80 protein-coding genes and 2 pseudogenes (2 of these 82 only partly in view) are annotated in these 115343 nt (G+C 41.3%); 40 read left to right on the top strand and 42 right to left on the bottom strand.

Translation table 11 applies throughout. From position 1 onward, the window contains the following. The 6 genes from IPM47_03675 to IPM47_03650 form a co-directional block, all read left to right on the top strand. Positions 1–1756, top strand: partial view of a serine hydrolase gene (locus IPM47_03675; protein ID QQS30061.1) — the 3' portion only. The gene continues 1217 nt to the left of window position 1, outside the view; the window shows 1756 of its 2973 coding nt (coding positions 1218–2973); its start codon lies beyond the left edge, outside the window; it ends in the stop codon at positions 1754–1756. A 99-nt stretch (positions 1757–1855) separates the two neighbouring features. Then, the gene (locus IPM47_03670; protein QQS30060.1) at positions 1856–2650 is read left to right on the top strand and encodes a thymidylate synthase; all 795 of its coding nucleotides are present in this window, start codon (positions 1856–1858) and stop codon (positions 2648–2650) included. Positions 2651–2698: 48 nt separating this feature from the next. Further along, a complete protein-coding gene (locus IPM47_03665; protein ID QQS30059.1) occupies positions 2699–3214 on the top strand; it encodes a dihydrofolate reductase in 516 nt (171 codons plus the stop codon). 203 nt (positions 3215–3417) lie between these two features. Next, a complete protein-coding gene (locus IPM47_03660; protein ID QQS30058.1) occupies positions 3418–3831 on the top strand; it encodes a hypothetical protein in 414 nt (137 codons plus the stop codon). Then, a complete protein-coding gene (locus tag IPM47_03655; GenBank protein ID QQS30057.1) occupies positions 3824–4039 on the top strand; it encodes a hypothetical protein in 216 nt (71 codons plus the stop codon). Before IPM47_03660 ends, IPM47_03655 begins: the two co-directional genes overlap by 8 nt. Then, positions 4002–4334: a transposase gene (locus IPM47_03650; protein ID QQS30056.1), complete on the top strand. Its 333-nt coding sequence runs from the start codon at positions 4002–4004 to the stop codon at positions 4332–4334. Before IPM47_03655 ends, IPM47_03650 begins: the two co-directional genes overlap by 38 nt. Before the next feature lie 462 nt (positions 4335–4796). Here IPM47_03650 and IPM47_03645 read toward each other — a convergent pair whose 3' ends face one another. The 6 genes from IPM47_03645 to IPM47_03620 form a co-directional block, all read right to left on the bottom strand. After that, positions 4797–5201, bottom strand: coding sequence for a hypothetical protein (locus tag IPM47_03645; GenBank protein ID QQS30055.1), 405 nt, complete (start codon positions 5199–5201; stop codon positions 4797–4799). Positions 5202–5682: 481 nt separating this feature from the next. Further along, positions 5683–6567 carry a transposase gene (locus IPM47_03640; GenBank protein QQS31374.1) on the bottom strand — a complete coding sequence of 295 codons (885 nt, stop codon included), beginning with the start codon at positions 6565–6567 and terminating at the stop codon, positions 5683–5685. A 29-nt stretch (positions 6568–6596) separates the two neighbouring features. Then, entirely contained in the window at positions 6597–7220 is a 624-nt protein-coding gene (locus IPM47_03635; protein QQS30054.1) for a transposase, read from the bottom strand. A 960-nt stretch (positions 7221–8180) separates the two neighbouring features. Then, positions 8181–18134, bottom strand: a complete 9954-nt coding sequence (locus IPM47_03630) for a PKD domain-containing protein (protein QQS30053.1) — start codon at positions 18132–18134, stop codon at positions 8181–8183. Positions 18135–18424: 290 nt separating this feature from the next. Then, on the bottom strand, positions 18425–18634 hold the full coding sequence (locus IPM47_03625; GenBank protein ID QQS30052.1) for a DUF2892 domain-containing protein: 210 nt from the start codon (positions 18632–18634) through the stop codon (positions 18425–18427). A gap of 120 nt (positions 18635–18754) precedes the next feature. Then, positions 18755–19531 (bottom strand): hypothetical protein, encoded by a 777-nt coding sequence (locus IPM47_03620; GenBank protein QQS30051.1) that lies wholly within the window; start codon positions 19529–19531, stop codon positions 18755–18757. 526 nt (positions 19532–20057) lie between these two features. Here IPM47_03620 and IPM47_03615 point away from each other — a divergent pair. The 5 genes from IPM47_03615 to IPM47_03595 all read left to right on the top strand — a co-directional run bounded on the left by IPM47_03615 (position 20058) and on the right by IPM47_03595 (position 24217). After that, positions 20058–20873 carry a transposase gene (locus IPM47_03615; protein QQS30050.1) on the top strand — a complete coding sequence of 272 codons (816 nt, stop codon included), beginning with the start codon at positions 20058–20060 and terminating at the stop codon, positions 20871–20873. A 37-nt stretch (positions 20874–20910) separates the two neighbouring features. Beyond that, on the top strand, positions 20911–21249 hold the full coding sequence (locus IPM47_03610; GenBank protein ID QQS30049.1) for a hypothetical protein: 339 nt from the start codon (positions 20911–20913) through the stop codon (positions 21247–21249). 141 nt (positions 21250–21390) lie between these two features. Next, the gene (locus tag IPM47_03605) at positions 21391–21762 is read left to right on the top strand and encodes a GxxExxY protein (protein ID QQS30048.1); all 372 of its coding nucleotides are present in this window, start codon (positions 21391–21393) and stop codon (positions 21760–21762) included. A 1126-nt stretch (positions 21763–22888) separates the two neighbouring features. Beyond that, entirely contained in the window at positions 22889–23746 is an 858-nt protein-coding gene (locus IPM47_03600) for an AraC family transcriptional regulator (GenBank protein QQS31373.1), read from the top strand. 96 nt (positions 23747–23842) lie between these two features. Beyond that, positions 23843–24217, top strand: coding sequence for a cupin domain-containing protein (locus IPM47_03595; protein ID QQS31372.1), 375 nt, complete (start codon positions 23843–23845; stop codon positions 24215–24217). Positions 24218–24350: 133 nt separating this feature from the next. Here IPM47_03595 and IPM47_03590 read toward each other — a convergent pair whose 3' ends face one another. Beyond that, complete coding sequence (locus IPM47_03590; protein ID QQS30047.1) at positions 24351–25007, bottom strand: metal-dependent transcriptional regulator; 657 nt, start codon at positions 25005–25007, stop codon at positions 24351–24353. Positions 25008–25127: 120 nt separating this feature from the next. Here IPM47_03590 and IPM47_03585 point away from each other — a divergent pair, with 120 nt between their 5' ends. Genes IPM47_03585 through IPM47_03575 form a run of 3 tightly spaced genes read left to right on the top strand, consistent with a single transcriptional unit; the run spans position 25128 to position 27995 of the window. Further along, positions 25128–26330 (top strand): c-type cytochrome, encoded by a 1203-nt coding sequence (locus IPM47_03585; protein ID QQS30046.1) that lies wholly within the window; start codon positions 25128–25130, stop codon positions 26328–26330. Continuing rightward, positions 26330–26770, top strand: a complete 441-nt coding sequence (locus tag IPM47_03580; protein ID QQS30045.1) for a Rieske (2Fe-2S) protein — start codon at positions 26330–26332, stop codon at positions 26768–26770. The genes IPM47_03585 and IPM47_03580 overlap by 1 nt, the downstream gene beginning before the upstream one ends. Continuing rightward, entirely contained in the window at positions 26751–27995 is a 1245-nt protein-coding gene (locus IPM47_03575; GenBank protein ID QQS30044.1) for a hypothetical protein, read from the top strand. Before IPM47_03580 ends, IPM47_03575 begins: the two co-directional genes overlap by 20 nt. A gap of 141 nt (positions 27996–28136) precedes the next feature. On the opposite strand, the gene IPM47_03570 is transcribed toward IPM47_03575, so the two are convergent. Next, entirely contained in the window at positions 28137–28361 is a 225-nt protein-coding gene (locus tag IPM47_03570) for a hypothetical protein (GenBank protein ID QQS30043.1), read from the bottom strand. Between the two features lie 1575 nt (positions 28362–29936). Beyond that, positions 29937–31493: pseudogene (locus tag IPM47_03565) on the bottom strand (N-6 DNA methylase). 322 nt (positions 31494–31815) lie between these two features. On the opposite strand from IPM47_03565, the gene IPM47_03560 reads away from it, so the two are divergent. After that, the gene (locus tag IPM47_03560) at positions 31816–32349 is read left to right on the top strand and encodes a hypothetical protein (protein QQS30042.1); all 534 of its coding nucleotides are present in this window, start codon (positions 31816–31818) and stop codon (positions 32347–32349) included. Positions 32350–32458: 109 nt separating this feature from the next. Here the strand turns inward: IPM47_03560 and IPM47_03555 are convergent, their stop codons facing one another. The 6 genes and pseudogenes from IPM47_03555 to IPM47_03530 form a co-directional block, all read right to left on the bottom strand. Further along, positions 32459–32731 carry a T9SS type A sorting domain-containing protein gene (locus tag IPM47_03555; GenBank protein QQS30041.1) on the bottom strand — a complete coding sequence of 91 codons (273 nt, stop codon included), beginning with the start codon at positions 32729–32731 and terminating at the stop codon, positions 32459–32461. Between the two features lie 174 nt (positions 32732–32905). Next, positions 32906–34410 (bottom strand): annotated as a pseudogene (locus IPM47_03550) (IS1182 family transposase). A gap of 110 nt (positions 34411–34520) precedes the next feature. Further along, positions 34521–36302 (bottom strand): PKD domain-containing protein, encoded by a 1782-nt coding sequence (locus IPM47_03545; protein QQS30040.1) that lies wholly within the window; start codon positions 36300–36302, stop codon positions 34521–34523. An 82-nt stretch (positions 36303–36384) separates the two neighbouring features. Continuing rightward, positions 36385–36837, bottom strand: a complete 453-nt coding sequence (locus IPM47_03540; protein QQS30039.1) for a T9SS type A sorting domain-containing protein — start codon at positions 36835–36837, stop codon at positions 36385–36387. A 257-nt stretch (positions 36838–37094) separates the two neighbouring features. After that, on the bottom strand, positions 37095–39164 hold the full coding sequence (locus tag IPM47_03535) for a PKD domain-containing protein (protein ID QQS30038.1): 2070 nt from the start codon (positions 39162–39164) through the stop codon (positions 37095–37097). A 14-nt stretch (positions 39165–39178) separates the two neighbouring features. After that, complete coding sequence (locus IPM47_03530; protein ID QQS30037.1) at positions 39179–44032, bottom strand: T9SS type A sorting domain-containing protein; 4854 nt, start codon at positions 44030–44032, stop codon at positions 39179–39181. 681 nt (positions 44033–44713) lie between these two features. Between IPM47_03530 and IPM47_03525 the strand changes: the two genes are divergently transcribed. Then, the gene (locus tag IPM47_03525; protein QQS30036.1) at positions 44714–45046 is read left to right on the top strand and encodes a hypothetical protein; all 333 of its coding nucleotides are present in this window, start codon (positions 44714–44716) and stop codon (positions 45044–45046) included. Further along, on the top strand, positions 45022–45246 hold the full coding sequence (locus IPM47_03520) for a hypothetical protein (GenBank protein ID QQS30035.1): 225 nt from the start codon (positions 45022–45024) through the stop codon (positions 45244–45246). The genes IPM47_03525 and IPM47_03520 overlap by 25 nt, the downstream gene beginning before the upstream one ends. 138 nt (positions 45247–45384) lie before the next feature. Here the strand turns inward: IPM47_03520 and IPM47_03515 are convergent, their stop codons facing one another. Then, complete coding sequence (locus IPM47_03515) at positions 45385–46362, bottom strand: nucleotidyl transferase AbiEii/AbiGii toxin family protein (protein ID QQS30034.1); 978 nt, start codon at positions 46360–46362, stop codon at positions 45385–45387. After that, on the bottom strand, positions 46359–47081 hold the full coding sequence (locus IPM47_03510; GenBank protein QQS30033.1) for a hypothetical protein: 723 nt from the start codon (positions 47079–47081) through the stop codon (positions 46359–46361). Before IPM47_03510 ends, IPM47_03515 begins: the two co-directional genes overlap by 4 nt. A gap of 359 nt (positions 47082–47440) precedes the next feature. Between IPM47_03510 and IPM47_03505 the strand changes: the two genes are divergently transcribed. Next, entirely contained in the window at positions 47441–47962 is a 522-nt protein-coding gene (locus IPM47_03505) for a hypothetical protein (protein ID QQS30032.1), read from the top strand. A gap of 151 nt (positions 47963–48113) precedes the next feature. Here the strand turns inward: IPM47_03505 and IPM47_03500 are convergent, their stop codons facing one another. From IPM47_03500 to IPM47_03485, 4 genes are all read right to left on the bottom strand, one after another. Beyond that, positions 48114–50192 carry a PKD domain-containing protein gene (locus IPM47_03500; GenBank protein ID QQS30031.1) on the bottom strand — a complete coding sequence of 693 codons (2079 nt, stop codon included), beginning with the start codon at positions 50190–50192 and terminating at the stop codon, positions 48114–48116. An 81-nt stretch (positions 50193–50273) separates the two neighbouring features. Then, positions 50274–50747, bottom strand: coding sequence for a T9SS type A sorting domain-containing protein (locus tag IPM47_03495; GenBank protein QQS30030.1), 474 nt, complete (start codon positions 50745–50747; stop codon positions 50274–50276). A 147-nt stretch (positions 50748–50894) separates the two neighbouring features. Beyond that, entirely contained in the window at positions 50895–53006 is a 2112-nt protein-coding gene (locus IPM47_03490; GenBank protein QQS30029.1) for a PKD domain-containing protein, read from the bottom strand. 66 nt (positions 53007–53072) lie between these two features. Continuing rightward, entirely contained in the window at positions 53073–57929 is a 4857-nt protein-coding gene (locus tag IPM47_03485; GenBank protein QQS30028.1) for a T9SS type A sorting domain-containing protein, read from the bottom strand. Positions 57930–58297: 368 nt separating this feature from the next. Here IPM47_03485 and IPM47_03480 point away from each other — a divergent pair, with 368 nt between their 5' ends. The 8 genes from IPM47_03480 (at position 58298) to IPM47_03445 (ending at position 70269) form a co-directional block, all read left to right on the top strand. Next, positions 58298–58573: a hypothetical protein gene (locus tag IPM47_03480; GenBank protein QQS30027.1), complete on the top strand. Its 276-nt coding sequence runs from the start codon at positions 58298–58300 to the stop codon at positions 58571–58573. 208 nt (positions 58574–58781) lie between these two features. Next, positions 58782–59219: a hypothetical protein gene (locus tag IPM47_03475; GenBank protein ID QQS30026.1), complete on the top strand. Its 438-nt coding sequence runs from the start codon at positions 58782–58784 to the stop codon at positions 59217–59219. 505 nt (positions 59220–59724) lie between these two features. Then, a complete protein-coding gene (gene fahA / locus IPM47_03470) occupies positions 59725–61014 on the top strand; it encodes a fumarylacetoacetase (protein ID QQS30025.1) in 1290 nt (429 codons plus the stop codon). A gap of 218 nt (positions 61015–61232) precedes the next feature. After that, on the top strand, positions 61233–62831 hold the full coding sequence (locus IPM47_03465) for an acyl-CoA carboxylase subunit beta (protein ID QQS30024.1): 1599 nt from the start codon (positions 61233–61235) through the stop codon (positions 62829–62831). 322 nt (positions 62832–63153) lie between these two features. Continuing rightward, positions 63154–64500, top strand: coding sequence for a vanadium-dependent haloperoxidase (locus IPM47_03460; protein QQS30023.1), 1347 nt, complete (start codon positions 63154–63156; stop codon positions 64498–64500). A gap of 253 nt (positions 64501–64753) precedes the next feature. Beyond that, entirely contained in the window at positions 64754–65263 is a 510-nt protein-coding gene (locus IPM47_03455; GenBank protein ID QQS30022.1) for a DinB family protein, read from the top strand. A 194-nt stretch (positions 65264–65457) separates the two neighbouring features. Further along, positions 65458–67272, top strand: a complete 1815-nt coding sequence (locus IPM47_03450; protein QQS30021.1) for a DNA polymerase III subunit gamma/tau — start codon at positions 65458–65460, stop codon at positions 67270–67272. Between the two features lie 45 nt (positions 67273–67317). Further along, the gene (locus tag IPM47_03445) at positions 67318–70269 is read left to right on the top strand and encodes an insulinase family protein (GenBank protein ID QQS30020.1); all 2952 of its coding nucleotides are present in this window, start codon (positions 67318–67320) and stop codon (positions 70267–70269) included. Between the two features lie 95 nt (positions 70270–70364). On the opposite strand, the gene IPM47_03440 is transcribed toward IPM47_03445, so the two are convergent. After that, complete coding sequence (locus tag IPM47_03440; protein ID QQS30019.1) at positions 70365–70898, bottom strand: gamma carbonic anhydrase family protein; 534 nt, start codon at positions 70896–70898, stop codon at positions 70365–70367. A gap of 224 nt (positions 70899–71122) precedes the next feature. On the opposite strand from IPM47_03440, the gene IPM47_03435 reads away from it, so the two are divergent. After that, positions 71123–71908: a T9SS type A sorting domain-containing protein gene (locus IPM47_03435; protein QQS30018.1), complete on the top strand. Its 786-nt coding sequence runs from the start codon at positions 71123–71125 to the stop codon at positions 71906–71908. A gap of 199 nt (positions 71909–72107) precedes the next feature. Here IPM47_03435 and IPM47_03430 read toward each other — a convergent pair whose 3' ends face one another. Beyond that, the gene (locus IPM47_03430; protein ID QQS30017.1) at positions 72108–72944 is read right to left on the bottom strand and encodes a phosphatidate cytidylyltransferase; all 837 of its coding nucleotides are present in this window, start codon (positions 72942–72944) and stop codon (positions 72108–72110) included. Then, on the bottom strand, positions 72941–73147 hold the full coding sequence (locus IPM47_03425) for a DUF2007 domain-containing protein (GenBank protein ID QQS30016.1): 207 nt from the start codon (positions 73145–73147) through the stop codon (positions 72941–72943). Before IPM47_03425 ends, IPM47_03430 begins: the two co-directional genes overlap by 4 nt. Positions 73148–73490: 343 nt before the next feature. On the opposite strand from IPM47_03425, the gene IPM47_03420 reads away from it, so the two are divergent. Beyond that, positions 73491–74219: an outer membrane beta-barrel protein gene (locus IPM47_03420; protein ID QQS30015.1), complete on the top strand. Its 729-nt coding sequence runs from the start codon at positions 73491–73493 to the stop codon at positions 74217–74219. A gap of 528 nt (positions 74220–74747) precedes the next feature. Further along, on the top strand, positions 74748–74942 hold the full coding sequence (locus IPM47_03415) for a hypothetical protein (protein QQS30014.1): 195 nt from the start codon (positions 74748–74750) through the stop codon (positions 74940–74942). A gap of 77 nt (positions 74943–75019) precedes the next feature. Here the strand turns inward: IPM47_03415 and IPM47_03410 are convergent, their stop codons facing one another. From IPM47_03410 to IPM47_03400, 3 genes are all read right to left on the bottom strand, one after another. Continuing rightward, positions 75020–75799 (bottom strand): sulfite exporter TauE/SafE family protein, encoded by a 780-nt coding sequence (locus IPM47_03410; protein QQS30013.1) that lies wholly within the window; start codon positions 75797–75799, stop codon positions 75020–75022. Between the two features lie 35 nt (positions 75800–75834). After that, positions 75835–77073, bottom strand: a complete 1239-nt coding sequence (locus IPM47_03405) for an NAD(P)/FAD-dependent oxidoreductase (GenBank protein QQS30012.1) — start codon at positions 77071–77073, stop codon at positions 75835–75837. A 63-nt stretch (positions 77074–77136) separates the two neighbouring features. After that, on the bottom strand, positions 77137–79959 hold the full coding sequence (locus IPM47_03400; GenBank protein QQS30011.1) for a T9SS type A sorting domain-containing protein: 2823 nt from the start codon (positions 79957–79959) through the stop codon (positions 77137–77139). Positions 79960–81179: 1220 nt separating this feature from the next. On the opposite strand from IPM47_03400, the gene IPM47_03395 reads away from it, so the two are divergent. The 3 genes from IPM47_03395 to IPM47_03385 all read left to right on the top strand — a co-directional run bounded on the left by IPM47_03395 (position 81180) and on the right by IPM47_03385 (position 83939). Continuing rightward, positions 81180–81743 (top strand): YeeE/YedE family protein, encoded by a 564-nt coding sequence (locus IPM47_03395; protein ID QQS30010.1) that lies wholly within the window; start codon positions 81180–81182, stop codon positions 81741–81743. Positions 81744–81755: 12 nt separating this feature from the next. Continuing rightward, entirely contained in the window at positions 81756–82169 is a 414-nt protein-coding gene (locus tag IPM47_03390; protein QQS30009.1) for a YeeE/YedE family protein, read from the top strand. A gap of 159 nt (positions 82170–82328) precedes the next feature. Next, positions 82329–83939, top strand: a complete 1611-nt coding sequence (locus IPM47_03385) for a hypothetical protein (GenBank protein ID QQS30008.1) — start codon at positions 82329–82331, stop codon at positions 83937–83939. Between the two features lie 53 nt (positions 83940–83992). Here the strand turns inward: IPM47_03385 and IPM47_03380 are convergent, their stop codons facing one another. Both IPM47_03380 and IPM47_03375 read right to left on the bottom strand, forming a co-directional pair. Then, positions 83993–84274 (bottom strand): hypothetical protein, encoded by a 282-nt coding sequence (locus IPM47_03380; GenBank protein QQS30007.1) that lies wholly within the window; start codon positions 84272–84274, stop codon positions 83993–83995. A gap of 359 nt (positions 84275–84633) precedes the next feature. Further along, entirely contained in the window at positions 84634–85104 is a 471-nt protein-coding gene (locus IPM47_03375; protein QQS30006.1) for a YbjN domain-containing protein, read from the bottom strand. Positions 85105–85264: 160 nt separating this feature from the next. Here IPM47_03375 and IPM47_03370 point away from each other — a divergent pair, with 160 nt between their 5' ends. Further along, on the top strand, positions 85265–89260 hold the full coding sequence (locus IPM47_03370; protein QQS30005.1) for a tetratricopeptide repeat protein: 3996 nt from the start codon (positions 85265–85267) through the stop codon (positions 89258–89260). A 240-nt stretch (positions 89261–89500) separates the two neighbouring features. Here the strand turns inward: IPM47_03370 and IPM47_03365 are convergent, their stop codons facing one another. From IPM47_03365 to IPM47_03345, 5 genes are read right to left on the bottom strand one after another with little or no spacing between them, the layout of a single operon-like run. Then, the gene (locus IPM47_03365; protein ID QQS30004.1) at positions 89501–90511 is read right to left on the bottom strand and encodes an aminotransferase class V-fold PLP-dependent enzyme; all 1011 of its coding nucleotides are present in this window, start codon (positions 90509–90511) and stop codon (positions 89501–89503) included. 17 nt (positions 90512–90528) lie between these two features. Beyond that, the gene (locus IPM47_03360; GenBank protein QQS30003.1) at positions 90529–92358 is read right to left on the bottom strand and encodes an AAA family ATPase; all 1830 of its coding nucleotides are present in this window, start codon (positions 92356–92358) and stop codon (positions 90529–90531) included. 4 nt (positions 92359–92362) lie between these two features. Further along, positions 92363–93208, bottom strand: coding sequence for a hypothetical protein (locus IPM47_03355; protein ID QQS30002.1), 846 nt, complete (start codon positions 93206–93208; stop codon positions 92363–92365). Between the two features lie 19 nt (positions 93209–93227). After that, a complete protein-coding gene (locus IPM47_03350) occupies positions 93228–94358 on the bottom strand; it encodes a hypothetical protein (protein ID QQS30001.1) in 1131 nt (376 codons plus the stop codon). Between the two features lie 10 nt (positions 94359–94368). Further along, complete coding sequence (locus IPM47_03345) at positions 94369–95190, bottom strand: hypothetical protein (protein ID QQS30000.1); 822 nt, start codon at positions 95188–95190, stop codon at positions 94369–94371. A 348-nt stretch (positions 95191–95538) separates the two neighbouring features. Here IPM47_03345 and IPM47_03340 point away from each other — a divergent pair, with 348 nt between their 5' ends. Beyond that, positions 95539–99531, top strand: a complete 3993-nt coding sequence (locus tag IPM47_03340; GenBank protein QQS29999.1) for a CHAT domain-containing protein — start codon at positions 95539–95541, stop codon at positions 99529–99531. Positions 99532–99810: 279 nt separating this feature from the next. Here IPM47_03340 and IPM47_03335 read toward each other — a convergent pair whose 3' ends face one another. Continuing rightward, positions 99811–100332, bottom strand: a complete 522-nt coding sequence (locus tag IPM47_03335) for a hypothetical protein (GenBank protein ID QQS29998.1) — start codon at positions 100330–100332, stop codon at positions 99811–99813. A gap of 343 nt (positions 100333–100675) precedes the next feature. Here IPM47_03335 and IPM47_03330 point away from each other — a divergent pair, with 343 nt between their 5' ends. Next, positions 100676–104140, top strand: coding sequence for a CHAT domain-containing protein (locus IPM47_03330; GenBank protein ID QQS29997.1), 3465 nt, complete (start codon positions 100676–100678; stop codon positions 104138–104140). 602 nt (positions 104141–104742) lie between these two features. Here IPM47_03330 and IPM47_03325 read toward each other — a convergent pair. Next, positions 104743–106371 carry a VWA domain-containing protein gene (locus IPM47_03325; GenBank protein ID QQS29996.1) on the bottom strand — a complete coding sequence of 543 codons (1629 nt, stop codon included), beginning with the start codon at positions 106369–106371 and terminating at the stop codon, positions 104743–104745. Positions 106372–106630: 259 nt separating this feature from the next. Between IPM47_03325 and IPM47_03320 the strand changes: the two genes are divergently transcribed. From IPM47_03320 to IPM47_03300, 5 genes are all read left to right on the top strand, one after another. Continuing rightward, positions 106631–107206, top strand: a complete 576-nt coding sequence (locus IPM47_03320; GenBank protein QQS29995.1) for a sigma-70 family RNA polymerase sigma factor — start codon at positions 106631–106633, stop codon at positions 107204–107206. A gap of 8 nt (positions 107207–107214) precedes the next feature. Further along, a complete protein-coding gene (locus tag IPM47_03315; protein ID QQS29994.1) occupies positions 107215–108018 on the top strand; it encodes a hypothetical protein in 804 nt (267 codons plus the stop codon). A gap of 719 nt (positions 108019–108737) precedes the next feature. After that, positions 108738–109250: a phenylacetate-CoA oxygenase subunit PaaJ gene (gene paaJ, locus IPM47_03310; GenBank protein ID QQS29993.1), complete on the top strand. Its 513-nt coding sequence runs from the start codon at positions 108738–108740 to the stop codon at positions 109248–109250. Positions 109251–109359: 109 nt separating this feature from the next. Further along, positions 109360–110088 carry an oxidoreductase gene (locus IPM47_03305; protein QQS29992.1) on the top strand — a complete coding sequence of 243 codons (729 nt, stop codon included), beginning with the start codon at positions 109360–109362 and terminating at the stop codon, positions 110086–110088. A gap of 86 nt (positions 110089–110174) precedes the next feature. Next, positions 110175–110507: a hypothetical protein gene (locus tag IPM47_03300; GenBank protein ID QQS29991.1), complete on the top strand. Its 333-nt coding sequence runs from the start codon at positions 110175–110177 to the stop codon at positions 110505–110507. A 42-nt stretch (positions 110508–110549) separates the two neighbouring features. On the opposite strand, the gene IPM47_03295 is transcribed toward IPM47_03300, so the two are convergent. The 6 genes from IPM47_03295 to IPM47_03270 all read right to left on the bottom strand — a co-directional run. Further along, entirely contained in the window at positions 110550–112040 is a 1491-nt protein-coding gene (locus IPM47_03295) for a BamA/TamA family outer membrane protein (protein QQS29990.1), read from the bottom strand. A gap of 153 nt (positions 112041–112193) precedes the next feature. After that, on the bottom strand, positions 112194–112856 hold the full coding sequence (locus IPM47_03290; GenBank protein ID QQS29989.1) for a CBS domain-containing protein: 663 nt from the start codon (positions 112854–112856) through the stop codon (positions 112194–112196). Then, positions 112853–113635: an alpha/beta hydrolase gene (locus IPM47_03285; GenBank protein ID QQS29988.1), complete on the bottom strand. Its 783-nt coding sequence runs from the start codon at positions 113633–113635 to the stop codon at positions 112853–112855. The genes IPM47_03290 and IPM47_03285 overlap by 4 nt, the downstream gene beginning before the upstream one ends. Positions 113636–113818: 183 nt before the next feature. Beyond that, positions 113819–114391 carry an aminodeoxychorismate/anthranilate synthase component II gene (locus IPM47_03280; protein QQS29987.1) on the bottom strand — a complete coding sequence of 191 codons (573 nt, stop codon included), beginning with the start codon at positions 114389–114391 and terminating at the stop codon, positions 113819–113821. 167 nt (positions 114392–114558) lie between these two features. Further along, on the bottom strand, positions 114559–115020 hold the full coding sequence (locus IPM47_03275) for a DUF1573 domain-containing protein (protein QQS31371.1): 462 nt from the start codon (positions 115018–115020) through the stop codon (positions 114559–114561). Between the two features lie 121 nt (positions 115021–115141). Beyond that, positions 115142–115343: the final stretch of a hypothetical protein gene (locus tag IPM47_03270; protein QQS29986.1), read on the bottom strand. The gene runs 1601 nt beyond the window's last position; the window shows 202 of its 1803 coding nt (coding positions 1602–1803); its start codon lies beyond the right edge, outside the window; the stop codon is at positions 115142–115144.

Below are 115343 nucleotides of genomic sequence, written 5' to 3'. Positions count from 1 at the left end.
GCTTATCAATAAATTGTATAAAAGCGCTATAACGCTGGTCAGAAACGAGTTGCAACTCATTCCTTTTAAACAATTGGAAGAAAAAACAATTGCAAGTCTGAGTATCGGAGCCACTACAATGACCGATTTTCAGAAAAAGTTGAACCTGTATGCTAAAATTGAGCATCATACGTTAAAAGCCTCAGATACCGAAAAGACATTTGATCAAAAATATGAAGATTTAAAAGGGTTCTCGCATGTAATCATCGGGCTTCATAAGCTCAACAACAAAGCATCGGCAAATTATGGCATTCCACCTGCAGCAATCGCCCTGATAAATAAGTTGAAAAAAACGGCTCAGGTAACGGTGGTCGTGTTTGGCAGCCCCTATAGCCTTAAAAATTTTGAGCAACTTGAAACACTTGTCGTTGCTTATGAAGACAATAAAACTACGCAATTACTTTCTGCACAAGCCTTGTTTGGTGCATTCTCTTTGCAGGGCAAACTACCGGTAAGCGCTTCCCCTTCATTCTATTATGGAAAAGGAGAAAACACGACCGGTTCAATCCGGCTTGAATACTCCATTCCCGAAGACGTGGGAATCAATGCCCGTTATTTAGAACCGATTGACAGTATTGCCCGTAAAGCAATTAAAGACGGAGCTACTCCGGGTTGTCAAATTTTAGTTGCAAAAAATGGGAAAGTCATTTACGATAAATCGTTCGGCTATCATACTTATGGAAATGATGTGCCGGTTCACGACTCAGACATTTATGACCTTGCATCCATTACCAAAATTGCGGCAACGGCCTTGGGTCTTATGGAAATGTACGAAAAAGGTAAAATCGAACTCTATGACACTTTAGGTAAGTTTTTGCCGGAATTAGCAGGCAGCAACAAAGCCAAACTCCGCATACGCGATATTCTGATTCATGAAGCAGGCTTAGAAGCATTTATCCCTTTTTACGAAAAAACATTAGACCCTGCAACCCGGGCACAACTCTACAGAACAATGCGGGATACTCTTTTTTCAATACCGGTTGCACAGGGTTTATTTCTTCGAAAGGATTATATTGATGTGATTTACGAAACGATAAAGAACTCGTCGCTGCCTCATCGCGAATACAAATACAGCGATTTGGGGTTTTTCTATTTCAAAAAAATGCTTGAAAGCTATGCCAATACTTCACTCGATCAATATCTGAACGAGAGGTTTTATGCACATCTCGGCACAAATACACTTTGTTTTAACCCCCATGACCGGTTTAGCAAACGCCGGATAGTTCCGAGTGAAAACGATACTAAATGGCGACAACAACGAGTTCACGGATATGTGCATGATATGGGCAGCGCAATGCTTGGAGGGGTTTGCGGACATGCCGGCTTATTCAGCAATGCCAACGATTTGGCTATTTTGATGCAGATGCTTTTGAACAAAGGACATTATGGCGGGGAACGTTTTTTTAACCAAAGCACCGTTGAGTTGTTTACCGCCTATCAGAATGGAAACAGCCGCCGGGGACTCATTTTTGACAAACCCGAACCCAACAGCAGATATTCTAACCCCGCAAGCAAATTAGCCTCTTTTAAAACCTTTGGACATACCGGATTTACCGGAACCTGCGCATGGGCAGACCCCGAACATCAGTTAATTTATATCTTTCTGAGTAACCGCACCTACCCAAAAATGAGCAACAACAAACTGCATAGCGCCAATATCAGAACCAAAATTCACGATGTCATTTATCAGGCTATGGCTAAAAGCAAAGGGGTTTGAGAAGTGAAAAGTGAAAAACTAAAAGTGAAAAGTGAAAAACTAAAAATGATTTATGGGTGGGTTCTTTCGATCGTAAATCAATAATCGTCAATCGCAAACATGCTTCAATACCACCATCTTTTAAAAACCGTACTTGAGCAAGGTGTGGTGAAAAATGACCGGACCGGGACCGGAACCATCAGCATTTTTGGACATCAGATGCGCTTCGATTTAACCGAAGGTTTTCCATTACTGACCACTAAAAAATTGCACCTTAAATCAATTATTTACGAACTTCTTTGGTTTTTACAGGGCAATACCAATATTGAATACCTCAACCAAAATGGAGTCAGTATCTGGAACGAATGGGCTGATGAACACGGAAATCTTGGCCCGGTTTATGGGCATCAATGGCGCTCCTGGACAGGTGCAGATGGTCAGACTATAGATCAAATCGTAGATTTAATGAAGCTGATTCAAACCAATCCCGACAGCCGCCGCTTAATTGTAAGTGCCTGGAATGTTGCAGATATTCCAAAAATGGCATTACCGCCCTGTCATTGCCTGTTTCAGTTTTATGTTGCCAACAACCGACTTTCCTGTCAGTTATATCAGCGAAGCGCCGATATTTTTTTGGGTGTTCCTTTCAACATCGCTTCTTATGCTTTGCTGACTCTGATGATAGCACAGGTAAGCAACCTGCAGCCCGGAGAATTTATTCATACCTTTGGCGATGCTCATATTTACCTCAATCATTTGGAACAAGTTAACCTGCAACTCAGCCGAACTCCTTACCCCCTTCCTGAAATGCGGTTAAATCCGACAGTAACCAATCTCTTTGATTTTCAATATTCCGATTTTGAATTGCTCAATTATACCGCACATCCGGGTATCAAAGCGCCTATTGCTGTCTAATCTAAGCAGGTACGGTTGCTTTAATTCACAACCTTAAACACCCAAAACATGAAAGTATCACTGATAGCTGCTGCTACTGAAAACGGCGTGATTGGTAAAGACGGCGGAATGCCCTGGCATTTGCCTAACGATATGCGTTATTTTAAACGAACAACGTTGAATCACCATGTCATAATGGGCAGAAAAACCTATCAGGAAGTGGCCGTTAAAAAACCCTTGCCCCAAAGAACCAATATTGTAGTTACCCGCTCAAAAACAGCCCTTTTTGAGGGCTGCCTGACCGCCAATTCGGTTGAACATGCTTTGCAAATAGCACAGCAAAATGGTGATACCGAAGCCTTCGTAATAGGAGGGGAACAAATTTACCGACTCGCCCTACCGTATGCACATTTGATTTATCTTACTAAAATACATACCTCCCTTGAAGGAGATACCTTTTTCCCCCACTTTGAATCGGACGAGTGGCAGCTCGTCAGTTCCGAGTCGAATTTTCCCGACGAAAAGCACCTTTATGCCTACACCTTTACGCTTTGGGAGCGAATTGGGGAGGTTAAAAATTATTAGTGTTTCGGAATTGTAAGACCAGACAAATCATTGCCTGACTTCGTTGGGTTAATTCCGCAAGATCATCAACTCAACTCTGTATAAGAACGTGAGGTTGGAATTAAATTTAGATAAATAATAGGGGGGAATAGAAAAAAGAGGTTGTGGTTGATATAATTTTGAGTTTGGAAAAAAATCACCAACCAACAACCCCTCTATTCTTTATGCTTCTTGTTATAACAAACAAACTGGTATCGTTGTACATAGAGATTGACGATTTATTGCTTGACTATACTAACTGCAATCAATCACACTGTATTTTGGGTCATAAACCTCGGGGACGAAAGCTTGGTTTAAGTCCATCGAAAATAGCCACAATTCTTGTATTTTACCAATTATCCGGTTACAAAACTTTTCAATACTACTATGAACAACTCATTTTGGGCGAATTTAACCATTATTTTCCGAAAGCACCCCGCTATAAGCACTTTTTATCATTGATACACAAATGCTTGCCGGTATTAGTGCTTTGGATGTTACGTTCATGTGAAAAAGCCCTCAAAACAGGCTGTTACTTCATAGACGCAACCAAATTACCGGTATGCCATATATCGTCAAAGCCAAAATCGGGTGTTTAAAGACATCGCTGCCAAAGGTAAGACCTCCACAGGTTGGTTCTTTGGCTTGAAGTTGCATTTAGTCATCAACCAATTCGGAGAAATTGTTAAGTTTGCGTTTACTGCTGGAAATGTAGCAGACAATAACCACAACTTGCTGCGCTATCTGTTGGGCAACTTGCAGGGCAAATGTGCGAAGAGACAAAGGCTATTACACCAAACTCTTTGACGAATTTGTTAAACAAGGTTTACAGCTTATCCTAAAACCAAAGAAGAACCGTAAAAATCAATATCCCGCTTTGCCTAAAGATGTCTCTCTCGGTAAAAAAAGAGCATTGATTGAATCGGTAAATGATATTCTGAAAACAGTTTGCAATTTAGAACACACAAGACATCGCAAACCGGAAAACGCAGCTACACATTTTATGGCTGCTCTAATTGCCTATCAACACTTAGATAAAAAACCATCTGTTTTTATCCACAACGAAAATAATTACACAAACACCATCCAATTTGTTGCTTAATATCACTTAATCCCTTGTAAAATAAGACTCCAATTTCCAACCTCACGTTGGTTTACCCATATTTTGGTGTGCTACACCTTTGTAAAACAAGTGCGCCAATTGATGGGTGTAAAGCACAAGGGGCAGCGCCCCTAAATCTTGGTAGAACAGAGGTGTAACGCGTTTTTATCAGGTGCAGCGCACCGTAATTTGCTGCCGGTTTTATCAAGTGCATCTAAACCACACATAGGCTTTACCCACATCGGGCTTTCATTTTAATTCTAACCTTACGTTAAACTAACAGCCTAAATACCCAAAACACTTACAGCGTAAACTCTCCATGCCAATTTTAACTCCTACCATTACGTTAAATGGGTGTATAAGTTTGTTCTAAATACATAGATATAATGTCATTACTTATATTTTCTGCTGATTTCCAAAGGGCAACGTAGTACTTCGTCAAATCTAATAGATGGGCATGAATTACAAGAAAAAATACTTCACCTTAAATTCTTCGTAACTAGAAGACTCTACAATAGCTTTCTTTAATCCATCATAGTATTTCTTTTTTTTCTCCTTGTACTCAAAATAAGAAGGTATGTCTGTAATAAACTGAATAAAAAGCCGGGCTGCAGCAATCAATAACAGAAGTCCTGGCAACATAAATATCAAAAATATAATACTTTGTTCAAATAGAATGCTAATTGAAATCAACACAATACCTCCTATAAATGAGATTAGCAACCAATTAAAATAGCCTGTGAAATAGTCTATGAACGATTCATCAACATAAGATATTGATGCGTGTGTATTTTCCTTAAAGTACAATTTCATCTTAGAATACTCTTCCAGCCCGACTAGTGGAGGCTTAATGAAGTTAACTGCCATGTGCATCTATTTTACGTTAATCAATATTTGAATGAAAGAGCAAACAATCTCATTTAAAAGATGCTTACTTTGCCTTTGCAAAGTAACATCTTTTTTGTTAAGGCAATTTTTTTTACGATGATTTTTTATTAGAAGTTTCTATGAACTCCACTTTTACTCACGTTTTTCCGTTTGTTCCGCTTTATCTTTATGCTTTTTTGCTGAAAACAAGTGGGATTATCTCAATTTACACATTAAACCGGAGCAGCTCCCCCTGTTTATGCCATTTATCGGTATCCATTCGGCAAAGTACAGGTAGGATTGGTCAGCCACTGGAGAGGGCTGTGGGGTTCAGTCTGTTGGCGGGTCAACCGGTTGGTTATTTTTCCACTGGTGGGGAAGCAGTTTTTCTACTTGGTTGATGAGGTCAGACTGTCTAAAAATTACCTACAGTTCTCAAATATCAGGCAATTGGGAGTAAATAGAGGCAAATAGAAGCAATTTAAGCGGCGTTGTTAAATAGTTCATTTTTAGCAAATCCAAAAATAGATAGGCTTAAATTGGAAGTTTTGAGGTTTGATAAGACCATTTTTGGAGGAAAAGCAAAACAAAGCTCCATGAGGAACTCTTTGAATGCTTTTTTATCTTTAATGTTCATCAATCTTCGTAAATTGTAGGCAATGAACATCAGCCCGACATCGGCGCTTGCTCTTTCTTTAGTACGTTTGGTCATGATGTAGTTAAATCCCCACTGCCGTTTGATGGTGCCGAAAGGATGCTCTATGATGCATTGCCGTTTTTTGCAGGTCTCTTTATCGGCTTCGATATTGGCCTTGTTTTGTTCGATGTATTCAGCATATTCGCTCCGTTCAACGAGCCTGCCTTTTGGGTTCTTGGTGCAATTACCCTGCATCGGGCAGGTAAGGCAGGCTTCTGATAGATAGTGTTTCATTTTAGTAGCAGCTCCGTTGTTCCGTTGCTTGCTATACCAAGTTCCATTCGTAGTCAGCGTTTCATTTTGCGGGCAGGTATAAGTATCGTTTTCTTTGTTGTAAGTAAAATGTGTTATATCGTAATTCGGGTCGGGAGTATGAGAGGCATGTTCGGGAATGGCAACCATGATGTTAACGCCAAGGTCAATCGCCGTTTTGATTTCCGAGCCTGTATGGTAGCCTTTGTCGAAAAGACCGATAACGCCTTTTATATCTATGATGCCGCTTGTTCGTTTCAACATACCGCCCATCGCTTTACTGTCGGTTTGGTTGGTTACTTGATAGTCCAGAATCAGGTTGTGCCCGGCATCTGCAACTGTTTGAACGTTGTAGCCAACTTCGGTAACACCGGTTCGGGTAACGAGTAGGCGGCTATCGGGGTCGGAGGTAGATATTTAGCTTTCTCCTGTTTCTTCTAATTGTTTCAGAAGCTTATGATAACTATCTTTTGCCGGTTTTGTTTGTCGATAGCTTTCTGTATAATTTGTTTGTTATCTTCATCGGCAGTAGAAAGCGCCGTATTGTATTCATCTAATTTCCGGTCTATGTATTCGAGGCGTTTCTCTATTTTTTTATCGCTAAAATTATTCTTCCTTGAGTTTTGAGCGCGAAGTTTGGTGCCATCTCCGGCAATGAGTTTCCCCCCGATGAGGTCAAATTGTTTAGCAACGGATACCGTAAATTTAAATACTTTGCGTATGGCTTTTTCATTATCCCGCCGAAAGTTGGAAATAGTATTATGGTCGGGGGTCAATTCTTTCATGAGCCACATCACTTCAATGTTTCTGCGACACTCCTTTTCTAATGCTCTTGATGAGCGAATAGAATTTAAGTAGCCGTAAATATAAAGTTTCAACAAATCTTTCGGATCATAAGGAGGTCTGCCTTCGGTAGTACCTGTTTTGATCTTGAAATCAAAATCCGAAATGTCAATGCTTTCCACAAACAAATCTATAAGCCGAACTTCGTTGTCCCGATCAATGATTTGTTCGAGTGTTTCAGGAAAGAGAATGCTCTGATCTCTGTTTTTACCTTGTATATAATTCATACTCAAATTTACGAAAACTAATACTATTAAAAGAATTTTTTAGTTCATTTTATATGCCACATATCGTTTTATTGGTATGTTTTGCCGGATAGTTTTTAGACAGTCTGAGGTAATTAGGTTATACCATTAGGTTGTCAAAAATAACCCACCCAATTTAAAGACTTTAACTAATCGTGCATGGTGCAAAATTAAATCATAGTTGGAATAACTGAGCTGCAAAGCGCCTTGTTAACCAACGAAACAACCCCGACATCTGACATCAACGCCCCGCCTTTCCAGTCAAAAGCATTTATAAAAGTTGATTGACAACTTTACCCAACACTTTCCATTTTTTCGCTTTTTAAGGCTCAATTGCTCTCCTGCAAGAATGCTTTGCACCCCAGCAAAGAAGCAAATCCTGCCTGCAAAAGTTTTTTTCTCCCCTGTTTTTTAAAATTTAACACCTATCAAACAGGCTTTCCCCCCCTGAAATGATGCTTTTTCACCCTGCAAGGGTTTTTGATACCCCGTTTTTTTTCAAAAACACCCCTGCAAAAAGTTTTTGTCACCCGATTTCAGATTTTTGCACCCCTGTTTTTTGAGGAAATCAACCTGCAAGGGTTGTTGGTTACCCTGCAAAGAAGATTTGTCAACCGACAAGGGGGCTTTGTTAACCATCAATTTTGACTTAATCCCGCCGCTATTAAAAGCAAGTAGGATAGAGAATTTTTAACCACCTAACTAAAAGATTGGAGCCCGCATTTGCAAAGCTTGTATGGTATATCAACATATAAAGCGAAAGGCAATTACAATTGTTGGAAAAGCGCTTTTATGCATTTACCTTATCATTTGGAAGCGAGTTGTGGAAGCCAATAATTTTAAGAGGACAAGCAGACAATCAGCAGGGTTTGAAGCCCTGCCAATTCATCTATTTTGGTTACCTGCTAAGTTCATTATCCGCCTCCTCTCAATCTTTTGGGGTTAATGCCGCAAGATCATCAACTCAACTCTGTATAAGAGTGTTTCCGATTGCAGTTCGAGCAAATACCATCCGTTTGAGGCCGTTTGAGGGAGGGGCAGGTATAAAACGGCTTCTCCTGTTGTACTCCATCTGCTTACTGCTTTTCCGTTGATATCGTAAAGAAACGCCTGTATGGGCTTTTCGTAGTCAACAGGAAGAATCCCTTTGATAATCACCTCTTTATTAGAAACGGGATTGGGGTAAGCCGAAATAGGCTGAATTGATGCGTTTTGCTCAATTCCGGTAACAAGGATATCGCTGCAATGGGTGGATAGACAATGGTTAATGGTATCTTGTACCAACAAGCAAATGATATAACTGCCCGACTCGGCATATTGGTGAAATGGATTTTGCTCAAACGAAATGTTGCCGTCACCAAACCCCCAAAGCCATGAATTCGCTGAGTTGCCGGTGGTATTATCTGCAAACTGATACCCAAAAGAACCCAGCTCTACGGCAGAAAAAGCAGCACTAAAGCCTATACAGGCATTGGAGAGAACAATAGTGGCACAGGTAGTTGACGTGCAGTCGCCGGCCAAGATGGTCAAACAGACATTGTAAGTGCCGGATGAGTTATAGGTATAAACAGGTGTGCCGTTGGTAGTCAGTACCGTACCATCGCCAAAATCCCATGTCCACGTCTGCACAGGGTCTGCACTTGTGGATAGGTCGTTAAAGTAAACGCTCATCCCTTGAACCGTGTAATTAAATGCTGCCGTACAAGGCACTTCGGGTGTACAATCGGGAGTTGTTACTAATACTTCGGCACTACACCCCGAAATGCCGGAATCTGTTACTGAAATGGTATGTGCCATCCCGTCTCCCGCTATCCAAATGTTTACTTCATTATTTCCCGAAGGATGATAAGGGTAGGGATTGCCTAAATCGGGATTACCGTCAACAGACAGGTTAAATCCTGCAACACTTCCATTGATAGCGGTGAACTGTATAGATGCCTGAACCTGATTGGTTTCATTGCAGGGCGGCATCACAGTGATGTTTCCCGCCATTCCGATTCCTCCCGGCGCACCATGCGGAATGCAGTAATAACCATGTTCCCCAACTTGATTGAGCACCACCTGATAGGTAGCCCCTTGTGTAAGCAAGCCCGAATTCCACATATCTACACCCGAAGCAACATCGGAAGTGCTGGTATGAGGTACAAAACCTGTCCAAACAAAAGTAATTGTGTCGCCTTGAGTAATAGTCAGTTGCGATGGAATAAACTCAAAATCTGCCACTTCGACTATATGATTAACCGGCACTCCCGCTACCATACCTGTCAAGTTGTGAATCAAACAATCGGGTGTACAATCAGGAGCAGTTAAAAAAATAGTTGCGGCACATATTGGGTTGTCTGTATCCTGAACGCTAATGGTATGGGCTGCTCCATCGCCTGTAATACTGATGATATTAGTATTTTGTCCTACCGGATTATTGTAAGTGAAAGGGCTTCCGGAAAGAAGTGCGCCATCGGTATAGACATTATACCCGTTAGCGCTGCCATTGGTTATCTCAAATTGAAGCATGACCGCCGCCTCATTGTCGGCACAGGCCGGTAAAGCATTGATGATTCCGGACATGCCAATTCCACCCGGACCACCATGTGGAATGCAGTAATACCGGTGCTGACCTTCTGTGTTGATGGTAACGCTAAACGTTGCCCCTTGTGTCAGTAAACCCGAGTTCCAAACATCCGGACCACTCAGTGCATCGGAAGTGCTTGTGTGCGGAATAGTGCCCGTCCAGACAAATACCACCGTTTCACCCACTCTTATATCCAACACAGGGGGGAAAAAATCAAAATCGCGTACTTCTACAACATGGGTAATCGCACTTCCGCTAACCGCACTTAAATTCAACACCGAACATCCTGCACCACATAAAGGCGTAGTGACAAAAGCAGTTGCGGCACAAACGGGAGTATCCAAATCTTGAACTGTGATGGTGTGAAGATTTTCATTTCCGGCAGCATAAACGATGACTTGGTTTTGCCCTGCAGAATTTGTATAAGAATATGGACTGTCCGCACTAATGATGCCGTCTATAAACACATTGTATCCGTTGGGACTGCCGTTTGTAACCGAAAAAGCCACCGATACCGCAGCCTGCTCACCATTACACAATGGCAGAGCATTGATAACTCCCGACATGCCAACTCCTCCCGGCCCGCCGTGGGGAATGCAATAATACGGATGCTCGCCCACACCGGAGATAACCACTTCATAAACAGATCCTTGCGATAACAAGCCGGAGTTCCAAACATCGTTACCCGACAGGGCATCTGAAGTGGTCGTGTGTGCAATGATGCCTGTCCATATAAAACGAACTGTATCGCCCGCTATAACATCTATATTGGGTGGGTAAAAATCATAATCCCGTACTTCTACAATATGAGTTGTAGCTGTACCTGATGAAACAATGAGGTTCTCAACCTGGCAAAACTCGCCGCATAAAGGAGTGGATATGCTTACACTAGTGCTACAATCCGGTTGGTCAACATCTGAAACCGCAATCGTTCGGATGCTCCCTGTTCCTACGACTGCTATATCTACTATTGTCTGTCCGGTTACATTGTAGGTAAATGGGCTTCCGGCAACTAAAATGCCATCAACAGCTACACTAAAACCACTCGCACCGCCATTTTCAGACATGATGTGTAGCTGTACAACAATTTGGTTTTCTGTATTGCAGCCTTCAATTTGCTCTGCCATGACCAAGAGAGTACATTCGGGAATGACCCCACAATCGGGTAAAAGCAAGTCTATACTTTGAAAGCATCCGTTATCCGTTACATCCTGAACCGATAAGGTATGTTCCAACCCATCGCCGGAAATGTTCACCGTTTGAGTATTGTCGCTGCCAGGGGAATAAGTATAAGGTGTGGCATTAACGGGAACTCCGTCCAATAAAATATGATAGCCCGATGCACTGCCGTTTACCGCAATAAACCCTACCTGCACCGCTACCATTCCCTCGTTGCAGGGTGGAAGTGCGGTTATGCTGCCGGACATCCCTATTCCTCCCGGAGCGCCATGCGGAATGCAGTAGTAACCATGCGTGCCGGGGGCTGTAATCACCACATCATACACAAACCCGGTGCCGTGTAGCCCGGAGTTCCACACCAAATCGCCCGTTGTGGCATCCGAAGTAGTGGTATGTTGCACCGCACCCGTCCATACAAACTGGACGATATCGCCAACGGTTACGTTGATATTAGCAGGGACAAACTGAAAATCCTGAACTTGTACGATATGGGTAACGGCTGTTCCGGTGCTTGCAGTCAGGTTGCCGATATTGCAGGGTAGGGCGCAATTGGGAACATTAAAAGTAGTAGTCGCCGAGCAATCGGGGTACGTGGTGTCTTGTGCCACAAAAGTATGTGTACCTCCATCACCCGCAACACTGAACTCAATCATGTTCATCCCAAATGCTCCGTAGGTAAAGGGGCTGCCGGGAAGCGCTATTCCATCAAGGGTGGCTGTAAATGTTGTTCCGGCATTTGTCGCTTCGGTATGCACCATCACCTGCACTTGTCCTGTGGTGCAGCCGGGCAAGACGCTTGCCGTTGCGGTAAATGTACAGGGTAGCGTGAAATTACAATCGGGTGCTGTGAGGTTGACCGAGGTGGTGCATCCGGCAGTTGTTACATCCTGAACCGACAAGGTATGTTCCAACCCATCGCCGGAAATGTTCACCGTTTGAGTATTGTCGCTGCCAGGGGAATAAGTATAAGGTGTGGCATTAACGGGAACTCCGTCCAATAAAATATGATAGCCCGATGCACTGCCGTTTACCGCAATAAACCCTACCTGCACCGCTACCATTCCCTCGTTGCAGGGTGGAAGGGCGGTTATGCTGCCGGACATCCCTATTCCTCCCGGAGCGCCATGCGGAATGCAGTAGTAACCATGCGTGCCGGGGGCTGTAATCACCACATCATACACAAACCCGGTGCCATGAAGCCCGGAGTTCCACACCAAATCGCCCGTTGTGGCATCCGAAGTAGTGGTATGTTGCACCGCACCCGTCCAAACAAACTGGACGATATCGCCAACGGTTACGTTGATATTAGCAGGGACAAACTGAAAATCCTGAACTTGTACGATATGGGTAATGGCTGTTCCGGTGCTTGCAGTCAGGTTGCCGATATTGCAGGGTAGGGCGCAATTGGGAACATTAAATGTAGTAGTCGCCGAGCAATCGGGGTTCGTGGTGTCTTGTGCCACAAAAGTATGTGTACCTCCATCACCCGCAACACTGAACTCAATCATGTTCATCCCAAATGCTCCGTAGGTAAAGGGGCTGCCGGGAAGCGCTATTCCATCAAGAGTGGCTGTAAATGTTGTTCCGGCATTTGTCGCTTCGGTATGCACCATCACCTGCACTTGTCCTGTGGTGCAGCCGGGCAAGACGCTTGCCGTTGCGGTAAATGTACAGGGTAACGTGAAATTGCAATCGGGTGCTGTGAGGTTGACCGAGGTGGTGCAACCGGCAGTTGTTACATCCTGAACCGACAAGGTATGTTCCAACCCATCGCCGGCAATATTCACCGTTTGAGTATTGTCGCTGCCAGGGGAATAAGCATAAGGTGTGACATTAACGGGAACTCCGTCCAATAAAATATGATAGCCCGATGTGCTGCCGTTTACCGCAGTAAACCCTACCTGCACCGCTACCATTCCCTCGTTACATGGAGGTAGGGCGGTTATGCTGCCGGACATACCTATTCCTCCCGGTGCACCATGCGGAATGCAGTAATAACCATGCGTGCCCGGTGCGGTTATCACCACATCATACACAAACCCGGTGCCGTGTAGCCCGGAGTTCCACACCAAATCGCCCGTTGTGGCATCCGAAGTGCTTGTGTGTTGCACCGCACCGGTCCATACAAACTGGACGATATCGCCAACGGTTACGTTGATATTAGCAGGGACAAACTGAAAGTCCTGAACTTGTATGATATGGGTAACGGCTGTTCCGGTGTTTGCAGTCAGGTTGCCGATATTGCAGGGTAGGGCGCAATTGGGAACGGTAAACGTAGTTGTCGCCGAGCAATCGGGGTTCGTGGTGTCTTGTGCCACAAAAGTATGTGTACCTCCATCACCCGCAACACTGAACTCGATCATGTTCATCCCTAACGCTCCGTAGGTAAAGGGGCTGCCGGGAAGCGCTATTCCATCAAGGGTGGCTGTAAATGTTGTACCGGCATTTGTCGCTTCGGTATGCACCATCACCTGCACCTGTCCTGCGGTGCAGCCGGGCAATACGCTTGCCGTTGCGGTAAATGTACAGGGTAGCGTGAAATTACAATCGGGTGCTGTGAGGTTGACCGTAGCGGTGCATCCGGCAGTTGTTACATCCTGAACCGACAAGGTATGTTCCAACCCATCGCCGGTAATGTTCACCGTTTGAGTATTGTCGCTGCCAATGGAATAAGCATAAGGTGTGACATTAACGGGAACTCCGTCCAATAAAATATGATAGCCCGATGCGCTGCCGTTTACTGCAGTAAACCCTACCTGCACCGCTACCATTCCCTCGTTACAGGGTGGAAGTGCGGTTATGCTGCCGGACATTCCTATCCCTCCCGGTGCACCATGCGGAATACAGTAATAACCATGCGTGCCGGGGGCAGTAATCACCACATCATACACAAACCCGGTGCCGTGAAGCCCGGAGTTCCACACCAAATCGCCGATGGTGGCATCTGACGTGCTTGTGTGTTGCACAGCACCCGTCCAAACAAACTGGACGATATCGCCAACGGTTACGTTGATATTAGCAGGGACAAACTGAAAGTCCTGAACTTGTACGATATGGGTAACGGCTGTTCCGGTGCTTGCAGTCAGGTTGCCGATATTGCAGGGTAGGGCGCAATTGGGAACGGTAAACGTAGTAGTCGCCGAGCAATCGGGGTTCGTGGTGTCTTGTGCCATAAAAGTATGTGTACCCCCATCACCCGCAACACTGAACTCAATCATGTTCATCCCAAACGCTCCGTAGGTAAAGGGGCTGCCGGGAAGCGCTACTCCATCGAGGGTGGCTGAAAATGTTGTACCGGCATTAGTTGCTTCGGTATGCACCATCACCTGCACTTGTCCTGTGGTGCAGCCGGGCAATACACTTGCCGTTGCGGTAAATGTACAGGGTAGCGTGAAATTACAATCGGGAGCCGTCAGGTTGACCGTAGCGGTGCATCCGGCAGTTGTTACATCCTGAACCGACAAGGTATGTTCCAACCCATCGCCGGTAATGTTCACCGTTTGAGTATTGTCGCTGCCAATGGAATAAGCATAAGGTGTGGTATTAACGGGAACTCCGTCCAATAAAATATGATAGCCCGATGCGCTGCCGTTTACCGCAGTAAACCCTACCTGCACCGCTACCATTCCCTCGTTACAGGGTGGAAGTGCGGTTATGCTGCCGGACATACCTATCCCTCCCGATGCACCATGCGGAATGCAGTAGTAACCATGCGTGCCCGGGGCAGTAATCACCACATCATACACAAACCCGGTGCCGTGAAGCCCGGAGTTCCACACCAAATCGCCCGTTGTGGCATCCGAAGTGCTTGTGTGTTGCACCGCACCGGTCCAAACAAACTGGACGATATCGCCAACGGTTACGTTGATATTAGCAGGGACAAACTGAAAGTCCTGAACTTGTACGATATGGGTAATGGCTGTTCCTGTGTTTGCAGTCAGGTTGCCGATATTGCAGGGAAGGACGCAATTGGGAACGGTAAACGTAGCAGTCGCCGAGCAATCGGGGTTCGTGGTGTCTTGTGCCACAAAAGTATGTGTACCCCCATCACCCGCAACACTGAACTCAATCATGTTCATCCCAAACGCTCCGTAGGTAAAGGGGCTGCCGGGAAGCGCTATTCCATCAAGAGTGGCGGTAAATGTTGTTCCGGCATTTGTCGCTTCGGTATGCACCATCACCTGCACTTGTCCTGTGGTGCATCCGGGCAATACACTTGCTGTTGCGGTAAATGTACAGGGTAGCGTGAAATTGCAATCGGGTGCTGTGAGGTTGACCGTAGCGGTGCAACCGGCAGTTGTTACATCCTGAACCGACAAGGTATGTTCCAACCCATCGCCGGCAATATTCACCGTTTGAGTATTGTCGCTGCCAATGGAATAAGCATAAGGTGTGACATTAACGGGAACTCCGTCCAATAAAATATGATAGCCCGATGCACTGCCGTTTACCGCAGTAAACCCTACCTGCACCGCTACCATTCCCTCGTTACATGGAGGCAGGGCGGTTATGCTGCCGGACATACCTATCCCTCCCGGTGCACCATGCGGAATGCAGTAATAACCATGCGTGCCGGGGGCAGTAATCACCACATCATACACAAACCCGGTGCCGTGTAGCCCGGAGTTCCACACCAAATCGCCCGTTGTGGCATCCGAAGTGCTTGTGTGTTGCACCGCACCGGTCCAAACAAACTGGACGATATCGCCAACGGTTACGTTGATATTAGCAGGAACAAACTGAAAGTCCTGAACTTGTACGATATGGGTAACGGCTGTTCCGGTGCTTGCAGTCAGGTTGCCGATATTGCAGGGTAGGGCGCAATTGGGAACGGTAAACGTAGTTGTCGCCGAGCAATCGGGATTTGTGGTGTCTTGTGCCACAAAAGTATGTGTACCGCCATCACCCGCAACACTGAACTCGATCATGTTCATCCCTAACGCTCCGTAGGTAAAGGGGCTGCCGGGAAGCGCTATTCCATCAAGAGTGGCGGTAAATGTTGTACCGGCATTTGTCGCTTCGGTATGCACCATCACCTGCACCTGTCCTGCGGTGCAGCCGGGCAAGACGCTTGCCGTTGCGGTAAATGTACAGGGTAGCGTGAAATTACAATCGGGTGCTGTGAGGTTGACCGTAGCGGTGCAACCGACAGTTGTTACATCCTGAACCGACAAGGTATGTTCCAACCCATCGCCGGTAATGTTCACCGTTTGAGTATTGTCGCTGCCAGGGGAATAAGCATAAGGTGTGACATTAACGGGAACTCCGTCCAATAAAATATGATAGCCCGATGCGCTGCCGTTTACTGCAGTAAACCCTACCTGCACCGCTACCATTCCCTCGTTACAGGGTGGAAGTGCGGTTATGCTGCCGGACATACCTATCCCTCCCGGTGCACCATGCGGAATGCAGTAGTAACCATGCGTGCCCGGGGCAGTAATCACCACATCATACACAAACCCGGTGCCGTGAAGCCCGGAGTTCCACACCAAATCGCCGATGGTGGCATCTGACGTGCTTGTGTGTTGCACAGCACCCGTCCAAACAAACTGGACGATATCGCCAACGGTTACGTTGATATTAGCAGGGACAAACTGAAAATCCTGAACTTGTACGATATGGGTAACGGCTGTTCCGGTGCTTGCAGTCAGGTTGCCGATATTGCAGGGTAGGGCGCAATTGGGTGTTGTGAGTGTCAGAACATCGGAACAAGTACCCGGTGCACCCGTATCCTGAACGGATATGGTTTGAGTCAATCCATTCCCCGGAAGAAGAACATTGATGGTTGTTGAACCGATGGGGTTGTAGAGTATCGGGCTTTCAGGAGTTGGAATATTATTGATGAGGAGGTTAAAACCGGTCGTACTTCCGTTGATGGCATTAACGGTAATCAGATAAGGGGCATTTAACCCCACACAGCCACCCTGTAACGTTGCAGAAAGGGAAACACTGCAAGGGGGTGCTGCCCCACAATCAGGAGCGGCAAAGATTCTTTCCGGTTGGCAGGTTGGGTCGGCCACATCTTGCACGATAATGGTATGTTCAGCACCATCGCCGGATACGTTGATGATGGCAGTATTCGCTCCGGTTCCTGTGTAATTATAAGGACTACCGGCTGTTGGTATTCCGTCAAGCAAGATATTATAACCTCCCGCACCGACAAGCGAAGTATTGAAACTAACAAGTACCGGAAACACCCCTCCGGCAGGGCAATTGGCCACAATCATCCCCGACATTCCTGCCCCACCCGGGCCACCGTGTGGAATGCAATAATATTGGTGTGTTCCGGGATGTGTGATTAGCACGTCGTAGGTAGCACCCGCGCTTAATTGGCCGGAGTTCCACACAAGGGGGCCGGAAGTAGCATCGGAGGTAGTGGTATGACCTGAGTTCGCCCAATTAAACTGCACAATATCGCCCACATTGACCGTTACTGTTTGCGGACTGAAAAAATTATCGTTCACGGTAACAACATAGGTCGTTCCTCCCGTGATCGTTGTATTCATAGACGAAATAAAGCAATCGGAAAAGCAGTCGGGAACAGCAAAACTTAAACTTTGATTACATCCCGCAACATCATCCGAAATCGCTTCTATGGTATGGTTTAACCCATCGCCGGGTAAAGTTAGTGAAAGGATGACCGGTGCCACATCGTCTATGTTAAAAGGGCTTCCGGCAATCAACTGCCCATCGAGAAACACGTTGATGTTTTTTGCAGTGTCATAAATATCCTGAATGGTAACCGAAACGTTGATTTGCCCTTCGGCATTACAAACAGTACCGACAGTTGAACTGATCGTTAAATCACAGATTTCCACTTTTATACAGAACTCACTTTGACAGCCATTTGCTGTTTCTATGAGCAGGCAAACATCGTATTTATCTGGTTCAGGAAAATTATGTACCGGATTTTGTTGTGTGGAGGTAGCTCCGTCATCAAAGTCCCATGACCACGAAACAATCGGGCTGCCATCGTTAGAAACAGACATATCCATAAACTCAACACTTAGCCCGTTCATGGTGAACATGAAATTGGCCGTACAGTTTTGAGCGGATAATTGGTTTGAGGCGCTTATTAAGGCGGTGAAACCGCAAAATAAAATCAATATTCGGTTACAACGTTTAAAGTAGCTTGTAAAGTCGTACATGAGGTTTATCCTTGATTTGGTTAGTATATAGGTGTTGGTTGTAAAATATTCATCGCCCGAATTAAATAGTCGGGTAAAGTATATAGTGCTCAACACTTGCTATTCAAAAGCGATGCAGTTGTTGAATGAAAATGTATGATTGATGCTTCTGTTTTTGGGGTTGAATAGGGGCATAAAACAATCGTTCTGTTACCCTTTGGATAACAGTTGCTAACTTTTCATCGTGCATCATGAGAGAACACGCCATTTTAGTTAGAAAGTTCCTTCTCCGCCACTTACAAACAAGGTTTTTACGCCTCGTTTTTGGGCCGGGTGGAAATGCCGAAAGGCAAATACAAAGGGCAAAAGCTGATAGTACTGGTAAGTGCGAAAATAAGGGCTAAAACACCTAAAACAATTGCCACAGTGCCGCTGATGATGTTCATAAAATACAGAATGGCAATAACTGCTGCTACTGTTATCCGAATAATGCGATCTAAATTACCCATGTTTTTTTTCATGATTGTGCAATTTATATTGGTTAGAAAAAATGTTGGACAAGCAATACAATAAAGGAAACAATCCCTATACAAAGCAGGCAAACGGCGATCAATTTCAACGCTTTCATGGTGGATATTGGTTTAATTATTCGGCGCTCCGTTGTTGATCCATGCTTCTATGCGTTCAATAAAACAAGGGTTGAGTTGTGGTTGCAGATAAGGCATCTGTATATATCCGTTTTCTCCCTTTAATGCACTGAGCAGGCTGCCGGATAAGGCTGTTGTTGAAATTTGGGTGTAATTGGTCAGCAGTAAGTCTCCTAATGGGAAATCTCCGCCGTGACAGGTGATACAATAGTTTTGAATGATGGGTTGAACAGTTGCCGAGAAACTGACGTTTTCGGTATCGCAGGGAGGCGGGTTATCATCGCAAACAAGGTTTTTAGCCCCTTGCAATATCCATTGTGCAATAATGACAATTTGGTGATTGCTCAAAGGGGGTTCCGGTGGCGGAGGCATGAGTTTGGCGTTGTCGTTTTCGGTAATCGTGCGGTACAATGTGTTTCCAACAAGGTTGTAGGCGGTTACTTCGGAAGTCTCTACAACATTGTCGTAGGTATCCAATATTATTCCCTCGGCTTGAGTAATTGCATCGTGGCAACCACTTGTTGCGCAGTTGGAAAGCAGTATGGGCAGCACATCTTTTTCGAAGTAAATGATGCCCGCTTCACAAGGATTTCCGGTTTGTGTTGTATCCGGCGGGGTAACGATGGTATCGTTTGGAATGGTATCTTCGGGAATAGTGTCGGTAGGAATGTTGTCATCAGGCCATATCGGGTCGTGCTTGCACGAATCAAAAACAAACATCATCCCTATCAAAAGGCAAAAAGCAAATAGGGTTTTAAAAACTATTTTCATAAATGCACGGATAGCAGCCGATTAGCCCAATAATTAATGTTGCAACTACAAAGTTAGGATAAGTTTAGTGCTCACAGATGAAACAGGAAAAATATTTTTTTCTAAAGAACTTAGAATTACTAAATCCCGTATAAACCTAACATTGGTTTAATAATTGCACTTGATTTGAATAGGTATTTAAACTTAGTCATTTCTGAAAAAGAAGGCTGCTCAAAGTATATTTGTTGCAGAGGAGTTATATAGGAGTTTTTTGTACAGAAGTTCATATAGTTAATCGCACATAGTTATCAACATGGCTGCCACACATTAAAAAAAAGAAGGGAGGCGATATCTTTGTAATTTTGCGAATTGCAAACCCAAAATCAAAGTATATGCCTCCCAACATTCTGCCTTTAGAGTTATATAAAGACATCCTGTCAGTAGCAAAGATATTACAATTAAGGGATTTTCTGTACTGTTTTATGTGTATTCGATATGGAGTAAGTGTACGGAGTTTATGCCGCTATAGTAACTACTCTGTTCGCACTTGGTTTCGTTTTATGTCAGAGGACTACCTGTGGGAGCGCATTCGTATGAAGTTGTTTTTGAAGTGGGTGTATCAACCGGAGGAGAATTATATTATAGCCATAGACGAAGTGGTAGAAGGGAAAAGTCGGGACAAGACCTATGGTTTGTCGAAGTTTTGGAGCAGCATTCAGAAATGCCCCATATTCGGGATTTGTTTTTTTTGTGCTTCTCTGATAGCTGTGGGGAAACGGAAATCATATCCGATGGTGGTAGAGCAAGTCGTACAGACAGAGGGGGACAGGAAGCGGATAGCGGAACAGAAAAAGAAGGCATTAGCTGGCAAGCGCGCAGTGCCGAAGGCAGATGTTTGGTTCGTGGCAGGAAGCAAGGCAGCAAAAACCGACCCAAGCAGCCCAATCCTACGGCATCCTTTCGGGCATTCACCGCCTTGTTAAACAAGTTGCTTTCGTGCTTACCGGGCATCAACCTGACCTATATGGTAGCAGACTGTGCTTATGCCTCGGCAGATTATTTCTCTGCGGTAACAAAGACCGGACTTCACCTGATTACCCGTTTGCCTGTAAATGCCGCCCTCGTCTATGCCTACTCAGACCCAGTAGCCCCAAAACATCGGGGAAGACCCAAAAAATACGGAGAAAAAGTAGATTTGAACAACCTTGATAACCAAGAACTGAAAGACACCAAAACCGAAAATGGTCTCCTTACTCAGATATGGCAACTGCCCTGTTACAACAAATCCTTAAGCAAAAACCTGTTAAATGTGGGGATAGTAAAAATAACCAATTTGAAAACCCAAAAAAGTAGCCTTCTCTAAATTTTGCACCACCGACCCTAACCTCGACTGGCAAACTATGATAGATTATTATAGTTTGCGTTTTCAGATTGAGTTTGACTTTCGGGATGCCAAACAATTTTTCGGACTATCCGATTTCAAAAACTACACCTCGAAAAATCTGACCAATTTTGTTAATCTATGCTTTACCGCTACCTTGACGGCTAAAATTTTGCAGGCACAATATCAGGTTAAATACAATAACCCTAACTTTAGCATTTTAGACCTCAAAATACTCTGTAATACGCGTTTTACGGTCAAAACAGTTATTAAATTGGTACGAAAATCGCCCGATTCAATTTTTAATACTCAATTCGCAGACGGGTTTATGCCAACAGATTTGGTCAATGTCGCTTAAATATCTATAATATAGAAGAAAAAACACGACCGTCTTATCTTATATTTGTGGCAGCCTTGTTGAGTTATACAAAAAAGTAAATAATTAACTTTGTGCTCCTCGGTGAAAACAAAAAAAGAGAATCCTCTTAAATTCAATCCAATGGAACCAAATCAAATTACTGAGAAGATTATAGGTTGCGCAATAGAAGTTCACAAGATATTGGGCCCCGGGCTATTAGAATCGGTTTACGAAGAATGTTTAAGCTACGAGCTAATAACGTCGGGATTGACTATACTGCGTCAGGTTGCCGTACCAATAGTTTACAAAGAACTGCGACTGGAGCAAGGCTATAGAATAGATATTTTGGTCGAAAATTCTGTTGTAGTCGAGTTAAAATCAATCGACGCTTTTAATCCGGTACATGAAGCCCAAATATTAACCTACATGAGGTTAGCAAACAAATCTATAGGGTTACTCCTCAATTTCAATGTACTTTTATTGAAAAAAGGTATCAAACGATATATACTTTAACACAGAGTTTTTTTATTTTCTCTGTGCTATTCTTTTCACAGAGGTTCACAGAGGCAACACTGAGTTACACGGAGGTTTTTATTTTTCTCTGTGGTTCTCTGTGCAAAAAAACTCTGTGGTTCTCTGTGCAATTCTTTTCACAGAGGTTCACAGAGGCAGCACAGAGTTACACAGAGGTTTTTATTTTTCTCTGTGGCTCTCTGTGCAAAAAAACTCTGTGGTTCTCTGTGCAATTCTTTTCACAGAGGTTCACATAGGCAGCACAGAGTTACATGGAGGTTTTTTAATTTTCTCTGTGGCTCTCTGTGCAAAAAAACTCTGTGGTTCTCTGTGCAATTCTTTTCACAGAGGTTCACAGAGGCAGCACAGAGTTACACGGAGGTTTTTTAATTTTCTCTAAAGTTCTCTGTGCAAAAAAACTATGTGGTTCTCTGTGCAATTCTTTTCACAGAGGTTCACAGAGGCAGCACAGAGTTACACGGAGGTTTTTTAATTTTCTCTAAAGTTCTCTGTGCAAAAAAACTATGTGGTTCTCTGTGCTATTCATTCACAAAGGTTCACAGAGGCAGCACAGAGTTACACGGAGGTATTTAATTTTCTCTGTGGTTCTCAGTGCAAAAAATCTCTGTGGTTCTCTGTGCAAAAAATCTCTGTGGTTCTCTGTGCTATTCTTTCACAGAGGCATCTTAGAGTTACATGGAGGTTTTAAAATTTTCTCTATGGTTCTCTGTGCTAATCTTTCACAGAGGTTCACAGAGGCAGCACAGAGTTACACGGAGGTTTTTTAATTTTCTCTGTGGTTCTCTGTGCTATTCTTTTCACAGAGGTTCACAGAGGCAACACAGAGTTACACGGAGGTTTTTTAATTTTCTCTATGGTTCTGTGTGCTAATCTTTTCACAGAAGTTCACAGAGGCAGCACAGAGTTACACGGAGGTATTTTATTTTCTCTGTGGTTCTCTGTGCAAAAAAACTCTGTGGTTCTCTGTGCTATTCTTTTCACAGAGGTTCTCAGAGGCTGCACAGAGTTACACGGAGGTTTTTTAATTTTCTCTGTGTAATATTTTTACTTGTATATTTACAATGTGAAAAAGAAAAACGAGATATTGAATATCGCATCGCTCGAAATGTTTGAACGGTTGATAAACCGCGATGCCAAGCCATATGACATCAACATGATGGTCATGCCGGGCACACTCGAAGACAAACACAAAAACTGTGATTCCATTCCGGCATTAAGAAGGCAATTTTGCCTGTTGTATTTACTGTTGGAAGGCGAGCATGATGTAAAACTTGGAGCCGACCACCTTCAACTAAATCCAAACGATTTGGTCATTGTGCCGGAAAACATGCTGTATGCCAGCGACCATATTAAAAATTGTAAAGGCTACTGCATTCATTTTAAATCCGAATTGCTGAAACCTCAGCTTTCAAGGCCGTTTACCGAAGAATTTCCCTTTTTTCACTTCGATTCGCCACATATCTTCAACCTCAATGACATGGAAAGCTCCTTGATTCAGTCGTCATTTACAAACATCATTGAGGAGTATGAGCGTTATTCGGCCGAAAAGAATTTTCTGCTATGCAATCATATTCTCATTTTGCTGCTAAGAGTTCGCGAAATTTACCGGAAACACGTAAAAGAGTTGAGTAAGAATTTGAGCAGACAAGAACAAATAGCCAACAGTTTTAAGTTGTTGGTGGAAAAACATTTTATTGACCTCCGCACGGTGAACGAGTATGCAGAAAAACTGAGCATCTCTCCCAAATACCTTTCAGACTCTGTGAGTAAAACATTCGGACGGTCTCCTTTGCAAATCATTCTGGAAATGCTGTTGCTTGAAGCCAAAGTGCAGTTATATTCAACTGACAAGTCGGTTTCAGAAATTGCTTATTACCTGAAATTTGACGACCAACCCCATTTTACCCATTTCATTAAGAAGCGAACCGGTCTGTCACCGTTGGAACTTCGCAAAAAAAGGTAATTTTATACATACATTGCCGTAATATTTACAATTCTGTGCGTTTTTTATGCAGTTACTTTGCAGTATCAAAAAATCAAACTAAATATTATGGAAACCATGACAAACAAATCAAACGCAGCGGAATGGAAAAACTTCGGAACACCTGACGAAGTGCGTGAATTTCCAAAAGGAAGACTTGAACTGATAAAAGTGGGTGGGGCTGTTATAGGAAGAGGAATTTTTGAGCCCGGTTGGAGATGGGCAACGTCTGTTCAGCCGATTGCAAAAACGCATAGTTGCGAAGCCCCTCATTTTCAATATCATGTGTCCGGTATTCTTCATGTAGTGATGGATGACGGAACCGAATTTGACTGCAAACCCGGCGATATTTCTCTCCTGCCTTCCGGACATGATGCCTGGGTTGTGGGCGACGAACCGGCTGTTGTCGTAGATTTTCAGGGCATGATTGATTATGCCACACATCATCATTAAACCACCGGAAAACCAACCGGCAAAGAATGTTAATTGTTATAGATAGTTGTTTATGAAAACACATAAACACAAAGGGAAGACTCGCCGTCTTCCCTTTTTTATGTGCGCTATACGACCAATTTTAAAAGCGATATTATACCGTCTCCACCAAAAGGCTTTCAGTAACCTTGTGGCTCAAAGTTTCAGACAGACGGTTTCCAAAACTGACGACCATGGTTTGGTCAAACGGTTCCACCGATAGGATCTTCATTTTGACACCTAAGCTCAATTCGCGGCTGTTTAAAAATTTTAAAAACTCATTGGAAGTGTTGATGACCGCAGTCAGCATGACCGTATCCCCCGGTTTACATTCGCTCAGTTTGATATATTCTTTCCAAACCACATTTCCTTGTTTGTCGGGAATTGGAGAACCATGCGGATCAATTTTGGGATAGCCCAACAGTTCGTCCATTTTTTCAAAAAATTCGGGAGATTGAATATGCTCAACCTGTTCAGCTATATTATGCACCTCTTCCCAGCCGAACCCCATTTTTTCTACCAAATACATTTCTGTCAAGCGGTGTTTGCGAATAATCAGCGCAGCCTCTTTTTTCCCTTTTTCGGTAAGCCGCAAGGGTTTGTAGCTTTCGTAATGCACTAAGTTCTTGCCTGCCAGTTTTTTCATCATACTGGTAACAGTAGGCATTTTTATCTCTAACCGCTTTGAAAGTTCATTTACATTGACTTCACCTTTGTCATTCGACAAGGTAAACAACGCCTTCAGGTAATTTTCTTCTGCCAATGAATTCATGCGGCAAAGTTAACCATTAAAGTTAATAGCCCCTTAATCTTCAAAAAAAATTTTAAAATAGATTTGTTAGTATAATCTAATAATTTACCTTTGCCTCATCAAACTAATTTAGTCCGTAAAATGAATAGACAGCAACTACTTTTTATTTCAGCCATTTGTTTATTAACCATCCTTTTTGTTTCCTGTGAAAAAATAATGCCACAGCAACCTTTGGAAGAGGAGATTCTTGATGGACCGGTAGAAGGGTTGAGCAATCAGCAATCTATCCGGTTCTTATCCGGAGATTTTGCATTTAATGATGAAATATTTACTTCTGAAACAGGATTGGGCCCTATTTTCGTTACCAACAGTTGTGGAAGCTGTCATGCCGGAGACGGAAAAGGCCATCCATTTTCAACCTTGACCCGTTTTGGACAGACAGACGAAACAGGCAACAAGTTCCTGCATTTGGGAGGCCCGCAATTACAAAACAGGGCTTTGCCCGGTTTTACCCCTGAACAAATTCCGGAAGGAGCTACTTTTTCAAAATTCACCCCCCCTGCCGTTACAGGATTGGGTTATCTGTCATTGGTATCAGATGCAGATATTATGGCAATGTCTGATCCGGAAGATACTGACGGAGACGGCATTTCCGGGGTGCCAAACTGGATTGACCTACCGGCTTATATCACCCCTAACTCAAATGCTGTTTCTCAAAACGGCAAATACATCGGGCGTTTTGGTAAAAAAGCGGCCGCTTTTAACTTGTTGCATCAAACCGTCAATGCCTATAATGAAGATATGGGCATTACTTCGCTATTTAATCCACATGATGTATTCAGCGGACAGGAAATTGACCCCGAAGTATCAACTCAAACCCTTCATGATGTGGAATTTTACTTGCAAACACTGAAAGCACCTATTCAAAGAAATCAAAACGAGGCACAAGTAATTCAGGGCTATCAGATTTTTAACCAAATCAATTGTGCATCTTGCCACAAGCCCACCTTAAAAACCGGTTTTTCACCCATTGCTTCGCTTTCTGAAAAAGAATTTCACCCATTTACCGATTTGCTTTTACACGATATGGGAACGGAACTCGACGACGGCTACACCGAAGGCAACGCAAAAACCTATGAATGGCGCACCCCTCCTTTGTGGGGCTTGGGGCTTTCTCCAAATTCGCAGGGGGGAAACTATTTTTTAATGCACGACGGGAGAGCAGGAAGCATCGAAGCGGCCATCCTGATGCACGGAGGAGAAGCAACCGGTAGCAAAACACAATACCAAAACCTTTCTCAGGGAGATAAGGATAATTTAATCAAATTCTTAAAATCTTTGTAATGGACAGGAAAGAATTTATCAAAACTTGTTGCTATGCTTGTTTAGGAGGAGCGGCAATGTCAACAATTCTGCAAGGTTGTGCAAGTACCAACTATTTCGCTAAAACTGTTTTGACAAGCGGGTTAATCACCATCAGCAAATCAGAATTTGTACAGGTGAAAAAAGACAAAACAATGTTCCGTAAATATGTCTTGGTGAAAGTGGATAAATACAATTACCCGATTTGTATTTATCGGTTTGAAAATGAAAATTATTCGGCACTATTGATGGAATGTACCCATAAAGGTTGCGAGTTGCAACCACAAAAAGATTTTCTGGTATGCCCTTGTCATGGCAGCGAGTTTGACAACAAAGGGGTCGTACAAAATCCGCCTGCAGAGCAAAACCTGCAATCATTTATAATTAAAACAGACCACGATAATGTTTACATATACCTTTAAAAACCTGATCTGCTCTTTGGGTTTCCTGTTAGTCTTGATACAGGCAAACGCACAGACCGATACGGTGAAACTTATTCAGAGAGTTCCGGCAGATACCTCGGGAAAGAAGTTGAACATGGACGCAGTTTACAATCGTCCGTTTCTCACCGCAGGCAAACTGCCCGTTGCCTTGGGCGGTTATCTGGAAGCGAATACCCAATACGAATCTACCGATGGAATTTCAGACGGGTTGTCTTTTCAGGCAAGGCGATTCACCTTGTTTTTTTCTTCTACCATTGCCAAAAGAATAAAGTTTCTTTCTGAACTGGAATTTGAAGACGGCACCAAAGAAATCAATATCGAATTTGCTGCCATGGACATCGAGTTTCACCCGCTTTTGAAATTAAGAGGCGGCATTGTGATGAACCCTATCGGGGCATTCAACCAAAACCACGACGGGCCGGTTTGGGATTTTATTGACAGACCTATTGCAGCAACCAGTATTATTCCTTCAACTTTGTCCAATGCGGGCTTTGGGATTCATGGCAAATATTTTACCGGAAGATGGGTTTTAGGCTATGAAACCTATCTTACCAATGGTTTTGACAACAGAATTATTGACAATGAAGAAAACCGGACTTCGTTGGCAGCCGGAAAACAAAACTTAGCAAGATTTGAAGAAAACAACAGCGGACTGCCCATGTTTACCGGAAAATTAGCCATTAGAAACCGCAATGCCGGAGAGATCGGGCTATCCTGCATGACCGGAATTTACAACAAATGGAGGGATGATGGGCTGATATTAGACCGAAAAAGAAGCGCAAGTGCCGTTGCCATAGACTTCAACACTTCTTTGATTAAAGGACGGCTGAACATAACCGGTGAAGTGGTAAAAGTGTTGGTGGATGTTCCTGAAACCTATTCACAACAATATGGAGACCAACAGGCAGGAGGTTATATTGATATTGTCGGCACCTTGTTTAAATGGAAATTTTTGGGTTGGGATAATGCAAAACTAAACCTCGGAGCACGCCTTGAATATGCCGATTACAATCAAGGTAAATTTAAAGAAACAGGCACTAACATTGCAGATGATATTTGGGCAATTGTGCCTTCTGTTGCATTTCGACCTGCCGGAACCACCGTTATCCGCCTTAACTACCGGGTTCAACAACAAAGAGATTTATTAGGCAACCCTCCTGCTAAAACGGGAGCAATTCAACTTGGTTTTTCTACTTATTTTTAAAGGCAACAACCGGCCCGATATAACTATACTTTAGTATTTAGCGCGCAAATTGCCGAAAAAATAAGATTTAGAAGGAATTTTTATTGTAATTTTAAAGATTAAAATTGCAATGTCTAAAGATTTAATTACAATTTCCGGGATTTAAAAATGAATTTTCGGAGCTTTAATCATCATTTTTATCTTTTCAATTGCGGTTTTTTCCTTTAAAATTATGATGTAAAAGATTTTAATTGTCTTTTGAGACAGGCTAACTGTCTTTTCAGACATTTTAATTGTCTTTTTCTTCTTAAAAATTGCAATTTTATGGAGCAAAAAAGCAATTTTCTTCTTTAAAATTGAAACATTTTTGACCCATTTCACCTCCATATTTTGCTAAAAACAAAAACTGGTATGCCTAAAATGCAGGCATGGTCGCTGTTTTTCGATTTGGCCCCCCTATTGTTTTGATTATGTGGTAGGGTAAAATCGTTAGAGGCTATTTTGTTCAAGCGTAAGATTTACGCTCGTTTTCAATACAAGGGTAAAAAGTCCAAAAAATTACCCTTGTTCTTCTATTATTCGAATTTCCTCTTCCGTCAGTTCGTAAATTTGGTAAACCAAATCGTTTATTTTGCTCTCTGCGTGGTCAATTTGGTGTTGTAATTGTTCTTTTTGGCTTTCTAAGGTTAGTTCCCGTTTATCTTCGTTGAGTTGCAAAAGTTGTCCGACAAGTTTTATGAGTTCATTTCGTTGTTTGTCTGAAACCTTTTTGGGAATTGGCAACTGTTCAACATGTCCTTTTTTTACTTGTGCTAAAACTTCGCCGCGTTCAGGATTGATTTGTTGATAATAAAAATCTGTTAGCTTAGAATTTAGTAAAGCTAAAATAAATTTATGGCTAATTTCTTTTGAAATTATTATATGTAAATTATCTCTCGCAATTATATCTTTTCCGATAATTGTTGCGATAATTCTATCGCCAGTCTGACGAACAACAATTTTTTCATCAGCTTTAAAAATTATTGGGTTTCTTGGTGCAGCAAGCCAAACACCATAATCAATCCAGCTATTGTTGTTCCAAAAGTTAACAAATCTGTTCATTAAACTTCCTCTTAATAATGGCAGCCAGTTGTTTCCTTTTTGCGGCTTTGATTGATTTTCAGCAACATAAGGTTTTAGTTGCACTGTTTCTGCTGTTTGTGGCGGATTTCCTTTCCCTTTTTCAAATGGCTTAACACCGTTGTAAACAGTGCTTATCTCTTGAATTAAAAAAGATTTATTTTTAATTTTCTCAAACAGACTCTTTTCTTCTTCTTTGGCTAAAATGTTGATGATATCTCCATTATCGGGCAGTTGAATTTGGTCAATAAATTGATGGTGTTTGAAAATACCTTTTTCAAAAATATCTATTTCCACTTCTTCATTTTTAATAAAATCGTTCTTTTCAAAAATCAAAACATGCGTATCCACAACGGCTTTAAAAATATGTTCGTTGATATGCAATATTCTTTCCCAATAATATTCGGCGGTAAGATATTTTCTAATGTTGCGAAATTTGATGCTTTGCAGCCAGGTATTCGGAATGATTATACCTAATTTTCCACCGGTTAGCAAAAGTGTTTGATATTTTTCTAAAAACAGTAAATACAAATCTTGTTGATAGTCCTGATGGGTATAATGTTGATAGAAATAGTCTAAAAGATGTTTATCAGTAACCTTTACATAGGGCGGATTTCCGATAATTACATCAAAGCCCCCGTTTCTTTTTTGGTAGGTAGCTTGTGGTTCTTTCGGTCCATAAAAAGAAATTAGCTTATCGGTGTCAAGAGCCAATTTTTTTACCCGCTGAAATTGTTTTTTAAAAGTCAAGGTTTCATCTATCGGAATATGTCTTTCAAACACTTCAGGAAATGCTTTTTGCCAAGAGAAAGGTTTTACTTTTCTTTCCTCGCCAAAATCAAGTTTGTTGTCGTAATAATCCACGTCAATTAAAGAGTTCCCGCTTTTTATGTTGTTGTCCAAAGTCGGCAAAATGCGGTCATGAAAGAGTTTGGCTTGTGCTTCTATTGTTTCTTTGGTTTCGCCTTCCATACATTTTAAAAGCAAACTCAATTTGGTTACTTCAACTGCGTTGCTATCCAAATCAACTCCGTAAATGTTGTTGAGCAAAATTCGTTTCTTTTCGGCGGTCGTTAGTTCACCGGTTGGTGTAAGTGGATTGTCTTTGTTTCCTTTTGATTGTTTACCGGTTTGCGTATAAAAATCTTTATGCCAGTTCAGCAAAAATTGGTACGCACCAATCAAAAAACTGCCGCTGCCGCAGGCTGGGTCGGCAATTTTAATTTTGCTTACTTCATTGGGCGTTTTGTTTTCAACTAATTTTCCGATGGTATTTTTTACAATGTAATCTACAATGTACTGCGGGGTGTAATAAACACCGCCTGCTTTGCGGACTTCGGGTTTTTCTTCAATTACGGCTTTCCCATTTTTGGAAAGTGTGATTTGTTTTCCTAAAAATTGTTCATAAGCACTTCCTAAAATTTCCACGCTCAACACCGAAAATTCGTAAGGGCAAACAGGGTAATACAATTCTGATATAATTTTTTTAACAACTTTGTTGTCAATCAGTATTTTGTCGCTGAGTTTGTCTTTTTTAAAATCGAAAAGCCCCGAATTGTATTTTTGGTCGGCAATATGAAAGTTGTTAAGCAAGTTTTGGTAATAATCGCCTGATTTAATGCAGTTTTGCAATTCGCCATAAGCTTCAGCGCTTCGGTCTTCGGCAATTCTAAGAAAGATAAGGCGGTCAATGGTGTGTTGAACAATGAAGTTTAATTCTTCTTCGGAAATGTTTTTGTTTCGAAGTGCTATATTCATTGCAAGTTCGACCCGCCATAAGTCGAGCGATTGTAAAAACTCGTGGTCAACGGTGGTCGTTCCTTTTTTGTTTTTGTCGCTCGTAACGTACTTATCGAAACTCCCTTTAAGAACTTTCTCTTTGCTGAACGTGTCCCAAATAAAATCGAACTCGTTCAAATAGTCGGTATATATCAAATACTTTATTCTACCGTTACTTGCTTTATCTGTTGGATTTGGTTTTTTGGTGCAGTCATAAATGGCAAATTCTTCAAAGTCGGAGATAACGCTGATTGCCATTTTTGCACTCCAACCATACCTGCGAACTTGATATGCAGGTGCTATTTCGTCTTTGATAACAACACTTGGTTTTTTAGCTTCTAAAAAGAAAAGTCGTTTTCCGCCAACTAATCTGAATGAGTAGTCGGGTGCTTTGGTTGCCTTGCCAATTTTCACACGGTCTTCGTGTATTACTTCCCGATAACTTTCTGCATAACCATTTTCGTTGTCAATGTCCCATCCAAGAGCTTTCCAAAAAGGGTCAATGAAATCACGTCTTGTTTGTGTTTCGTTGTAGTCTTTGTTTTTGTAAGATACTTTTTGTTCGTTAAATCGTTGAACTAACGATTTAATTTTCTCAAAGGCAGATTCTTTTGTAATCATTGGGTTTGGTTATTCTTAATTCCATTTCTCGGTATTCTCATAATACGTTTTAGAACGTTGATTAATCAAGTCAAAGGTAGTCATTTTTTCTAATTCGACAAAAAAGTTCTACGATAATATTTTTTGAGCTTTAGTAAGATGGTACTTTGTATATATCAGAGGAAATTTAAAAAAAGTTGAAAAAAACCTCCAAACCACGGTTACGAATTTCCGCCCCGATGTACCAACCAACGAAAACCGAAAGAACGCCAAGAAAAAACCAAACCAAAAACAAAATCAAAACATAAAATTTTTAAAAAACAAAAAACCAAACCAAAACACCATGAAAAAGTTAATGAATTTCGCAGCAGTCGCTATCGCCGTTATCGGCAGTTTTTTTGCAACCAACCACGCTAATGCACAAACTATCCTTGCTTCTCCGAGCCTTACTCCCGAACAAGTGGTAAACTATGTGGTTCAAAACTACACCGTTGTTCACTTTACCATCGCCTCCAATGAAACAGCCGACAACAAAATCATGCCTGTCAGCACCTGGGCTACCGGAAGCATGACTAAAACCAACGCCGCTTGTAAATCGCTTAAAAGCGCAGCAACGAACCGCTACCACACACAAGCCGACTACACCGATGATTTGTTCGACCAACAAGATCAGGTAGAACTGACCCTTAAAGGAACAGGTTGTGCCGGCGAAGCTACGTTGAAAAGAGGTGCTACCGTGTTTAACATTGAGATTATGGGTGTTATCAAAGGCACTCCCGGAGCAAACGGAAAAGACACTTACCTGCTCTATGGCACTTACGGAAACGGTAAAAGCTTCATCACCATCAGCTTGTGGAACTACGTTCCCGTAGGATAATCAACTCTTAACAAACCCCTTTTTACCAACAGCCCCTGACAAATTATGTCGGGGGCTGTTTTTGTTTTTGGGGGTTTGAGTGTTGATGGTAACAACAAACTACTGCCTCCTACCTAACCACCGCCACCTTACCCCGCGCCAAAACAGCACCGCCATCCTCAACCACATAAACATACAACCCCTCCGGCAGATGCGCCACCGAAATGGTTTTATGGGTTTCGCCAACATCAAGAGTAGTTTGAAGCACGGTCTGACCGGTGAGGTTGTAGAAACTTACCCCTAAATCCACTGTCTCCCCTAAATCCCCTAAAGGGGACTTTGAAACCCGTTCAAAGGTCAGGGTGTTTTGGGCGGGATTGGGGTAAACCAGCAAAGAACCCACCCCAAAGAGGCTGTCTAAAAAGCATCCACATTGTGGGTTAATTTAAGCTGATAATTAAGCGGCTATGTCCCATGCACTATCAAAAATGATAAAGTGGAGTACTATTGCTTGATTTTGGTCGGTATATGAGGGATTTTGACCGTTTTTTTGTGCATTTCCCTTCTTCTTTGCCAATTTTCTCAAGTTATGCCCTATTGCCATTAACCCAAATTCAATAGCAACCTTATCAAGCCCCTTAATGTGAACCTTGTGAACTTGTTGTTGCTTTTCATTTGTCCGAATGTTGCTTCTACTTCTACCGGTCGTTTGCTCCGGTAGTATAACCCTTTGGGGAAGTAAGCAGTTCTCTTGCTCTGTCTCTGTGCCGGTTCAGATTATGGCTGACTTCCATCCTTCTGTTTCCGGGTGAGTTGTGGCACATTTCCCGCATCGGACACCCTTCACAATGTTTGGCTTCATAATAATGCAATTCTGATTCATAACCATTGGAACTTATCCGTTTGCCTTTTCCGGCGAACTCCATCCTTTTATCCATCGGACATACATAATAATCTTCCTGTTTGTTGTAGTATAAGTTCTGAACCAGAAATGGATTATTCTTTTGAGCCTTTTTTTGCTCATGGTGGAAATAATTGTATTTCACATAAGCGGCTATTTGTTTGTTTTCCAGCATTTCGTAATTCTCTTCGCTTCCATAACCTGCATCGGCTGATATTTCTTTGCTTTGGGTTTCGTATTGTTGTTCAAAACCGTCGCGGTGCTTTTTCTAAAGTCGTGGTGTCGCCAGGCGTTTGGTGGATGCTGTAATGGGTAATGAACTGATCTTCGGTACTGATTTGTGCATTGTAAGCCGGTTTCAGCTGACCGTTTTGCATGTGGTCATCTTTCAAGCGCATAAAGGTAGCATCCTCATCTGTCTTGCTGTAGCTGTTCCTCCCGCCAAGCGTTTCCAACTGTTGCTCATATTGCTCCAATTTGGGCAGGTGTTCTTCTGCCAACTTTTTTAACTGCTTTTGGATGGTTTTGTCTTTGTCTTTTATTTCGCTGTTCAACTTTGACAGCATTTCTTTTAGCTCTTTGCTGTCAATGGCTTTGGAGGTATCCTCCCCATCCGGTTCCGATTGGTCTTCTTTAATCTGTGATTCTATTACCGACAAGATTGCCTGTATTTTCTTTTCCAATTTCGCTTTGTTTTTCTCTACACTCCCTTTCCACACAAAACGATAACGATTGGATGCCGATTCTATCTTCGTACCGTCTATGTATTGGACTTCAAGGCTGACATATTTCAACTTCTGTAACATGCGAACCACATCCCCGAACAACTGCTGAATACTCCCCTTCAGCCTTTTGCCCCGAAAATAATTGATGGTTCTGTAATCGGGAAGGCTATTCCCCGAAAGCCACATAAAATGAATGTTTTCATGTAACGCTTTTTCGATTTTACGACACGAATAAATATTGTTTAAATAGGCGTAGAACAATACTTTTAACATCATGCGGGGATGATAACTCGTCGTACCTCCGCCTTTATATTGCTTGATTATGTGGTCTATATCCAAACCATCCACCAATTCATTTACTAACATAACGGGATGGTTTGCCGGTATCTTGTCAAAAATGTTTTCAGGAAACAGGCTTAACTTATTGGCGGGTATGGCTTTAAATTGTGGTTTCATTTCGCTTGTTTTTATTCCTAAAGTTACAGTTTCTTTCCCTCATAAAAAAATATTTAAATCACTTTTTTTGATTTATGAGAACTGCTTTTTGAGGGGCTTTTTAGACAGCCTCAATTTTCCGCTACTCCGACCGTTTGCACAAACACCTCTTGCGAATAAACCGAAGTATCGGCACAAACTACGACCGTCAGGGTAACGGTGTAGCTGCCGTTTTCGGCGTAGGTGTGGTGGGGATGGGTTTCGTAGGAGGGGAAGCTGCCGTCGCCGAAATCCCAGATGCTGATGCCCGTTTGGTCAAAATGGGCGTTTTGGCTCGTGTTGGCAAAGAACACCGTGCCTCCGAAATCTTCGGCAACAAACGATGCCTGCGCCCCCGGACTGTAATTGCCCGCACATACGTATTGCGTGTAGGTGGCGGTGTCGTTGCACACTATGGCGGTGAGGGTAACGCCGTAGATGCCCGGTGTCTGATAGGTATGGGAGGGAAGGCTGCCTCCGCAGGGTTCATAGCCCTGCCCGCAGACGAAGGGGGGAGTGCCGTCGCCCCAGTTCCAGCGATAGTAACCTCCGTCTATACTGTCGGGATAGACGTATTGACTTTGATTGATGAAAGTGATGACATTGGGCGGCGACCCTGCAAGGACAGTATGCGAAAACAACGCTTCCGGCTCGGTGAGCAAACCCATGCAGTTGAGCCGAACCAACCATGCATCTGCCCTGCCGGAGGGTAGCCCGCTTTCTTTCCTGCCGCATAGCACGTAGCCGCTTTTGCCACTGTAGTCGTGGTTTTGAACTATAGCATCATAAATGTAATCATTCCTGCTGCCGCCAAATTGCCTGCGCCACAATAACTCGCCAGTAACAGATAGCTTAACTATTTCTGCATCAATCTGATAATTACCACTTGTTTCTAAGCGGTAATAGCCGTTAGATATAATGTAATTACCATCTACCAATTGTATTAATGAAGGTTGTGCTCCGCCCGTAAAATATTCATCCACTATCCACTCTGTTTCGTGTTGGGCATTGAGTTTGTGAATAAAATTCTTACGTTGTGTAAATGGAAGTTTATCGTTTGTATAACTCATCAATACTCCGCCATCCGATGTAAGTATAACATGACCGGCGATATCATAAGAAAAACCGCTGACTGAAGGGGGAGTCGGATTGTAAATCTGATGCCATAGCCAATTGCCTGATGAATCAATTTTGATAAGGGCAATATCACTATTTATCAGGTCGTCGTTAATGGTAGCCAAAAGATAAGCTCCACCATCAGGTGTCGAAACAATATCTTGTAACCAATCAAGTTTATTGGGCACAAATAAGTTGCTATAGATTGTATCTAAAAGGACTGTTTTGGTTATTGGATCTATAATCAAAAATTGAAGTTTTTGCCCGTTACCACAAAGCCTTTGATACCCACCGACAAACAAGCGATTATTAGTGCTTAACGCACAGGCTAACGCTACTTTGCTGCCACCGCAATATCCAGCCATAGTTGTATTTTCAAATTCATTTCCCGACTGGTTTAGATAAGAAATATTCATAGACCATGTGGTCGTTTCACTTACGAACAAAGCACCCACTCCTATAATGGTGTCACCAAACAGGAGAGCATCAAAGAACCTTCCCTGTAAACTATCCGGTGCAATATCTATTGTAGATAGTATATTACCGAAACCATCCAATTCGACAAAATACGGTTTCCAAAGAGTTGTAACATTATTTTTTGCAGTTGACATTAACGAATAATCTCCGTTCTCTTTTTGCACAATTTTGTGTGCATTATTATTGTCCAACCAATTCAAAGATTTGTCGAAGTATTTGGAAGATTGGGCATACGGCAATACAGGCAATGCCATTAGCATAGCAATTATAAATGTTTTCATAAATGAAGGATTTGAACAAGCCAAGGATACGCATATTTCGAATAAAATATACGTATCCTTAGTTTGTCGGGTAATGGAAAAATTACTTGAAGATATACTGTCGGGACATACGGACAGTTTCTCCATTGACTTTAAAATTACAGAAATACAACCCTGTTTGTAAATGGCTAATGTCTATCTGATGAATACCTTCTCCTTTAAAGCTGTATGTTCCCATGACTATGCCTGTTATGGAGAAGATTTGCAGGCTTCCGTTTTCGTCAGGATTTAACCTGTGTTTGAAACTTGCGCCGTTTTGGGCAGGGTTAGGATAGAGAGCAGATACTTTTTCAGTCGCATTTTTAAAAGCCGTTTGCCATTCTCCGCCGCCACCCGGCAGTTCAGGCAGGGTTACCGGAAATTCTGTTCCTTTGGCAGCATATAAAACTGATTGGGCTTTGTAGCCGGTTTTGGTGTCGCTTTGAGCTATTTCCATCAGTTGTTCTTCTTCGGCTGCAGTGATGTCGAATATGGTGCGGTTGATTTGAGTGTCCATAATTTTTTACAATTTAGTTCGTACAAATATAGTTGTTTTGATAATTGCCTGTATATGCCAAACCTCATGGTTATGCCAAAACTATCAGTTTTTTAAACACCCTGCCTTTCAGGTTTTCAGTTTTCACTTTTCAGTTTTCACTTTTCAGTTTTCACTTTTCAGTTTTCACTTTTCACTTTTCACTTTTCACTTTTCACTTTTCACTTTTCACTTTTCACTTTTAGTTTTTCACTTTTCACTATCTAACCACCGCCACCTTACCCCGCCAAAACAGCACCGCCATCCTCAACCACATAAACATACAACCCCTCCGGCAGATGCGCCACCGAAACGGTTTTATGGGTTTCGCCTGCGGCGAGAGTAGTTTGCAGGACGGTCTGACCGGTGAGATTGTAGAAACTTACCCCTAAATCCACTGTCACCCCTAAATCCCCTAAAGGGGACTTTGAAACCCGTTCAAAGGTCAGGGTGTTTTGGGCGGGATTGGGGTAAACCTGCAAAGAACCCACCCCAAACCCCTCCGAGGAGGGGATTTCAGAAATGCCTACCGTTTGCACGACCACCTCCTGCGTGTAAACCGAAGTATCGGCACAAACAACCACCGTCAGGGTAACGGTGTAGCTGCCGTTTTCGGCGTAGGTGTGGTGGGGATGGGTTTCGTAGGAGGGGAAGCTGCCGTCGCCGAAATCCCAGATGCTGATGCCCGTTTGGTCAAAATGGGCGTTTTGGCTCGTGTTGGCAAAAAACACCGTGCCTCCGAAATCTTCGGCAACAAACGATGCCTGCGCCCCCGGACTGTAATTGCCCGCACATACGTATTGCGTGTAGGTGGCGGTGTCGTTGCACACTATGGCGGTGAGGGTAACGCCGTAGATGCCCGGTGTCTGATAGGTATGGGAGGGAAGGCTGCCTCCGCAGGGTTCATATCCTTGACCGCAAACAAAGGGAGGAGTGCCGTCGCCCCAGCTCCAGCGATAAAATCCCCCGTCTATGCTGTCGGGATAGACGTATTGACTTTGATTGATGAAAGTGATGACATTGGGCGGCGAACCTGCAAGGACAGTATGCGAAAACAACGCTTCCGGCTTGGTGAGCAATCCCATGCAGTTGAGGCGCACCAACCAGGCATCTGCCCTGCCGGGAGGTAAATTGCTCTCGGTTCTGCCGCATAGCACGTACCCGCTTTTGCCGCTGTAGTCGTGGTTTTGGACGATGGCATCGTAAAAATAATCGTTTTTATTGCCCCCGTAAGTCCGCTTCCAAAGCGTATTGCCGCCTTTATCTAATTTCACAATTTCGCCACGCATGGAACCTGAAGTTTGAGGCAAAACCCCAAAACCACCTACAACCATACAACTATCTGCTAACTCTATAATTCCACAAGGGGCACCATTATAAAAATGTTCCTCACTATGCCATTGAACGGTTAAATCCGCATTTAATTTAAAAATTTCACCATAATACTGAATATAAGGTGATTTATGACCCGTAAAAACCACCCCCCCGTCTTGAGTAATTTTTATATAACCTGCAAAGTCTTGCGAATCCCATAAACCTGCGCCGATGTCGTAAATCTGGTGCCATTGCCAGTTACCGAGCGAGTCTATTTTGATTAGAGAAATATCTCCATCAAATCCACCGTTGTTTATTGTGGCCAACAGATAAGCTCCTCCATCCGGTGTGGCGGTTATGTCTTGTATCCAGCTTAATGTAAATGGCGTATATAAATTGCTGTAAGTAGTATCCATTAGTACGTCTCCTGATATTGGATCAAGTTTAGTCAAATATAAATGAAAACCACTCTGACTGGGTTTTAGTATCCATCCGCCCGTCAAAATCTGGTTATCATTGGTCAAGCTTGCGCAATAAGTTTGGTTTGCCAATGCTTCACTTGAAATGGTGTTTTCAACACCTAAATTTTCGTTTAAAAATAAAAACCAACTAAACCCTTCTCCGGTGTTTAGGTTTTTTGCCGAGTTGACAAAAAAAAAGTTATTGCCTCCATATTTTAAGATGTCTCGGGCATTGCTTTCAATATATGTTCCAACATAATCGGTTCTGTTCCAATTATTTCCATCCATATCTACTTTTAAGTTGCACGAAACCCATAAATTTGTTGACATGTTTACAAAGTCGCTGCCCAATATGTACAGGGAATCATTCTGTATGATTTTTTTTGCCTGTTGAACGTTCACCCAAGAATATTGTTTTGAGAAATAAGGCTGCGCCAGTGTCGATAAAACAAAAAAAATGAAAAAAATTGTAAATGTCAAGAAACGCATACGTCGAATATTTAAAATGCCGCACATCTTATTGTTGCGCGGCATTTATGGTTTAAAAATCATTTAAAAATTACAAACTTGTCAGAAACAACAGGAACTCCGTTGATGCTGACCGTATAAAAATACAGCCCGGCTGTATATTTATGCACATCTATCAAATGTTTTCCGCTATCAATTAAAACAGTGGTAGCTAATAGCTGCCCTATCGGGCTATACAGCGAGAAAACGGCTGTGTCGTCTTTCTGCAAATTATAATTGATTGTTGCAGTATGATTAGTAGGGTTGGGGTAAAGTTTTGATATTCTTTCAGTCGCATTTTTAAAAGCCGTTTGCCACTCACCACCACCTTCAGGCAATTCAGGCAGGTTTACCGGAAACTCTATTCCCTTGGCAGCATATAAAACAGACTGGGCTTTATAGCCGGTTTTGGTATCGCTTTGAGCTATTTCCATCAGTTGTTCCACTTCGGTGGCAGTGATGTCGAATATGGTGCGATTGTCACTGCGTAGGTCTAACAACAGTTGGTTAAACTCTTTAAAACGGGCATTTTCAGTGTCGTTGGCATTGATTTGATTGAGCATGTTTTGCGCCTTAGTCAAACTGTCGTTTTCGATATAATAAGGAATGAGCTTTCGTTGGGCGACAAGTCGATTTTGATACTGCCTTGCCAAATCCATGGCCTCGTTAAAACTGCTGTCGGCAAGCAGGAGCAAAAAGTCCAACGACAGTTGTTCATCTGATGGTTCTTCTCCACCACCTGTCAGAAACTGCCATCCCTCATATTGACTGACTTCCGAATAAGGGGTGAAGCCTTTTTCTATACAAAACTCCTCTAAGTTGGCCATACAATTTGTCGGAATATAGTCTCCTATAGAAGAGTTATCGGTATCTGTTCGCGAAGTTGCATTAACATCATGGTAGTCTAAATCTTCCGCTTCAAAGCCGCCGGTGATGGGGCCCGCTAATTTAATATCGGACACGCCTGTACCGGCCGCGGGAATAAAGGTATTGGCGGCCGGTGATTGAACTGTTGGATCACAATGACCTTGTTGCGGAAGAATGCCATTAGATGTACCATAAGGACGGATGTCCAACCCGTACACCTGATAATCGAGCAGATGGTTGCAGAATAGTTTTACGTGGCTGTTGTCGCCTTCCGAAATAATCGAAACTACAGAGTTGTTCACCAGATTGCCAGCTATAAGGCTGCCACTTGTTTCACTCTGATTAGCAATGATACCAATATGAGAGCGGTGCAGAAAGTTGTTGAGTGCCAATATGTTCGAGCCTCTGAAATAAAATCCGGCTGTTGTTTGTCCGCCATAAAAATCAATACTGTTGCCGTTTTCGTTGGAAATATTTCCGATTACTTCGCAAATTTCGCCACCGTCTGTCTGCACGGTGAGCCTGCAGTTTGTAAATTCGTTGTTTAATATATCGCATCCCGTATTATTTGGGCTGTTATAGATACGGGAAGAAACGCCGATGATATTTTCAATAAAAAAATTGTCGTTTACTTTCACATAGTCGGCTTCGTTTGCCCTTACGCCGTATTTGTGTTGCGATACAGAGGAGTTTTCTACTACTAACCGGCCAATCCAAAGGCCACTTACACCTACTTCCGGACCGATAGATAAGGTATCGAAGGGGTACCATAGAGCTCCGTCATGGGCATATTGATTGTTGGAAAAATAATAGTGCGCGTCTTTGTTCCAACTGACATTGGTATCCTGAAAACAGTTATTCATTGTTGAGTTGTGGATGTTTAATCTTCCGCCTCCTGTACTTTTGGCAATGCCGGAGAACAAAGACGGTAAGGCTATTGAGGATATATTTATATAGGGATTATCAGGAGGGTCAGTGTTTGCTATTTCGTTGTTGTTGAGCAAAGACAGGTTCATATTGGCAGCGCCGATTATTGCATTGCTGATTTTAGATCCTGTGGCATTAAGCGTACCTGCGTTTGATCCTGTTGGAACAACATCTATACCGGGACCTTCGACCTGAATGCCTGTCCACATCGTATCGCAAACGCCGTCAATAATGGTTTTTTCGAGGTTTAGGATTGCGCGGGGCTTCACAAGTATGCGTTTGTCGGGGGCAAAAAACAGGTTCATATCTTTGATGGTCAGTTGAATGTTGGTAGGGATAACCAAGTCCACGTTAAAAGACAAATCGGGCGAACTGCCGGTAATTGCAGTAAACGGGTGTGAACCCGGTTGCCAGACCTGCGTTGAAGATGGAGAGTAGCTCAACCGGGAAGTGTCGTACTCATTTAGTGAATAGACATTTGGTGATGAGGGAGTTACGGTGAAGAACTCGAGCATGTCCAAACAGTAAACGGGTGGTAGTTCGCAATCATAGACGGTCAAGACGATTTCTAATCCTTCGCTGTTGTTATCGGTACATATCAACTCGTTGGAATCGGCATCAAAATTGATGAGTTGAGAAGTAATAACCACCTCCTCCCCGTTGGTAAAAGAGTTCCCAATTTGCAAACTAAGTGTAACGGTATCGCAGGGAATGGAATCGGTCAGCGTAACAAAAGCCGTTCCGGTATAATCAAAATCGCTATAGCCGGGTACCACGGTCAATCCGGGTATGTCGCCAATATTGGTTTGCATGATGACATTAACAGTATCGCCCGCTCCAAGACTGTCGAGGCAGAGGATATAGGGTATATCCACTATAGTGCCCATGCAAATACTATCCATGTCGTAAGCTTCTAAAGTTACCTTTTTCATGCAGTCTAAGGTGGCTTCGAGGTTATCGATGTAAAGTGCTTGGATGTAAATATTCCCATTTTCAAAATTTCCAACAGAGTTGTTTCCGGTAAGAAGCAAAGTAGTAATGTCAAAACCTGTATTGTTTGTCCATGTGAAGGTATAAAATGGTGTTTGAGTGAAATCAAGTGTGTCGAGTGTCGGATTGATAATTGCGCTAATCGGTGAACTTGTAACAATGGGGTCTTGAAGAACTATACCGCAAGAATCGGGGGTAATATTGAACACATTAACAGGTGGAGTACAAATGGTAGCGGTGGGCGTTATGCAATTTATGCTTTCATAAGGGAAAGCGGGGCAAGGATAATCCGTAAGGGCGGTAATTAACAATGTGGGGGCAGCAGTAGTAACGGTATCGGATATGGTTTTTTGAAACACAAAAGCATTAAAACTAACAGTTACAGTACATCCATCAGGAATGGGTTGTGAAAGGGGAATACTTGCAGATTCCTTATGACAGCCTGGGCAGTCAATCCAACCTATACCCAAAACATTGTTATCTCCTCCGGTTACTTTTATGTCAGGTGTGTTGCCAGCCGGTGTCAAATCAGAAAAAACATAAGAGGCAACACCAAGCTGATTGTAATAATTTGATGAGTTAAGATTATTATCAGGATAAGTTAGGAACCCCTCAAAATCACCAAAGCAGATGATATTGCAATCGGGGTTGAAACATTCTGTTTCGACAGGAGAATTGTTAACATAAACAGTAACCTGTTCGGTCTGACAATAACTGCCACATTCACCCGTTCCGCTTATGGTATAGCAAAATGTAAAAATGCCGGTTGACTGTGCCTGTAAAAATATGCCTATACTGTCTGTGTTAAATGCCAAATCGCCTAAATACAAACAAGTTGTGTCCAATTCAAAATTATAGTTTATAGGCAAAACATCGTTGGAAAAAATACCTCCTGTTCCGGTAAAAGGAATAAATAGGGTGTCTGTGATACTTAGATAAATTTGATAGGTTTCCGGATTGGTAAATATCTCACAGGTTTGTTCGCAATCTTCTTCATCGGGCATGTTGTTGATATGATAGCCTAATGCACAGAGTATTTTCATCTCTGCATCAGAAACTATTCTTCTTATTTCGCCGGCAAAAATGCCCGGATGCATCACATATTTTACTGTATCGGTTATACCTAAAGAATCTTTACATCTGTTATCCAAATGCGATAATTTATTCAATAAAACGGTATAACCTCCGGTAAAGTCTGTGTAGTCGTCGTTATTTATCGGAGCTAAAATATTAGCTGCATCATCCCGAAAAGCCAATTTTAAATCACAACCAAATTCTAAACTATCCGGCATGACACTGAAATAAATGGTGTCGAGCTGATGATAGCTACAACAATCGGTCAATCCGGTATGCTCCAATAAATAGTTGCCGGAAGGAACAGAATAAATAAATCTGTCCCACCGGCTATAAAAATCATCCAAAGCGCTACCGTCTAAGTCAATTTGTGAAGCAATGCCTAAAATATGTAAGGCTTCGTGCAAAGCAACAGAATAGAGGTCGTAATGTAATGAGTCTATACCCATATTTATTTGCAAAGTATCGTCGTCAGCAATAGTATGCCAATTTGAGGTTTGGTGTATTTCCATCAAGCCCAAATACCCATCCGGATTTGACATTGAATATATATTGTTTAGCTGTTGAATGATACGACTGTCGGCCATGCCGCATCCGGCTTCCCAAATAGGAGAGCCTGTTCCTAATGCACCTCCATCTAATGAAGTTTTATCAATCAAAATTTTTATGGTTGACATTGCAGGATTTGCTATTGTATCTGACAAATCTTTAAACACCCTGCAAATTGTTTCTTCCTCATCGCTCGTCCAACTGCCTGTAAAAGTCAGGTCAAAATATCCGCTGTCGCACATATCTAAGTAAGCGCCGGAACCATCGCCGGGATAAGGAAAATCGTCATCGGTATATTCATTACCGAAACGATCAAAGTATTTAGCGGTTTGCCCACCTCCGAGGGGCTGTTTGACAATCACCCCGCAAAAGTCAAGCTCAACCGGTGGTTGAGCCATTAACACATTACCCCCCCCCCCACATATAAAGAGAAAGAGATACGAACAATACCAAAGTTCTAATGAAACCGTTCTTTTTAAAATTCTCATGTTGCATCATGGTTTTTTAATTTTAAATGAATAAATGGAAGGATGGTTTTTAGTTGAAAATTGTCCCCATTGTTTTAATTCCCTTATAGCGTGCGACAATTTACAAAATAGCATCATTACTTGTAATGAAAAAAACAGAAATAAAAACGGGTTTCTTGAAAATTTCAGCGATTTTCAGTTGTTTTGAAGTGGGTTCAGTGTGAAACTGTATTGACTGTCAAGGAGTTACATAAATTCTTTGTTGTTTGAGAAGTATCGTTTGCAAACATTTTTTTTTCCTGCCACACCCAATCTCTTCAGCAAGTGTTTGATAAAGGGGGATTTGTTTCCAAATCCTCTCAAAATATGGGTTGAAAAGCCTCTCTTGCTAAATGACAAGGCACTCTTGTTAAACGACAAAGCACCCTTGCTGTTTAGCAAGAGCCGTTTGCTGTTTAGCAAGAGCCGTTTGCTGTTTAGCAAAGGCCGCTTTTTAAAGGATACTTTTCAAGGTTGAAATGAGGCGAAGTCTATTGCCTTTTGTCTAAAAACTTTTTTCAAAAAACCCCCCAAACCACGGTTACGAATTTCCGCCCCGATGTACCAACCAACGAAAACCGAAAGAAAGCCAAGAAAATACCAAACCAAAAACAAAATCAAAACATAAAATTTTTAAAAAACAAAAAACCAAACCAAAACACCATGAAAAAGTTAATGAATTTCGCAGCAGTCGCTATCGCCGTTATCGGCAGTTTTTTTGCAACCAACCATGCTAATGCACAAACCATCCTTGCTTCTCCGGCACTTACTCCCGAACAAGTGGTAAACTATGTGGTTCAAAACTACACCGTTGTTCACTTTACCATCGCCTCCAATGAAACGGCCGACAACAAAATCATGCCGGTAAGCACTGGGCAACCGGCGGCATGGCAAAAACCAACGCCGCTTGCAAATCGCTCAAAAGCGCAGCAACGAACCGCTACCACACGCAAGCCAACTACACCGATGATTTGTTCGACCAACAAGATCAGGTAGAATTGACCCTTAAAGGAACAGGATGTGCCGGCGAAGCCACGCTGAAAAGAGGTGCCACCGTGTTTAACATTGAGATTATGGGTGTTATCAAAGGCACTCCCGGAGCAAACGGAAAAGACACCTACCTGCTCTATGGCACTTATGGAAACGGCAGAAGCTTTATCACCATCAGTTTGTGGAACTATGTTCCCGTAGGATAATCAACTCTTAACAAACCCCTTTTTACCAACAGCCCCCGACAGATTTTGTCGGGGGCTGTTTTTGTTTAGTTGAATATGGATTATATATTAGCGTTTGGTTAAAATGGGTTACGCCTTTGTTGGTTGGGGACTCATTTATTATGGTTTTATGTTCCATTCTATTGTTTTCAACCGGTCAGCTATGGTTGTTAGCGTATCCATTATTTCAGTTTCAGCAGGAAGTTCGCCAAATACCAATTCGCTGAAACTACCGGTGTAAACAGTTTTGATTTTATTCCAAGTGTCTGCCGTTTTAGAAAATATGATTGCGGTTGAAGGGTGACCGGCTAACCATTCATTGTTATTTTTGAAACTTACAATATCGTCATTCGCTACTCGTAAAAGCATCGAATCAAATGCTTCTGACTGAAAGAAAGCATTAAGATTGTTGTCTTTCAGCATTAGGTGTAGGTCGTAAGTATGTCTGATTTTATTTCGCAAATCGGTAATAGGGTCTTGTGTTTGAGAGAAGCGAACCAAGCTCATTATTTTTTCGCACAATGTTCTTATCGGGTTCAATACCAACACTTCAAAAGGATTCATTCCAAATTCCTCAATGACTTCTTGAAGCTTGTTTTGCAGCATCATTTCATAGATGAGCGAACTCACTTGCCCTATTTCGAAAGGTTCAAAATGTCCTAACCATGTGGATTCTACAATAATGATATCCCGAACTTGCCTGAAATGCCCTGTAAAAAGCCTTTCGTAACTATGTGCTGTTTTGCGTATCATTCCCACTTTATTGGTTATGCCAACAACTTCTATTTCCGGAAGCACATCCGATACGCATTTTGAAATCTTTTTGATTTTGCCCTTTAGCTGATTGCCTGTTTCACTTTCTTCTCTCAATACAATCAAATCAATATCTTCCGAAAAGCGTTGTATCAGCCCAAAGCATTTTGATAAAGCGGTTCCACCTTTGAAAACAGATTCCTTTCCAATTTCGTTTTTGAAAATATTATATAAGGCATACGTTACCCAATAATCCTTTTCAATGTATATTTCGGGTATGCCTTTTTGTTGCGAAGCAGCAATCACCGCATCCATAAACAGTTCTCTGTTTTCGTGCAACCTCATTTTATATTCCAATTTTTGGCAGTAGATAATATGCTCTCAATTCCGTATTCGTATTCAGAAAGCGGATTTAAACTCTTTTTCAATACCGCCAAGTCGGTTGAAGTGTTTATGCTTTCCAGCAAAGCACCTACAAAACCCCGCACTCTTGGCGGGTAAGCCAAACTGCATTTTATCAATTGCCTTATTTCAGTCAGGGTTAGCTCTTTCAATTTTTTTGAAATGATTTTAATAGCCGAATTTTTATCTAAATCGGGAATTTTATTGAAGTCTTTTAATGCATCCAATATTTCCAACAAGAAAAAATTTTTATCGGTTACGTCCACATAGCTTTTTACAGGTGTTGCTTTCAGGTTGCCTCTTAAAACTGTAATCCTTTTAGCTCGGCTTGCAATTTTAATGCTTTTTGGAACTTGGGTCGTTAAACCCAACCGATTGTATAGTAATATCCCTGTGATGTAGGCAACCCGCTTGCCCTTTTCAAACAAATAGGGCTTTAGCAGTTCTGCCTCGTTAGGTTTCAGTTCACCAAAAACGGTTTCTTTGGGCTTGTAAAACACCCCTGTTGAAACCCGTTTAATAATACCTTTTATAATCAGTCGCTCAATAGCTTTGGCTGCTGCAACATATTCCTGTGGTTCAACTGCCAACTGATCGTATTTAAACGTAGTTCCTTCGGCTAATTTGTTGATATATTTTTGTATTTTTTGTGTAACTGTCATTGCTTTGCAAAGCTAATACAAACTCTTGAGTTGTCAAGTAAACGAAGCATAATACTTGACATACCAAGTTCTTAAACGCACTCGTTCCTGAGCAGGTTTATATAAAGCCGACTTTTGCTGATGCTAACTTGCCGTATTTGAATATAGTACCGACTACTTCCCCTTACAAATCAACCTTAAAACCACCCCCTCAAAAATAATTCAAAAAAACCCCCAAACAACGGTTACGAATTTCCGCCCCGATGTACCAACCAACGAAAACCGAAAGAAAGCCAAGAAAAAACCAAACCAAAAACAAAATCAAAACATAAAATTTTTAAAAAACAAAAAACCAAACCAAAACACCATGAAAAAAGTTAATGAATTTCGCAGCAGTCGCTATCGCCGTTATCGGCAGTTTTTTTGCAACCAACCACGCTAATGCACAAACCATCCTTGCTTCTCCGGCACTTACTCCCGAACAAGTGGTAAACTATGTGGTTCAAAACTACACCGTTGTTCACTTTACCATCGCCTCCAATGAAACGGCCGACAACAAAATCATGCCGGTAAGCACCTGGGCAACAGGCAGCATGGCAAAAACCAACGCCGCTTGCAAATCGCTCAAAAGCGCAGCAACGAACCGCTACCACACGCAAGCCAACTACACCGATGATTTGTTCGACCAACAAGATCAGGTAGAACTGACCCTTAAAGGAACAGGATGTGCCGGCGAAGCCACGCTGAAAAGAGGTGCCACCGTGTTTAACATTGAGATTATGGGTGTTATCAAAGGCACTCCCGGAGCAAACGGAAAAGACACTTACTTGCTCTATGGCACTTACGGAAACGGCAGAAGTTTTATCACCATCAGCTTGTGGAACTACGTACCGGTAGGATAATCAACTCTTAACAAACCCTTTTATCAACAGCCTTCGACAGTTTTTGTCGGGGGCTGTTTTTTTTGGGTTTTGTGTTGAGCATAACAACGAGCATCTTTCCTACTTCGCCACCGTTGTTTAAAGCATCCGATGTTTGTGCACAATAAACGCCCTACCGTACCACCGCCACCTTACCCCGCGCCAAAGCAACACCGCCGTTCTCAACCACATAAACATACAACCCCTCCGGAAGATGCGCCACCGAAATGGTTTTACTCTTTTCTCCCGCCGCAAGGGTGATTTGCAAAACCAACTGACCCGTGAGGTTGTAGAGTTTTACCCCTAATTCCCCCTCTACCCCCCAGCCCCCTGAAGGGGGAGTTAAGCCTTCGGTAAAGGCAAAGGTTAGTGTGTTTTGGGCGGGGTTGGGATAAACCTGCAACATGCTCTGTAATTCCCCTCCTTGGAGGGGTTGGGGTGGGTTTCCTACCGTCTGCATCACTACCTCTTGCGAATAAACAGAAGTATCGGCGCAAACGACGAGGGTGAGGGTAACGGTGTAGCTGCCGTTTTCTTCGTATTCGTGAGTGGGGTGTTCTGCCGATGATGGCGGGCTGCCGTCGCCAAAATCCCAAACATAGTAGCCACCCTGCTCGGTGTAGCTGTTTTGGCTTAGGTTGGTAAATATGATGGTGCCGCCGAAATCCTGGTAACTAAATTCTGCCTGCGGATTGGGAGCGAAGCCGAAACAAACGGATTGGATTTGTGAGGAGGTATCGTTGCAAACGATGGCTTGGAGGGTAACGCCGTAGATGCCCTCTGTCTGGTAGGTGTGGATGAGCGTATCTTGGGTGCAGGGGACGTAGCCTTGCCCACAGAGGTAGGGCGGGCTGCCATCGCCCCAATCCAATACGTAATACCCGCCGTCTATGCTGTCGGGATAGGCGTATTGGCTTTGGTTGGTGAACAGGAAACGGTTAAGGAAACCGGGGTCTTGGGTTAGGGTAAACTGTGCTTTTGGCACTGTAAGCAAGCCCATGCAGTTGGTTTTGACCAACCATGCATAAGCATACCCCTCGCTTTCCGACAACATACTGTCTTTTCTGCCTGCCATCATGTACCCGCCGTCCAAAGTGGGCGTAAAATCGTAGGCGTAATCGTGGGCATAGCCTCCAAAACTGTTTATGGGATTGCCGTAATGCCGATACCATAACGGGTTACCATTGGTATCGGTCCGCAACAGATACGTTTCTATTTGCGGACCTGTATCACCTATAGTTCCATAACTACCACAGCTTATATAACCGCCGTCACTTAATTGTATTACACCGGAGTTGGATCCCCGCCCCCCCGTCGTAAAATACTGCTTTCCCCAAACAAAATTGCCTGCGCTATCGGTTTTTAGTAAATAGGGACGGAATATTTGATTTCCGGCGAGAGCGCTTGCTCCTCCTATAATAAACCCATTATCGGCAGTTTGCTGAAAACTCAAACCCTGATCCATAGATCCGACATCGTGTACTTTGCTCCACTCGGCATTGCCTGTCGAATCGATTTTCATCAGCAATATATTGCCTTGGTCAATTGGAAAATCATTCCAGTTCATATTAACGCTGCCGGTCAGGTAATAGCCGCCATCGGGGGCTGCCATGACATCTCTGAAAGTGCAATGACTATTGAATATTGGATATATTTTTTGCCACTCTTTGCTGCCGTCAGGGCCTAATTTCACTGCATACAGCGTATAGTCCGGATAGCCCCCGTTGACCAAATATCCGACCGACAAATAGCCTCCGTCGGCAGAACGGGTGATGCGGTAGGACTGTGAATCATATTCTGCATTTTCAAACAGACTGAGGTTTTGTAAATAACCGTCGCCGTTTATAAAATATGCGCAAGCACTTCCGTTGCTGTTTAATATATAATCTTCTGCAAGAGTACCGGCTGTTACATAATGCACATAGTTGCCTTCAATTATATCATATACACCGTTTTCTCCATCCGAATTAAACAAAGTTTGCCATTGTATATTTGCATTTTTGTCAACCTTTGCTGTATAGGCAATAGATTTTAAAGGATCATAAAATGTGAAATTACCAGCAATAATAAATGTTGAATCCGGTAATGCGATTACAGCTTTTATTTCATGTAAATCAGCCCATAAAGGCAGCGTTTTTTCAAAATACTTATTTTGTGCGACGACAACCGTAGCGAAATAAAAGCATAGTATCGATAAAATTGCCTTGTTCATAAGCAAAGAGTTTAAAGATAAACCAAAAGCAACACAGAGCTATCACTTCATAGACAGCCCTGTGTTGCAAGCAAAAAGCAGTTATTTTACAATAACCAATTTGTGGTAGCTTATGGGTTTGCCATCTACTTTAATATGATAAAAGTAAATGCCCTGCGAAAGTCCATGTGTTTGAAAACGCATCAAGCCGTTGCCGGTAAGTTGGCGGGTTTGTAATAATATTCCGGAAAAATCGTAGAGGACAAACTCTGCTTGCCGGTTGTCGGCGAGCCGATATGTCATACAAACCTCATCGGAGGCAGGGTTGGGATAAACTGTAACTGATGACACATTGCTGTTGCCTTTATTTTTAAAATGTACATTCCAGTTTCCTATATTTTCGGCTATCATAGGAGGCAGTTGGGGCAGGGTAACTATTATTTCTTCACCGAATGCTGTATATAGAATTACTCGCGCATCCATTGCAGCAAGGGTGTTAGTCGCTGCAATTTCTCTTACCAATGCTTCTTCTTCTGAGGTGATATCGAGGTAAGTCCGGTTGCTTTGAGAATCCATAATTTTTTACAATTTGGTTCGTACAAATATAGTTGTTTTGATAATTGCCTGTATAAGCCAAACCTCATGGTTTTGCTAAAACCATGAGGTTTTAAACACCCTGCCTTTCAGGTTTTTCACTTTTCACTTTTAGTTTTTCACTTTTCACTATCTCACCACCGCCACCTTACCCCGCGCCAAAACAACACTGCCATCCTCAACCACATAAACATACACCCCCTCCGGAAGATGCGCCACCGAAACGGTTTTGTTTGTTTCTCCTGCGGCAAGAGTAGTTTGAAGCACCGTCTGACCGGTGAGGGAGAGGAGTTTTACCCCTAAATCCCCTGTTACCCCCCAGCCCCCTGAAGGGGGAGTAAAGCCGTTGTTCACCCCTAAATCCCCTGAAGGGGACTTTGAAACCCATTGAAAGGTTAAGGTATTTTGGGTTGGGTTGGGATAAACCTGCAACATGCTCTGTAATTCCCCTCCTTGGAGGGGTTGGGGTGGGTTTCCTACCGTTTGCACAACAACATCCTGCGAATACATCGAAGTATCTCCGCAAACGACGAGGGTGAGGGTAACGGTGTAGCTGCCGTTTTCTTCGTATTCGTGGGTGGGGTGTTCTGCCGAAACCGGCGGGCTGCCGTCGCCAAAATCCCAAACATAGTAGCCGCCTTGGGCAAGGTAGCTGTTTTGGCTGAGGTTGGTAAAGATGATAGCACCGCCGAAATCCTGGTAACTAAATTCTGCCTGCGGATTGGGAGCGAAGCCGAAACAAACGGATTGGATTTGTGTGGAGGTGTCGTTGCAAACGATGGTATGCAGGGTAACGCCGTAGATGCCCTCCGTCTGGTAGGTGTGGATGAGCGTATCCTGAGTACAGGGGGCGTAGCCTTGCCCGCAGAGGTAGGGCGGGCTGCCATCGCCCCAGTTCAAAACATAGTAGCCGCCGTCTATGCTGTCGGGGTAGGCGTATTGGCTTTGGTTGGTGAACAGGAAACGGTTAAGGAAATCGGGGTCTTGGGTTAGGGTAAACTGTGCTTTTGGCACTGTAAGCAAGCCCATGCAGTTGGTTTTGACCAACCATGCATAAGCATACCCCTCGCTTTCTGACAACATGCTATCCTTTCTGCCCACTATCATGTAACCGCCGTCTAAAGTGGGGGTCATATCGTATACATAATCATGAGCATTCCCTCCAAAACTGTTTGTTGGATTGCCGTAAATGCGATACCATAATGAATTACCATCTTCATCGGTTCGAACCATAAATGCTTGTAGTTGATGTTCAATACCAAAGTTTGGACCATAGGAGCCAGTAATTAAATATCCTCCTGTTGGCAATACAGCTACATTTACTATTTCCCCTCTGCCACTTTCTATAAAATACTGCTTGCCCCAAACAAAATTGCCTACGCTATCGGTTTTAAGCAGGTAGGGGCGGAATATTTGATTCCCGGCAAGAGCACTTGCGCCTCCTATAATAAACCCACCATCAGCAGTTTGCTTAAAACTCAAGCCCTGATCCATAGATCCGACATTGTGTACTTTGCTCCACTCAACATTGCCTGTCGAATCTATTTTCATCAGCAATATATTGCCTTCGTCAAAGGGAAAATCGTTCCAGTTCATATTAACACTGCCGGTCAGGTAATAGCCGCCATCGGGGGCTGCCATGACATCTCTGAAAGTGCAATGACTATTGAATATTGGATATATTTTTTGCCACTCTTTGCTGCCGTCAGGGCCTAATTTCACTGCATACAGCGTATAGTCCGGATAGCCCCCGTTGACCAAATATCCGACCGACAAATAGCCTCCGTCGGCAGAACGGATGATGCGGTAGGAGCGGGAGTCGGATGTCGTTACACCGTAATTGCTTAAACTTTGTAAATATCCGGCATCATTGACAAAATAACTGCACATGGTATTGATGCTGTTTTCTATGTAGTCTTCTGCAAGGGTGCCGGTCGTTGCGTAATGGTCGAAGTTGCCTTCAATTACATCAAATACAGCATTTTCTCCCGCAGAACTAAACAAAGTTTGCCATAGAATGGCAGCATTTTTGTCAATTTTAGCTATATATGCGGTTGATTTTAATGGACTGTAATATGTGTAATTGCCTGCAATAATAAATGTTGAATCCGATAGGGTAACTACGGACATGACTTCATGTATATCTGCCCATAATGGCAGAACTTTTTCGTAGTATTTGTTTTGGGCAAATAAACCTATGCTGCAAAAAAAACAACACATTTTTAGAAACAGCCTTATCATAATAGTAGTTTTTAAAAATTGAAAGCGGTGCAGCCTTTCCGGAAAACTGCACCGATTTGAATATATTTACCGAACCAAAACCAGTTTATGATACGACCAAGGTTTGCCGTTTACGGCAATATGGTAGAAATAAATACCATTAGGCAAATGCTCAACGGCATACTGCATTTGTCCCGAATTTTGAAGATTACTGACGTATAAAACACGTCCGACCGCATCGTAAAGACTGAAAACGGCGTGAGATTCTTGCGGCAGACTATATTGCAGATATACAAAGTTTTGAGCGGGATTAGGGTACAATAAGCCGATAGACATATCCGAGGTAGTTGGTTTGTTTTTGAAATTGATGCCTTCTCCGATAATTTGGTTGAACAAAGCGGTATCTAAAAAAGCCGGAAAATCGGGTAATAAGCAAGGGTACTCCTCGCCATGGGCAATAAGCAACATCGTTTGCGCATGATGGGCAGAGGGCGAGTAGGCTGTGGCAATGTTGCGCAGGTCGGTTTCTTCCTGCGGAGTCAGTTGCAGATAGATTCGGTTTTGGCTTTTCAGCGACCATTGTATTTCTGCTATTCGCTGGAAATGTTGTTGGTCTTCCGTAGCGGCGGGCAGGGCAGCCAAAGTAGCATTGACAATAGCGGAATCGTCCTGCTCCATGTATTTTTGCAATAGCAGGCGTTGGGCAAACTCGTTGTTTACGCTTTCAAGCAGGTTGACGGCGGCTGTTGTATCTCCCTCTTCTTCGTAGTGGCGGGATTTTCGAAGCATTTCGAAGTTTAAAAGCGATAGTTCTTCAATGCCTCTTATTTCTTCGTCTTCCAACAAATCGCGGTTCCCACAGTTTTCTTCGGGGCTATCAGGTGGCGTAGTGCACTGTGAGTTGGTTACATTGCCCGTTATGGAAGGCGTAAACTGGGCAACGAGCGGGATGTCGGCACGGTGGAAGTAGGTAAACGTCCCACCGGTTTGTGAGGCGACGATGTCGGTAACAAATCCTATTGCTCCCGGATTTTGGTTGAATACATTGTCGGCGGGGTTTTGGTTTACAAATAAGCAATCTCCCTGATTGTCTAAACTGCCAACGGTTAAGACCGTGCCGCTTACTACATAGTCTTGTGTGGCTATGGCAACGGCACCGTTGTCGAACCGATTACAGGTAATCTGAACGCCTCCGGCGTTTATAATACCATTATTCCCAAAAGCCCATATTCCAATAGCATTACTATTAAAATCGTTGTTGCGGATTCTGTTGGGCAAGAGTCCGGTATTCATCAGGATACAACCAAAAGTATTGCTGTTGATGGTGTTTTGGTTTTCGATATTGAACAGGCATCCGCGGGCAAAGATGCCTATAATGCCAACGCTGCTTGGAGCAGTATTAATGCTGTTCTGGAGAACATCCATAGAAGTACCGCTAAACTGCATCGCTACACGCGAATTGTTGATTTGATTGTTAACCACCGTATATTGAGACGCTAATGGGTATATACTGGCCGTGGCGGCAGAAATTCCAACTGTACAGGCATCAAACTGATTGTTATAGATGGCAACTCGTGTGCATTCTTCGGCACGGATGCCATATTTAAGTCCGGCGAAAATATTGCCTGCCGAGCTTGCAGTTTCGCCTATTTCTACCGATCGGTAGTTTTGCATATACACCCCGGCTTCGGTTCTTGGTTGTGTAAAGAAATTTGAAAACGGGTATTTTAAGCCGTCGGATATAAAGCTTGCCCTCAACACTTCGGAACGGGGTTGTCCGTTAAAAGAATTATTAAACCAACTCAGATTGATTCCATGAAAGCAATTCAAGAAAGTTACCCTCTCATCAGCAACAATACAAACTCCGCCGGCAGTAGCCAAAGCGCTTGCTTCATTCAGGTAGTCTGTGAGAAGAACGGCAGTCAGTGTGGGGTATGCTGTGGAATTTTGCGGGTTAAAAACCGCATTATTGTTGAACACTAAGCTAATACCATACACATCCATAATTGGCAGGTTTTGAGTAGCTATGCCGATAATAGCATCTTCAATCAATACTTGGACAGTTGCAATTACCGTACCGAAATTGTTAAAACCCGTGCCGGAATCAAAACCTCGTTGGATGCCCAAGCCGGGACCCTCTACCTGTATGCCCTGCCAAACGCTGTTGCATAGTCCGGAAAGATGGGTTTGGAACTGACTGGAATTAAGCGACAAACGTGCGCCTCTTTTGACTATAATTCTGGTGTTCGGGCTAAATATCATACGCATGTCTTGCAGAAAAAGAGTAACCCCGGCAGGCACTACGATGTCCACATCCAATAAAACGGGGTCGCCGGAGGCTACCAATCCGAGTGTGACAAAATCATTAGAAGTGGGTGTCCATGTTGCGTTCGCCGGAACAACATAAGCGGGTCTGTTATCGGTAGTAGCATTATTGGTTACTTGCGGCATACCGGGTTGCAGGGCAAAGCCAATGGTGTCTAAGCAGCATTGTAAGGTGGAGTTACTGTTTATTTCTTCTATGGCAATAGGAGGACAGCATTGTCCACAAACGGTAAAATGGGCAGTATCGGTAAGGCAGGTGAAGTTGCCGGTTACCGGAAATTCGGTTTCTTCTGTAAGAATATTGCGGATAAGCCGGTAATGCCAACAAGTATCGCAGGCAGGTTCACTCACCAAAAAAGGGTCTGTTTCCCCTTCGAGGATTTCCCAGTCTTGGGTGGCGGCATTTTGGAGTTCCCAAGTATAGAACACATTGGGAATGACATTACAACTATCACCTGTCAGTATAGCACTATTGCAGCAAGAAACGCTGATGGTGGTGTCGCCGGCAAAAAAAGTATCGGGCATGATGCTGACGTTGTCTATAAGATAGTAGGGGTAAGGCGAACTATCTGTATTTTGCCTGCCATGAATCAGAATTGCATCATAATCGTCATCAGCAGTAAAGCAGTTGATGGCTTGCTGCCAACCTTGTGGCGGCAAATTAGTTTCGGTATAGATGTTTTGGCTGTTAGGAATGACATTCGGAATATTAAATGAATTATTACAAGGAGCAGTTGCTTCGTTAAGCAAATGTACATAGAGGTTGTCTAGAGTACTCCCCCCATAAAGAACGTTGAAAAGTGGTGTGACTGCTCTATGAAAAGAAAGGATGTATCGTTGGCCGGCAGTGATATCAGCCATTCCAATTAAAGCTTCTGCACCATTTATATTAGACCACATACCGATACTAGATCCGGGGGAAGGAAAATCCAAGTTGGGGAGTGTTGTTTGTAGTACAAAATTAGGCGTTCCGAAACACGAACGCCATCCATCAAAAGTAGCACAATTGTTTAGATCGCTGGTCAATCCGGAAGCAGTAGGTAAAGTAAATTGGGGTATATTATTGATAGGGCAGTCGTAAATAAAAGTACTGTTGCATACTACATCGCAAGGTTGAGTATAAGTACAGTTTAACAAACAATGTTCAACGAAAAAATAAATAAATGTGGTGTTTGCTTCTTCTCCGGTGGCAGCACTTATGGGTATATAGCTTAGTACATTAAAACCTAAACTAGCATCAATAATTGAAATAGATGTGGTATTGGCTGTATAGGTGATAGCACCTACAATAGCATCAATACAAGCAGGGTCTAAGGTGGATTGCACACCTCGGTCGTTGGCTAAAACATCGCTGATGAGGATGGTAAACGGAAAATCGCAGGCTGAGAAATGAAATCCATCGTGGCAATTTAAACCGTCGTCATCAACACCGGCAGCAATATGTCCACAAGCAGGTAAATAGATTTCATTTTGAGCCGAATGAAAAGGCAGTGTGCCATCGCCATATCCGCCTTCTACACGGTAGCCAATGGCGCATAACGCTTCAACTTCGAAGTCAGTGGGGCGGCGTATGGCAAATCCGGCAGTACTGTTTACGATAGCAGGGGTCATTAAATAAGGAATTGCATCGCACTCGGATCCGGTTTGATAAATATCTTTTCCAAAATGGCTGATACTGCTGCCTTCCGCCCATGCAACAGGACTATAAACTGATAAATCGGCAAATGGTGTAAATGGTCCTTGAAACCGGATTCTGTCGCAACCGGCAGTTAGACAAGCAATCGGTTGATTAAAAACAGTTTCATAGCAATTGTCGTTATTAACTATTAGAGGAAGGCCGGGGTCACCCAGATCATTCAAATACTTGTCATACCGGGTATATAGCCCTGTACCAGGCGGGTCATACCCTGCCACAGGTTGCCATTTACTGTTGCCGTCATTGTTAATTAAAGAACTGATACCCAACATGTGCATAACCTCGTGTAATACTACCTGATAAAAGTCGGGAAAATTAAAGGAGTTCACCCATGTAATATCATTCATGTCGAAGTTCCAGTTGATGTTTTCGTGGAAATTAAATTCCATGTATCCGTGATAAGAAAAATCACCTATGACATAAGGATAAGATGTAGGGTCTTCACCTCCGTTGATGGTGCGCCATACGCTGTTGTGCGTTATGCCGGGTTTAGTGGCGTTTGGAGTGCTGAAATTGTAGTAATAGCCGGATGCTCTACCGAGCGTATAACTGGTTGTTGACCATGAATAAAAGGAAGGTAGTATTTGGATGCGCAGGGTGGGGGGATTATCATCGCATATCGGGCTGGCATCCAACATAAAAGATAAATCGGTAAGCACCTGACAAACCACATCGCGGGCAGCAGCAGCAGCCGGAGTTCCGGCATTAAAACCAAATCCGACAGGGTCGTAAAAATCAACCTGAAAATTAAAGTTAGCTCCGTTTATCATGCCTGCGTCAAAATCGCAGGGCAGCAACTGCATCCTGTTGCTTGGTTGGGCAACATCATCCAGGCTGTACGAGTTGCCAAAATCATCGAAAATCTCCAAAGGGCTGTCCAAAGTATAGTTTGATACAGGGGCAGGAATCGAATCAAACCACATTACGGGCGTTTGTCCCATTAACACATTACCCCCCCCCCCCATATATATAAGGAAAGCGATACGAACAATACCAAAGTTCTAATGAAACCGTTCTTTTTAAAATTCTCATGTTGCATCATGGTTTTTTAATTTTAAATGAATAAATGGAAGGATGGTTTTTAGTTGAAAATTGTCCCCATTGTTTTAATTCCCTTATAGCGTGCGACAATTTACAAAATAGCATCATTACTTGTAATGAAAAAAACAGAAATAAAAACGGGTTTTTTGAAAATTTCAGCGATTTTCAGTTATTTTTTAGCGGGTTTGGTGTGAAAATGTATTGATTTTCAGGGAGTTACGTTAACTCCCTGTCTATTGAGGAGTGTGGTTTGCGAGCAAAAAAAATTTCCTACCACACACAAGCCAACTACACCGATGATTTGTTCGACCAACAAGATCAGGTAGAACTAACCCTTAAAGGAACAGGCTGTGCCGGCGAAGCTACGTTGAAAAGAGGTGCCACCGTGTTTAACATTGAGATTATGGGTGTTATCAAAGGCACTCCCGGAGCAAACGGAAAAGACACTTACCTGCTCTATGGCACTTACGGAAACGGCAGAAGCTTTATCACCATCAGTTTGTGGAACTACGTACCGGTAGGATAATCAACTCTTAACAAACCCTTTTATCAACAGCCTCCGACAGTTTTTGTCGGGGGCTGTTTTTGTTTTATGGGGAAGGGCAGTTTTTTAAAGGGGTGGTAAAATATTTTTTCTATAGGTTCGTTAAACGAATTTGGCGGTAAATGTCTAACATACAGTCATTTACCAATTTTTTGTATCATTTAACAATAAACAAATCTTGAAATAGCTTATGAAAGCAGTAAAACAATGCGTGTTGGTTTTGATAGCCCTGTTAGGGTTGATGCCGGGTTTAGTGAAAGGTCAGGAAGAATTGGGCGACTATGGTATTCCCGTAGAGGCGTTTCCTACAGCACCCAACGAATCGGAAGCCACTGCGGTCATCAACTTTAACTTTGATTATATGGGCTTAAATCCCGGTCCTAATTTTCTACATTTAGACGAAGCTACTAAAATCAAGTTGTTTGCATTTTATAGCCCCTATATCCGCAAATATGCCTTATATGCGCTGGATGAAGAAAAAAAAGATGTGGAAATAAAGGTAATTCCTTCAAAAGACAACAAAAATTGTGTGTTTGCTTATATCGGTGGAGATTGGGTGAATGTTATCATATCGGAGAGGTTTACCTATACGACTATGGAAGAAGCCAAAAAAGAATACAAAGAGTAAATAAGATTTCAATATCATTAAAAAAAGGGCAGCTTGTTAAAGTTGCCCTTTTTTGGTTTTAGGGGCTATCATTCAAACTTCTTATATTTAAATGATAGGCAGCCCTTAATCCTAAAATCATTTATGGTTTTTAAGACGGTATATACTTTCCAGATTGTTAATCGTTTTTTCTACCCATTGCCGCGAATACAACGCCAATTCCGGGTTTTTACAGTTGTTTGCGAATTTGTTCAGCCTGTTTGGGGCTATAATGCTCGCGCAAACGATACAATTTTAGTAACATGGAACTCATATCAGTATATGCAGCCCGGTGTTTTTTTTTCACAAAAACTCGTCTTTTGAAACATCAGGATTTCCTAAAAATCAGAGATTGCCAGCTTCCTGATAAAATTAGTAAGCCTGCTTCATGGCTTGTTATTGGGGATATTTGATACTTTAGCGGCATAAAAACAAAAAACATTGCAGCAGGTTCTTTACTTTTACGCTTCACTATCTACAAAGCAAGATGCCCCTTTCCATACCTGCCAATAATCCTCAGCTAAGATCGTGGATACCTGTACCTGACAACAGTGATTTTCCCATTCAGAATCTGCCATTTGGCGTTTTTTCAGATAGTAAAAACCTTCAACCCCGTCCGGCAACTATTATTGGAGATACGGTGATAGATCTATCTGCACTGGCAGGGTTAGGATATTTTAATTCCTTAAATCTTGATCCGAACATTTTTTCCGGCACTACACTCAATGCTTTTTTGCAATTGGGAAAACCGGTTTGGCGAGCAGTACGACAACGATTGTCAGACTTGTTTAACATTGAAAACGACCTGTTGAAAACCAATGAATCTCATCGGGCAACAGTGTTGTTTTACATTCATGAAGTTGTGCCGCATCTTCCTGTTCAGGTAGGTGATTATACCGATTTTTATTCGAGTAAAGAACATGCCACTAATGTGGGCATTATGTTCAGAGGGGCCGACAATGCTTTGATGCCTAATTGGTTGCACATGCCTATTGGGTATCACGGACGTTCTTCGTCTCTTGTCGTTTCAGGAACTTCCATTCGCCGCCCCAAAGGGCAAATGCAACTGCAAGACGGTCAGCCTCCTGTTTTTGGTCCCTCCAGATTACTTGATTTTGAATTAGAGATGGCCTTCATTACCGGTCAGGGAAAACCGATGGGCGAAAGCATTTCCACAGAAGAAGCCGATGATTTTATTTTTGGCTTGGTATTGTTTAACGACTGGTCGGCAAGAGACATCCAAAAATGGGAATATCAGCCGCTTGGCCCTTTTTTGGGTAAAAACTTTGGATCTTCGGTTTCTCCATGGATAGTAACTTTAGATGCACTCGAACCGTTCAGAGTGCCTGCACCCGAACAAAATCCGCCCGTTTTGCCCTATCTTCAGTACAAAGGGGCAAAAGCGGTTGATATCCATTTAAATGTTATGTTGCAGCCTGAAGGAGAAGCGGCTACCGAAATTTGCCGTTCTAACTATAAACACCTCTATTGGACAATGGAACAACAACTGGCACACCATACCATCAACGGGTGCAACATCAACGCCGGCGATATGTTGGCATCGGGAACCATCAGCGGAGCTTCTTCCGATTCTTTCGGTTCAATGCTTGAGTTGACCTGGAGAGGAACAAAGCCCCTCATTTTGCCAAATGGAATAGAGCGAAAGTTTATAGCCGACGGAGATACGGTCATTATGAAAGGATACGCACAATATCCCGGCAGCAAACTGAGAATAGGCTTTGGTGAAGTTAGCGGGAAAGTTTTGCCGGCAAAATAGTTTAGATTTACGATTTTAGATTGAAGACTTAAGACGAAAGATATAAGACCAAGACAAATTGTATTGATTGTGGTCGAAGTTTAGACAGCTAAACCTCTAAGGAAAAGCAAATAATATAGCCCGAAGAGGTGACAGATACCAACCCACTCTGAGGGAGTGGCATATAGGAGAGGTGACACATAATTGAAAACAACCACCAACAAATTACCTGCGATAAAATGTCTGTGATAATATCCCGTATCAACACCGGTAGCGCTGCCTACCACGAAAACCAACAATATATTTCCGAACTGTTGTCGAAGTTAGAAAAACATCTTACCGAAAGCAGGTTTCAGGGCAGTGAAAAGCATATTGCCAAAGCAAGGGCACAGCAGAAACTTCTTGCCCGAGAACGGATTGATTTGTTGCTGGATCAAGACTCGCCTTTTTTGGAATTGTTGCCGCTGATTGGGTTAAAACAAGGAGGTTTTGGCGCAGGAGGTACCGTTGTTGCAGGGATAGGCTTGGTTTGTGGGCGGTTGTGTATGATTTCGGCCAATGTGGGAACGAATAAAGGCGGAGCCATTGATTTTTTTACCCTTCAAAAAGCATTGCGTGTGGGACAAATAGCAATGGAGAACCACCTGCCGATGATAAATCTGGTAGAATCTGCGGGGGCCAACCTTCCCGAACAGGCAAAAATTTTTGTACAAGGGGGAATAAACTTTAAAGAAATTACACAACGCTCGAAACAGGGGATTCCGAGCATTGCCGTAGTGTTTGGAAACAGCACTGCCGGAGGGGCTTACATTCCGGGCATGAGCGATTATATTATTATGGTAAAAGACCGGGCAAAAGTGTTTTTAGCCGGACCGCCTTTGGTTAAAATGGCAACCAATGAAATTGTTGACGATGAAACATTGGGTGGTGCCGACATGCACAGCAAAGTTTCAGGGGTTTCGGACTATTTGGCAGCCGATGAATTTGAGGCTATCAAAATTGCCCGCGAAATTATATCTCATCTGAAACCTGCAACTCCCGGGTTTATTCCGCCGGCACAGATTTCTCCTCCCAGGTATAGTGCCGAGGAGTTGGCCGGCATTATTCCCGCAAGTGCTCAAAAACCATTTGATATGCGCGAGGTAATCGCCCGTATTACTGACGGGTCTGAATTTGCCGAGTTTAAACCCGAATATGGCAATACGCTGGTTACAGGTTTTGCCCATATTCATGGGTATCCGGTTGGGATTCTTGCAAACAATGGGGTATTGTTTTCAGAATCGGCCAACAAAGGGGCGCACTTTATCCAACTCTGTAACCGGAATAACACGCCAATCATTTACCTCCAAAATATTACGGGCTTTATGGTTGGTTCAAAATACGAACAGGAAGGCATTATCAAACACGGGGCAAAACTTATAAATGCTGTATCAAACAGCAGTGTGCCGGCAATTACCATAATGGTAGGGGCTTCTTACGGAGCCGGAAATTACGGAATGAGCGGACGTGCGTATTCGCCGCGTTTTCTGTTTACCTGGCCTAATCATAAAATAGCCGTGATGGGACCCGAACAATTGGCCGGGGTTATGGAAATGGTGCAAAGAGAATCGGTTGCTAAAATGGGCGGTGAAGTTGATGAAGAACAGGCCAAACAAATGCGCGAATATCTGATGAAAGAAGTGGAGGCACAATCAAATGCCTTTTATGCCACTTCGCAAGGCTGGGATGATGGTATAATTGACCCCCGTCAAACAAGGAATGTCTTGGGTTTTTGTCTGGCTGTGGTCAACAATGTACCCATTAACAGTGATAACCAATACGGAGTGTTCAGGATGTAATAATTTTTTCTTTAACTGGATACATAAAACTGGTAAATACTACTTTTGTATAGAAATGCCAGCTATTACTGAAATAAAAACTATTATCTTACACTCTCCCATTATCTTTGATATTGCAAAAATAAATTCCTCAATTATCAGAGAGTTTAGGCTTCGTTCATATTCACTTTTAGGTAACTTTACGTTTTAAAATATAATTCTCCGGACGGAATCATTCTTCGTTATATTTACCTATCCTTTGAAAGGAACATCTTTCTATTTCAGAAGACAATTTTCCCCTGCAATCTCCTTAAAATTTTTATCACTCCAAAATCTTTCAACTATGAAAAACTTATCCTCCGGTCTTCTTTTTTTACTCCTTTTGTTTGCCATTGCATTTGTCAGCGGATGTAAAGAAGACGAAAACGAATTTGATACAACAGAAGACTTTAGCGCCGAAGTTGCCCATAAATGGTTTGACCTTACCCGTAAACTCACCAAAGAAACAGCGGGCTTTACTCCTCCTGTAGCAGCTCGCGCCTATGCTTATACAGGCATTGCTCTTTATGAATCAGTGGCTGGCGGCTCTGACCACCTTCATTCTTTGGCAGGCCAGATCAGTGGTTTAAGTCAATCGGCAGTTTCAAAACCCAATTCTACCGAAGAATACCATTGGGGAATTGTTGCCAATAGCTGTTTAACAGATATTGTGAAAAAGCTATACCCTAATGCAACCGACGAAAACAAAACACGCATCGATTCTTTATCTTTGGCTGTTGAGCAATCCTTATCGGCAGGGGTTGACGTTGAGGTCTTTGACCGCTCTGTGGCACATGGGAAAACTGTGGCCGACGAAATTTATAACTACTCCGTAACAGACGGGCAAGACCAAGGTTATACGAGCAATTTTCCTGCTTCTTACATACCCCCTGTAGGAGACGGGTTTTGGGTTCCTACTCCTCCCGCATTTTTAAATGCCATGCAACCATATTGGGGCGATGTGCGGCCATTTGTTTCTGATAATATTACCGGAACTCAACCCGAAGCACCGATTCCTTTTTCAACAGAGGCGACTTCTGCTTTTTATGAGGAAGCCTATGAAGTGTATGAAACCGGTCAGAACCTGACTGCCGAACAAACCCTTATTGCACAGTTTTGGAGCGACGATCCGGGTAAAACCGGCACACCGGGAGGCCATTCTATTTCTATCACGACTCAAGTTTTGAGAAAACAGAATGCCAATCTCGGTTTGGCCGCCGAAACCTATGTAAAAGTGGGAATGGCGATTAACGATGCCTTCATCTCCTGTTGGCGATGTAAATACCTCTTCAATTTGTTGCGACCGATTACCTATATTAAACAGTATATTGATCCGGATTACACAACTTTGCTCACCACGCCTCCTTTCCCCGAATATACTTCCGGACATTCTGTTCAAACCGGAGCCATGGCCACCATTCTTACCGATATGTTTGGCAACAATTATGCTTTTACCGACTCAACACATGTTAGCAGAACCGATATTGACGGCTCTCCCAGAAGTTATGATTCATTTATGGATGCAGCCAACGAAACCGCTATTTCACGGCTTTATGGGGGTATTCATTACAGAAAAGCCATTGAAAAAGGCGTAATACAAGGCTCTCAGATCGGACAGAACATTATCCAAAAGATAGAATATCACCATTAGTCAGGAAGTTATTGAAACGCCTGATATTGCACTTGTTATTTTATTGGTCTTGTTGAAGACCCACTAAACGAAGTTCCGACAAAACGAGTTGGTAAATCGGCATGATTTATGTCTGATTTAGTTCTAAACTTATGCTCGTATAACGACTTAGGTATTGTACTTTTGAGAGTTAAACAGTTCTTTTCTCAGACCAATGTTTCAGGAAACCTTTGTTTTTGGATTCTACTTTATTAAACTACCAATATCATAAAACATGACAATGCAGGCAACCGGTGAAAGTGCAATTTTAGCCGACGTGTTAAACAGTACCCGAATTCTGACCAATTATTACCTACACAAAGCTCAGGGGCTTGATTTTTCTAAACGATTTGAAGTAAACGGCTTTACCACCAACAGCATTCATTGGATTGTTGCCCATTTGGCTTGGGCTGAATATTTTTTAGTGTTAAAAGCAGTAGGCAACCATGATTCTGATGTGCCGGAATGGTTTGACCTTTTCAGCATCGGCGCTCCTTTTCCTGCTTTGGAAGAGATGCCTTCTTATGAAGAAGCATTTCAGGCATTTAAAGACATGCACCTTCAAAGTCTTGAATTAATCAAGTCGGTTCAACCGGAAGAACTTGACCAACCCAATCATTTAGGAATTAAATTTGGCGGCAGCGACTCAAAACGCATGATTATTCACCATTGCATCAGGCACGAGGGCACGCATACCGGACATCTTGGTTGGTTGTTGCGGATGCACGGAAACAAGGTTGTTTGAAAAGAGATTCAAACAGAGGGCAGGTAAAAACAACGGTACTGTGTTTTTTTAAAATTAGAATCGGACCAAGCCCATTTAATTGCTGCTTTCACAGCTAATATCGGAGTAAAAAAGGTAAATACCGGATTATCCTTATTCCGTTATCACTTTATTTGGTAATTTTGGCGCATTGTAAAGCATTTTATACTATTCCGATGAGCTTTGTTGTTTCAGCACGAAAATACCGCCCCCAATTGTTTGGCGATGTAGTGGGTCAAAAATCAGTAACCACTACTTTGAAAAATGCGATTAAAGCCGGCAAACTCGCACATTCCTTTTTGTTTTGCGGGCCGAGGGGAGTTGGGAAAACTACCTGTGCCCGTATTTTGGCCAAATTGCTCAATTGCCAAAATCCAACGGCAGAAGCGGAACCTTGCGGAACCTGCCCTTCCTGCACGGCTTTTTCGCAATCGGCATCTTTCAATATTTTTGAATTGGATGCAGCATCCAACAACTCGGTTGACGATATTCGCAATCTTATCGAGCAGGTTCGGTTTGCCCCGCAATCGGGTAAATACAAAATATACATCATTGACGAGGTTCACATGCTTTCGTCTGCTGCTTTCAATGCTTTTTTGAAAACACTGGAAGAACCCCCCTCTTATGCCATTTTTATTTTGGCAACTACCGAAAAACATAAAATCATTCCTACCATACTTTCACGGTGTCAGATTTATGATTTCAACCGGATTTCGGTTCAGGACATGGTGGAACATTTGCTCGAGATTTCCAAAGACCAGCAAATTGTTGCCGAAGTGGATGCCCTTCATATTATTGCACAAAAAGCAGACGGAGGTCTTCGGGATGCACTTTCTATGTTTGACCGTATTGCCAGCTATTCAGAAGGAAAAATTGGCTACGAACAAGTATTGGAAGCACTTAACGTGTTGGATTATGACTATTTTTTTAAAGCAACCGACTACCTGCTTATTCAGGATGCTGCGGGATTGTTGATGCTGTTTGACGAAATTCTGCGCAAAGGTTTTGAGGGTGATAATTTCATCAACGGTCTTGCCGCTCATTTCAGAAACCTGTTGGTCTGTAAAGACGAGGCAACCCTTTCTTTGCTGGATGTAACCGAAGGATTGAAAGATAGATACCGGACTCAGGCTCAATTAGCTCCTATGTCGTTGTTGTTAAGTGCGCTCAACCTTGCCAATGAATGTGAAATTCAATACAGAACCAGTAAAAATAAGCGGTTACAGGTAGAGTTGTTCCTGCTAAAAATGTGCTATGCTGCCAACGCCGTTCAACTAAGCAACTATCAGGGAAGCGGCAATGTTGCACTTCAGGCAAACAACGGGGAAATTTCACTGATTTTAAAAACACCTGTGGAATTTACCAAAAAAGAAAAACAAGAACCCAAAACAAACGAATCGGCGAAAGACAAACCTGCGGTTTTGTATAACGAAAACGATCCGGTCAGAACGGTAAAGGAAAACACCGAAAATTATGTAACAACCGGAACGGTTAAATTTAGCATGGGCCAGTTGCACAATACAAAACTGGAAACACCGGCTAAAACCGACGAGCGGGAACCGGTAAAGGATGCCAAAACAGACGTTTCTTTGACCGAAAAAGAGCAAAAAGCCTATACTCAGGATCAAGGAGATGAAGCCACTATGCTTAATTGCTGGCAAGAATACAGCCAAAAAATAGAATTAGGCTCGGTTAGAACCTTGTTTGAACAGATAACCCCCTTGCTGCAGGGATTTTCTATCCTGATTTGTGTAAGTTCTGAAGTACAAAAAGAACTAATGAAGGAGGATGCTCCTAAATTTTTAAGGTATTTACAAAAAAAGACCGGTTCTCGTCAGTACAGCATTGACTGGCAGATTAACAAACCTACTTCAGACGATTCACAAAAAACATTACCTGCCTATACGCCCAATGAACAGCTAAAGGAAATGCTGCTTGACAATCCTGCAATTAGTGAGTTGATCAAGCGGTTACAACTACAGTTGAATTAGCCGGTTTTAAGGCAGCTTCTTTCACAACCAATTTTTATTAGATTTATGCGCAAGTTACACTTCGAAAACAAACGGTTACTCATCTCCTTCCTGTTTTTTGGCTTATTCCTGTTTTTACTTTCCTCCGGAGTTCATGGACAAACGAAAAGAGGTAAAGACGGCAACTACGTCTATGAATATGTTGAAAACGACCCGCTTAAAGCCAGAATTTATACTTTAGATAACGGGTTGAAGGTCTATTTATCTCAAAACACAGACGAACCCCGTATTTTAACCCTTGTACCTGTTCGGGTTGGCAGCAAGGAAGACCCGCGTGACAATACCGGATTAGCACATTATTTAGAACACATGGTGTTTAAAGGAACTTCAAAAATCGGTACTCACGATTGGCAAACGGAAGAAAAACTGTTGAAACAAATTTCAGACCTGTACGAGGAACATAAAAACACGGATGTGCCGGCCAAAAAGAGCAGCATTTACAAAAAGATTGACAGTTTGTCTTATATAGCCTCTACGTTTGCCATCTCGAACGAGTATGATAAAATGATCAGTTCGTTGGGAGCAAAAAGCACGAATGCTTATACTTCGAGCGACGAAACGGTTTATATCAACGATATTCCTTCCAATGAGCTGGAACGATGGCTAATAGTAGAATCAGAGCGATTTAGCCAATTGGTACTACGTTTGTTTCATACCGAGTTGGAAACGGTTTATGAAGAGTTTAACATGGGGCAAGACCGGGACGGAACAAAAGTATATCAGGCGATACTCAAAACCATGTTTCCCAAACATCCGTACAATATCAGCACAATTGGCGTTGGCGAACATTTGAAAAACCCGTCTATGGAGGCCATTCACCGCTTTTTTGATACGTATTATGTGCCCAACAACATGGCTGTTTGTATGTCCGGCGATTTGGATTACAGCAAAACCATTGCTTTGATAGACAAACATTTGGGTAAACTGCCTTTTAAAAAACTGGAACGTCCGGTAATGCCCAAAGAAGAAGAACAGACTAAACCGGTAGAAGCCACTGTTTTTGGCAAAGAAGTTGAAAATGTGAGTATTGCATTTCGGTTGGATGGGGCAGGCTCTAAAGATGCCTTTATGCTGCGGCTGATGGATGGAATTTTTCAGAACGGACAAGCGGGTTTGATGGATATTAACCTGTTTCAGCAGCAAAAAATTCTGGATGGCGGGGCATATCAAAATGTGATGAACGATTACAGCATGTATGTGATGAACGGTGTTCCCCGCGAAGGACAAACGCTTGAAGAAGTGCGCGACCTGCTGATGCAACAGATGGATATTCTTAAAAAAGGCAGTTTTGACGACGAACTTATTCCATCGGTAATCAAAAACTTTAAGCTGAACGAATTGAAACGGGCAGAAAGCAACTGGGGCAGGGCTTCTTATTTTGTCAGGTCGTTTATTACCGGCCAAAAATGGGAAACTTATGTGAGCGAACTCAGCCGTTTGGAAAAAATCACCAAAGCCGATGTGGTAAAATTTGTCAACGACCGGTTTAAAAACAACTATGTCGTCATATATAAACGCAATGGCGAAGACCCAGGCGTTCTTAAAATGGAAAAACCGCCCATTACTCAGGTAGAACTCAACCGCGACAAACAGTCTGAATTTTTTAAAAACTATGAAAAAATAGCTGCCCGAAGTTTAACCCCTGTTTTTGTCAACTACAAGGAAGCCATTAAAAAAGGCAAACTAAAAAACGGGATAGAGGTGAGTTATATCCACAACACGCTCAACCCCACCTTTAATATGTACTATGTGTTGGATATGGGGACCAATCACAACAAAAAGCTGGGTTTGGCAATTAAGTATCTCCCGTATTTAGGTACCAGTAAATACAATGCCGAACAGTTGCAAAAAGAGTTTTACAAACTCGGCGTAAGTTTCGATATCTATTCTTCGGCCGACCGGGTTTATGTGTCGCTTTCGGGATTAGAGGAATCTTTCGAAGCGGGGTTAAAACTGTTTGAGCATGTGTTGAGCAATATTCAACCCGACCAAAAAGCGTTGGATGATATGATTGCAGGGCTGCTTAAAGAGCGCAACGACAATAAGAAAAACAAAAATATCATTTTTGGGCAAGCGTTGGTTAACTATGGAATTTACGGACCCAACTCCGAATTTACCAACATTTTGTCAGAACAGGAACTCAAACAGATAACCGGCAAAGAACTGACCGATTTGCTCAAACAGTTGAGTACCTACAAACATTATGTGTTCTATTACGGGCAAAACGAACTGAAAGACATCACCAAGTTACTTTCAAAATATCATAAAGCCCCCTCAAAACTGAAAAACTATCCCAAACCCGTTGAGTTTACTGAACAGCCTACCGAAAAGGAGAAAGTTTACTTTGTCAACTACAATATGGTTCAGGCGCAGATTGCCATGCTCGCAAAAGATGAAAAGTTCAATAAAAACTTAATTCCGGCTTCGTCTGTGTTTGGCGAATATTTCGGAGGCGGGTTATCGTCCATCGTTTATCAGGAAATTCGCGAGGCCAGGGCGTTGGCCTATTCTGCCTATTCTTATTTCAGTTCACCACTAAAACCGGATAAGTCGCATTATACCCGTGCTTTTATGGGTGTTCAGGCAGACAAAATGGTCGAGGCAATTAAAGCTATGAGCCAATTGATGAACGAAATGCCCAAATCCGAAAAACAATTTGAAGGTGCCCGGGCCTCGGTTCTCAAACAGATTGAAACCGAGCGTACTACCAAAACCAATATTTTTTTCAGCTATCTGAGAGCCAAAGACAGGGGGTTGGACTATGATCTAAATCAGGACGTTTACGCTAAAGCTCCTTCACTTACCTTAAACGATATGGAACAGTTTTTTAACCAACATGTAAAAGGTAAAAAATATACCTATTTGGTGATTGGCGACAAAACAAAATTAGATATGGACTACCTCCGTTCGCTGGGTGAGTTTAAAGAGCTGACTATGGAAGAAATTTTTGGTTATTGAGGGTTCTGAATGACAGAAACATGTTGAGCAACGTACTTTTTTAAATAGCGTATTATTTTTATAAAGCCGAAGGGTAACCTGATAAAAAAGTCAGGTTATACTTCGGCTTCTGTATTTTCGGCAAACCATCCGGCATACATGATATAGTTGTTGGCAATGGTTTCAATTAACCTCGAAAATTGCTCGGGGCTGATTGTTTTTACCTTTTTTGCCGGAACTCCCGCATATATACTGCCCGATTCAACCACCGTATTTTCCAGCACTACTGCTCCTGCCGCTATGATGCTGTTGGGATGAACAACGGCATGATCCATCACAATTGCGCCCATTCCTATCAGCACGTTATCATGAATGGTGCAACCGTGAACGATTGCCCGGTGCCCGATAGATACATTGTTGCCGATATTTACAGGTGCTTTTTGGTAGGTGCAGTGAATGATTGCCCCGTCCTGAATATTTACCTTATTGCCGATATGAATATAATGAACATCTCCTCTGACAACGGCATTAAACCAAACGCTGCAATTGTCCCCCATCGTTACTTCGCCAACAACGGTGGCATTGGGGGCTATAAAACAATCGTCTCCAAATTCGGGATTTTTTCCATTAACCGGCATTATTAAAGGCATAGGCAACCGTTTATAAGTAAATTTCGTTAAATTTTGTTAGAAAATGACACAATCATGTATGCAAATCCAAAAAAGAACTAACTTCCGGCGGACGATTTATTGAAGATATTGGTTGCATCATAAAAATAAATTTTGCCCTTTTTTTCAACAAATCTTTCGCATAATCGTTTTTTATTCACATCATTTATCAAATAATTCTTTCACCATAACCAAATTTCTACGTTATGAAAAAAATTTTACAAAACACGTTGCTCGTTCTTTTACTTTTGGTTACCGGTTGGGTTAATGCTCAAAATCCGGTGTTAACCATTTCCTGCCCGGCTACTGCCGATGACTGGATAACAATTACTTATTATGCCGATGCAGGATGTACGCCCACCGGTAAAGGAAATGTTGCAGGGTTGCCCTATATCGGAATTCATAGCGGTGTTACAACTGCTGCTGGCTCATGGCAATATGTAAAAAGTTGGAACGAAACCCCTCAAAACATAATTGACACTAAAATGTATCCTGAATCAGGAACCAACAATTATAAAATCACCATTTTGCCCCGTGAATTTTATGGAGTTCCTTCAACGGAAGATGTAACCGGTATCAACTGTGTTTTCAACGGCTCGGACAACGATGCCAATGCCTGGGATTCTGAAGGAAAAAATCCCGATAACGGATGCAATGACTTTTCTCTTGCTTTTGCCGATTGCAGCGGCACCGGAATTGGCAACAACTCACAAGAGGCAATTCAACTGCGCAATTCTCCCAATCCGTTTGCTACTTCTACTCAAATCTCTTATTTTACCTCTGTTGACGGACAACATGCCAGCCTGAAAATCTATAATTTACAAGGTCAGGCTGTTAAAACCTTGACCTCAGCCAATCATATTGCCGGTCAGCACTTTGTAAGTTGGGATGGTATTGACGAAAACGGAACCTCAGTTCCAAGTGGTCAGTATTTAATCGTTCTCGAAACCGAAACAACGACATCTACCGCTAAAATGCTCGTTGTTCGTTAATCGGAACATTTAGGTGGTATCTCCGGTTTTTCGGACGGTTACATCAATAAAAAAAGGGCAATCCCGATGGGGTTGCTCTTTTTTTGTTTTAGCAAAGCAAAACAAGGTTATTAACCGGTTGGTAGAATTCGAAAAACAGAAGTAGAAATTATTTAAACCGCGTATTTTTTGAAAAATCTAAAGCTTTGCGCCAATCAAACTACTTCGCTAAGTTCAACCAACACCAAACAAACGGAATGACTAAAAACACGGCATCCAAACGGTCTAAAACACCGCCATGGCCGGGTAAAAGGGTTCCGGAATCTTTAACACCGATATTTCTCTTAAACATCGACTCGGCTAAATCGCCCCAGGTTCCGGCGGTGATGGAAAAACCCGCGATAACCAACCAATCGGTCAAAGAAATTACCGGTATAAACTGAGCAATAATCACCGCCATTAACAAAGTCAAAAAAGCCCCGCCGAGGCTGCCTTCCCAGGTTTTGTTGGGCGAAACACTTTTGAACAAAGGCGTTTTTCCAAACAGTTTACCGGCAAAATAGGCCCCCGTATCGTTTGCCCAGATTAGCAGAAAAATACTGAGAATAAAAAAGGGCTTATAGCCGGCATCTGTTCCGTAAATTGCGAGGGCATTGACCAAAGCGCAGGGAACGGAAACGTATAAAATTCCGGTCAGGTGGAGTGAAAACCGGACAAACAAGCCTTTGGGTTTGGCATATAGTTCCCGGATAACCGGCAAAAACAACAAAGGCGGAAGAACTACCCAATATTTGGCAGGCACAAGGCCGGTTAAAATGCCCGAAAGCAGCAGGTAAACCAACCCACCGAGAGCTGTAACTGCCAGTTTATCAAACAAAGGGGTGCGGTTGGGCGCAATTCCTTCCTGCATTTGTAACATCACCGCAAACTCCCAAACCCCTCCCAATACAAACAACAAAAGCAGCATCATGAGCAAATAACTGCTTGTAAAAAGGCAGGTAAATGCAATAGTTGCCAAAATAAGCGCCGTAACCACCCTTTTTCCTAATCCGCTCATACGTTTTGTTGTTCGATTAACAAGATGGCTTCGTCTGCTTTCTCTTTGGGGGAATATAGCTCTGCTTCTCCAAAAACCAAATAAGAAGAATCTGTCTTATCAATAACCACACAAGGTATGTCATGATTAAGCAGCATGTTTTTGAGAATTTCTGCAAAATAGCGTTGGGTAGTGCTGTAAATTTTAACCCAGTTTTTTTCCATTGGTCAACTGTTGTAATGTTCCGCGGGATGATTTATCCCGTATTAGCGTTATCCGGTTCAATGTCTGAAGATATGTCTCCTTTCACTTAACAAAAATTTCCAGCCGCAGACATGCTTCAACGCTTCCTTACACAGGCAAAGGTACAAAATAAAAGGTTTGGTTCATAAATTATACTAATCCGATTTAGGACTTTCAGCATATAGTTATAGCGTCGGGTAACAAACCTCACGTTTTTTTAAAAATTATCGGGTAAGCCAAAAAGAATCCATAAATTAGCACCGTTAATAATAGACCTTCCTGCAACAGGAAGAGTCATTTTTATATTTTTGAAAAACAAACAACATGAAAAACATTGTTTCCCTGCTACTGATGGCCATGCTTTGTGTTTCGCCCGGTGTTTTTGCACAAGGAGGAAAAGCAGCAAGCAAACTGAAAGGCTCTAAAGACCGCCTAATTCTTGAACTCGCACATGATAACTGGCTCGAAAAACCCGACGACATCAAATTAAAATGGTATGGACGGGGATTAAATATTTACGCCATGTACGATGTGGCTTTGATTGACGACAATGTGAGCATAGCTCCGGGAGGCGGGTTTTCCTTTTCCAACTATTACCACAACGGCTATTTTTCATTAGATGCCGATGAAAACACCCTGTTTAAACCCCTGCCCGACAAGGTTTATAACGGTACCGACTCGGTTTCGCTCGGCAATTCAAAACGCAACAAACTCAGCACTTCGTTTGTGGATGCTGCCCTTGAACTGCGCTTTAGAACCAACCCCAATAAATCAAACAAACGAATAAAATTTGCAGTCGGAGCCAGAGCCGGATACCGGCTTGATGCACATACCAAATACCGCGGCGACGATTTGAACGGCAGCGGAAGGGAAGTGTTTATCAAAACCAAACTCATTCCAAACATGAACCGTTTCAGATATGGATTAACCGCAAGAGCCGGTTATGCCAACATCAATTTGTTTGCTTTTTACTCCCTTTCCGAGTTGTTTGAAAAAGACAAAGGCCCCAAAATTGTTCCTTTCTCGGTTGGCATCAGTTTTAACAGCCTTTAATCCCGGTTTTTTACCATATACTGCAAATTAAAAAGCCCCTGACCGTTAGTCAGGGGCTTTTTTATTGACTTTTGAACAAAAAAAAGTCAATTAAACACCTTAAAATTGCAATTTCCCTCTTTAAAATTATAATTTTCTTCTCTCAAATTGACTTTTGAAACTTTAAAATTGTAATTTTCTTCTCTCAAATTGACTTTTGAAACTTTTTAATTGCAATTTTCCTCTTTAAAATTGCAATTATCTTCGCTTAAATTGACTTTTGAAACTTTAAAATTATAATTTCCTTCTCTCAAATTGACTTTTGAAACTTTAAAATTGTAATTTTCCTCTTTAAAATTGCAATCTTATTCTTAAAAATGTCAATTTTTTAGGTTAAAATTGACATGTTTTTTAGCCCTGTTTTCAACCTGTTTTTCAACATTTGGATGACGATGGGGTAAAACTGAGGTAATGGTCGTTATTTTTTGAGGTAAGCCCCCCTGTTTTTGAAGAGTATGGGCTATCAGCTAAGACAACGAAGGTAATCTATTGATAGGAACTATTGATTCCGGTGTTTGGAAATACGATGGATACCGGCTGACAAATTATACTGACAAAGACGGACTTGCAGACAATGCAGTTTGGGCAATTTTCAAAGACCTTAAACGCGAGTTGTGGTTTGTGTTAAACGGGGAATTTATTTTTATATTCAACGGAGCTTCGTTTACCAAGTTTGAGTTCTAAAAACTTTTTAACCGTTGAGTGGTTAAATTGAATGAAATATATTTTCTGCCTTATGTGATAAAGAGTTCATTAAAATCTCAGTCACCTGCATACCTTCCAACAAAATGTAAAACTGCCCAAACCAAAACCAAAATCAACAAACGCCGTATCCATACATTGGAGGAAGGAATTTTAACGGCGTAATTCGCGGCAACCCACGCTCCGGATGCCTGACCTAAGGTTAACAACAATCCCAACTGCCAGTTAATCTGCCCCTGAACAGCAAACATCAGTAATGCCGGTAGTGTAAAAGAAAACACGAGCAGGTTTTTTATGCTGTTTGCCTGATTCAAACTATAGCCGGCACCTAAAACCAACTCAATTAAAATAAAGATGCCGACTCCTATCTGTATAAATCCACCGTAAAAACCGATGAATACCATTAATACGAGATTTTTTATACTGCGGAGTTTTTGGGTGTCGGGAATTTGATTGGCTAACCATTTCTCGGGGTTTTTAATCACCAAATACAACAGAATAAGCATCACCCCTGCTAAAATTATGTTGAGCAATTTGTCGTTGATGTTTACTGCTAACTGTGCGCCTGCAACCGAGCCTGCAACGGCAGGTAAAATCAAATACCAAATTACGGATTTGTCTGTTTTAATACCACCTTTGCGAAAGGTTAAAAACCCTACCAGACTTTGAGCAGCAACCCCAACTCTGTTGGTTGCATTGGCAATTCCGGTGGGTAAGCCCAAAAAAGTGAGCAGGGGCAAGGTTATGGAAGACCCATTGCCTGATAAGGTGTTGATAATGCCGGCTGCAAAACCGGCCAAAATTGCAAAGGCGTATATATACCCTGACTGAATTTCCATCAGCATTTGTTTTTCAGCAAACAATCATGATATTTTTAATTTTCTGCCATACTGTTTCCGGCAATCCACCCGCAAGTCCACGCTGCCTGAAAGTTAAAACCTCCGGTAATGGCATCAATATTCAACACTTCTCCGGCAAAATAGAGGCGGTTGAACAACTTGCTCTCCATTGTTTTAAAATTTACCTCGTTCAGCCTGATTCCTCCACAAGTAACAAATTCATCTTTAAAGGTGCTTTTGCCTGTCATAAAAAGGGTTGTTTGAGTTAACTGCTTCGTCAAGGCATCCATAAGTTTATTCGACATATCTGCCCATCGCAAGGTTTCCGGAATCTGCGCCATCTCTGTAATTCTTTTCCACAAACGCAGTGGCAGATTAAACAAACTGTTAGCACTGACCAATTGTTTTGAAAATTCCTTTTTATGAATATTCAGTTTTTCCAGTGTTTCGGTTGAACCCATAGGATTTATCCAGTTTATCTCTATGGGTGTCCGGTAGTTTAAATCGTAAAGCGTTTTTGCCCCCCAAGCCGACAAACGCAAAACAGCAGGGCCGCTTATTCCCCAATGTGTTACCAGCAAATTACCGGTAGTTGTAATTTTTGTTCCTCCAATTTTAACGGAAACATCCGAAACAGTGATTCCGGGCAAATCGCTCAGTAAATTGTTTTTGGCAAGGTTTAAGGTAAACAACGAAGGTACCGGAACTTCGAGATGATGTCCCATTTTTTTCAGCAAATTCCACATCGTATTGCTGCTTCCGGTTGCTATCATTACCTGATGAGCCTTCCAATTTTTGCTGCCCGAATCAATGACCTGCCAGTTGTCCTGATTATTGGCAGGAGGTATTAAATCTGTAATTCCGCTATTTGTAATGATGGAAACTCCCGATTTTTCGGCCGCATTTAACAGGCAATTAACGATGGTTTGTGAACTGTTGGTAATCGGAAACATCCGCCCGTCTGCTTCGGTTTTCAGCTTTACCCCTCTTTGTTCAAACCATTCAATCGTATGTGCGGGGTTAAAACGATGAAAAGGGGCAATCAACTCCGAAGCTCCGCGCGGATAGTTTTTTACGAGTTCGTTAACATCAAAACAAGCATGGGTAACATTGCACCTCCCGCCTCCCGAAACTTTGACCTTACTCAACAAATGACGGCTTTTTTCGAGCAAAATTACCGGTCGTTCCTGTTGTTGCTCTGCACAGTTGATGGCTGCAAAAAAGCCGGCTGCACCGCCTCCTGCAATAATAATGGGAGCTTTTTCTTTGAGCATACAGATAGTATAAACTCCGGTAATTTTTTAAAAAAGACTACCGGAGTTTTATTTACTTTCGTTTTATCGGATAACAGAAACCTGACCGGTTTCTACATATTTTCCGGCTTCTAACCTAAACAGATAGTTTCCTGACGATACCGGCTTTTCTCCGTTGTCGGTGGTGTTCCAGTTAACCTGTTGTTTGCCCGGTGACAGAAAACCCGAAAACACAGTTTTTACGAGTTGACCGGTCATGGTGTAAATACTCAGGGTTACCTGAGCCTGTTCGGGCAAAGTAAAACGAAAATCGGCTTGTTGGGTTACCGGATTTGGGGAGCAGATGAGTTCATAGTCAGCCAAACTTTCGGTATTGGGTCCTATTCCGACCGGATATTCCAATTCGGGTGTGGGTAAAGGTTGGTCGGTAAAAATATGGAACATACCCGGCGGCATATTGATAGTAACCGAAGTATTGGTTACTTCTAAAGGTTCACCGCTAAAATAATCATACCAGGTTCCGGTATGTTGAAAACTGCCGGATACATTGGCCGAAGCCACATCAAAATTGCCCAGAATAGCGACATTCATTTCCGGATGGTTCAGATAAATTCGTTTGGCATATCCACTCGCAGATATCGTAAAATCATCGGTTTGAAAGGTTGGATACTGTCGCAAAACATTCAACGCCTTAATTGTCTTGTACAGATTGCGGCGTTTTGGATCGGCAAAATAGTCCCATCTGATGGGTTTAGGATCGGTTCGCGAAGCATCGGTTCCTGATGGGTAATTGATTGAAAAATCATACCCTAATTCCCCAAATTGCCATAACATTTTAGGTCCCGGAACGGTATAAAAAAATGAAGCCGCCTGTTGAATCCTTTGAATTGCCACACTCAGGGTGCGTACATTGTGGTCAGGATTGGTTTGACTTCCAAAAGTCAGGTTTTTGTACATATTCCTTTCTTCGTCGTGGCTTTCCATATACCCCACTAAATGAGGATTCGACCAACCCCGGTTGATATAAGACACATTGCTGAAATTTGAATCGCCCAAATATCCCATCGTTGCCTCGTTGTAAGTATGGGTAATATTGCCCCAAAGCATCATTCCGTAGTCAGACAGTTCAATTTCTTCGCTGTTGGCGGCAAAATGCTCTAAAATCACATAAGCCTCGGGGTCGTACAGCCATAATTGGTCAGCCATTCGTTTTAACAGCGCAATTCTCGATGCATCGTAATTGCTCCAGGCACCGACATTGTTTCCCGAATTGGTTTGGGTAAATCCTTTCGACAAGTCAAAACGAAATCCGTCAAATCTGTATTCTTCCAACCAATACCGGTTCACCCTGTCCACAAAATATTGGGTGGCCGGGCTTTCGTGATTAAAATCGTAACCTACATTAAACGGGTGGGTAGCAACCGCATTAAAATACGGGTTTTGGTTAATGTTGGGATATAACTGAATTAAGGCGCATTGACCAAAAGCATGATTGAGCACCATGTCTAAAATCACCGCTATCCCTCTCGAATGACATTCGTCAATAAATTGTTTCAGGTCGTTTTTAGTACCATAATACTTATCGGGAGCAAAAAAATACATGGGGTTATAGCCCCAACTGATATTGCCTTCAAATTCCATGACCGGCATCAGTTCTATGGCGTTGATCCCCAGATTTTGAAGATAGTCCAACGTATCTGTCAGGGTTTTGTAATCGTGTTTGCCCAAAAAATCGCGCAACAGAAGTTCGTAAATCACCAGATTTGATTGTTCCGGTCTTTCATATCCGGTTGTTTGCCATTCATAAGGAATTTGACCGGTTTGAAGCACTGAAACCACATTTCCTTGTACCTGAGTAGGAAAAGGAATTAAATCGGGATAGGTAGTGGGCGGAATATAGGGGTCGTCAAAACGGTGTAAAATTTTATCGCTATAGGGATCGCCAATATTTATCCCTCCGTCCACTAAATATTGAAACGTATATTCCTGCAGTGGAGTTAGCCCGTTCAGGGTTATCCAGTACCTTTCACCGTCCGGAGTTCTATGTAATAAATAATCTTCGTTGACTTCCCAGTCATTAAAACTTCCCAACAAAAAAACAAACTCTTTACCGGGCGCATACAAGACCAAAGTTGCAGTGGTTTCGTCAATATAATTGATGCCATCCTGAACCCCAACAGGTAAGGGGGCCGTGTTGGAAGCAGGAATGGTAAAATAATAAAAAGAATCGACCACTTCGGTGGTCCCGTTACTGACTACAGATTTCACCCAATTTTGCCCGGTTCCGGATGGAGAAACTACATAATCCAATTGTTGAACACCGTCAGCAGTTGCCACAGATACGTTATTGACAAAAAGGTTGATGTCTGCGTCCTGACTGGTTTGAACCCGAACATTAAAATCTTCTCCTTCGTTGACATAAGCAGGTCTGATGGCAGGTTGGGTAAACGTGCTGTACAATCCCGGTTGGTAAACCGGCATAAAAATATCGCTTGCATCGGCATCACGACCAACCACTGAGCCATCAGAGTTTCTGAAAACAAAGGCTAATTGCAAAATTTGCTCAGTTTCGGGAACTCCGTAGTATTCTCTGATTCTGAATCCTATCCGGTAAAGATTGTTACCAAGCGGCAACATTTGAGCTGCCGGCAGGTTGGTAGTCCATCCGGCTTTAACATATCTCCAGTTTGAGGGACCTGTACTCAGGTTGGTAATTACACCGGTATGTGCATATATAGGAGGCGCAATTCCTGCCAGTGCGCCGTTTCCTTGTGTAGCATCAAAAACAATGGTCACCGAATCGGTATCTATCGGAAATAATGGTTCCCAGGTAATGACCTGAGTTTTTCCTTGTTGTGATGCTAATAGTATTAGAATCCCTGATAGAAGTTTGGTAAAAAGTTTCATAAAATAAAATTATAAAAATGAGGTGGATCAAACGTTCAGTAAACGGGGCTTTGGAAGTAAAACCTGAGTTTACCCCTTTTAAAAAAGGAGTTTACAAAACAAGGTTATCCAAATATGAAAACAGAGTTAAAAAAATGTTAAAAACATGAGCTTATCCACAGAATTATGTGAGTAACCTTCTTCTTATTCACAGATTTACCTAAAAGTGTCAATACATGGTGTTGCTACGGGTTTCAACCTCAAAAATATCCAAATTTAATCCACCAACCACTTTTTCTCCTAAATTTAGGGGAAATGATGGATGGAACAAATTAAAGTCCTCAGGAAGAAAGTATAATGCTTTATCCTTCAATTTTTACAACAAGCCGGAGGTATGTTTGTTGTAAAAGCAAAAACAATTAAAATTATTTCAACCAAAAATATGGACAGCAAGAATCTGATTATTACTGTTTTTTTAAAAAATTAATATTCAAGTAGTAGTAGTAAGCGCTGTTAATATGTGGATGATTGAACCCATAAAAAATACTGCAAAAAGTTGTACACGCTCAAAATCCCTTTTATACACAGCCGATACACAGGGCAATTACAATAAAATCAGGAGTTTAGAAAGTTATTCAACTTTAGTTTTAAGAGTGAAATGTGTATAATTTTAAGAATTGCTATTGTGAAAAACTTTGGTCATCGTTGTGTAAAAAAGGGGATAAAACAGGGTTCAACGTGTATAAATAGTTAATTGTGGATAAACCTTCTTCTTTTTGGATGTTTGTTCACATCAATTCAGAACTGAGTTATGTTAGTTTGGGATAAACCTGTGAATAACTTATAGAGATAATGAATTAAAAGTCAGCAACTTATAGATTTTAAATTTTGATTTTGTGAATAATATTCCCAACGGCTACAAACAAAAAAGCTGTTTAAACATTGAGATAAAGGGATAAAAAAATGTGGATAACCTTGTGGATAAGGCAAATCATTCACAAAGATATGTGTATCATCGAGGGCTAAAAGTTTTTTTAGACCGGCAGAAAAGTATTGACAAAATGACGAAGAAATTGGCATAAGCGGTAAAAATTGAAACCGGTAAATCAAGAATAATATCGAATATTAGACCTGATAATAACAGGATAAAAAACAATGTAACAATTGTTACCGAAATGTTAGGACAAGAGTGGTAATTATGCACTATTTTTGAAATTATTTTACTAAAAAAAATCATAGCTATGATGGAATTTATTAGTCAGCCATGGCCTTGGTATGTTGCCGGTGCAGGCATTACTTTGGTGATGTTTTTATTGCTTTGGCTCGGAGGCGAGTTTGGCGTTTCCGGTGCCTTGGGTACAATGTGCTCAATGTGCGGAGCCGGAAAAAAAGTGCCATTTTTTAATGTGAACTGGCGCAACCAGTTGTGGAATGTAGTATTTGTTTTTGGTGCTTTAATCGGAGGTTATGTTGCCGGAACCTGGTTGAGCAGTCCAAACGATATTGAATTATCGGCTGCAACAATACAAGATCTTCAAAAACTTGGAATTTCCGATTTTTCGGGTTTGGTGCCTTTAGAACTGTTTGGTTTAGATCAGATGTTTACTCTGAGAACCTTGGTTTTTTCCATTTTGGGCGGATTTTTGATTGGTTTCGGTACCCGGTATGCCGGGGGATGTACTTCAGGACATGCTATCAGCGGGTTGTCTAATCTGCAACTTCCTTCGCTCATTGCGGTCATCGGCTTTTTTATTGGTGGTTTGGCAATGACCCATTTATTGTTGCCTTATTTTATGAAACTCTAAAAACATACGGCTATGAAATTATTAAAGTTTTTGTTGTTGGGAATATTTTTTGGTATTATCATGACCAAGTCAGAAGTTATTTCGTGGTTTCGCATTCAGGAAATGTTCCGGTTTCAGGCTTTTCACATGTATGGAGTAATCGGCACTGCGGTCATACTTGGGGTAATTGTTGTCGCCCTTATCAAAAAAATTAAGCTAAAAAGTACGGAAGGCAATCCCATTGAGTTTCATGATAAGGCTTTCAGCATTTACCGCTATTTGTTTGGGGGCATTATTTTCGGGTTAGGTTGGGCATTGACCGGTGCCTGTCCGGGTCCAATTTTTGTGTTGATTGGTAATGGATATGTAGTGTTCATTCTCATTGCCCTTAGTGCTATTGCCGGTACTTTTACTTACGGGGTCATCTGGGATAAATTGCCGCATTAAAAAGGACTATAAAGGCGTTCTCGCAGACACCGCAAGATATTAGTGGAAGATAAATCTTTGAAATCTGCGGGAGATAATCAACAGTTGCCGTGATATAGGTAACTTTTGAACCATTTAGCCGTGTTTTAGCGTTTGTTTCAAGCATTAAATAGTCAAGGCATGAAGTTAACCGCACATTTAATCATTTTGGCTCTGCTGTTGTACGGCCAAACTTTGTTCGCATCGCAAATCGGAAACAAACGGGAAGTTGCCCAATCGGTTTTTGACGATTTGGTCAATACTTATTCTGATAACAGATTGCCTCCCAAGTTGGAATTGCTGAGTTATTCGTCTGCACCCTCTAATTTGGTTGCCGATTATGTTGACAACCCGTTTCCCGTCATTAGGCTGTCGGAAAAAGCCTATGATGTTTGTGTTGGAATGGGCAAAGATTCTTTAAATGCTTTAGCGGTCATATTGAGTCATGAATTGGCGCATCATTACAAAAGTCACTCTAATCCCGGAGGGTATGCTTTCAGCAGCAACAAGCCTTCAAACCAAAGCAAAACATATTTACTCCAAATTGAAAAGGATGCTGACGAAACAGGTGCTTTTTTTGCCTATCTCGCAGGCTATAATTCGTTGGAGGTTCAGGGAAAACTGATAGATAGAATTTATGCCGTTTTTGGTTTTCCCGATAAAGTAAAAGGCTATCCCACAAAGGACGAAAGGAAAAAAGCAAGTTTGGAAAAACTGAACAATTTGCAAAAATTGCTGCCCGTTTTTGAAACGGGTGAAGTGTTGTTTACTCTTAACAAATATACAGAAGCAGCCGATTGTTTTATATATATAGCGAACAAATTTCCTTCCAAAGAAATGTACTATAATGCGGGGGTTGCCAAATTGATGCAGGCAATAGAGCTATTTGATGTCAAAGAACTGCCTTTTGCCTATCCGGTTGAATTAGAAGCAAAAAGCCGGCTCACAAATAAAAACGTTAGAGAGGTAGATAATCAAAGCGATTACCAAAAAAAACGGCAAGATATTTTGAAAGAAGCAGAACTTTATTTAGAAAAAGCATGTAAACTTAACCCTGATTACACCACAGCTACAATTAGTTTAGCCTGTGTTTATGATATACAAGGCAAGCACACAATGTCCATCCAAAAATTAGATGAATTATTGAAAAACAAAAAAAACGGGGTAGCTAATGCTTATGTAGCCAGAGGAATTGCAAAAATGCGTTCAGGTTTAATTGACAAGGCAAAGCAAGATTTGCAATTGGCAATAAACCAAAAAGGTCTGTATGCACAACCCAATTACGACCTGCTAAATAATTACGACAAATATTGGATATCCGAAACCATTCAACGTTACTGGAATTCATGGTTCTCAAAACAACCTGTTTCTGAAACGACCCCGACTAATTTATGCAACCCAAACGAGGAGTTTATATCAAACAAAAACCCGGTGCAGCTTGAAAACAAAAGTATTTCTCAAATATCCGTAAATAACTGGACTCTAAAATTTACAGAAAACAACGGTATATGGGTAATTACCCCGTTATATAATTTAAAATTTATTGCAACCCCGCCAAACTATTCCGGCAGCACCGGTAAAGGGATTAAAGCAGGAAATACCATCCCGGCTGTTGAATTGGTTTATGGCAAACCTTCCTGTTCAAAAAGCACAACATTGGGCAGCAATTTGGTGTATCAGGATTGCCGAATCATTTTTGTTCACGATAAAAAAGGGAAAATTCAAAAGTGGATTTTGTATAAAATAGAATAGCAGAGCTGATACATATTGCACTCTGCCATTCTGTTTTTTAGCTTTTCGGTTGATTAGTACCCGTAATAACTGCTGCGGTTTTTAGAGCTGCTTCGCTGTTTGGGTGTAGAAATCCAATTGTTATCCGGTTTTTTGTATCCCTTGTTGCCGGTATAGGGATTTACATTCGGACGGGTAGAGTAATTGTCGCGGTTGGTGTGGTTTGGGGCGGTGCGGGTATGCGGTTGGACATAAGTGCCGTTGCTGCGGTTATACCCCCCAACCCGAACATTTTGTCCTAACGCAACACTTAACGTTGCTAAAATAAGCACGAACGTCAAAAAGATTTTTTTCATTTTTTTGAATTTTGAATTTTTAAAAAAAGTTGTCTTGATAAAATATGTTTTTGATTAGATGATGAACCTAAACCTGACAAGCCGGAAACAAAAAAGGAAAAAAGCCGGACGATAACAATTTTTCATGCGAATTGATATTCGCTCACCCCTAACACCTTCGAGGAGGGGAATATGACCAATAAAGTATGGAGTTACTCTTGAGAGAAGCAGGCTCAAATTATCGAATTCGGAAAGAATAAGACTAACGAAGCATGGAGTTACTCCCCTACTCGGATGGTCTGGGGGCGGGTTCTTTAGTCAGGGAAACTCTATAGTATTTCGTCCAATTTTGATTAAATTTTATTGGTACGGTATTAAGCTTAGTTAAGCTCAATCAAAGGATTTTTTTCTATCTCCCGCAAGGCCAAAACCGGGGTGGTGTTGCTGTAATTGACGCTCATTAGGGCAGGAAGATATTTATCCATGATTATGGCACAAGTCATAAAATTATGGTCAATAACAGATGCAGAAACAGGAAAATCATTGTCGTATTGCCAACTGACGGAATAACGGATTTCCCCGTCTTCGTAGTCCATTTTAAAACTGCCGAGCATCATGTCGTAATTGATGCGGGTTATCAGCTCTGCTACTGCATGTCGTTTTTGTTGCAGGACATTTGCATTGCAGACAGCAAAAATCAAAACCTGCTCGTCCCGAACATCTATAAAGAATCCCATCGTGCCGTTAATACCGGACAATTGCATTTTGAAAATGCGACACTCCGAAGATGGCGTTAATACTTGATACCTGATACCTTTTTCGTCTAAATAGTTTTTGATTTTTTGAAACATAGTGGTATGCTTTATACGGTTAAAAAAGTTTGTTAATTTTGAGTGATTTAGAGATACAGCCCGCAAATCAAACCCTTTTTTTACGCGCTACATCCTTTATACCTGAACCCGTAAGAAGGTAACCCCATTTGACAAACTTTTATTCAAAAAATTTCCCTCGATGAAACCGGCACATTACGCAGTTGTATTTATTCTTCTCTTATTCTGTTCTATTGGCTTAACAGCTCAACCGGTACCAAAAGATTTAGTTGAGCATATAAACTACTATCAGGAAAAAGGAGATATGGCTTTTGAAGCGGAAGATTATATGGAAGCCGTTTTAAATTTTGAAAAAGTATTGGAAGCAGTTAAAAAGAAATACGGACCGACAGACACTCTCATGGCATATTATCATCATAAGTTGGGGTTTGTATATGAAACCGTGCAAAATGGACAGAAGACTATTCAACACTATGCTCAAGCAGCAGAAATTTGGAAAAAGAGAATGGGAGAAGATAGTGAACAGTACATTAGTGTTTTAGGGGGCATTTATTCTTTCAGCTTACAACAAATGTATTTAGACGATATTAATTGGCCACTTTTGTTGAAATTATCAGAACTAATTAGAGAAGAGTTAGGAGAAGAAAGCAGCGAACATGCTGCTACTATAAATAATTTAGCGTTATTATGTTCAAATAATGGCAATTACGAACAATCAGAACTTTTGAATAAACAGGCATTAGAAATCATGGAAAAAGTTTTGGGTGAAGAGCATCCAGACTATGCAACATCCTTAAACAATTTGGCATTATTGTATCAAAATATGGGCAAATATGAACAATCAGAGCCGTTGAATAAACAGGCATTGGAAATCAGAAAAAAAGTTTTGGGCGAAGAACATCCCGACTTTGCGATGTCCTTAAACAATCTGGCTCTCTTGTACCAAGACATGGGTAATTACGAATATGCGGAACCTTTACTTAAACATGCATTGGAAATCACGAAAAAAGTTTCGGGCGAAGCCCACCCCGATTATGCGTTGTCCTTAAACAATTTGGCAGGTTTGTATGTGGATATGGCAAAATACGAACATGCTGAGCAGTTGTTTAAACAAATATTAAAAATTTTGAAAAAAAATAAGGGTGAAGAACATCCCGACTATGCAACTACTTTAAGCAATCTTGCAGTTTTATATAATGATATGGGCAAATACGAACAATCGGAGCCGTTGTTTAAACAGACGATAGAAATTGATAAAAAAATTTTTGGGGAAGAACATCCCAACTATGCAACATCCTTAAACAATATAGCATTATTGTATCAAGATATGGGTAAATATGAACAATCAGAGCTGTTTAATAAACAGGCATTAGAAATCATGAAAAAAATTTTGGGTGAAGAACATCCCGACTATGCAACATCCTTAAACAATCTGGCATTATTGTATCAAAATATGGGAAAATACGAGCAAGCTGAGCCGTTGTGTAAACAGGCATTAGCAATCAGAAAAAAGGTTTTGGGTGAAGAACATCCCGAATTTGCAGCTACTTTAAACAATCTTGCAGTTTTGTATAATGATATGGGCAAATACGAACAAACAGAGCCATTGCATAAACAGGCATTGGAAATCAGGAAAAAAGTTTTGGGCGAAGAACATCCCGATTATGCAACATCATTAAACAATCTTGCAACTTTATACAAAGAGATAGGAAAATACGAACAATCGGAGCCGTTGTTTAAACAGACGATAGAAATTGATAAAAAAATTTTTGGGGAAGAACATCCCAACTATGCAACATCCTTAAACAATATAGCATTATTGTATCAAGATATGGGTAAATATGAACAATCAGAGCTGTTTAATAAACAGGCATTAGAAATCATGAAAAAAATTTTGGGTGAAGAACATCCCGACTATGCAACATCCTTAAACAATCTGGCAAGTCTTTATACTGAAATGGGCAAATACGAACAATCGGAAACTTTACTTAAACAGGCATTGGAAATCAGGAAAAAAGTTTTGGGTGAAGAACATCCCGATTATGCGGCTTCTTTAAACAATCTGGCAACTTTATACATAATGATAGGCAAATACGAACAATCAGAGCTGTTGAATAAACAGGCATTAGAAATCATGAAAAAAATTTTGGGCGAAGAACATCCCGCCTATGCAACTTCTTTAAGCAATCTGGCAGGTTTGTATTCTGATATGGGAAAATACAAACTATCAGAGTCTTTATATAAAAAGGTATTGAAAATCAGGGAAAAGGTTTTGGGGGAAGAACATCCCGACTTTGCAACAACCTTAAACAATGTGGTATTATTGTATATGGTTATGGGTAAATACGAACAATCGGAAACTTTACTTAAACAGGCATTGGAAATCAGGAAAAAAGTTTTGGGCAAAGAACATCACGACTATATCCAATCTTTAATCAATCTGGCAGGTTTGTATGACCTAACCCAAAACTACACAGCCGCATATCCGCTATTTACCCAAGCCATACAAATCCATCAAAACCAAATTACTCAAAACTTTACCTGGCTATCAGAAAAAGACAGGGAGCAATACTTCAAAACCATCGGTTTCAATTTCGAAGCCTTCCATTCCTTTGCTTACAAAGCCCACAAAAATATCCCCCAAATGCTATCCAACGATTACGATTATACACTTTTTATCAAAGGACTGCAATTAGCGACATCTCAACAAATGCGCAATAGAATAGCTGCAAGTGCTGTTACAACATTGTTGGGTGATTACGAAAACTGGCTGGGGCAGCGGCGTTTTCTCGGAAAACTCTATGAAAAAACCATTGAACAGCGAAAAACCATGGGCTTCAATATAGACAGCCTTGAAGAAGCAGCAAACCGCGCCGAAGCAGACCTTGCCCGCCGTTCTGATGTATTTGCCGAAGCTACAGATACCGTCCGATATACCTGGCAGGATGTACAAAAACAATTGAAAGACGGGGAAGCCGCCGTAGAAATTGTCCGCTTTAATTGGTATAACAAAGACTGGACAGATACGGTGTATTATGCCCTAATGGTAGTTACCCCGCAAACCAAAGAACATCCCGATGTGGTATGGTTGGAATATGGGAAAGATTTGGAGGGCAGTCATTTTAAGAACTATGTCGGTGCTATGAAAAGGGGGGAAAACGATTTTGACAGCTACCTGCAATACTGGAAACCCTTGGACAGCCTGTTGCAGGGAGCAAACAAGGTCTATCTGTCTTTGGATGGAATTTACCACAAAATCAACTTGGAAACCCTGATTACTCCCGAAGGCAAATACCTTGGCGATGAGAAAGAACTGCATTTGGTGGGTAGTACCAAAGATTTGGTCAAACACCGGAAAGCGGTTACATCCACTTTGTCGGCTGTTCTGTTGGGCAACCCGGCTTACAGCGCAGACAGCACGACGTTGGCAATTACTGCCGGGCAATTTAAAAATCCTACAACCACCGATGCTTATCTTCCCGACAATACCCGTTCCGCTACATATTACCTGAAACCCCTGCCCGGCACTCAAACTGAAATAGACCAAATCGGCGCAGTGCTCACTCAGGCGGGCTATTCGGTAAAATCATACAGCGGGAAAGAGGCAGCGGAGGAGGCGGTCAAATCAGCAAACAGCCCCCGTATTCTGCATCTTGCCACGCACGGCGCATTTTTAGAGATTTCCGATAGACCCGAAGAATTAAACCGGATGCAGTTTTTAACAGACATGGACATAAAACGGGCTATTGAAAACCCATTGCTGCGGTCTCAACTTTATTTCAGCGGAGCGCAGGAGACCTTATCGGGAAGATACCCCGCAAATGCGACATACGACAACGGCGTTCTGACCGCTTACGAGGCAGTGAATCTGAACCTGCGGGGGACGGAATTGGTTGTTTTGAGCGCTTGCGAAACGGGTTTGGGCGAGGTTCGCAACGGTGAGGGGGTATTTGGTTTGCAACGGGCTTTTCAGGTTGCTGGAGCGCAAAGCGTGATGATGTCGTTAAGGGAGGTAAGCGATGCGGCAACGAGCCTGTTCATGAATACCTTTTACCAAAACTTTTTAGAAACCGGCAACAAACGGCAGGCATTTAAAGCCGCCCAACAAACGCTCAGAAAAACATCCGACTATAAACATCCTTACTATTGGGGGGCGTTTGTGTTGGTGGGGGAGTAAGCGGGTAGTTTATTTATTTTAATCCTTATGGGTTGGCAAACCTATATGGATTGGCAATCGGAAAGTCTAACAATTGCCCTCTTGAGCTAATCTTGTAATGATCAGATATGGGGCAACTGATTTTGAAGATAATAACCCATTGATACAATTTATAATGGAATTACTGATAACAGATAAGCCGGAGTTAAGTATATACAAAGGATAGTTACTTAAGCTATTATTATATCGCCTTAGAGAAAGTCACTTTAGTTCAAAATTGAATTGAACTTTTACAAGATTTTTAAGATAATCATTAGTTATTGGTCTTTTATTTGAGACCAATTTTGGAAAGTGTTTTTTAGTTAACTCAAGAAGATTCATTTGCGATAAACTTTCACTAATATACCAAATACTTGTTGCTTCACATTTATCATAAATGCGCCCAATGTTATCTATTGACGAATAACCATAGTATTCAAAAAAAGTGCTTTCTTCGGGTTTAAATGAAAAACATGATACAATATTATCAGAAGACAATTGCATAATAATGCCAATGGCGGTTGTTTGTTGGTTTTTCACAATAGAGTGAAGCATATCAAATGCTTGATTGGCTTTGATGGCAGCTAAGGGATTTACCCTACAGTTGAGCGGAGTAAAAGGATTCCAATTGCTTGAACCAAGCTCTTTCTTTTGCCTGTGAGGATGTTGTGATAGAAGAAGAAGTTTTTCATAAAGTATCCGATCGTCAGTTAAAATTGCTCCCATTTCTCCGGCGTTTAATGTTTTTCCCGATGTCCCACTCAGTACAATACAATCTGCAAAAGATCCTGCAGGCATATTGTCTCTAATTGCACCTACGCTTTCGGCTGAATCAGATATATATAAAAGTCCGTTAGCTTTCGCTATGTTTGAAATTGCCAAACTATCACAAGCATTCCCACCGGTATCTATACTAAAAATCGCTTTTGTGGCAGGAGTTATTAATTCTTGAATTTTATCCGGGGAAATACAAAACCTATCATCCACCCCGGCAAAGGAGAGTTTGTTTCCAAAATGTAGAAATGGAGCGATGCTGCCACTCCATCCGAAAGACGGCACAATGATATGTTTCTCTTTTAACGAACAAGCTATTGAAATGGCATATATAGCCATGGTAGCGCTACTTGTCAGCAAACAATGTTTTTTCCCGTAATAATTAGCTAATTTTTGTTCTAAAGCGTAAACATCAAATGTGCCATCTAACTGTATATTTAATCTTACTTCAGGTTTCATTTTTAGATAAAAGTTGTTTAAACATTAACAAAAGGTTCTAATTCTTCAATTTTCCGGGAGAGTTGTTTGTAATCTACTTTCTTGTCGCTATCCAATACCTCTAAGATATAAGACGGAAAGGGATAATCATCATAAGGTTTGTTGTTTTGAATATCCCACCAAGGCAAGTAGGCATTGCTTTTTGTGTGAAGCAGGGCAACTAAATCTGAATGTATGTATGATTCTCTGTTAGCGCTTGGCACAACATTTTCACCGGCAAAAAGAAGATGCTCCATACTAACTTCACCGGGAATAAACGCCATTGCGCTTATTAAACTTTCTCTTATATCCCGAGGAGAAGCACTCGCATAATAGAAACGCTCGGAGATGCTTTTTAATAAATTCTCATTGTCAAAGTTCGGTTTTTCATTATTGTCTATTGCGATGAAGTTTAACGATTCTTTAAAACCGAGACTTTCCATTAAACTCATAATAATGAAAGGCATATCTTCCAATAGAGGCATCAATACCGGCACTACTACCCATCTGCTTAACATTGCTGCCGAAATACTTCCAGGCTTATTGCTGGTGGCTATTAAGCTAACTCTTCCTGCAAGACTCGAATCTGATAAAAATTGTTGCAATTGTCCCATCAAATTGGAAGTAACTCCGCTATCGTTGTTTTGATTGCCGCGATTCATAGGCAGAACCATTTCAAGCTCGTCTATTATCCCTATACCCCTTTGTTCCTTTAATATTGAAAGCATCAATTTAGTTTTACGCTCAGATTCTCCTACTAAAGAACTTTTTGGGCTGTTTAGGGTAAACGCTTGTACCTTTGCGAAAAATGCTGTCATTATTGCCAGATCCGTTTTACCGGTTGCAGGCGCTCCCGCTAAAATACAGTTGCGAATAGCAGTAACTTTACCTTCGCGAAGAGCATCGGTTGTAATTTTTAATATCTCTAAAGGTCGTTGAATGTTTCTCCCTACTAATTTTTTACCTTTTATTCGTTCCATATCAACAGACTCTAAGGTTCCTTCCGACATTCGAATAATGTCTTCTTGCTTTTTAAAAGAAAGAGAAGCAGTAGTAACGGGACTCTTCGTTAAAAAAGAAGTATAAAAAATCTGTTCTAATCCACGATTTGGACTATTAGATGTAATATTTACTATTATATCACTTGTCAATCCTGTTTCTAATTGAACAGAAGGATATTTGTTTTGTAGGGCTGTCAAAAAATCTACTTTTTCATCCTTCGCCGGTTGATATAAGCGCAACACATCAATATGCTTGCTGATAATATCATCCAAAGCACCTTCTCTGGCTTCACTGAAAATCACATAGCTGCCCGATTTTCTTAATCCTAAACTTTTGGATAAGGTACTTGCTAACTCAATAGAAATCATTTGTTCATTACTATGGAAACCGGGTTGCATAGAAGGCGTATTATGCTCGGCAAAATGTATAATGAGCATAAACGCCATTGGCCTTCCATCTCTAAAAGTGGGATATTTATCTGACTGAACAAGCGCCAATAGCCCTCGCATTGTTCGAACGAAATCCTGTTCTTCGTTCGAACCGCAATTTTGTTGCGGTTTATTTATTCCCAAAGAACTAAGGACTTTATCTATATCCTGCGATTCCGGTTTAGTCAAGGAATTTGCATCATAAGTTACGCCCGATGATTTTGAATATTCTATTAAAACAAGACCTCTAATCAATGCTTCAGACCTTACAGCTTCTAATAAAGGAAGCATACGTCCTTGGCTGTCTGTTGTTAAATCTCTCATATCTCGCCCTCTGTGTATGAGAATATGTCTGCCTTCATCTAAGGGCTGAAACAATTGTTGTACTGCCGTTTTCATTGGTTTAGCTTTTTAAATGTTTGTTTACTAATTTTTTTCTGTCAAATTTTATCGCCGGAGTAATAACTGGTTTCTTTAAGGGATTTGTAGGCACCCAATCTACAGTTTCTTTCCATTTAATATCCGTCTTGCGATATTTCAACCCTGCTTTTTCAAGTTCAATATCAAATTTGTTGAGAATATTATCACAAGACTTGTCATTGATACCGAAAGTTTCAGATACCAAATCCACCCTGCTTGTTTTTTTATCAACAGTAACATTGGTTTGAATAGATTGACCTTGCTCATTTAATGCTATTACCGTAATAGCTGCCCCTGTTTGTTTTACTTCAACAATTGTAAAACCAATTGCAACGCTTGCGTTTTCTACAACTGATGCAATACTTTCTGAAAAAATGGCATAATGTTCAGCTTGTACCTCATTCATCATTTTCTCTACTGCTGTTGCTAAGGTCGTTGTAGTAGTTGCTGCCAACAATTCTTGTACTCCAAGTTCAATCGATTTTACTGAATGAACTTGATATTTACTGTTGGCTAATGTTTCCACTACAGCCATTTTTTGTTTGGTTACTACATCAACATTTTGCGTAATTTCTGCGAATGCTTTTGTATAATTTTCAGCAAAAGAGTTTCGCAAGACCACCGGTGATTGTACTAACGTGGCCATCTTTTTTTCTAAACTCGTAGTAGTCGCATTAACAGATTCTGTGATCAATTCTCGCAAAGCAACATTGCTCTCTTGGGCAATAGTTGTTTCTATAGCAGTTATAATGGGAGTAGTATTTACTGTCGATCCTAAATCAACGGCAGTCAGTTCTGTAACGTTTTGTCTCTCTCGTACTTGACTCATGGTGTAAATAATTTAATTGTTAAACAAACTTGTTGTTATTGGAAATATTAGTTCCGAAAGTGGAATCCTCTTCTTCAGTATTATAGACCTGCTCTTCATCAGAATTCCGGTTATCGTTGTCTGTTTCGTTTACGTTCTGGTTTAACTGTGAAGGTTGAGTATTATCTGTATTTGGAATCAAATTGTTTTGACTTTTTTCAGGATTGCCTGTAGTGTTGTTCCAAAAATCGTAGAACAGCGCCACATCGCCTTGTGGTAATACAATAGACAATCTCGGCATAGGCAATACCTGTCGAAAATAGATTTGATTATTCAATACAAAAATATACTTGGGGCTCAACGAAATTTCGTTGGGTCGCTCCGACTCAGTTATTTTCAACCACTCTGTCAGCATGTCGGTAGCTATCAATTCAATTTGAACCCGGATTTGTTGCATTTCCTCGTTGATAGCATCTATCAAACGATTGCTTCCTTCTAAATTTTTCCGTAAAACATCCTCTGCTTTTTTTGCTTCTATCGTATATTCCATCAAGTTATAGTCTCTGCTATAAGAAGCTGCTTTACAATTCAGTAAAAAGGCTACTACCATAAAAACGACCCAAATAAAGTTCGCAGAGCTATCGGGATTCTGAATAATCAAGAAAAAAGACAGAATCGGAATAAGAAGTAATGGAATTATAAAGGAAAATCTGTTCCAATAATATGTGAAACCGGTATTGCGATTTTCTCGGGAATCGTCAACTAAGTAATGTATTGATAATTGTAAGAGCAGGTATGAAAACACACAACCTATTATTAATGCAACCGGCATAGTTATATTCGTCAATCCGAGAGTTTCTCCCAGTACCAACTTAATGGCAGGTATGGAAACTAAAGCATCAGCCCCAATTGTGAAGAGTTTCCTATTCTTCAGCCTTTTTTCTAATACTCTGTTTTGCACAGTGTAATCTGCAACTTGTACTCCCTCGTTTTGAGAAATAAACTCTTGGAGATTTTGATCAGCAATTTCTCTTTGGCGCTGTGCTTTATTAAAACTTGGTATAAGATTGGAAGCTTGTCCAAATTTTTGTCCAACCTTTTTTTGTAAGCTGTCAAACTTTGTACGGGCAGCGCTTGATTCGCTTTTAAAAAGAGTGTTAAATAAACTCATAAACCTTTTGTTATTTTATTGGCGTGAAAATCGTTTCAATTACTCTGTTGGGGTGCTCTAATTGAATAAGCTTGTCAGTAACCATTTTTTTGGAACTGTTTTGAACTGGATTTACTGCAATTATTTGAACACCTTCGAATGATGAGTTAAGCTTGATATTAATATTTGGAGCAGCTTGTATGAAATCAGAAAAACCGACTACATATTTTTTGCCTTCGTTGTTTTGATTATTTTGAAGAGTAATGAAAGCAGCATTCAAAATTCCGATAATATCCGTACTAAGGTTGTTTTTGCTTTTGACATATACTTTGTTATTTAATAGCTCTGAACAGTCGGCTAAAAACGCTACTTTGGCTTTTTTGAACTGAATAGCCGTTTTGTCCGAGTCTTTTTTTACAGCGTCCAGACTATTTTCCCAATCGCGTAATCGTTTGGAGTATTCGAAGCTTATTTCACCGTTCTCTCTCTCAGGTTTAAGCGGGACAAGTACTTGACTTGGAACTGATATATAGAGTACCTCGTTATTTCTGCTGTCGTTATCAACATGGCTTATATAAAACTTGCCGCCGGATGTCACATACATAGTGTCTAAAACTTTTTCGATCCAATCAATAGTTACTTGAGGGATATTATGAGGGCTCTTAGTAGATCCAGTGCCATCTGCCAATACATAAATGATTTTTTCGGGTTCTATGGGTGTAGCGGGAGGAGGGATTACTACCCCTATAATGTACCTGTCAATTACCTGTTTGCCAGTAGAGTTTAAAAAGTAAAAACCGGTTGCGACTCCAAGAAGCGTGAGGATAGCAATGATTTTAACAGACGATTTCATAATGTTAAGTGTTTTTGATTATATAATTTCAATGGTTTTGCAATTGGGTATAGCAATACAAATTGCCTTTCCAATAAGGCGGATGTCTTCACAATCCGACAAATAAGAATAGACCGGAAAAATCTCGGTGTAGGACGGACAGCCCTTTTGTAATTCCGACTGCTTTAACTTTTTAGGTTGAGGTATTAGTGGTAACTTTGAAAAAGTTTTGCAACACCGTAGCTTTTCTATTTTTCTGTTTATTATTGTCAGGCATAAGTTTCTTTTTGTGCTTTATAGCCTTAATACCCAAACCCGAAAGAAGGTAACCCAGAAAGACAAACCTTTTTTAAAAAAAAATTTCCCCTGATGAAATCAGCACAATACGCCGTTGTATTTTTTCTTCTCTTATTCTGTACTATTGGTTTAATAGCTCAACCCGTACCAAAAGATTTAGAGGGGCAGATAAATTACTATCTAGAAAAAGGTACTAAAGCATTAAAAAAAGAAAAAAATTCACAAGCCATTTCCAACTATGAAAAAGCCTTGGAACTAAGTATCATTGGTAAAGGAAATACTGATACATTAGTGGCATTTTGTTATGAGCAATTAGGGCATGTATATGGAAACATTAAAGATATTCAGAAGTCCATTAAATACTATACACAAGCTGCTGAAATATGGAAAGGAATAAAGGGTAATGAGAGTGAGGAATATTTACTAAAGACTATGATTATTTTTGAAAGCAGTGTAATGAATAACTACTTAGATGAAAGCAGTAAAACATACATTTTTGATTTTTTGGAAGGAGCGGAAATGGAAGTAGAAGAGCAGGACACAATTTGGTTTAATTTATTGTTTGGGACTGCAAAATTGTTTGATGACAATGAACTGTATAGTGATGCTGTTTTACTCTACGAAAAAGCTTATAATAAAAGCAAGTTAATGTGGGGGGAAAATCATAAAAACAATATCAATTTATTGGGTTTTTTGGCGATGGATTATTATTCCCTTGGTGATTTTGAAAAGGCAGATTCACTTTTTCAAGAAAGCCTAAATTTGTGGAACATAAACAAATTAAAAATTCAACACAAATACATTGATGTTTTAATTGTTACTGCCGAGTTTTACAAAAAAATGGGATTCTATTTTAGGTTGATAGATTTATATTTGGACGCAATTGAAGTTACAAATGAATTGTATGGGGAAAATAACACAGAACATGCTAAATTTATAAATCAATTAGCAGAAACTTATGAGGTCATTGGTTTATACGAAGCAGCTATTCCACTACGGGAACAATACTTACAAATAATGACCACAATTTTTGGTACCAAACACCCAGAATATGCTATGGCGCTCAATAATCTTGCAGTTCTCTATACTAAAATGGGTGCTTTTGAAGAAGTCGAGAATTTTTATATGTCAGCCTTATCTGTTTTAAAAGGATCCTCTTTTAAAAAACGTTATTACTATGCAGTTACTCTTAACAACTTAGCCCAATACTATGGGTTAACAAGCAATTTTACGAAATCTGAGCAGTTATTTCTTAAAGCCCTTTCAATTATCAAGAAAATTGCACCAAACAGTGAAACACACATGGAAGTACTTTATAACTTATCAGAAATTTATAGAATTACAGCTAACTATGAAAAAGCCGAATTTTTTTGTTACCAGTCTATACAAATGAAAAAGGAAGAATTGGGAGAAAATCATTACAAGTACGCCCTATCTGTAGTTAGTCTTGCAGAAACCGAACGCGCTAAAAGCAACTTTGAGGTCGCAGAAAACCTGTTTATATATGCGTTGTCTTTACTTGAGGAAAGTTTGGGTGAAGAACATATTTATTATGCAACCACACTAAACAATCTTGCCTTGCTTTACGCTGATTGGGGCTTTTATACTGAAGCAGAGAAATTATTTTATGAGGTTCTATATACAGCAGAGATAACAATAGGAAAGAATCGTCCTTTCTATGCTATTTTTTTAAACAATTTGGCTAACCTTTATCTTGCTAAAGGAGATTACTTGAAATCCGAGTCTTTGCAGTTAGAGGCCATATCAATTACAAGATCAGCTTTGGGAGAAAACAATATATACTATGCCAATTCATTGAATGGTTTAGCAGTCTTGTATACTAATATGGGCTTATATTCTACCGCAGAATCTCTGTTGTTGAAATATTTAACAGTTGTAAAAGAAATTTTAGGAAAAGAGAATCTCAATTATGCAGAAGGATTAAACAATTTATGTTTTCTTTTTAGTTGTGTAGAAGAATATGAGCAAGCCGAAAAATATTGTAAAGAATCTTTGTCCATACAATATACGTTTTTAGAAGAAAACAATCAAAATTATGTATCAAAACTAAATAATTTAGGGATTATATACTATAAAATGGGTAAGCACGATCAGAGCGAACCATTACTTCTTGAAGCATTATCCTTTCAAAAAAACATTTCGGATGAAAATCATCTCAATTATGCGATAACATTAAACAACCTTGCATTACTATATGACAAAGTGGGTGAATTAGAAAAAGCGAAGCTGTTATATCAAGAATCTCTTGGTATCGTAAAAAGTACAATTGGAGAGAATAATGCTGGTAATGCTTTGATTCTTACCAACCTTGCTCAATTAAATACTCAAACCCAAAACTACCCCACTGCTTATCCCCTATATACTCAAGCCATGCAAATCTATCAAAACCAAATAATCCAAAACTTTACCGGGCTGTCTGAAAGAGATAGGGAGCAGTATTTTAACGCTATAAAATATAATTTCGAAGCCTTCCATTCCTTTGCTTACAAAGCCCACAAAACTATCCCCCAAACGCTATCCAAGGATTACGATTATACACTTTTTATCAAAGGACTGCAATTAGCGACATCTCAACAAATGCGTAACAGAATAGCTGCAAGTGCTGATACAACTCTGTTGGCCGATTACGAAAACTGGTTGGGGCAGCGGCGTTTTCTCGGAAAACTCTATGAAAAAACCATTGAGCAGCGAAAAATCATAGGCATCAATATAGACAGCCTTGAAGAAGCTGCAAACCGCGCAGAAGCAGACCTTGCCCGCCGTTCTGAAGCGTTAGCCGAAGCTACAGATACCGTCCGATATACCTGGCAGGATGTACAAAAACAACTGAAAGCCGGCGAAGCTGCCGTAGAAATTGCCCGTTTTAATTGGTATAACAAAGATTGGACAGATACGGTGTATTATGCCCTAATGGTAGTTACCCCGCAAACCAAAGAACATCCCGATGTGGTATGGTTGGAATATGGGAAAGATTTGGAGGGCAGTCATTTTAAGAATTATACCGGTGCTATGAAAAGGGGGGAAAACGATTTTGACAGCTACCTGCAATACTGGAAACCCTTGGACAGCCTGTTGCAGGGAGCAAACAAGGTCTATCTGTCTTTGGATGGAATTTACCACAAAATCAACTTGGAAACCCTGATTACTCCCGAAGGCAAATACCTTGGCGATGAGAAAGAACTGCATTTGGTGGGTAGTACCAAAGATTTGGTCAAACACCGGAAAGCGGTTACATCCACTTTGTCGGCTGTTCTGTTGGGCAACCCGGCTTACAGCGCAGACAGCACGACGTTGGCAATTACTGCCGGGCAATTTAAAAAATCCTACAACCACCGATGCTTATCTTCCCGACAATACCCGTTCCGCTACATATTACCTGAACCCCTGCCCGGCACTCAAACTGAAATAGACCAAATCGGCGCAGTGCTCACTCAGGCGGGCTATTCGGTAAAATCATACAGCGGGAAAGAGGCAGCGGAGGAGGCGGTCAAATCAGCAAACAGCCCCCGTATTCTGCATCTTGCCACGCACGGCGCATTTTTGGAGATTTCCGATAAACCCGAAGAATTAAACCGGATGCAGTATTTAGCAGACATGGACATAAAACGGGCTATTGAAAACCCATTGCTGCGGTCTCAACTTTATTTCAGCGGAGCGCAGGAGACCTTATCGGGCAAATACCCCGCAAATGCGACATACGACAACGGTGTTCTGACCGCTTACGAGGCGGTGAATCTGAACCTGAAGGGGACGGAATTGGTCGTTTTGAGTGCCTGCGAAACAGGTTTGGGCGAGGTTCGCAACGGCGAGGGGGTATTTGGTATGCAGAGGGCGTTTCAGGTTGCGGGGGCGCAAAGCGTGATGATGTCGTTGAGGGAGGTAAGCGATGCCGCAACGAGCCTGTTCATGAATACCTTTTACCAAAACTTTTTAGAAACCGGCAACAAACGGCAGGCATTTAAAGCCGCCCAACAAACGCTCAGAAACACATCCGACTATAAACATCCTTACTATTGGGGGGCGTTTGTGTTGGTGGGAGAGTAGGGAGAGTTATTTGTTTTGTTTGCCAAACCTATAAGGTTTAGCCGAAAGATATTTTCTGTTTTATTTGGGTGTTCATACCTTTTTCTGCTTTCTGTTGTTTCTTAGCGCTTCTCTGTGGTTAATAATTTTGCCGCAGAGTTCCGCAAAGTTATACACAAAGTTCCGCAAAGAATCATTTAAGTTCCTTTGTGAAATCTATTGCGGGTTAAACTTTTGCCGGAAAGCCGGCTCGTTTTCGGTGAATGAGGATTGGCTGTTTTTTGTGTCTGATTCACCGAGTTAATAACCCGAAAAGTCAATGCTTCCCTCCATATACCCCCGATATTCCAATACATCCAAGTTTTCGGGAACGATAACGCAAATAAACGCCACTCCAACAGGTTTATAAACTTTTGTCAGACGTACTGATGCTGTTCCCCTTTTGGTATCATAATCATTAATATAACTCCATTTGAAAGTATAAACTTCTGCTTCATAATTTTCATAAGTTTCTTTAATCTCGCGGATATTCATTGAAAATAAACGTCCATAAGATTGAGTATTTTCGTCTTCCAATACATTCGCCATAAACAATTCTCCATCAACTTCATAGAACACGATATATCCTCCTGAACCGACATAACGTTCGGTATAATCATAGTCGTTAATCCGGGCATCGGAAATGATAAACCTTGAATATGTTTCCTGTTGCGCGAAAAGGGAGCTTTGCCGGCCTAAAAGCAGAAGAAGTGAAAAAGTAAAGATGCCAAACAGGTGTTTGAAAGAAAAACAAGAAATTGAATTGTGTAATTTTGATTTCATGATTTGTTGTGTTTTATGTTTGAGAGGTATTGAAACTTTTTATTGCTATTGTCACCAAAGACTACATAAGAAAACTGAATTTTAGCGTTCAGAGTGCAAACCTCTGAATATCATCACGGATTAAGTCAGTTTATCCGACAACTGAAAGCTATCTTCGATATTGTTAATTATTCTCTTAAATATCTTGCGTTGCTTCAAGTGGTAATAAACAATTAACTTTGTCTCTGACAGACCGTGTAACCACGGTTAAAATATCTCTTTCTTAGTGTTACATTCTTTATACCCAAACCCAAAAGAAGGTAACCCTCGTTTGACAAACTTTTTTCAAAAATATTTTCCCTCGATGAAATACTATTCAACTGTTTTAGTACTGATATTTTTATTTATCACTCAAATTTGGGCTCAAGCCCCTGTTTCACCTAATTTATTAGACGAACAAAACCGAAGAACCGGGTTATGGACGCATTTATATGATACCGATTCCATTCCATGGTATAGAACTACCGACACCTCATTGTATGAAGTTTATACTCAAGTGAACTATCAAAAGGGTCAGCTTGATAATAATGATATAAAGGGGTATTTCAAAAATGGAGGTGTTGCATTTGAATTAACTAATCCGGTAGAAAAAAATGACAGACTATATGGCTATTATGTATATTATTATGAAGACGGCAACAAGAGAATCGAGGGCACAGAAACTGAAAATGGATTAGATGGAACATGGTATTACTATAAGGAAGACGGCAAAAAATATCATTATATGGTATATTTAGATGGAGAGGCTCAGGGATTTCAAAAAAACCGACTGGCTGCTGATAGCTTAATTCAAATTGGCAATAAAGAAATGGCCAAGCCTCAAATAGAATTGACTATGGAATGGATGCAAAAGCAATTTTTAATTAAAGATCATCTTTCTTATGCCTCTTCCTTAAACAATCTGGCAGGTTCGTATTATACTATGGGCAATTATACGCAAGCAGAAACCCTCTACAAAGAAGCTTTAGCAATCAGGAAAAAAGTTTTGGGAGAAGAACACCCCGATTATGCCACTTCCTTAAACAATATGGCAGGTTTGTATTATACTATCCTCAATCTTGAGCAAGCAGAGCCCCTCTACAAAGAATCTTTAGTAATCAGGAAAAAAATTTTAGGGGAAGCACACCCCGATTATGTCAATTCCTTAAACAGTCTGGCTGGTTTGTATTGGGTTATGAGTAATTACGAACAAGCGGAGCAGTTTTATAAACAGGCATTGGAAATCAGGAAAAAAGTTTTGGGAGAAGAACACTCCGATTATACAACATCCTTAAACAATCTTGCAGGTTTATATAAAGCTATGGGTAAATACGAACAAGCGGAATCGTTTTATAAACAGGCACTAGAAATCAGGAAAAAAGTTTTGGGAGGAGAACACCCCGATTATGTCAATTCCTTAAACAGTTTGGCTTTTTTGTATAGGGTTATGGGTAAATACGAACAAGCGGAGCCATTGTATAAACAGGCATTGGAAATCAGGAAAAAAGTTTTGGGAGAAGAACACCCCGATTATGTCAATTCCTTAAATAGTCTGGCAGACTTGTATTGGGATATGGGTAAGTACGAACAAGCAGAGCCATTGTATAAACAGGCATTGGAAATCAGGAAAAAAGTTTTGGGAGAAGAACACCCCGACTATGCAATATCCTTAAACAGTCTGGCATTACTGTATCAATATATTGGTAAATACGAACAAGCAGAGTTGTTGCATAAACAGACATTAGAAATCAGGAAAAAAGTTTTGGGAGAAGAACACCCCGAATATGCAATTTCCTTATACAGTCTGGCTGGTTTGTGTAGGGTTATGGGTAAATACAAACAATCTGAAACGTTGCATAAACAGGCATTGGAAATCAGCAAAATTTTAGATAAAGAACATCTCGTACCAGCGTATTCCTTTAACAATCTCGTATTATTGTATTCTATTGTGGGTAATTATAAACAAACAGAGCCTTTCCTCAAATCAGCTTTAACCATCAGAAAAATAGTTATGGGTGAAGAACATCCTAACTATGCTACTTCTTTAACCAATTTGGCAGTTCTGTATAACCAAACCCAAAACTACCCCACTGCTTATCCCCTATATACTCAAGCCATGCAAATCTATCAAAACCAAATAATCCAAAACTTTACCGGGCTGTCTGAAAGAGATAGGGAGCAGTATTTTAACGCTATAAAATATAATTTCGAAGCCTTCCATTCCTTTGCTTACAAAGCCCACAAAACTATCCCCCAAACGCTATCCAACGATTACGATTATACACTTTTTATCAAAGGACTGCAATTAGCGACATCTCAACAAATGCGTAACAGAATAGCTACAAGTGCTGATACAACTCTGTTGGCCGATTACGAAAACTGGTTGGGGCAGCGGCGTTTTCTCGGCAAACTCTATGAAAAAACCATTGAGCAGCGAAAAATCATAGGCATCAATATAGACAGCCTTGAAGAAGTTGCAAACCGCGTAGAAGCAGACCTTGCCCGCCGTTCTGAAGCATTTGCCGAAGCTACAGATACCGTCCGATATATCTGGCAGGATGTACAAAAACAACTGAAAGCCGGCGAAGCTGCCGTAGAAATTGCCCGTTTTAATTGGTACAGCAAATCATGGACAGATACGGTGTATTATGCCCTAATGGTAGTTACCCCGCAAACCAAAGAACATCCCGATGTGGTATGGTTGAAAAACGGGAAAGATTTGGAGGGCAAGCACTTTAAGAACTATATAAACGCTATGAAAACGAGGGAAAACGATTTTGACGGTTACATGCAATACTGGAAACCCTTGGACAGCCTGTTGCAGTGTGCAAACAAGGTCTATCTGTCTTTGGACGGAATTTACCACAAAATCAACATGGAAACCCTGATTACCCCCGAAGGCAAATATCTCGGCGATGTGAAAGAACTGCACTTGGTAGGCAGTACCAAAGATTTGGTCAAACCCCGAAAAACGGCTACTTCCAATTTGTCGGCTGTTCTGTTAGGCAACCCCACATACAGCGCCGACAGCACGACGTTGGCAATTACTGCCGGGCATTATAAAAATCCTACAGCCACCGATGCCTATCTTCCCGACAATACCCGTTCTGCTACTTTTAACCTAAAACCCCTGCCCGGCACTCAAACGGAAATAAACCAAATTGGCGCAGCGCTCACAAAAGCGGGCTATTCCGTAAAATCGTACAGCGGGAAAGAGGCTGCGGAGGAGGCGGTCAAATCGGTAAACAGCCCCCGCATTCTGCATCTTGCCACGCACGGCGCATTTTTGGAGATTTCCGATAAACCCGAAGAATTAAACCGGATGCAGTATTTTGCAGACATGGACATAAAACGGGCTATTGAAAACCCATTGCTGCGGTCTCAACTTTATTTCAGCGGAGCGCAGGAGACCTTATCGGGCAAATACCCCTCCAATGCAACTTACGACAACGGCGTTCTGACCGCTTACGAGGCAGTGAATCTGAATCTGCGGGGGACGGAATTGGTTGTTTTGAGCGCCTGCGAAACAGGTTTGGGCGAGGTTCGCAACGGCGAGGGGGTATTCGGTTTGCAACGGGCGTTTCAGGTTGCAGGGGCGCAAAGCGTGATGATGTCGTTGAGGGAGGTAAGCGATGCCGCAACGAGCCTGTTCATGAATACCTTTTACCAAAACTTTTTAGAAACCGGCAACAAACGGCAGGCATTTAAAGCCGCCCAAAAAACGCTCAGAAAAACATCCGACTATAAACATCCTTACTATTGGGGGGCATTTGTGTTGGTGGGGGAGTAAGCGGGTAGTTTATTTGTTTTAATTCTTATGGGTTGGCAAACCTATATGGATTGGCAATCGGAAAGTCTTAATTCCCTTTTTGAGAGGGGCAAGGGGTGTGTACTTATTTGTTGGTTAACTACTTTTGTAGTTCCGACCTCCCCCGGTCCCTCCAAAGGAGCTTATCTTGCAGGGGTTTTTAGAAAATCATCCGATGTTTCCCGAAAAAGCCCGCCAAAATACAACCCGAAGAGGTGTTATGATTGCAGCAAACAAACGCCAAATCCTGCAGAACCCTGATGGATGACATCAATACCCAAATGCGACAAAAGGTAATACCAACTATGATTTAATTTTGAACCATCTAATAATGTCAAATGTCTTTAAAAATCCTGCCTTTCCCACTTAAACAGGGGCTGTGTTAGGGGTGGGTTCTTTTAGATATCGTTTATGCTCATCTTTGAATCGTTTATGTTTATCAATAACTGGGGAATGTTCAAAAAAAGTGGGTTTAAAAATTAAATCATGTTCTGTAATAGAATAAGCGAATAAAAAAGCCCTGCCGACATGGACAGGGCTGAAAAGGGGACACAGCCTAAAAATATGACTGCCATGAGTTCAATTTAATCAAACAGGGGTTGTTCAAAATCACAAGAAGAACTGTCGCTATCGGGAAGGTTGGATAAGCGAATACCAAATTTTCCGCGTTGCATAACACAGGTGTTTGGTTCAATTTTTCCGACTATGAGCAGTTGGGGAACATCCAAGGGAATTCTCACATTTTTCAATTCCCATTTACCCTTCGATGTAGCTCCGAAAATCTGTTGAGTGGTCAGGCAGTTGTAAAAAGCGTAATCTTCCCGAGTATCTGATTCTTCCAATAAAAAGCATACTACAAACAGGTCTATACCGGCTTTTGCCAATTCTTCACCAAAAGCGCACATATCCATAGCGGGATTACAGGAATCTAACCCGTCGGTAAAGAGGAGAATGGCTTTTTTGTCTTTTCCGGCAGAAAACATACCGATGCTGTTTTCCAACTGTTCAATCAGCGGCGTTGCTCCGTTGGGATATAATTGATTTATCATCTCAGACAGTTGTTTTCGCTTATCTTCTATCACGGGGAAATGGATGTCGGGAGTAATCTGACAATCGTTACCTACGGTAATAGCGCCCAGCTTAATAGAAGGTTTCAACTTCTGTAAAAGGTATAATGCGGAATGCTGCATGACCCCGAAACGGGAAGTGTTACGTTTTACTTCTTTTCCTTTTTTATTGGTTTCGGGCGGCAAAGGCATTTCGGCAACCATAGAGCCGGAGTGGTCTAATACAAACATTATTTCTTTGTATTTATCCATAGTTTTTAAAATGACTTCCATATTGTCGAGCAACATGTTATTAGCGCTTCCCAAGTTGAGCGGTTTATGAACGGTTCCGCCCGAATTTTTAATTGGTTCTTCTTTCCTCTTTTTGTATTGAAAAGGCATTAGCGAGTTAAGGTAATCGTTGTAATCGGTAAATTGAGGGCAGATATTGCTAACCGCCGGAGTTACCTTTTTCAGATAAGTCAGGTTGGCTTTTGCTGCTTGGTTTGCAGGGTTGAAAGTTAAAGCCCGTTCAAAAAAGCGGAATGCAAAGGTTATGTCGCAACTATCCAATGTAACATGGGTTTCGTGGTCGCCTTCGCTTTTGTCGTGAGAATGATACATCAGCCAACTTACCCCAAGATTATTCAGCAGTTTCGACATTTCTTCGTTTCGGGTAATAATCCCCTCTGACGTAGTATCAACCTGTTCTTGTATTTGAGATACGAGTTTCATAGCTTCGCGAGTTCGCTGCACTGCATATTGGGATTTGCCTGTTTTTGCGGCACAATACCCCTCCCATGCATATTTACCCCTTTTCAGTTCCGGGTTATCTTTGCCTGAGCCGCTTCGTCCCAATATATTTAAAGCGGTGTTGTACGATTGGGAGCAATCCATCAATTTCGCGATGTTTAATGCCAGGAGCGGGTCAGAAGGATTTTGCTGGAAAGCGTCAACCAAGTATTTTCTTGCCTTGTCAATTTCGTTGTTGCGCAACGCTACGTTTGCTTTCCATACTTTTATGACTACTTTGGCATTGGTGTAAGTGGTTGAACCCGTGTTGCCGGGCATCATTATAAAACCGGAAACAAAAACTGATACCAACACTAAAATCAGGATAAGGGACGCTCGGCACAAAGACAGTAAAAGGGTAAGTTTTTTGCTCATTTCAATTAAGTTTTGTGAATTGATATTTGAGTTTTAGGCATCTTTACAATCAGATGCTTTACCCTTGATACCACAGTTCACAAAAGGTAACCCTGAAAGCTGCAACGAGTAGGAGAAAAGGGCTAATTTGGATTAGCCTAAAGTGAAAGAAAATATGAAAGAAGTGAAATTGTATTTTTCGGTTTATACTTCTATATTTGCGATAATAAAATAAAAAAGGTTAATCTGGGTTACCTTTTTCCCTTTCAAGTTATTAAGTATGGATAAACGCAGTAAATATTCCGAAGATAACGAGATTCTAAATGCTATACGAAATGGGGAAGAGGGGTGTATTGAAAACCTTTATACAGATTATTATAATATGCTTAGCTCTTTAGTTCTTAATAACAAGGGATCTTCAGATGAAGCAAATGATATTGTTCAGGATACCGTTGTTGCATTTTATGAGAAAGCGAAAACCCCCAAATTTGAATTGACCTGCTCTATCAAAACATACTTATACTCAGTAGCGCGTAATTTGTGGTTAAAAGAGTTGAAGAGGAAGGGTAAAACCCCAATGATTATAGATACCTCTAAAGAGTTCTTAGAAATAGAAGTTGACGATAATGTGGAAGATAAAGAGAAAATAGAGTATTTTATTATAAAAGCCATGGAACACTTAAACACATTGGGCGGGAATTGCAAAAAAATTCTAACCCACTTTTATTGGGATAACTGGAATATGGCAAAAATTGCAGAAGAGATAAATTATACCAATGCCGATAATGCAAAAACTCAAAAGGCAAAATGCATGAAAAGATTAAGAGAATTGTGCGCAGACCTTAAAAACATATAAAAACCGCTATGAAACCTACCGACGGACAATACGAACTGATAGACCAATACCTGCAAGGCGAACTAAGCGGGGAGGAGTTAACTAAATTGGAAATGCTGATAGCCAATGACCCTGAATTTGCAGAAGCTGTTGAAACAGAAAAGATTCTGATTGCAGCCATAAAACGGTCGGCAAGAGAAGAAATGAAAAAGAAATTGATTGAATTTGATTTGGCTAAAGTCCCGGCAGCTAAGCACATGAGGGGCGATTTCTCACAACATTCATACATGGGGCGCGAATTCTCAAATCACTCTGAATCTAATGAATCTTCTCGTTCCATTATCTGGTTCTTAGCAGCAGCATCGGTGTTACTATTTTCAGGGTTAGGCATTTACTTTTTAATTGAAAATAACAATATAATTTCTCCGGATAACAAGTTGGTGCTTGTGCCGCCAATCAAAACCACTTTCAATTTACCTGTTAAAACAGTAGGCATTCAGGATACGTCTTTGGGATATGTCGTGTCTGACGGCGACACTGCCGAATTGGAAAGACTGCCCATACTCCTAATATCAGACGAAAAGCCTACCCGACATTACCAACTTACAGACACACTTACTCTCTCAGGCATTTTTCCGACAGACGGATCCGCTTTTGAACTCATCCGAATCAATGAAAACGAGTTTACCCAACTTTATTTAAAAATGGATAACCAATTTTACCCGCTATCAGAAACAAGGGAGTTTGCGCTACTTAAGGCAGAAACAGATGAGCGGATGATTGAACAGTTAAAGACACTGCTTAAGCCGGTTCAAAAAGATGCAGGAGAATAGTTTTGAGAGTGTTCCTAAAAACAGTATAAAATTGGACCTTGAACGCCATTAAACTGAAAGGATAATAGCTATACTCGCCCCTTTTCCTGATTTTTATACCCGCCATACATTTACCGGGCGACAACTTAAATGGCGAACAGGGTTAGAAACTGTCTTTTACCTTTTTATCAAGGTGTTTCCCTCTTGAGAGGCAGGAGCGTGTTCTCCTTACCATGCAAATCTTGTTGTCCAAGCATTTATATTTTTTCTCCCTATATTTACTTCGCCACCCGATAAGGTAAATCCCAATACGTAGGCATTAAACGTTTTTCAACAACCAAAGACGAAACACATCGGCACCGTCAATTACTTCCTTGTCTAATCACTACGGGATTTTTTTTCAATCCCAATATTTTCCGACTGCTTATTATCTAAAAGTTAAACGCAAAGTTTCACTAAGAATCCTCTGCGTTACATTTCGGTTAAACTTTTATCACAAACCCGAAACATCAAAAAAGGCGGATTAACCGGTGCCGAACAGCAGATTTACAGTAAAAAATAACCTTTACGAAGTTGCCGGTGTTTATTTTATACAATTTTACTGTTCAAAAGACAACGCAAAAAGAAAAAGTACTAATATTGGCTTTTAATGAGTTAAGCAGCAGGACAATCGCTTACTTTTAAGTGGTAAGTAATTCAGGCATTGTTTTTAAAGCAGATCACATCTATAAAAAGATGACATGCAAACCACTATTTTAACCAATACCGAGCGCGAGCAACAAATATACGAAGCACTGTTTTCGGTCAAAGATCCTGAAATACCTGTTATTTCGGTCGTTGATCTGGGCATTATTACTTCTGTAACCTGGCATGAAGATACAGGAACCGCTTTAGTAGTGATGACTCCTACTTTTACCGCCTGTCCTGCAACCAAGGTGATGCAAACCCAAATACAGGAATGTGTGGCGGCGTTGCCATTTGTTAAAGAAGCAACGGTAACAATTGATTTTACAATACCCTGGAACTCTAACAGAATCAGTGAAACGGGAAAACAACAACTCAAAGAATTTGGATTGGCTCCTCCACCTGTTTACACCGGAGAAGTTGATTTAGAAAAAATAGCAGAAGCAAAATGCCCCAACTGCGGAAGTTCTAATACTTCTCTCAACCTGCTTTTCGGACCTACTCTTTGCCGGTCTATGCACTTTTGTTATGATTGCCGGCAGGCTTTCGAGGCTTTTAAACCGGTTTAAAACTATTTTTATCAACAGTTGCGCTATTAAATTTTTTACTTGAAAAATATATAAAAAAAAACCGAGAAGACCATGTAATTTTTCCTAACCCCAAACTTTTTTAAAAACTATGAGTGTTTTGTGGAACGAAGGTGAAATTGTAGATATTCAACCCGAAGCGCCGGGAACCAAACGCTTTTTTGTCAAAGTGCCCGAATTTGAAGCAATAGATTTCAAACCCGGTCAGTTTATGACTTTCGACCTGCCCATTCACGAAAAAAGAAACAGAAGATGGCGCAGTTATTCCATAGCCTCTGCTCCTGACGGAACCAATGTGCTGGAATTTGTGATTGTGTTGCTCGAAGGAGGTCTGGGAACCGAATATCTGTTCAAACAAGCCACTGTCGGCACAAAATTTTTACTCCGAGGTCCGCAAGGTCATTTTACCCTTCCCGAAACCATAGACAAAGAAATTTGCTTTATCTGTACCGGAACCGGTATTGCCCCGTTCAGGTCTATGTTATGGCATATTCACCGGCAACAAATTGAACACAAAGGTATGAACCTGATTTTTGGTTCGCGCCTTCAGGAAAACATATTGTATCATCAGGAGATGCTGGAACTTCAATCTAAATTAAAAGGATTTAATTATCATGTAGCCCTGTCCCGCGAAAAATCCCCCGATTGGAAAGGATATACCGGATATGTCCATCAAATTTACAGCACGTTGTTTGCTGACCAGCGCGATGCTTATTTCTATATTTGTGGTTGGCAAAACATGTTGGACGAAGCCTGCCACCGCTTACTCGAAATGGGCTATCAGCGTAAAATAAACATTATCTGCGAGTCTTATGGTTAAAATTTTTTTCTATACAATACAATACCTGCAAAAGATGTTTTAAACTCATCAACCATCATCTTATTTTACCGCTAAACCATACTGCTATGAAAAGATACTTGTTCGCCTTAGTCGTGTTTTTATTGCCGGCATTAAGTTTACTGGCACAACAAAATCTGAATATTTCAGAGCCGGTTTCTCCCATTGAAGGGGTAAAACAATACCAGATATACTTTGAGAAACCCGTTCAGTCGTTCGAAAATTTACAGCATAAAGACGGAACCCCGCTAAAAGGAGAACTCACTGAAGACAGGAAACGGTTGATTATCAACAACTATGAAAAAAGGGCGGGTGTTACGGTAGATGTTATGTATCAGGACGGAGGAAGGGAAAACATCAGCCGAAGTCCCTGTTATATTGACCCAGTTCTTCCCCTGTAAAACCGCGGGAATATTTGTTTTTTCAGAAACATGCTGCACCCTTTAGTCATAAATAATATTAAAGCTGAAAAACAGCCCCCCTTTTTTATCATGACGGTTAAAGGAGTATTCAATACTGAGTACTTTGTCGTATAAGGTGTGGATGTCTATGCCTACACCGCCGCTTCCCAGCCATGTATTGGTCAGAGGGTTGTTTTTGTGGTAAAAATTATCCTGCACATAAGCACTGCCTGCATATACTTTCAGATACGCAGCAAAGGGAATTGTGCGAAACTGAGTCAGTTTTTTAAACAAAGGGTTTATAATTTTAAATTTCAGCGCTTCGTACTTCAGGGTAGAGCGAATCATGGCATAATGTTGACCGTCAATAATATAATACTCATACCCGGGCAGGTTGTTTCCTCCAAATCCAAGCCCTTCCTGATTAAAATAGGGTTGTTTGGTGGGAAATGAAGTTTTAGCCCTCAAATTGACAGCAGCAAACCAATGTTTACCGAGTTCCTGATATTTTGAATATCGGGCAGTCATCCAAAGTTGGTTGATATCATTGCCTATCCCAAATCCCGATTTAGCTACCAAAAATCCAAAAGAATATCCCTTCAAAGGATAAGCCGCGATATCGCGATGATCTTCCCAAAACTCGTATCGCGCATGAAGGTATTGTTGTTTGGTTTTCCCTTCCAAAAAATAGTTGGAATTTAAGGTTGCTACTGTATCGGCAATAGTATTGTAAAAGTAGCTGACATTAAAATAGTGGTTCGTGCGGATATTAGGCCGGCGTGTAATTCCCACTCCGGCTTTAAATCTCATGCGGATAATTCTATCATCGTCGCGGTAAAATTGTTGTTTGTTGTCGGAAGTAATATACTGTACTTCCCGGTTGGTGATGTAGGAGATAAAAGGGTTAATACCGGTTTTTCGTTGCTTGTCAATAAAAGGAATGACATAACTGAGTTCTATTTTTTTGGTATAACCCAATTGTACCAGCGTCTTGAGCAATTCTTTACGCCCCCGGAAGTTTTGATGCACAAACAGAAAGCCATATTCTGTGCGTTGAAGGCTTCGTTTGTGTGTTACCCACCATTCGTTAAAATTTCGGTCGGCTAATTCAAAAATAGGTGCCGGAATGATATACCACCGTTCTTCGACCTGAACACTTAATTCTATCCGGTTGTCCGGATGTTGTATAATATTTATGTTTACATCGTTAAATAACCGCGTATTGTAGATTTGGTTGCGGTTTCGCTCCAATACCTCTTCTATGTTTGCAGCAAAAAGCGTATCGCCTTCGGCAATATCCATTTCGCGAAAAATGATGGTTTTTTTGGTCAGTTTATTGCCTTGGGTAAGTATCTTTTGAACAATAAAGAAAACAGGTTTTTCTTCGGACTTTTCAGTGGTTTGAAGACTATCGCCGGTATTCAGATTCACCCGGTGGGTAGTATCGGTCAATTTTTTGTCCGTTTCGTGGAGATTTGTAAAAATTGGCTGAGCATAAATGACCGGACTTAGCAGAATCAAGAGAAGGGGCAATAAAGTCAGGGACTGTTTTGTGCAAAAGGGCAAAATACAACTCATCAAAATAAGGTTTGCCCTAATGGGACAGGGAAAATACTTTTTATCGTTTACTTTGGCAAATAGGCCTTTTCAAAAATATGGTTGGATGGAGTAAATACAACAGACAAATTAAATGTTCAGATAGTTCATCAGTTCATCCAATCGTTCTTTGATATCTTCGACATAATCACTTTCCTGAAATGAGCCGATGACCTTGTAATCATATCGTTCAAATGTGGTAAGAACAGACTTCAGGTCTGTAATATTGACTTTGAGCGTTACTTCCATCATGGAAGTATGGCTATGTGTAGTAACATACATACTTAAAACCCTGGCGTTGTTTGTTTCTATAATTTGGGCTATTTGGGACAAACTATAGTCATAGGCATTCATTTCAAGAATAATGATTCCTCCGGGTTCCTGAGCAGAACTTAACTGACCAAAATATTCAATCAGTTTATCTAAGGCTATTAAACCGAGATAGTTTTGTTCTTCATCAACAACGGCAATTGCACTAAGCTGATGCTCATTCATGGCTTTTAACACTTCGTATATATGAACTCCTTTTTTGACAAATAGATTACGTCCTTCAAAATCGTAGTGTTTAAGATTAACTCCGGGGTTATTAGAATCAAGTATATCATTTTCGCCAATCATGCCTATATATTTAGTGCCGTCAACAACCGGCAGATGTTGCAGGTGAAAAGTATTCATCCACATGATGGCTTTACCACCGGTATCGGTTAATTTCAAAGGGGGGATATCATTTCTTATCAGATTCTGAGCGATCATACCGTTAGTTTATCAGTTTTTTTTACTACTTTTTTTAAAAATTGTTCTAATATAGCGTTAAACTCATCGGGTTTTTCCATCATAGGGGCATGCCCGCATTTGTCAATAAAATGTAATTCAGAATTGGGGATGAGACTGTTAAAGTCTTTGGCTACTTCGATCGGAGTAATCCGGTCCTGAAGCCCCCAAACCAATAAAGTCGGAACCTCAATTTTATGTAATTGGTCTGCCAAATTGTTTCTGATGGCCGATTTGGCTACTGAAACAACCCGCAAAGCCTTTTCGCGGTTGGTAACGGTATTAAATACTTCATCTACCAATTCTTTGGTTGCGGTTTTTGGGTCATAAAAAGTATATTCGGTTTTTTCCTTGATAAAATCATAGTTTCCGCGTTTAGGAAAACTGTCGCTCATGGCATTTTCATACAAACCCGAACTTCCGGTCAATATCATGGAAGTTATTTTTTCCTGATTAGCAAGGGTGTATAATAAAGCAACATGCCCTCCCAATGAATTGCCTAATACCGACACCTTTTCATATTTTTTGTAAGCAACAAAATCCTCAATAAAATGGGTAATATTGGGTAGGTTCACCTTAAAAATTGGAAGTTCATAGATGGGCAACATCGGGATGATCACTTTATAGTCCCGTTTGAAATAATTGATTAAGGCTTCAAAGTTGCTCAATGCGCCAAACAATCCGTGAAGCAGGATGATAATTTCACCTTCACCTTCTTCGATGTATTTGAATTTGCCTTGTTGTTGGAGTGTGTAGTTCATAGTTTGTTAATATTGGTGGAGAGTTTTAAAAGAACAGCAGTTTTAAAAAGCCGGTTTTGTTCTGTGTTTTAAAATGACCCAAAGCGATACGATGGCAAAATAGGGATTTTTACTGCCTGTTGGTTTTTTTTATCAAAAAATGATAAAAGTAGGTCTGTTTTATTGCAATTATATGTTTTAAAACTATGGATTTGACATCAGATTAAGACAGTTGTTTAATATATTCAGTCCTTCATGGGTCAGAATAGATTCCGGATGAAACTGCACGCCGTAAATTGGTAAATGTTGGTGGGCAATAGCCATAATTTCACCTTCAACGGTTGTGGCAGTAATTTCCAAAGGAGTATTTGTAACTTCAGTCAAAACCAAAGAGTGGTAACGCATAACCGGAGTATGTTGGGGGATATTGTAAAACATAGGGTGATTGTGGTGAACAAGAGCAGAGGTGTAACCATGAATGGGTTGTTTTGCCAATACAAGTTTTGCTCCAAAATATTGGCCGATTGCCTGATGTCCTAAACATATTCCTAAAATAGGCACTTTTTGATGAAAACTTCGGATGACGGGTATAGTAATTCCTGATTTTTCGGGAGTTTCGGGTCCGGGAGATATGATTATGCCCTCAGGATTTAGAGCATTAATATCAGACAATGTACAGGCATTGTTACGCACAACTTTACAGGAAACTCCTAACTGAGCAAAATAGTCTAACAGGTTATAAGTAAAGGAATCGTAATTGTCTATCAGTAAATACAAGGCAAATTAAAAAGGGTTGAGTGAAACAGCGTTCATATAACACCTGAAAAGAAAGTTAGTTGAACAAACTCCAAAAAGGAGCGTGTTTCAATAAAAGAAAAACCTCCGGACAAGCAGGTTGTCAGGAGGTTTTTTCTATAAATAAAGAAGGGGGTTTCTTTTACTTACTAATTGTCAGTTGGCGTAGTATTTTCGGCAGGTTTAGCGTTTACAGTACCATGAATTTTCAAAACATGGGTTGAGTTTTCTGTTTCGTTTGTGTTCAGAGTAACTGTTTTTTGGAATGAACCAAGACGGTTAGTATCGTATCTAACTTCAATTTCTTTTGTTTCACCCGGCAAAATGGGTTCTTTGGGATAGGTCGGAACGGTACATCCACAACTGCCTTTTGCGCTGGTGATGGTTAAAGGTTCGTTACCGGTATTGGTAAACTTGAAAACTCTGAGCGGTTCAGAACCTTGAACGATTGTGCCGTAATCCATATCGGTAGATTCAAACTCCATAACAGGACCACTACCAACCGGGGTTAAATTTGTTTCCATTGGAACTGAAGAAACAACGGAAGTAACGGGAAGACTTGCAGATTCATTTACCTGTGCAAAAACCACAACAGAAAACAAAAGAGCCATAGAAAAGGAAAAAAGATTTTTCATAAGGCAAGAAAATGTTTTTGGAAATAAAAAAAGAAAGAAGAAGTCTCAAAGTTAAACAATCTTTAAATCACAAAACTTTTTTAACAAAACTTTAACACTAATATCTTACTTGATCCACTCCGATAGAACTTGTGTTGGGACGAATCATATTGGTAAAATCGGTTGTGTTGACATTTCCATCCATATTGGCATCACTTCGGTTGTAGGTATTCGGTAATGCAATTGTGGAACGATATACGTTGTAGTCTGTATAATTGATTACCCCGTTTGCATTGATATCGCCGGCCTTTAGAGCATAG

It is taken from the genome of Sphingobacteriales bacterium (assembly GCA_016700115.1).
Classification (GTDB): Bacteria; Bacteroidota; Bacteroidia; order Chitinophagales; family UBA2359; genus UBA2359.
This window is presented reverse-complemented; position numbering and strand designations above follow the sequence as displayed.

Bases quoted from the DNA above. Each gene is read 5' to 3' on its own strand.
- IPM47_03445 (QQS30020.1), top strand. From the start codon at position 67,318: ATGCGCAAGTTACACTTCGAAAACAAACGGTTACTCATCTCCTTCCTG.
- IPM47_03450 (QQS30021.1), top strand. From the start codon at position 65,458: ATGAGCTTTGTTGTTTCAGCACGAAAATACCGCCCCCAATTGTTTGGC.
- IPM47_03580 (QQS30045.1), top strand. From the start codon at position 26,330: ATGGACAGGAAAGAATTTATCAAAACTTGTTGCTATGCTTGTTTAGGA.
- IPM47_03535 (QQS30038.1), bottom strand. From the start codon at position 39,164: ATGCCGCGCAACAATAAGATGTGCGGCATTTTAAATATTCGACGTATG.
- IPM47_03610 (QQS30049.1), top strand. From the start codon at position 20,911: ATGATAGATTATTATAGTTTGCGTTTTCAGATTGAGTTTGACTTTCGG.
- IPM47_03660 (QQS30058.1), top strand. From the start codon at position 3,418: ATGCTTCTTGTTATAACAAACAAACTGGTATCGTTGTACATAGAGATT.
- IPM47_03595 (QQS31372.1), top strand. From the start codon at position 23,843: ATGACAAACAAATCAAACGCAGCGGAATGGAAAAACTTCGGAACACCT.
- IPM47_03405 (QQS30012.1), bottom strand. From the start codon at position 77,073: ATGCTCAAAGAAAAAGCTCCCATTATTATTGCAGGAGGCGGTGCAGCC.
- IPM47_03475 (QQS30026.1), top strand. From the start codon at position 58,782: ATGAAAGCAGTAAAACAATGCGTGTTGGTTTTGATAGCCCTGTTAGGG.
- IPM47_03670 (QQS30060.1), top strand. From the start codon at position 1,856: ATGCTTCAATACCACCATCTTTTAAAAACCGTACTTGAGCAAGGTGTG.
- IPM47_03560 (QQS30042.1), top strand. From the start codon at position 31,816: ATGAAAAAGTTAATGAATTTCGCAGCAGTCGCTATCGCCGTTATCGGC.
- IPM47_03635 (QQS30054.1), bottom strand. From the start codon at position 7,220: ATGAATTATATACAAGGTAAAAACAGAGATCAGAGCATTCTCTTTCCT.
- paaJ (QQS29993.1), top strand. From the start codon at position 108,738: ATGCAAACCACTATTTTAACCAATACCGAGCGCGAGCAACAAATATAC.
- IPM47_03380 (QQS30007.1), bottom strand. From the start codon at position 84,274: ATGAAAAAAATCTTTTTGACGTTCGTGCTTATTTTAGCAACGTTAAGT.
- IPM47_03385 (QQS30008.1), top strand. From the start codon at position 82,329: ATGAAGTTAACCGCACATTTAATCATTTTGGCTCTGCTGTTGTACGGC.
- IPM47_03525 (QQS30036.1), top strand. From the start codon at position 44,714: ATGAAAAAGTTAATGAATTTCGCAGCAGTCGCTATCGCCGTTATCGGC.
- IPM47_03325 (QQS29996.1), bottom strand. From the start codon at position 106,371: ATGAGCAAAAAACTTACCCTTTTACTGTCTTTGTGCCGAGCGTCCCTT.
- IPM47_03285 (QQS29988.1), bottom strand. From the start codon at position 113,635: ATGAACTACACACTCCAACAACAAGGCAAATTCAAATACATCGAAGAA.
- IPM47_03630 (QQS30053.1), bottom strand. From the start codon at position 18,134: ATGTACGACTTTACAAGCTACTTTAAACGTTGTAACCGAATATTGATT.
- IPM47_03330 (QQS29997.1), top strand. From the start codon at position 100,676: ATGAAATACTATTCAACTGTTTTAGTACTGATATTTTTATTTATCACT.
- IPM47_03395 (QQS30010.1), top strand. From the start codon at position 81,180: ATGATGGAATTTATTAGTCAGCCATGGCCTTGGTATGTTGCCGGTGCA.
- IPM47_03545 (QQS30040.1), bottom strand. From the start codon at position 36,302: ATGAAAACATTTATAATTGCTATGCTAATGGCATTGCCTGTATTGCCG.
- IPM47_03290 (QQS29989.1), bottom strand. From the start codon at position 112,856: ATGATCGCTCAGAATCTGATAAGAAATGATATCCCCCCTTTGAAATTA.
- IPM47_03530 (QQS30037.1), bottom strand. From the start codon at position 44,032: ATGAGAATTTTAAAAAGAACGGTTTCATTAGAACTTTGGTATTGTTCG.
- IPM47_03500 (QQS30031.1), bottom strand. From the start codon at position 50,192: ATGAACAAGGCAATTTTATCGATACTATGCTTTTATTTCGCTACGGTT.
- IPM47_03370 (QQS30005.1), top strand. From the start codon at position 85,265: ATGAAACCGGCACATTACGCAGTTGTATTTATTCTTCTCTTATTCTGT.
- fahA (QQS30025.1), top strand. From the start codon at position 59,725: ATGCCCCTTTCCATACCTGCCAATAATCCTCAGCTAAGATCGTGGATA.
- IPM47_03600 (QQS31373.1), top strand. From the start codon at position 22,889: ATGTTTGAACGGTTGATAAACCGCGATGCCAAGCCATATGACATCAAC.
- IPM47_03320 (QQS29995.1), top strand. From the start codon at position 106,631: ATGGATAAACGCAGTAAATATTCCGAAGATAACGAGATTCTAAATGCT.
- IPM47_03570 (QQS30043.1), bottom strand. From the start codon at position 28,361: ATGGAGGTGAAATGGGTCAAAAATGTTTCAATTTTAAAGAAGAAAATT.
- IPM47_03400 (QQS30011.1), bottom strand. From the start codon at position 79,959: ATGAAACTTTTTACCAAACTTCTATCAGGGATTCTAATACTATTAGCA.
- IPM47_03430 (QQS30017.1), bottom strand. From the start codon at position 72,944: ATGAGCGGATTAGGAAAAAGGGTGGTTACGGCGCTTATTTTGGCAACT.
- IPM47_03365 (QQS30004.1), bottom strand. From the start codon at position 90,511: ATGAAACCTGAAGTAAGATTAAATATACAGTTAGATGGCACATTTGAT.
- IPM47_03440 (QQS30019.1), bottom strand. From the start codon at position 70,898: ATGCCTTTAATAATGCCGGTTAATGGAAAAAATCCCGAATTTGGAGAC.
- IPM47_03390 (QQS30009.1), top strand. From the start codon at position 81,756: ATGAAATTATTAAAGTTTTTGTTGTTGGGAATATTTTTTGGTATTATC.
- IPM47_03460 (QQS30023.1), top strand. From the start codon at position 63,154: ATGAAAAACTTATCCTCCGGTCTTCTTTTTTTACTCCTTTTGTTTGCC.
- IPM47_03300 (QQS29991.1), top strand. From the start codon at position 110,175: ATGAAAAGATACTTGTTCGCCTTAGTCGTGTTTTTATTGCCGGCATTA.
- IPM47_03515 (QQS30034.1), bottom strand. From the start codon at position 46,362: ATGAGGTTGCACGAAAACAGAGAACTGTTTATGGATGCGGTGATTGCT.
- IPM47_03465 (QQS30024.1), top strand. From the start codon at position 61,233: ATGTCTGTGATAATATCCCGTATCAACACCGGTAGCGCTGCCTACCAC.
- IPM47_03425 (QQS30016.1), bottom strand. From the start codon at position 73,147: ATGGAAAAAAACTGGGTTAAAATTTACAGCACTACCCAACGCTATTTT.
- IPM47_03665 (QQS30059.1), top strand. From the start codon at position 2,699: ATGAAAGTATCACTGATAGCTGCTGCTACTGAAAACGGCGTGATTGGT.
- IPM47_03345 (QQS30000.1), bottom strand. From the start codon at position 95,190: ATGAAATCGTCTGTTAAAATCATTGCTATCCTCACGCTTCTTGGAGTC.
- IPM47_03625 (QQS30052.1), bottom strand. From the start codon at position 18,634: ATGAAAAAAAACATGGGTAATTTAGATCGCATTATTCGGATAACAGTA.
- IPM47_03590 (QQS30047.1), bottom strand. From the start codon at position 25,007: ATGAATTCATTGGCAGAAGAAAATTACCTGAAGGCGTTGTTTACCTTG.
- IPM47_03620 (QQS30051.1), bottom strand. From the start codon at position 19,531: ATGAAAATAGTTTTTAAAACCCTATTTGCTTTTTGCCTTTTGATAGGG.
- IPM47_03510 (QQS30033.1), bottom strand. From the start codon at position 47,081: ATGACAGTTACACAAAAAATACAAAAATATATCAACAAATTAGCCGAA.
- IPM47_03350 (QQS30001.1), bottom strand. From the start codon at position 94,358: ATGAGTTTATTTAACACTCTTTTTAAAAGCGAATCAAGCGCTGCCCGT.
- IPM47_03355 (QQS30002.1), bottom strand. From the start codon at position 93,208: ATGAGTCAAGTACGAGAGAGACAAAACGTTACAGAACTGACTGCCGTT.
- IPM47_03455 (QQS30022.1), top strand. From the start codon at position 64,754: ATGACAATGCAGGCAACCGGTGAAAGTGCAATTTTAGCCGACGTGTTA.
- IPM47_03420 (QQS30015.1), top strand. From the start codon at position 73,491: ATGAAAAACATTGTTTCCCTGCTACTGATGGCCATGCTTTGTGTTTCG.
- IPM47_03490 (QQS30029.1), bottom strand. From the start codon at position 53,006: ATGATAAGGCTGTTTCTAAAAATGTGTTGTTTTTTTTGCAGCATAGGT.
- IPM47_03605 (QQS30048.1), top strand. From the start codon at position 21,391: ATGGAACCAAATCAAATTACTGAGAAGATTATAGGTTGCGCAATAGAA.
- IPM47_03485 (QQS30028.1), bottom strand. From the start codon at position 57,929: ATGTGGTTTGATTCGATTCCTGCCCCTGTATCAAACTATACTTTGGAC.
- IPM47_03375 (QQS30006.1), bottom strand. From the start codon at position 85,104: ATGTTTCAAAAAATCAAAAACTATTTAGACGAAAAAGGTATCAGGTAT.
- IPM47_03275 (QQS31371.1), bottom strand. From the start codon at position 115,020: ATGGCTCTTTTGTTTTCTGTTGTGGTTTTTGCACAGGTAAATGAATCT.
- IPM47_03540 (QQS30039.1), bottom strand. From the start codon at position 36,837: ATGGACACTCAAATCAACCGCACCATATTCGACATCACTGCAGCCGAA.
- IPM47_03335 (QQS29998.1), bottom strand. From the start codon at position 100,332: ATGAAATCAAAATTACACAATTCAATTTCTTGTTTTTCTTTCAAACAC.
- IPM47_03585 (QQS30046.1), top strand. From the start codon at position 25,128: ATGAATAGACAGCAACTACTTTTTATTTCAGCCATTTGTTTATTAACC.
- IPM47_03410 (QQS30013.1), bottom strand. From the start codon at position 75,799: ATGGAAATTCAGTCAGGGTATATATACGCCTTTGCAATTTTGGCCGGT.
- IPM47_03495 (QQS30030.1), bottom strand. From the start codon at position 50,747: ATGGATTCTCAAAGCAACCGGACTTACCTCGATATCACCTCAGAAGAA.
- IPM47_03505 (QQS30032.1), top strand. From the start codon at position 47,441: ATGAATTTCGCAGCAGTCGCTATCGCCGTTATCGGCAGTTTTTTTGCA.
- IPM47_03645 (QQS30055.1), bottom strand. From the start codon at position 5,201: ATGGCAGTTAACTTCATTAAGCCTCCACTAGTCGGGCTGGAAGAGTAT.
- IPM47_03315 (QQS29994.1), top strand. From the start codon at position 107,215: ATGAAACCTACCGACGGACAATACGAACTGATAGACCAATACCTGCAA.
- IPM47_03360 (QQS30003.1), bottom strand. From the start codon at position 92,358: ATGAAAACGGCAGTACAACAATTGTTTCAGCCCTTAGATGAAGGCAGA.
- IPM47_03305 (QQS29992.1), top strand. From the start codon at position 109,360: ATGAGTGTTTTGTGGAACGAAGGTGAAATTGTAGATATTCAACCCGAA.
- IPM47_03575 (QQS30044.1), top strand. From the start codon at position 26,751: ATGTTTACATATACCTTTAAAAACCTGATCTGCTCTTTGGGTTTCCTG.
- IPM47_03435 (QQS30018.1), top strand. From the start codon at position 71,123: ATGAAAAAAATTTTACAAAACACGTTGCTCGTTCTTTTACTTTTGGTT.
- IPM47_03340 (QQS29999.1), top strand. From the start codon at position 95,539: ATGAAATCAGCACAATACGCCGTTGTATTTTTTCTTCTCTTATTCTGT.